This window comes from Agromyces sp. NPDC058136, assembly GCF_042884375.1.
Taxonomy (GTDB): domain Bacteria; phylum Actinomycetota; class Actinomycetes; order Actinomycetales; family Microbacteriaceae; genus Agromyces.
The window spans coordinates 788,108-901,876 of record NZ_JBHVUA010000001.1; the positions used below are offsets into that span (position 1 = coordinate 788,108).

Consider the following 113,769-nt stretch of genomic DNA (forward strand, 5'->3'; position numbering starts at 1 on the left):
CGTGAACACGCTGCCGCCCGCGGGGATGCCGCCCGACGGCACCTTGATCGTGTACGTGTGGAAGTCGCCCTTGAGGCCCCCCACGTTCGACCCGGTGTGGTCGCTCGACACCTTGGTGATGCCCCAGCCGTTCTGCTCGCCCATCGCGCCGGTGTCGCTCGTCGCGGTGTCGAACGTGATCGTCGACCCCGCGGGGATCGCGGTCTTCGACCTGTTCGTGAACGTCACCTTCGGGTTGATCGGGTAGTTGCTGTCGCCGAGCGCGAAGTCGCCGAACTTCACCTGCAGGTCGATCGCCTTCGTCGGCATCTCGACGTTCGACTTCGTCGCGTCGTACGGCTGCGACTTCGTGAACGTGTCGTGCAGCTTCGAGACGAGCGTCGAACCCATCTCGTACTGCCCCTTCTGGGTGTTGTACTCGTAGTCGCCCGCGAGCTCCCAGATCATCGCGCCGCCGATGCCGTTCTGCGCGATGTAGTCGGCCTTCGCCGTGATCGCCTGGTCGGCATCGCCCGAGAGGAAGGTCTTCGTGGTCGCGTTCCACCACCACTCGGTCTTCGTCGTCTGGTCGAAGTGGTGCGTGTACGTGCCCGTGATCGACGTCGGCGAACCGTACGAGGCCGCGTAGTCGCCGACGACGCCCTTCTGCAGGTTCAGCACGTGCCAGATCGGGTTCGCACCCGCGCCGACCTCTGCACCGGTCTTGTCGAGGTCGTGCCACAGGTTGTTGATGCCGACCGCGCCGTTGCCGCACTTCGAGGTGCCGCCGATCGTCGGGCCCGTGCCCGGCGGGCACTTCGTCTGGTCGGCGAGGGGCGCCGTGCCGTAGAGGCCGTTGGTGCCGCCCTGCACGTTGTCCCAACCGCGCGTGTAGAACGGCAGACCCACGTTGATGCGGCCCGCCGGCATCGCGCCGCGGAAGTAGTGGTATGCCCAGTCGGTGTTGAGGTACCCGATGTTGCTGTACGCGTTGTACACGCCGCCGGCCGCGAGCTCGGGGTCCTTGCCGTCGTCGAAGAGCGGGCCGTTGCCGCCGACGTAGTCGTTCCACGAGCCGTGCAGGTCGTAGCTCATGATGTTGACGTAGTCGAGGTACGGGGTCACCTGGTACACCTCGGCGCCGCGGAGCAGCCAGCCCGAGGCGGGGGCGGCGACCGTGAGCAGGTAGTGCTTGCCGTCGGCTGCACCCGCGCGGTCGAGCTTCTCGCGCAGCGTCTTCATGAGCGACTCGTACCCCGCCCAGAGCTTCGCGCGACGCGGCTCGGAGAAGGCGAAGTCGTCGGGGCTGCCGGCCTTGCCGTTCGAGTTCGCGTACTCGTAGTCGATGTCGACGCCCTCGAAGCCGTAGGTGCGGATGAACTGCACCGCCGAGTCGGCGAACGCGTCGATCTTCGCCTGCGACTCGGTCATCGTGTAGAAGCCGCCGTCGGCGACCCGGGCGCCCTGCGCGTCGAAGTAGCCGCCGGTCTCGGCCCAACCGCCGACCGACACGAGCGCCTTCACGCCCGGGTTCTGCTTCTTGTACTTCGTGAGCAGGTTGAAGTGCCCCTCGTACGGCAGCGTCGGGTCCATCTCGGCGCCCGCGACGCCCGGCCAGGTGAGGTCGGTCGCCGCGTTGCCCGCGACCGTCTGGTTCACCGAGACCTTGCCCTGCGCGTCGATGTGCGCAAAGGCGTAGTTGATGTGGCTGAGCTTCTTCCACGGGATGTCGCTCGCGAGGTAGCTCGGGGCGCCGTTCACGCCCGTGCGCCAGCTCGTGAAGTAGCCGATGACACGGTTGTTGAGGCCGTTCGGCAGCTTCTCACGGCCCTGCTCGTCGTAGATCGTGCAGTAGGGCACGTCGACGCCGGGGGTCTGGTAGAGGCCGTCGGGGCGGCACTTCTCGTCGGGGTTCGTCGTCCACGGGGTGCCCGGCTCGGGCGTCGGGGTCGGCGTGGGCGTCGGCGTCGGCGTCGGCGTCGGCGTGGGGGTCGGGGTCGGGGTCGGGGTCGGCGTGGGGGTCGGGGTGGGCGTCGGCTCCGGTGTTCCGGTGCCGCACGCGGCGCCCGCCTGCCACGGACCCCACTGGCCGGTGCCCGGCTCGTTGCCCTGGGTCCACCACTTCGCGGTGTAGTTGATCCCGCCGTGCGAGGCGGCCGCGCCGCCCGAGTACACGCCGGTCGAGGTCCACGCCGGGGCGCATGCCTCGGCGGCGCTCGCCATCGCCGCGGGAAGGAGGCCTGCGATGAGCAGTCCGATCCCCGCAGCGGCGACGGCGGCCTTCGAGCCGCGCCCGAACTTCAGTGTTCGCATCTCGTTCCTGTCTGCCTGTCGTGCGCCCGCAGTGCACGGGCAGGCCGACGCTATCGAGGCGACGGGGGGAACCGAATCCGCACATCCACGCATACGCAGGACTACGTACGCCGGATGCTGCGGCTCCCTCGCTACCTTGCTCGGGAAGCGGAGGAGAGCCCGCGCATCCGGTGCGCGAGCACCGCGAGCTCGACCCGCGAGTGCACGTCGAGCTTCGTGAACACGCGGCCGAGGTGCACCTCGACGGTGCGCACCGAGACGTACAGCCTCGCGGCCGCATCGCGATTGGATGCCCCGTCGACGACGAGCATCGCGACCTCGAGCTCGCGCTCGGTGAGGATGTCGGTCCACACGGAGCGGCAGACGGCGAGGGGGTCGTCGGGCTCGAGGAGCTCATCGGGTCCGAGCGCGTCGGACGGGCCCCGATCGGGCCCGGGAAGTGCGTTCGGGTTCGCTCGCGACAGCGTCTCGACGACCGGTCGACCGGCGAGCGGGGCGTCGTCGGCCGTCCCGGTCGGCCCGGCCGGCGGAGCCTCGGCCGGCCGCTCGGCCGGCATCTCGCCCGGCGTCGCATCGCTTGCCTCGCCCGGTGCGTCGGACCCGCACGCGACGGCGAGCACACGCCGTTCGGCGGCGACCGCGGCGAGCCATCCGGCGGCCCCCGACTCGGTGAACAGGTGTTCGGCGGTCACCAGGTGCCGGTGCGCGCGTTCGGGCGCACCGGCCTCGCCGCAGGCGCGGGCGAGCATGAGCTCGGTGCGCGCCCGCTCGTAGGGCGAACCGATCCCGCGGCTCGCATCGACGGCCGCACGGTAGTCGGCCTCGAAGCCGTGGCGGTCGGTACTGCGCATACGACGGCGGAGCTCGCTCGCGAGGATCGCGTCGGGCGGGCGGCGAAGCCCCGTCGCGGTCGGCACCGCGACGCTCCACCCCGAAACTGCGTCGAGCCCGGGGAGGTGGAGCCCGCAGCCGGCGACCTGCTCGCGCTCGCCCGCGAGGGCGACGAGGGTCGCGGACTCGGCACGCGCCCCTCGCAGGTGGGCGTTGACGGCACGGTCGATGAGCTCCTCTGCGCGGATCGACACCGTCGAAGGAGGTTGCGCCGCCTCGACGGCCCTCGCGAAGGCGTCGACCTCGCCCGAGGCGACGACGCAGATGCGGCGGGCGAGTGCAGCGCCGAGCCCGCCGAACGGCAGTGCGATCGGCAGATCGGTCGCCGCACGCGCGAGCACCTGCCCTGCGCGTCCGACGTCGCCCGCCCACAGCACGAGCAGCGAGGTCGCGACCGCACGGGCTGCGCGCATGATCGGCGATCGGTCTTCGCGGGCGAGCCGCGGGTCGGGCGAGGTCTCGCGCAGAGAGCCGAGCCAGCGGGCCGCGCCCTCGGGGTCGCCGCCGAGCCCGCGCTCGATGGCGCGGGCGATCGAGGCGGCACTGCTCATCACGGCCGGCGCGGCACCGGTCGCGTCGGCACGTTCGGCACGCTCGGCGCGGTCTGCGTGCTCGGGACCGTCGGCGCGCCCGGGCCCGTCGGCGTCGCCCGCGGTGCCGACGCCGTACATCGCGCACCACGCCGTCGCAGACTGCAGCGGCGCCGGGTCGAGCCGGAATCCCCGCGTCAGCCGGGCGGCGTCGGCGAGGCGTCGTGCGGCCGCCGCGGGAGCCCCGCGCTCGGCGAGCAGCCCGGCCGCGGTGCCCGAGGCGCGCACGAGGTCGAAGGCGAGGGTCGCGAGCGCACCGGCGCCGACGGGCTGCGGCGTCGACGAGCCGCCCCCCGCACCGTCGTCCGGGCCGTCCGCGATCGCGTGCACGCCGAGCAACCCCACCGCCGCGAGCCGGTCATCGAGCTCGCCGAGCGGCACATCGCCCTCGAGCGCGGCCCTCGCCACGAGGTAGTCGGCGAGCACCGCGGCGCGTTCGAGTTCGTCGCCGTGCTCGACGACGGCCCCGAGCCATCCGCGGGCGTCTTCGACGTGGCCGCCGTGCAGGGCGGCGCGACCGGCGATGCGCCAGGCCTCGATCGCGGCGCGACCCGAGGCGTGGCTCGCGGCCTCGCGGGCGACGGCGTGCGCCCACTCCGACTCGCCGGCGGCATCGGCCGCGTCGGCGATGGCGAGCAACGGCGCGACGAACTCGGCCGAGCCCTCGAGCGTGCTGAGCGAACGGTGCCAGGTCGACTGGCGCTCGCCGCCGAGCGTCGGATACGCCTCGGCGAGGGCGGCGTGCGCGGCGGTGCGTTCGGCGAGGGTCGCGGTGCCGTGCGCCCAGATCCGCATGCGGGGGTCGGCGAAGGCGAAGTGCCCGGCGACGAGCAGCAGGTGCCGGCTCACCTCGCCCTCGATGAGTTCGACCATGGGCCGGCCCGACGCCGCGAGCAACACGTCGACGCGGTCGTCGACGCAGACCGAGGCGGCGACGAGCAGGGTGCGCTCCCACTCGGTGAGCTTCGCCGCCTCGAGCGCGACGGCGGCGTCGATCGCGGGGACGAGCGGCAACGGGTCGGGCAGCACGGCGTGGCCGAGGCGTTGCGCTGAACGCAGTCGAGCGGTGACCTCGATGATCGCGTCGGCGTCTCCGCCGAGCGCGAGCCCGAGCCGCGCGGCGACGTGCGGGGCGACCACGAGACGGTGCCGCGCGAGCAGTTCGACGACCGCACGCGTGTCTTCGAATGCTTCGGTTGAGGAGCGATGACGCGGCGCCGGTCGGGGCCGTTCCGGCGTTGATCCCATCAGCCCCTCCGCTCACTACATCGGTCGCGTGGGGTTATGTTAGCAACATTTACAAAGTCGGCGCGAGTGGTTGATGAAGAGCGCGCAACTCCCCCTTCGGGGGCGGCCCGCGCTCAGTCGCGCGGGCTCAGCAGGTACCGGTTGAACTGCCCGGTGGTCGCCTCGTCGAAGGCGACGGATGCCCCGTCGAGCGCCGTCACGCCCGCGGCGAGCCGCACGCTCGAGACGAGCCAGATCGCCTCGGCGAGCGCGAGCTCGGCGACCGGGATGTCGCGGTACTCCGTGCGTTCGCCCGACTGCTCGAGGTGCTCGAACAGGCTCTGCTGGGTGGTGCCGTGCAGGATCGCCCCGCTCGGCGCGGGCGTCGAGTAGATGCCGTCGCGCCGCAGGATGACGCTCGAGGTCGGCCCCTCCATCACGAACCCGTCGGAGGACACGAAGATCGTGTCGTCGGCCCCCCGCCGCTTCGCCTCGCGGAGGGCCGCCATGTTGGGGGCGTAGCTCAACGTCTTCGCGCCGAGGAGGAGCCAAGGGGCCCGCGCGGCGGCATCGTGCGCGAGGCCGCGATCGAGCGTCACGACGCGGATGCCCTGCTCGCGCGGAACCGTGAAGTCGGCCGCGGGCGAGGCGTGCAGCCACGCCGTCGGCGCGGGCCCGTGCTCGACACCGCGGCTGAGCACGAGCTTCAGTGCGAACTCGCCCGTCGCGGGCAGAGCAGCCGTCGCCCGGCGGATCGCCGCGTGCCACTGCGCGAGATTCGGTTCGGGCAGCTCGCAGATCGCGGCCGAGTTGCGGAGACGCTCGAGGTGCGCCTGCGCCTCCTGCGGGTGGCCGTCGACGACGGCGAGGGTCTCGAAGATGCCGTCGCCGCGCTGCGTCGACAGCTCGCCGACGCGCAGCGCCGGCTCCGAGGCATCCACCTCGTGGAAGGTCGCGTCGACGCCGTCGGCGGGCGCGTCGGCGGGAAGCGGGGCGATGAGGAGCGTCACGGTCGGGGCCATGCACCAATGCTAGACAGCCGACCGCCCGTCGGGGCGCCGTCGGCCGATGCGCTACCGTACCGGCATGCGCACGCTCGGAACCGGTGCGATGAGCCGCGCCTCCGGCTTGTCGCTCAAGGCGCTGCGCCTCTACGAGGCCAACGGGCTGCTCCTGCCCGCCGAGGTCGATCCGCGTACGGGGTACCGCCGGTACGGCGACGCCGAGCTGGCGCGGGCGCGATCGATCCAGGCGCTGCGGCGGGCCGGGCTGCCGCTCGAGCGGGTCCGGGACCTCATCGAGGCCCCGCCCGAGCGGCTCCGCGCCGAGCTCGGCGACTGGTGGTCGGCCGAGCGCGAGGCCTTCGCGATGCGCAGCCAGGTCGTCGACGTCGTCGCGGATGCCACGGGGCGCGCCTTCCTCGACCCCGCCGCGTCGGCCGCGGTCGCGGGCCGCGTGCACCGCACCGGCCGCGCCGCGCAGAAGCTCGCGACGATCACGCGCCGCGTCGAGCAGGACGAGCTCGTGCCCACGGCGATCGCGGATGTCATCGAGCTGCGCGGGCATCTCGCCGAGCACGATGCCGGCCCGCTCGCGACGCACCAGCTGGTCTTCCACGACCCCGTCGGCTCGGGTCTCGCGGGGAGCATCGAGAGCGCGGTGCCGTACACGGGCTCGTGCGACCCCGCCGGCGAGATCGTGCTGCGCGCGGAACCCGCCACCGAGTTCGTCGCGATCGACGTCACCGCCGCGGAACTCGTCTACCCGGCGCTCCTGCGCTTCTACGACGCGCTCGCCCACGCGGCCGACGCGCACGGGGGCGCGATCGGGGCGCCGCGCGAGCTCTACGAGCACCCCTGGTCGACAGTGCCGGGAGCGATCGTCGCGACCATCGCCGTGCCGATCGCCGCCGAGCGACTTGACCCTGCCCCTGGGGCCGGCTCCACACTCGTCCCATGACCGATCCGACCGTCGCCCGACTCGAGCGCTCCCGCACGCACTCCCCCGTCACCGACCCGGGGCCGCACGCCGGCCTGCTCCGCAGCGTCGGCACCGACTTCGACGCGCTGCACCGCACCGTCGAAGGGCTCGTCGACCACTACCGGGCGACGCCCGGCGGGGTGGGCCCCGAACAGCTCGACGACATCGACCGTCGCTGGGTCGCCTCGCAGCTCGACGCCCTCGTCGAGCGGCAACCGGGGCCGCTCGACACCCCGCGCGCGCCCGAGCGCCGCCTCGGCGGATGCTGCCGCGACCACGCGGTGCTCGCCGTCGCGATCCTGCGCGAGCACGGAGTCCCCGCACGCAGCCGCCTCGGCTTCGCCGGATACTTCACCCGCGGGTTCCACAACGATCATGTCGTCGCCGAACGGTGGGACGCCGCGGGCGGACGCTGGCGGCGCTTCGACCCCGAGCTCGACCCGGCGGCGTACGCCTTCGCCGTCGACGACCTGCCCCGGGGCGACGCCGAGGTCTTCCGCACCGCCGCGGAGGCCTGGCAGGCGCACCGCGCAGGGCTCACCGACCTCGAGGACCACGGCGTCGGTGCCGACACCCCGTTGTTCGGCCCCGGGTTCGTGCACCTCTACGTGTTCGCCGACCTCGCCCACCGCCAGGGCTGCGAGGTGCTGCTCTGGGACGGCTGGGGAGCGATGGCCGCCCCCGGGGAGGAGCTCACGACCGAGCAGTTGGAGCTCACCGACCGCATCGCCGCACTCACCGTGGCCGCCGACGCCGGCGACGAGTCCGCGGAGGCCCTGCTCGACGAGATCTGGGCGAGCGATCCGCGCGTGCACCCCGGTCGCTTCATCGAGACGTGGTCGCCGACGGGGCGCATCGGCCGCACCGATCTCGAGGGCCGCACGACCGAGTGGCGTCGATCGGAGACCTGAAAGGCCGGAGCATGCAAAAGGCCGGCCGCAGAAACGCCTCTCGGCGCGAGGCCGCTCGGAGCGGCGAATATTGGAGCCCGGGGTTACTGCGGCCGGCCTCAGACAGTCTAAACGACGCGACCGGGCGGTTCATTCCCGCGCGGTCGACCGCGACCGCGGGGCGATTCAGTCGAGGGCGTCGCGCCGCCAGAGCCGGGCGCAGGCGCCGAGCTCGTCGCCGAGCTCGGTGAGCCGGAGCGCCCGCCGGGTGAGGGCGCCCGAGCGCTCGGGGTGGGCGGCGTCCGTGGCATCCGCATCGTCGGCGAGGCTCGTGAACCCGGCGGCGCTCACCCTCGCGAACGCGGCGGCGCGCTCGAGCGCGACTGCGAAGTCGCCGGTGAAGACGCCGTGCAGCACCCGGTCGGCGAGCTCGCGCACCTCGGCCGGGCCGGTGGGCATCGCCGCGCCGGCGACGACCTGGTCGATGGTCTGCGAGACCTCTGCGCCGCGTCGGTAGGCCAGGGCCATGCCGTCGGTGTCCTGGCCGATGAGGGTGCGCAGCAGGTAGATGCGCCAGAGTGCGCCGGGCAGGCTCTTCGCGGAGGACCCCGACCAGAGTTCGGCGATCGCGTCGATGCCGTGCAGGTCGGTGTAGGCGACCAGCCGGGCGACGATCTCGGGGTCGGGGTTCTCGCGCACGCGCGCGAGCAGGGCGGCCGCCGTGTCGTGCGCCGCCCGGTTGATGCGGGCCGGGTCGTCGCCGCCGATGAAGCCGTCGAACAGCGCGGGCGGGAATCGGGTGGGGCGGTGGAAGTCGGCGGCCATTCGGAACAGGATACTCCCGCTCTCTGTCCCCCTGCGCGGGTGATCCCTCGGGCGGGGGGCGCCCGCACTGGGGGCGCGGACGCGGGGAACTCGGGCATAGCCTGCCGCCATGCAGACCCGTAGCATCCTCACCGTCGCCGCCGCGTCCGCGCTCCTCGCGTCCGCAGCCATCGCGGGGCCGGCCGCGGCCGCCCCCGCACCCGGAGCGCCCGAGACCCGCGCGAGCGGCCTGCCGACGCCGCTCGGCCTCGCCGTCGCGACAAACGGCGACGCCGTCGTCTCGGGCAACTTCGCCGGCCTCCTCTCCTCCGTCGGCAAACGGGGTGTCGTCACGAACCTCGCCGCCGCGCCGGGCGAGGAGATCTCGGCGCCTGCAGTCGACGGCGGCACCGTGTACTACATGCGCGGGAGCAACGACCACACTGCAGCCGACATCTACGCATTGCGCGGCGGCACTTCGACACACGTCGCCGACATCGCCGGCTTCGAGGCGAGCGAGAATCCCGATCAGGTGAACACCTACGGGTTCAGCGACCTCGACGAGAGCTGCGAGGCGGCGTTCCCGAACGACCCCGATGACGTGCTGACGTGGCCGAACTACCCCGGCCAGATCGACACCCACGCGTACGGCGCAACGGTTGCCGGCGGCATCCTCTACGTCGCCGACGCCGGCGCGAACGCGATCTTCGCCGTCGACCCGGCCTCTGGCGACGTCTCGACCGTCGCCGTGCTGCCGCCCGCTGCGCCGATCGTGGTGCCAGCACCGGTCGCTGCGGAATTCGGCTGGCCCGACTGCGCCGTCGGCCACGAGTACCGCACCGAGCCGGTGCCGACCGACGTCGAGCTCGGCCCCGACGGCTGGCTCTACGTCACCTCGTTGCCAGGCGGCCCGGAGACGCCCGAGTTCGGGCCGCGCGGCAACGTCGTGAAGGTGGATCCCTCGACCGGGGAGGTCGCACCGGTGGCCGCCGGATTCAACGGCGCGACCGGCCTCGCCGTCGCCCCGAACGGCACGATCTTCGTCGCCGAACTCTTCGGCGGACCCGCGTTCAGCGGACAGGTCGCGATCGTGAAGCCGGGCGAGTCCGCGGCCTCGAGCGCGATCGACGTGGTCATGCCGGCCGCCGTGTCGGTGCGCGCCGAACAGCTCTACATCACGACAGAGGCACTCTCGGAGGAGGGCGGGAAGCTGACCGTCGTACCGCTCAAGGGATCGGCGCACAGCCGTCGAGGCTGACCCGACCCCGACCACCGGGATGCGGTGCGGCCGGCCAGGCGCGAAACCAGGCCGGCCGTATCGCTGCGCGCGAAACGGTCGTCACCCGTGCGCCGCGACCGCCCCACCGCCGCGCTCGGCCCGACGCATCAGCGCGGTGCGCCAGTTCTCGCCCATGCGCTCGTACGTGACCTTCGCATGGCAGTTGCGGCAGCGCACATCGCACTTCGCGATCTCGCCCATCACCCGCTTCACCGAGTAGCCGTTGTGGACGAGGTGCATCACCTCGGCACGCTTGTCGGCACCGACGCGGTGATCGAAATCGAGCACCCGGACATCGGGTTCACCGCAATCGAGGCACGGATGCGCGAGCAGATACTCGCCCACCGCCTCGATCGCGACCAGTCGCTGCTTCGCCCGGCGCGCCATCACGACCTGGAGATGCGCCTCGCGATTGCGCAGGTAGTAAGCCTTCGCCTGTGCGCGATTGCACGCTCGACACACGTTCTGAAGGCCATCGGTCGAGGCCGACTTCACGTTGAACTCCGAGCGGTCGAGCACCCGTCGGCAGCTGCAGCATTGCTTCACATCGGCACGCTATGCGGTGCCGCCGACACCGTTCGAACCTCCGCGAAACAGCCTGTTAGGCTGTCTCTCGCCCCCATAGCTCAGTTGGTTAGAGCAACGGACTTCAACAGAAAATAGGAGCGTCGGCGCCGAAATGCGCCGAATGAACGCCGCTGTATGCTGGAACACCCTGAGAGCCCGAGGTACTCGCCGAAAGGCAGTGACAATCCGAGGGATTGGGCAATCAGCAGGTAACCGAGAGGGAACCTCAGAGACTATACGCGGCGCACCTGACCGGCTCGGCCGAAGGTGGTGAGATAGTCCAGACTGCAAGCCGCGCGAGCGGTGGCTGGGGAGACTCAGTGCAGCAGGTTAATCCGTGGGTCGAGAGTTCGAGCCTCTCTGGGGGCACCATCAGGCATGGTGCGGTTCATCGGCGTCGTACGCTCACCGCGCGACGAGCCCGTGCTCGTACGCCCAGATGACGACGTGCACCCGGTCGGGCAGTCCGAGCTTCGCGAGGATCGCCTTCACGTGCGTCTTCACGGTGTTCGCCGTGAGGAAGAGCCGTTCGGCGATCTCGTCGTTCGAGGCGCCGACAACCAGTTCGGCCATCACGTCGCGTTCCCGCGCAGTGAGCGGCGCGAGCAGCGCCTCCGCGTCGACCGCCGCCGGCGCCTTCGCGACGAAGTCGATGAGGCTCGCGGTCGCCCGCGCGGCGAGCGTCGCGTCTCCCGCGTGGACGGCGCGGATCGCGGCCGCCAGTTCCTCGGCCGAGGCATCCTTCGTGAGGAACCCGCTGGCACCCGCCCGGATCGCGGCGAAGACGACCTCGTCGAGGTCGAAGGTGGTCAGCACGAGCACGCGAGCGGCCGGATGCTCCGCCCGAACGCGCCTCGTCGCCTCGATGCCGTCCATCCGCGGCATCCGCACGTCCATCACGACGACGTCGGCACGGTGGGCGCGCAGCCGTTCGAGCAGTTCGACGCCGTCGGCGGCCTGGGCGACGAGTTCGAGGTCGGACGGCGCCTCGAGCATGATCTCGAGCGCCGAACGCATGAGCTCCTGGTCGTCGGCGAGCGCGACGCGGATGCGCGTGCCGCCCGTCATCGGAGCGCCTCCCCCGAGGCGTCGCCGTCACCGTCGCCGTCACCGTCGCCGAGGGGGAACCTCGCGACGACCCGCCACCCCGCGGCATCCGCTCGGGGACCGGCCTCGAACCCGCCGCCGAGCTGCTCGACGCGGTCGCGCAGTCCGCGAAGCCCGCGACCCGCGACGACCCCTGGCGCGGGCGACGCCGACGGCGACAGCCCCTCCTCGCGCTCCTCGCGCCCGTCGTCCTCGACGGTGACCGTGAGCTCCCGGCCCCACTCGATCCGCACCAAGGAGCTCGTCGGCGGCGGAGCATGCCTGATCGTGTTCGTCAGCGACTCCTGCACCACCCGGTACGCCGCGAGCCCGACGCCGGGTCGCACCTCGGCGGGCACGCCGACGACGCGCGAGTGGACCGCGCGCCCGGGCGACCTCGAGTGCTCGACGAGCCGGGTGAGACCGTCGAGACCAGGACTCGGTTCGCGTTGCGCCGAATCGTCGCCGGAGGACGACTCCGCGAGCGCCCCGAGCAGACCGCGCATGTCGCCCATCGCCGCCCGCCCGGTCGCGACGACGTGCTCGATCGCGACGCGGGCCCGATCGTCGTCGCGCCCCACGAGCAACCGAGAGGCCTCGCCCTGGGCGACCATCACCGCGAGCGAATGGGCGATGACGTCGTGCAGCTCGCGGGCGATCCTGCGTCGCTCGTCGGCGACCGCGCGCAGCTCGCCCTGCAGCCGGAGTTCGGCGGCCTGCGCGACCGCGAGTTCCTGCGCCGCACGTTTGCGCAGCGTCTCGCGGCGGTAGCGCCCGAGCGCCCAGGCCGCCCCGATCCCGCCGGCGAGCGATCCGGCGAGCGCGAACGCGGCACCCGGGCTCGTGACGATCGCCTCGTCGCTCGGGCGCCCCGAGACGAGCACGAGCCCCGTGATGATCCCGGCGCCGGCGAGACCGATCGCGAGCCCGGCGATGCCGGCGACCTTGGAGTCGCTCGCCGCGGCCGCGTAGACGAACGCGAGGTAGACGAGCGAGCTGGCCTGCAGCACCGCGAGCCCCGGCATCCCGGGCAGGCTCGCGACGGCGAGCGCCAGCATGATCGCGGATGCCACGGCGATCGCCGCGCGAGGCCATCGCCGCCGCAGCGCGACGAACACGTGCAGCAGCACGAAGAGCACGAGCACCGTGCACGCCCACACGAGGCCGGCGGGACCACCGGCGCCGGCCGGGCCCGCCTCCCGGAGCACCTCGGCGACGGTGATCGGCAGCAGCGCCGCCGCGCCGACGGCGGCCCACGCCCAGTCGGCGAGGGCGGGCCCTCGTCGCACGATCGTGGTGTCGGTCACCGGCCCCACGCTACCGGTGGGTCGCAGCTCGGCATCTCACCCGATCGGGTGAGGCGGCCGACCGCCGCCGGACGAGACGCTGTCGGCGGTTCCCGACGATCACCGCGGGAATCGCCGGGGAACCGTCGTCGCGGCACCCCGGCCGACGCAGAGGAGTGCACGATGCCACCCACCACCCCGGCCGCCACGGGCGCGGTCCCCGCCACCCGTCCCGATTCCGCCCCGGCCGCAACCGCCCGGATCCTCCGCCCGTTCGCGGTGCTCGCGCTCGTGACCTCCGGTGCGCTCACGGTGTTCGGCTTCGTCTGGTGGCTCGTGCCCGGCTGGAACCCGTACGCGAGCCCGAGCTCGCGAAGCCTCGCGAGCGCCGTGCTCGATCCGGCGCAGTTCGCCGCGACGGTGGTCGCGATCGGTGCGGTCGGCGCCGTCGTGGCGCTCGCCGGCCTGTCGCCGGCCGCCGTCGGCCGGCGTGCGCCGCTCCTCGCGGGCGCCGCGGCCCTGCTCGGCGTCGCGGCTGCCGTCGTGCTGGGCGATGCGGGAACGGTGACCTTCGCGGGCTACCTGTTCGGGTTCTCCGCCGTCATCGCGGGCGTGCTCACGACCGCTGTGCTCGTCGTGCGCGCACCGCGCCTCGGCGTGCCGCTGCTGGTGCTGCTCGCCGGCCTCGTCGGCGTCGCGGTCTGGTGGGCCGGGTTGAGCTGGGCGGGCGTCACGACCTTCCTCGCGGAGTTCGGCTCGAAGCTCGTCGACAACGCGATGCTGATCCTCGTCTCGGCCGTCTCGGTCACCGCCGTGCTCGCGTGGACCGCGGTGGCGGTCATCGCCGGTCGCACGACCCGTGAGGTGCGCCGCTTCGAGGGATGGCTCGTGCGCCACCGTCGCCTCGTCACCGTCCTCGCCGCGCTTGGACCGCTCCCGTACGCGTTCGTGCGGGCGAGCTGGCTCACCCCGTGGCCGCTGTTCGCCCCGCCGGTGGACGAGCTGCCGCCGGCCGTGCTCGCGACCGGGCTCATGCTGGGCTCGGGAGCCGTCGCGGCGAGCGTGCTCACGCTCGGGCTCATCCTGCCGTGGGGGCGCGTCTTCCCGCGGTGGATGCCCCGCATCGGCGGCCGGCCGGTGCCGGCTCGACTCGCGGTGGTGCCGGGCCTCGCCGCCGCCACGATCATCTCGATCTCGGCCGTGCCGATCTTCATGATGTCGCTCGACGCCGGCTCGCTCATCGAGATCGTCGTCTTCGACCTCGTGCTCCCGCTCTGGTTCTGGGGGCCGATGCTCGCCCTCGCGGTCTGGGCCTACGCGGCAGCGCGGCGCGACGAGGACCGGGCGGTCTCGGCGGGCGCCGAGTTCGGCTGAACGCGCGAACACGCACCCGGGCACCGCCCGGCGGGCGCTCGGGCTACTCGGTCTGGTCGACGAGATCGGCGTCGGGGGCGTTCGTGCGCACCGAGTCGATCCCGTTCTTCGCGGCCGCTTTCGTCGTGTAGCCCTGCGAGGCGGCGATCACCTGCCCGTTGGCGGCCTTCAGACGGAACCGGTATTCCCCGCTCGCATCCGTGTAGAGCTCGAACGATCCCGCCATGGCGGCCCCTCCCCTTGGTTTCCCCTGGCACACAGCCTCGTGTGCTGCTCCAACGCTAACCGCGAGTCCGCTTCAGCGCCAGAGGCGGGATGTCCCCTTTCGGGAGGTTGCGGGCGCGGCATCCATCGATTCGGCACCCGGCGAGGGATGCCGCATCGCCGCGCCCGCTCAGCCGACCATCGCCCGGAGTCCGGCCATGAGCGCCACGCGCTCGGCCGAGGTCCGGCCGAGGGGGGTGACCGCGAGGGTCGTGACCCCGGAGGACACGAACGCGGCGACGCGCTCGGCGACGTGGCCCACCGAACCGATGAGGGAGATGGCGTGCACGAGCTCGTCGGGCACCGCGGCGATCGCCTCGGCCTTGCGGCCCTCGAGGTAGAGGTCCTGGATGTTCGCCGCCTCCGCCGCGAAGCCGTAGCTCGCGATGAGGTCGTTGTAGAAGTTCTTGCCGCGGGCGCCCATGCCGCCGATGTAGAGGCCGAGCTGCGGCTTCACGGCGGCGATCGCCGCCGCGATGAGGTCGGGGTCGTCGGTGATCGCGAGGGCGGGGCTCGCGAACACGTCGAGGGGGGCGAGATCGGCGTCGCGCTTCGCGGTGCCCGCGGCGAGCGCGGCACCCCACACCTCGCCGGCGCGCTCGGGGTGGTAGAACATGGGCAGCCAGCCGTCGGCGATCTCGGCGGTCTGCTCGACCGACTTCTGGCCGAGCGAGGCGACCGTGACCGGGATGCGCTCGCGCACCGGGTGATTGATGAGCTTCAGCGGCTTGCCGAGCCCGGTGCCCTCGCCCGCGGGCAGCGGGATCGTGTAGTTGCGGCCCTCGTGCACGACGGGCTCACGCCGCCAGGTCGTGCGGCAGATGTCGATGATCTCGCGGGTGCGGCCGAGCGGGGCGTCGTAGCGCACCCCGTGGAATCCCTCGATGACCTGCGGCCCCGAGGCGCCGATGCCGAGTTCGAAGCGGCCGCCCGAGACGTAGTCGAGGCCGGCAGCGGTCATCGCGGTGAGCGTGGGGGTGCGCGTGTAGAGCTGCAGGATGCCGCTCATGAGCGTCATCCGTTCGGTGCGCGCCGCGAGGAACCCGAGCTGGCTGACCGCGTCGAACGAGTAGGCCTCGGGCACGGCGATGAGGTCGACCCCCGCCTGCTCGAGTTCGGCGACCTCGTCGGCGGCTTCGCGGAAGCCGCCCGCGTAGTTCAGGAACATGCCGACGCGCATCCGTGTCTCTCCTCTTCGTCGGGGCCGCCCGGGAGTGCTCACGGGCGTTCCGACCCTACGCGACGGCGCCCGACGCATCGCGCGCGTTTGTGCGTCATCCACGAACGGCGGCGGTTTCGCAGCAGTCTCCGAGGTGGATGTCTCAGGGTTGAGGTTCGGGCCCCGACGCCTGCCGATCACCCTGAGGAGGTGCGATGACCTGGAGCCTGCTGCTCGACGTCCTCCTCGTGCTCGTGTTCATCGGGGCGATCGTCAACGGCTCGCGCGCGGGGCTCCTGCGCACCGCGGCCGGGCTCGTCGGGCTCGTCGCCGGCGGCGTCGCCGCGTACTTCGTGATGCCCTGGGTCGCGGGGCTCGTTCCCGCCCCCGAGTGGCGCGCCCCGGTCGCGCTCGCGACGGCGCTCGCGCTGCTCTCGGCGGGCGCCTGGCTCGGCGCCGTCGTCGGCCGGGCGCTCCGCAGCGGCGCGCGTGCGGTGAAGCTCGGCGTGCTCGACCGGGTGCTCGGTGCGATCGGCAACCTGCTCGTCACGGCGTTCGTCGTCGCGCTCGTCGCCTCGGGCGTCTCGGCGCTCGGCGTTCCGGTGCTGTCCCCGGCGGTCGCCGGGTCGAGCGTGCTGCGAGCGCTCGACCAGGTGACGCCCGCCCCCGCGAAGTCGGTGATGGCCGAGCTCCGCACCGCGGCGCTCGGCGAAGCGCTCCCGTGGCTCGTCGAGGTGCTCGACACCCCGCTGCCCACCGAGCCGCCGCCGAGCGGCACGATCGACAGCCCCGCCCTCGCGGCGGCGACGCGTTCGGTGGTGCGCATCACGGGCACCGCGTACGAGTGCGGTGCGAGCCTGTCCGGCAGCGGCTTCGTCGTCGCCGACGACCGCATCGTCACCAATGCGCACGTCGTCGCCGGGGTCGACGAGCCGATCGTCGAAGCGCCGGGCCTGCCGGCCCTGCCGGGCCGCGTCGTCGCCTACGACGCCGCGAACGACCTCGCCGTGATCGCCGTCGACGGGCTCGACGCCGCAGCGCTCGCGCTCGACGAACCCGCCCTCGGCGACGAGGTCGCCGTCGCCGGGTACCCCTTCGGCGGGCCGTTCGAGCTCCGCCCCGGGCGGGTGGCCGCGAGCGGCCCCCTCACGCTCCAGGAGGGCGGACGCACCTCGACCCGCGAGGTGATGACGCTCTCGGCCGACGTCGACCACGGCAACTCGGGCGGACCGGTGCTCGACGCCGACGGCGAGGTCGCCGGGGTCGTCTTCGCACGGTCGGAGTCGATCGCGACGGTCGGCTTCGCCATTCCGGTCGCCACGCTCGCGCCGCTCGCGGCGGAGGCATCCGCCCTCAGCGACGCCGTCGATTCTGGGGCGTGCGCGGGGTGACGGGTCTCGAGACGCGTGCGACTTCGTCGCGCGCTCCTCGACCGCCGAAATGGACGCGTGCGACTTCGTCGCGCGCTCCTCGACCGGCGAAATGGACGCGTGCGACTTCGTCGCGCGCTCCTCGCCCGGCGGGCACGTTCGGCCGGCGGGGCGTCAGTCGGCGCTGAAGCCCTCGAAGCGGATGCCCCAGCTGAGCTGCCACTCCTCACCCGGGTCGAGCCAGCGCAGCCCGCGGCCCGAGTTGAACGCCTCGGCCGGCGCCGTCATCGGTTCGATCGCGATCGCGACCTCGCCGTCTTCACCCGGGAACTTGCGCGACGTGTAGACCTGCACGTAGCCGAACTCGTCGTCGGCCCAGACCGAGACACTGCGCCCGTCGGGGGCGGTGAGCGAGTGCAGCACCCGCCCGTCGTCGTCGCTCGCGAGCTCGCCGAAGGCGTCGTCGAGTGAGACGTCGCCGACGCGGCGTCCCTGCCGGAAGTCCCAGGGGGTGCCGTCGACCGGCACCTCGCCGGTCGGCAGCAGCCGCTCGTCGACCTCGATGTGGCTCGCCGCGTCGAGGCGCAGCGTGAGCTCGGAGGTCGGCACCCCGCCGATCTTGAGATACGGGTGGGTGCCGATCGCGACCGGTGCGGCCTCGCCGCCGAGGTTCTCGATGAAGTGCGTGACGCGCAGCCCGTCGGCGACGAGTTCGTAGTGCACGGCGGTGCCGAGCAGGTACGGGTAGCCGAGCTGCGGGTAGATGCGCGCCCCGAGGGTCACCGAGTCGCGCTCCCGCTCGATCGGCTGGTACTCGGTGTAGCGGAGCAGCCCGTGGATCGCGTTGCCGTGCGCCGGCTCGGTGATCGCGAGCTGGTGGTCGACGCCGTCGTGGCTCCACCGGCCGTCGCGGATGCGGTTCGGCCACGGCGCGAGCACGATGCCGGCGCCCATGGGCGGCGACTGGTCTTCGCCGTACGGCGGAACGAGGTCGATGCCGTTGATGCTGAGCGTGCGGAGCGCTGCGGCGACCGCGGTGACGGTGGCGCGGATCTGGCCGCTCGACGTCGTGGTCTCGAGCTCGAACTGCTCGCCCGTGGGTTGCGTCATGCCTCAACTCTAGGCTCTGCGCCCGACGCGGATGCGGTCACGACGGCGAGGCCCGCCTGCTCGAGTTCGGCGATGATGGCGCCGGGCGCGGAGGCATCCGTGATGAGCGAGTCGAACGCGTCGACCGGGCCGACCCGGCCGAGGTGCACCTCGCCGAGCTTCGAACCGTCGGCGACGACGAGGGTGCGCGTCGCGCGTTGCAGCATGAGGGCCTTCACCTGCGCCTCGGGGAGGTTCGCGTTCGTGACGCCGTGCACGGGGTCGACCCCGTTGCATCCGATCACCGCGAGGTCGGCGTGGATGTGCTGGAGCATGGAGCCCGCGAGCGGGTCGACGAGCGAGTGCTGTCGGGGCCGCAGACTGCCGCCGGTCACGATCACCTGGAAGCGCGGGATCTCGGGCTCGAGCTCGAGGGCGATCGAGAGCCCGTTCGTGAAGATCACGAGCTCCTCGAGGTCGCGGCGCCGCCGCAGTGCGCGCGCGACCTGCAGCGTGGTCGTGCCGACGTCGAGGATGACGCTCTGCCCGCTGTGCACGAGACCGGCCACATGCTCGCCGATGCGGCGTTTCGGTTCGACGGATGCCTCGAGCGCCTCCTCGAAGCTCGGTTCGCGTTCGGGCCGGCCCTCCCCCAGCGGCGAGCCGACCGGGACCGCGCCGCCGTGGACGCGACGGATGCCGCCCTGGCGTTCGAGGGCGTCGAGGTCGGCGCGGGCGGTGACGGTCGTGACGCCGAAGGCTCGGCTGAGTTCGGCGACGCGCACGAATCCGCGTTCGGCGACGAGGGCGAGGGCGAGGGCGCGCCGGCGGGGTGCGTCGAGTTGCGCGTCGGGTTCGTCGCGATGCGGGTCGGCGTCCATGCTTCGATCATCCGGCGCGCGAGCGTACTTTGCAATACGAAAGTGGTTTGTTTGCGAAACGAAAGTCGCGTATCGTGTGCGGCGTGAACGAGACGAGCGAGGCCCGCACCGAAGCATCCGAGACCGTCGTCGACCCGCGGATCGCGGTGCGCCCGACGACCCTCGCCGACGGCCGTGCCCTCATCTACTTCGACGATGCCGACACGCAGCTGCCCGCCGAGCGCGCCGTCGACGAGCGCGAGCTCGCGCCGAGACCCGCGACGGCCGAGATGCGGCAGGATCCGCTGACCGGCGAGTGGGTGTCGATCGCCGCCGCCCGCCAGCACCGCGTCGTGCTGCCGCCCGCCGAGCTCGACCCGCTGTCGCCGCAGTCGCCGGGCAACCCGTCCGAGATCCCGAGCCGCTACGACGTGGCCGTGTTCGAGAACCGCTCCCCGTCTTTCGGGCCCGAGCTCGCACCCGCCGGGTTCGCCAAAGCCGGCGGAGCCGCAGCTGCGCTCGACGAGACCCGCCGCGTCGGCCTCGAGCGCCGGCTCCCGTCGTTCGGCCGCTGCGAGGTCGTCTGCTTCAGCCCCGAGCACGAGGGCTCGTTCGGCACGCAGACCGTGTCGCGGGCGCGCACCGTGATCGAGGCGTGGGCGCAGCGCACCGCGGCCCTCTCGGCGCTGCCGGGCGTGCAGCAGGTGTTCCCGTTCGAGAACCGCGGGCGCGAGATCGGCGTCACCCTGGGGCATCCGCACGGGCAGATCTACTCGTACCCGTACGTGACGCCGCGCACCGAGCGCCTGCTCGCCTCACTCGACGCGTACGGCCCGACGCTGTTCGCCGATCTGCTCGAACGCGAGCGCGGCGGCCCGCGTCTCGTGCTCGAGGGCGAGCACTGGAGCGCGTTCGTGCCCTTCGCGGCGCGCTGGCCGATCGAGGTGCACCTGCTCCCCCACCGGCACGTGCCCGACCTCGCGGAGACGACGCTCGCCGAGCGCGACGAGCTCGCGGTGCTCTACCGGCGACTGCTGCGCGGCGTCGACGCGCTCTACGACACGCCGACGCCGTACATCGCGGCCTGGCATCAGGCGCCCGTGCACACGCGTCGCGACGAGGTTCGGCTCATGCTGCAGCTCACGAGCCCGCGGCGCGGTGCCGACAAACTGAAGTACCTCGCCGGCTCGGAGGCCGCGATGGGAGCGTGGATCGGGGATGTTCCCCCCGAGACGCAGGCGGAGGCGCTGCGCGCCGCGATCGGGAAGGTGTCGGAATGAGCGAGACGACGGGCCGGGTCGACCCGGTGACGGAGGCGCAGCACGGGTTCGCGGAACAGTTCGGGCTGCGGCCCCAGGGCGTGTGGTCCTCGCCGGGCCGCGTGAACCTCATCGGCGAGCACACCGACTACAACGACGGCTTCGTGTTCCCCTTCGCGATCGAGCAGCGCACGGCGGTCGCGCTCGGCGCCCGCGATGACCGGGTGGTGCGGGTCGCGACGAGCTTCGCGCCCGAGGTCGTGGAGATCGATCTCGACGACCTCACGCCCGACGCGGTCGACGGTTGGGCGGCGTACCCGCTCGGGGTGGTGTGGGCGCTCGGCGAGTTCGGCGCCGACCTGTCGGCCGTTCGCGGCGTCGACCTGTACCTCGCTTCGGATGTGCCGGTGGGTGCCGGCCTCTCGTCGTCGGCAGCGATCGAGGGCGCGGTCGCCCTGGCGCTCGACGAACACTGGGAGCTCGGCCTCGACCGGCCGACGCTCGCGAAGGTCGGCCGGCTCGCCGAGAACCGGGTGGTCGGGGCACCCACGGGCATCATGGACCAGTCGGCGTCGCTCCTCGGCGAGGCCGACGCGGCCGTGTTCCTCGACTGCCGCAGCCTCGACGCCGAGGTGATCCCGCTGGGCTTCGCGGCGGAGGGGCTGAGCCTGCTCGTCGTCGACACCCGCGTGTCGCACGCCCACGCCACGGGCGGGTACGCGGCGCGCCGCGCCTCGTGCGAGGCGGGCGCTCGGGCACTCGGCGTGGAGTCGCTGCGCGACGTGAACGAGGGCGACCTCGAGCGTGCGGCCGAGCTGCTCGACGAGGAGACGTTCCGCCGGGTGCGGCACGTCGTGACCGAGGACCAGCGGGTGCTCGACACGGTGCGCACGCTGCGCGAGCAGGGTCCGGGGGCGATCGGCCCCCTGCTGGATGCCTCGCACGTCTCCATGCGCGATGATTTCGAGATCTCCGTGCCCGAACTCGACCTGGCTGTCGCGACCGCGCAGGCGAACGGGGCGATCGGCGCCCGCATGACGGGCGGCGGTTTCGGCGGCTCGGCCATCGCCCTGATGATCGACGCGCTCGTGCCCGTCGTGACGCGCGAGGTCACCGCTGCGTTCGCCGAACACGGCTACCGCGAGCCCGTGATCTTCACCGTGCGCGCCTCCCAGGGGGCCCGACGCGACGTCTGAGCGGGTTCACCCGCCGCACCGGCAGGTGCACGCGTCGTCGCACCCTTTCGTTCCCCAGCAGGCCGCCGGGCAACCGCACTCCTCGAGCTCCACGCGAGCCGAGCGCCCCGGCGTCGCCTGGTGTGGGCGACGTTCGAGTCGACGTCGGTACTCCCGCTCGGCGTCGGCTCGCGTCGGCTGGTCGGTGTGCGCCGTGAGCCCGAGTTCACGACGTCGTAGGTCGCGCTGGTCACGATGGTGGTACCAACTGTTCGGTTCGGGGCGGTCGTAGCGCGTATCGGTGAGGAGACGGCGCGGCCGGTCGGTGGGCACGCGCACATCGAGGTGGGCGGGCATTCGACGGCCGGCGTGATCGAGGATGACGTTGTCGGAGACGGGAGAGACTTCGTTGCCGTCGCCATCGATGACGGCAAGGCGCAGCCCTGCGAGATCGAGCACGCGCTCGAGTGTGCGGACATCGAGTTCCCGCAGTGACCGTTCGATGCGTGCGATCTGCGGCTGGCTGATGCCGACGAGTCCGGCCAGATCACGCTGACTCAGGTCGCCGAGCCGACGTACCCGCATGACGAGTCGTGGCACATCGAGCTCTCGACGCTCGGTCGCCTCCGGCTTCCCGTCCATCGCCATCGACCCTTCCTCCTCTGCGCCTCTGCGCCGCTGCCGAGGCTCAAGCATCGCCGCACCCGCTCGGCTCCGTCTCGGTACGAGCGTGATCAGCCACCGGGCCTGCCACCAGCGGCACTTGTGGTGGAGAACTCGACACCGCACCTGCGGCGATCCCGTGGCCCGCCGAGTATTACGTCACTGATACGCCCCTGGCATCGCCCGGGTCCGGCCCTTCTCCCAACCAGTACGTCACTGATACGCCCCCGGTATCAGTGACGTAGTCCCGGCGGGTCACCCACCCCACGCGATACCAGACGCGTATCAGTGACGTAGTCCCTGCACCGGACACCGCCCCGGGCGATACCGGCGGCGTATCAGTGACGTAGTCCCTGCACCGGACACCGCCCCGGGCGATGCCAGGGGCGTATCACTGACGTAGTGCTCGAGAGGGCCGATCGGTCAGGAGCGCGAAGCAGAAGCACGGAGGCAGGCGACACCGGACATCGTCGGCGGGCGCGGGATGCGGAAACCCGGACGGACCGACTCAGGCGGCGGGTTCGACGGGGCGCGGGGTTCCGCCGGTGATGCGGACGAGTTCGTCGAAGGTGGTCGGGAAGACGGTTTTCGCGTGGCCCGCCGCGGCCCAGACGACCGGGTAACCGGCGAGCTCGGTGTCGACGATCGTTCGAACCGGCATCGGGTGGCCGAGCGGGGCGACCCCGCCGATGACCTGGCCCGTGGCCTCCTTCACGACCTCCTTCGACGCGCGCCCGATGGTTCCGCCGAGCTCGGTACCGAGCCACTCGGTGTCGACACGGTGGGCTCCGGAGGTGAGCACGAGCAACGGCGCCCCGTCGAGCGTGAACACGAGCGAGTTCGCGATCTGGCCGACCTCCACGCCGAGGGCCGCGGCCGCGAGCGGCGCCGTCGTCACCGCGTCGTCGAACCACACGATCTCGGGCTCGAGCCCGTGACCGGCGAGCGCGGCGGTGACGCGTTCGACAGCAGGATGCGACGGAACGGACGAGGGCGACGGCGAGCTCATCCCCCGATCCTACGACCGCACCCGCGCGACACACGGGTGGCGTAGAGTGCGCCCGTGACGCAGCCCTCACTCGCCCGCCGACTCGGCCTCGGCGATGCCGTCGCCATCGGGCTCGCCGCCATGATCGGCGCCGGCGTCTTCGCCGTCTGGGCGCCCGCAGCACAAGCGGCCGGCGCGTGGCTCATGCTCGGCCTCCTGATCGCCGCCGTCGTCGCCCTCGCCAACGCCGCCTCCACAGCCCAACTCGCCGTGCAATACCCCGAGTCCGGCGGCGCCTACCGCTACGGTCGCGAACGGCTCGGCGCCTGGCCCGGATTCCTCGCAGGGTGGGGCTTCATCATCGGCAAGACCGCGAGCTGCGCCGCCATGGCGCTGACCGCGGTGGCCTACCTCGTCCCGAACGAGTGGCAGCGCCCCGCCGCGGTCGCCGTCGTCGCGGTGCTCGTCGGCGTCAACCTCCTCGGCGTCACCAGGACCGCACGCGTCGGCGGCGCGATCGTCGTCGTGGTGCTCGCGGTGCTGGTCGTGGTCGCCGCAGCAGGGCTCGTCGGCGGCACCGACCACCAGGGCCAGCTCGTCGCATCGTCCGAACCCGGGGCGCCCGGCACCGTCTACGGAATCCTGCAGTCGGCTGCCCTGCTGTTCTTCGCGTTCGCCGGCTACGCCCGCATCGCGACGCTCGGCGAAGAGGTCCGCGACCCCGCCCGCACGATCCCCCGCGCGATCGGCATCGCCTTCCTCGTCGTCATCGCCGTCTACTTCGCCGTCGGATCGGCCGCACTCGCCGCCCTCGGCCCCGAGCACCTCGCCGGGTCATCGGCACCGCTCGTCGACGTCGTCGCAGCGGCCGGATGGACCTGGGCCGAACCGATCGTGCGAATCGCCGCCGGCGTGGCCGCACTCGGCTCGCTGCTCGTGCTCATCGCCGGCATCGCCCGCACCGAACTCGCCATGGCGCGCGACGGCGAACTCCCGGCGAAGCTCGCGACCGTGCATCCGAAGCGTTCCACGCCGCTCGTCGCCGAGCTCGTGACGGGCGCCGCGATCGTCGTGCTCGTGCTCGCCGTCGACCTCCGCGAGGCCATCGGGTTCAGCTCGTTCGGCGTGCTCTGCTACTACCTCGTCGCGAACCTCGCGGCCATCACGCAGCCGGCCGAGCATCGGCGCGTCCCGCGCGCACTGTCGGCGATCGGTGCCATCGGATGCATCGTGCTCGTCGCCACCCTCCCGCCCGTGTCGATCGCCGTGGGGGTCGCGGTGTTCGCGGTCGGCGCGCTCGTGCGGCTCACGGCCCGGGGCATCCGGCGCAGCAGAAGCCGTCGGCGCACCCGACGCTAGGCTGACGGCATGGCCGCTGACCCCTCCGCCCGCATCATCACGCTCGCCGGCATCGCCGCTCCCGTCGTCGCCGACTCGGCGTTCGTCGCGCCGGGCGCCGTCATCGTCGGCGACGTCCGCCTCGAGGCGGGTTCGAGCGTCTGGTACAACGCCGTGCTGCGCGCTGAAGCGGCGCCGATCGTGCTCGGCGCCGACTCGAACCTGCAGGACACGGTCGTCTGCCACGTCGACGGCGGGTTCCCGCTCACGATCGGCGCGCGCGTGTCGGTCGGGCACGGTGCCGTGCTGCACGGCTGCACCGTCGAGGACGACTGCCTCATCGGCATGAGCGCGACCGTGCTGAACGGCGCCGTCATCGGCGCGGGGTCGCTCGTCGCGGCGGGCGCCGTCGTGCTCGAGGGCACCGTGGTTCCGCCGGGCTCGCTCGTCGCCGGCGTGCCGGCGAAGGTGCGCCGCGAGCTCTCGGAGGCCGAGCGCGACGGCATCCGGCGCAACGCCGCCGCCTATCTCACCCACGTCGCCGAGCACACCGCCCCGGTCGAGTAGCACCCGCCGCCGGTCGAGGAGCACCGCCGGTCGAGGAGCGAGCGATAGAGGAGCACGCGTCTCGAGACCACCGCACCGGGTCTCGAGACGCGTCCGACTCCGTCGGGCGCTCCTCGACCACCGAATAGCCCGCGTCCGACTCCGTCGGGCGCTCCTCGACCACCGAATAGCCCGCGTCCGACTACGTCGGGCGCTCCTCGACTGCCGAAAGACGCCGCTGCACGGCCCGCACCCGGCGCACGACCCACCTCGACGGGATCGCGACCGCCATCGACACCGCGCCCGCGAGCGAGCGGTCGTGGTGTCCGAGCATCCGCTTGCGTTCGAACGCGCGCCGCAGCGCGCCGCCCGTCAGGTTGTACCTCCGCCGTGCGAAGGGCAGCGGCCCGGCCTCGCGGAGGCGCAGCAGCCCGTCGAGCCCCTCGGCCCAGTCGTCGGCGTCCTCGCCGTGGAAGTAGTTGTCGTCGAGCCATCCCGGCTCGGCGTGACGCGGCGCCCAGCCAGTGACCGCGTCGGCTCCGGCGAGCATCCCGCTACCGTCGAAGACGGTGTTGATCAGCTTCGGCGACACCCCGAACTCGTCGACGACGACCGCGGGCAGCCCGAGGGCGACCGCTTCGAGCACGGCCGTCGAGCTCACGGTCACGAGCATCGACGCGTCCTCGAGATGCGCCGCCATCGGGCCGTCGAGCACGAGGAGGTTCGGCGGCAGCGACCCGCCGAAGCGGGCGCGCACCTCGGGGTCGGCGAGGAGGTCGGCGTAGTCGTGCGCCTCGGCGTGGGTCTGCGCCTCGCCCCGGCGAGCGCGCACCTTGACCACGACCCGGCGCGACGGGCGACGGCGGGCCGCTTCGACGAGCCAGCCGAGCATCCGTACCCGGTCGTCGCGATCGGCGGGCACCTTCGCCTGGGCGGCGAACACGAGGTCGCCCGCGGCGACCTCACGGCCGGGCTCATCGACCCCGGCGAACCCCGCTCCGTCGTGCAGGGCCGGCGCCGTGGCATCCGCCCCGCCCATGGAGCGCGCACCGACCGCGACCCGCGCGCGTTCGCGCGACAGGAACGGCAGCGTCGCGAGCCCGAACCGCATCGGCACCCCGAGCGCGACCGCGTTCGCCTCGAACTCGCGCACCTCGCGGCGCGAGTGGAGCACGATGAGGTCGACCTGTTCGCGGTAGACGATCGCCTTCGGTTCGGCGGGGATGGTGAGCCCCGGGAACCCGCTGACGATCACGGGGCGGTCGGCCAGTGCGCCGACGACGGGCGCGACGACCCGCACGAGCGGTCCGCGGAGCGCGAGGAGCACGGCGTCGGGTCGGCGGGCGGCGAGCCGGCCCGCGAGCGAGTCGAGTGCGAGGGTGCGCACGTCAGCGGGCGCGAACACCGAACCGTCGAGCGCCGCCGCGAGCTGACGCTCGCTCGGCAGCACCGGTGTGGTCACGAGCACGAGCTCCGCATCCCAGCCGTCGGGCATGCGGGAGGCGAACGCGGCGCCCCACTTCACGTAGGAGTCGGAATCGGCGACGACGACGAGCCGCCGCCGTCGAGCCCCGGCGCCGGCCCCGGCCCGGGCACCCGAGCCCGGAGAACCCGTCACAGGGCGGGCACCCGGCGGAGCTTGGCGCGCGGCGCCTCCTCGCCGGGGAACACGCGCTTCACGCCGTCGCCCATCGCCTCGCCGATGACGCGGATGTCGCGCACGAGGTGCTCGAACCCGGTCGGTTCGAGCGATGCAGCCTGGTCGGAGCCCCACATCGCCCGGTCGAGGGTGATGTGCCGTTCGACGGCGACCGCGCCGAGCGCGACCGCGGCGAGCGAGATCTGCAGCCCGCGCTCGTGCCCCGAGTAGCCGATCGGCACACCCGGGTAGCGCCCGCGGAGCGTCTCGATGGTGCGGAGGTTCGCCTCCTCGGGCGGCATGGGGTAGCTGGAGGTCGCGTGCAGCATGACGAGCCGCTCGGTGCCGAGCACCTCGACGGCGCGGTCGATCTCGTCGAGCGTCGACATCCCGGTCGAGAGCAGCACCGGCTTGCCCGTCGCGGCGACCGCCTCGAGCAGCGCGAGGTCGGTGACCGACGCCGAGGCGATCTTGTGCGCGACGACGTCGAGCCGTTCGAGGAACTCGACCGAGGGGACATCCCACGGCGAGGCGAACCAGTCGAGCCCCGAACGCATCGCATACGACGCGATCTCGAGGTACTCGGCCTCGCCGAACTCGACCCGGTACCGGTAGTCGAGGTAGCTCATCGTGCCCCACGGCGTCTCGCGAGGGACATCCCGCATGTGCTCGGGCGTCGCGATCTCGGGGGTGCGCTTCTGGAACTTGACCGCCTGGGCGCCCGCCTCGACGGCGACGTCGATGAGGCGCTTCGCGACCTCGACGTCGCCGTTGTGGTTGAGGCCGATCTCGCCGATGACGTAGACGGGGTGGCCCGGTCCGATGACGGATCGGCCGATGCGGATGCTGGTCATGCGAGTGCTCCCTCGTGTGCGGGTCGTGCGGTCGGGGTCGGGGCCGGCGCGGCAGGGCGCGCCGCCAGAACGAGTTCGGCGAGCTCGCGCACCGCCCCGGCGCCGCCGCGGGCGTCGAGCACGACCCGGGCGGCGTCGCGCACCTCGGGCACGGCGTCGGCGACCGCGATCGGCCAGCCGACGAGGGCGAGCGCGGGCAGGTCGCCGACGTCGTTGCCGAGGTAGGCGATGCGTTCGAGCGGGATGCCACGTGCCGCCGCCCACTCGGCGAGCACCGGCCCCTTGTCGCGCACGCCGTGGAGCACCTCGACCCGCAGTTTCGCCGCACGCGCGGCGACGACGGGGTTCTCCTCGGCCGAGAGGATGAGCACGGGCACCCCTGCGGTGCGCAGGCGGGCGACGCCCTGGCCGTCGCTGCGGCTCACGCGCACGAGCTCGCGTCCGTCGGTGTCGATCCATGCGGTGTCGTCGGTGTGCACGCCGTCGAAGTCGGTGACGACCGCGTCGACGTCGATGGCCGCGGCGGGCCGGTCGATGAGTTCGACGAGCGCCTTCGCGATCACGAGGTCGGCGGCCGTGTCGATGTCGATGCCGTGCAGCGCCGGCACGAGCTGCGGGGCGATGCGCCCGAAGTAGCGGTGCCGCGCCGCCCGGAACCCGGCCGTGCGCATCGCGGTGAACGCGCCGGTCTCACGGAACTCGGGTTCGCGATCCTGTCGGCGTCGGCGCACGCTCGCGTCGTGGTTGGCGCCGAACACGGCGCCGTCGCCCGCGGCACGCCAGAGGAACGCGTGGCTCTCGACCGCGGCGAACACGCTGTCGGCCTCGTGGGTCGCGACCCTCGTCACGGCTGCATCGAGGTCGGACGGGTCGATGAAGGGCGACGTCGCCTGGACGAACAGGGTCACCGGCGGGGCATCCCCCGCGGCCTGGAACCGTTCGTCGAGCGCGTGCAGCAGGGCCGACTCGGATGACGCGGCATCGCCCGAGAGCTCGGCGGGCCGGTCGACGACCTCCGCGCCCGCCGCGCGGGCGACCCGCGCGATCTCCTCGTCGTCGGTCGAGACGATGACGACGCCGACCGTGCGCGCTGCGCGCGCCGCGGCGACCGCCCGCCCGACGAGCGAGATGCCGCCGATGCGCATCAGGTTCTTGCCCGGCAGCCCCTTCGAGCCGCCGCGCGCCGGGATGATCGCCACGGCTGCGGCGTGCGGTTCGAAGTGCGGCTCGGCCATGCGGGCAGGCTACGGAGCCCGGGTGTCGGGGCGGTGGCGCCCGAGTGGCGGCCCGGTGAACGGGCGGTGCGCGGTGCTGAGGCGGTGCGAGGGCGGGGCTACGCCCCGAGCCGCAGCTCCGCCGCCTTCACGACGTTCGCGAGGAGCATGGCTCGGGTCATCGGGCCCACGCCGCCGGGGTTCGGCGAGAGGTGGCCGGCGACCGCAGCGACCGCGGGGTCGACGTCGCCCGTGAGCCGGCCCTTGCCGGTCTCCTCGTCCTGCACGCGGGTGATGCCGACGTCGAGCACGGCGGCGCCGGGCTTGATCCAGTCGGGCTTCACGAGGTGCGGCACGCCGACGGCGGCCACGACGATGTCGGCGCGGCGCACCTCGGCGGCGAGGTCCTGCGTGCGCGAGTGCGTGAGGGTGACGGTCGCGTCGAGGCCCTTGCGGGTGAAGAGGAGGCCCAGCGGGCGCCCGACGGTGAGACCGCGGCCGATGACGGTGACGTGGCGCCCGCGGATCGGCACCTCGTAACGCTGCAGCATCTCGACGATGCCGGCGGGCGTGCACGGCAGCGGCGAGGCGAGCTCGCCCTCGATGCCGAGCACGAGGCGGCCGAGGTTCGTGGGGTGCAGGCCGTCGGCGTCCTTGTCGGGGTCGATCAGCTCGAGCATGGCGTTCTCGTCGTGCCCGGCGGGCAGCGGCAGCTGTACGATGTAGCCGGTCACCTCGGGCGCCTGGTTGAGGTCGCGGATGGCCGCTCGCACGTCGGCCTCGGTCGCGGTGACCGGCAGGTCGACGCGGATCGACTCGATGCCGACCTCGGCGCAGTCGCGGTGCTTGCCGGCGACGTACGAGCGCGAGGCGGGGTCGCCGCCGACGAGCAGCGTGCCGAGGCCCGGCGTGACGCCGTTCGACTTCAGCCGGGCGATGCGGGCGGCGAGTTCCTGCTTCACGGCGGATGCCGTGGCGACTCCGTCGAGCGTGATGGCGGTCATGGGTGGGTGCTCCCTGGGGTGACGGTCGGATGCGACGGGGTCGGCCGGGCGGGGCGGGGTCGCCCCGCCCGGCTGCGACCTACTGCTGCAGGCCGGGGTACAGCGGGAACGCCGCCGTGAGGGCCTCGACGCGGGCGCGGAGCGCCGTGACATCCGCCTCGCCCTGCAGGGTGAGGGCGATGATGTCGGCGACCTCCGTGAACTCGGCGTCGCCGAAGCCGCGGGTGGCGAGCGCCGGCGTGCCGATGCGCAGGCCCGAGGTGACCATCGGCGGGCGCGGGTCGAACGGCACCGCGTTGCGGTTGACGGTGATGAGCGCCTCGTGCAGGAGGTCTTCGGCCTGCTGGCCGTCGATCTTCGAGTGGCGGAGGTCGGCGAGCACGAGGTGCACGTCGGTGCCGCCCGTGAGCACGTCGACGCCGGCGGCGCGCGAGTCGTCGGCGGTGAGGCGCGAGGCGAGGATCTGCGCACCGCGGATGGTGCGCTCCTGGCGGTCGCGGAACTCGGCCGACGCGGCGACCTTGAACGCGGTCGCCTTCGCGGCGATCACGTGCATGAGCGGGCCGCCCTGCTGGCCGGGGAAGACGTTCGAGTTGAGCTTCTTCGCGAGCTCCATGTCGCGCGAGACGATGAAGCCCGAGCGGGGGCCGCCGATCGTCTTGTGCACCGTCGAGGAGACGACGTCGGCGTGGGGCACGGGGCTCGGGTGGAGACCCGCGGCGACCAGGCCGGCGAAGTGGGCCATGTCGACCCAGAGCTTCGCGCCGACCTCGTCGGCGATCGCGCGGAACGCGGCGAAGTCGAGGTGACGCGGGTAGGCCGACCAGCCGGCGATGATGACCTGCGGGCGGTGCTCGAGGGCCTTGTCGCGCACGACGTTCATGTCGACGAGGAACGTCTCGGGGTCGACGCCGTACGAGACGGCGTTGTAGAGCTTGCCCGAGAAGTTGAGCTTCATGCCGTGGGTGAGGTGGCCGCCGTGGGCGAGCTCGAGGCCGAGGATGGTGTCGCCGGGGGTCGCGATCGCGCTCAGCACGGCGGCGTTCGCCGTGGCGCCCGAGTGGGGCTGCACGTTGGCGTACTCGGCGCCGAAGAGGCTCTTCGCGCGCTCGATGGCGAGCGACTCGGCGACGTCGACGAACTCGCAGCCGCCGTAGTAGCGACGGCCGGGGTAGCCCTCGGCGTACTTGTTCGTGAGCACCGAGCCCTGCGACTGGAGCACGGAGACCGGAACGAAGTTCTCGCTCGCGATCATCTCGAGGTAGTCGCGCTGCCGCCCGAGTTCGAGTTCGAGAACTTCGGCGATCTCGGGGTCGACCTCGGAGAGGGGCGCGTTGAAGATGGATTCGGCCAAGACTGGCTCCTTCATGACATACGGACCTAGTGGGGTTGCTGCCTCCGCGACTCGCGCGGAAGCAGTCGTACCGGCCCAGGCGTGCGGTCGGTCCGTAGCAGTCGCTCCCCGATGGGAATCCATCTCAACGCCAGTCGCGACGCAGGCAAGCATAGCAATGGATGCCTCGCGCCGCCGCGATCCGTGACGCCGGGCGACTCGGGGCGGATCCGGCGCCCTCGTGGGACTGTCGTACGCCGTGCCGAGGTGGCAGGATGAGCGGCGAAGCCATTTCGTCAAGAATCCTTCTTTTCGCGAGGACGCATGCAACGACGCCACTCCCGCCCCACCGCCCTGATCGCCCTGTCGCTCGCCGCCGCGCTCGGGGCGCTGACCGCCTGCACCCCCTCGCAGGAGAACGGAGACCCCGTGCCCGGCATCGTGCCCGCCCCGGTGAGCTTCGAACCCACCGACGCCGGCGAGTTCACGCTCACGGAGCGCACCCGGTTCGTCGTCGACGGCGAGGAGGCCGAACGCGCCGCCCGCCCGTTCGCCGAGGCCGCGCGGGCGGCGACGGGATGGGAGCTGCCCATCGCGCAGCTCGGCTACGAGGCATCCGACGCCTCGGGGGCCGATGGCGACGACATCGTGCTCGCCCTCGACAAGGCGGTGGCGGGTGGCGACGAGGCCTACGCCCTCGAGAGCGGGCGCGACGGCGTGCGGATCACTGCGGCGGCTGCCGCCGGACTCTTCCGCGGCACGCAGTCGCTGCGCCAGCTGCTGCCCGCCGAGATCGAACGGACGGATGCCGCGGCCCCGGCCGGCGGCTGGACCGTGCCGGCCGTCTCGATCAGCGACGCGCCGCGCTTCGAGTACCGCGCCTCGCTCGTCGACGTCGCCCGCAACTTCATGCAGGTCGACGACCTGCTCGACCACATCGACCGCATCGCCCTGCTGAAGCTCAACGTGCTGCACCTGCACCTCACCGACGACCAGGGCTGGCGGTTGCAGATCGACTCCTGGCCCGAGCTCACCGGCATCGGCGCGTCGACCTCGGTCGGGGGCGACGGCGGCGGCTTCTACACGAAGGACGACTACCGGCGCATCGTCGACTACGCCGCCGAGCGGTTCATCACGGTCGTGCCCGAGATCGATCTGCCCGGCCACACGAACGCGGCGCTCAGCGCCTACGCCGAGCTCAACTGCGACGGGGTGGCGCGCGAACCGTACACCGGCACCGACGTCGGCTTCTCGTCGTTGTGCGCCGCCCCCGAGCGGGCGGAGGCGACCGACCGGTTCCTCGCCGATGTGCTCGGCGAGGTCGCCGAGCTCACCCCGGGCCCATGGATCCACGTCGGCGGCGACGAGCCGCTCGCGACCCCGCACGACGACTTCCTCGACCTCGTCGGCCGCATCACGGCGGCCGGCGCCGCGACCGGCAAGACGGTCGTCGCGTACCACGAGATGGGCGCGTCGAGCGAGCTGCCGCCGGGCACGATCGGGCACTACTGGGACCTGACGGCCTCGCACGAGATCCCGGCGAACCGGCGCGACGAACCCGTGCGCCCGTACCCCGAGTCGGCCGGGCAGGCGCGCTCCTTCCTCGAGCAGGGCGGCCGGCTGATCCTCGCCCCCGCCGACGTGACGTACCTCGACATGATGTATCCCGACCGGCCGCAGGGCCCGCTCGGCGGCGAGCTCGGCACGCGGTGGGCCGCCACGATCACGCTCGAGCAGGCGTACGCGTGGCAGCCCGAGAAGACGATCGGCGGGCTCGAGCTCGCCGACGAGCAGATCCTCGGGGTGACGGCGTCGCTCTGGAGCGAGACGATCGAGACGGTGCCCGACTTCGAGTTCATGGTCTTCCCGCGCATCGCCGCGACCGCCGAGGTCGCCTGGTCGCCCGCAGATGCCCGCGACGAGGACGATTTCCGCTCGCGGCTGCCGACGCTCGGCGCGCACCTCGACGCACTCGGAGTGGCCTACCGCAAGGTCGGCGGGGTCGACTGGGAGTAGCGCGGGGCCCGCAGCCCGGTCTCGTCCGCTCGCGTCCGTTGCGTCCGGGCGGATTCAGGAGACCGGAAGCTGCTCAGGACGATCCGGCGTGATGCATCCTGAGCAGCTTCCGTCCTCCTGAGAGGGTGAAGGCCGGGCGGATGCCACGGGGCCGGCCCCGTGGCATCCGCGCTCGTGCCCTACTTGACGCTGCCCGCCGTGAGCCCGCCGACGAGGCGCTTCTCGATGAGCATGAACAGCACGACGACGGGGATGATCGCGACGATCGAGACGCCGAACACGAAGTGCCAGCTCGTCTCGTACTGTCCGACGAACTTCGTGAGGGCGACCGACATGGGCTGGTTGCCCGCCGTCGAGAGGATCACGAGGGAGGCGGCGAACTCGTTCCAGCAGGCGACGAAGGTGAACACGATCGCGGTCACGATGCCGGGCCAGACGAGCGGCAGGTTGATCTTGAACAGCACCGTGAGGCGCCCTGCGCCGTCGATCTGCGCGGCCTCGTCGACCTCCTTCGGGATGCCGGCGAAGAAGGAGTGCATGATCCACACGGCGAAGGAGAGGTTGAACGCGGCGTTGATGAAGATCATCGACGCCCACGTGTCGATCATGCCGAGGAAGGCGAACTGCCGGAACAGGCCCGAGGTGAGCACCGCGGGCTGCAGCATCTGCGTGACGATCACGAGGAACAGGAACACCATGCGGAACGGGAACTTGAACCGCGCCGTGTAGTAGGCGGCCGGCAGCGCGACCGCGAGCACGAGCAGCGTCGCGAACACCGCGATCACGATCGTCGAGATCATGTTCTGCGGCAGCGGCGTCTCGGGCGTCGACCACATGTCGACGTAGTTCTCCCAGTGCCATTCGGTCGGGAAGTACGTCGGGTCGACCGAGCGGATCTGGGCCTTCGTCTTCACCGAGCCGAAGAGCATGATGAGGTACGGCAGCGTGAAGACGACGAGCACGACGAGGCCGGCGAGGCAGCGCAGCAGCACCTTGCCGAGCGGCACCTGGTCTTCGGTGTAGCGGCGTTTGCGAGGCGGGGTGTTCCGGCCGGATGCTCCGCGGTCGCCGTCGGCGGCGAGCATGGCACGGGTTTCGGTGACGGTCATCAGATCTCCCGCGTCGGCTTGACGACCTTCACGTACACCGCGACGATCACGATGACGATCAGGAAGGCGACGACGGAGAGCGCTGACGCGACGTCGACCTTGTGCTGGTTCTGGATGTACTTGAAGATCATCGTCATGATCGTGTCGGCGTCGTAGCCGGGGATCGACCCCGTCATCACCCGCAGGATCGGCAGCGAGTTGAACACGTTGATGATGTTGATGAGCACGGCGACGCTGAGGGCGCCGCGCAGCTGCGGCAGCACCACGGTGAAGTAGGTGCGGAACGGGCCGGCGCCGTCCATGCGGGCGGCCTCGAGGGTGTCGCCCGGGATCGTGGCGAGCCCGGCGAGGATCGTGTAGGTCGTGAACGGCAGCGAGACGAACACGGCGACGACGATCGCCCAGGCGAAGGCGGTCTCGGGGTTGCGGGTCCAGCCGTAGCCCTCGGGGGTGTCGATGAGCCCGATGTCGACGAGGAACTTGTTGATGATGCCGAAGTACGGCTCGAGCCCGTAGTAGACGACCATCGTCGTCATGACGACCGACGCCGCCCACGGGATGATGACCGCGAGTCGCACGATGCGCCGGCCCGGGAAGGCCTTGTTGAGGATCTGCGCGAGGCCGAGCGAGATGAGCACGGTGAGGCCCACGACGACGACGACCCACACGATCGTGCGGAAGAAGATCGGCCAGAAGTACGGGAAGTTGAAGACCTCGACGTAGTTGTCGAAGCCGACCGACCCCTGGTCGAGACCCGAGAGGGAGATCTTGCGGGTCGAGTTGTAGAACATGACGCCGGCCGGGAACAGCACGACGCCGATGATGAGGAGGAGCGCGGGGGCGATCCAGGGCAGTGCGGCGAGGAGGTCGCGGCCGCCGGGCTTGCCGCGGGCGGCGCCGTTGCGACCGCCGGTGCGGTCACCGCCTGCGCCGCCCTCGGCACCCGCGGGCGCCCCGCCGCGGGGGCGGCCGGTGGCCGCCCCCGCGGGGTTCGGTGATGCGTCGGTCGTGGAGCTCATGGTGCGGGGATCACCGAACCTTCCGTATGGAATCGAGATGCGGGGCGGGCGGGCGTCAGCTCGCGTCGACCTGCGCCTGGATCTCGGTGAGCACGTCCTGCGCCGGCTTCGTCTGGATCTGGCCGAAGAGCGACTTCAGCGCACCGTCGGTGGCCTGCCACTTCTCGTTCGTGCTCGGGTAGAACTGCGCATCGGGCAGCACCTCGAGGAACGGCGCGAGGGACTCCTCGCTCTTCAGCGCCTCGGCGCCCGACTTGGTGACGGGGAGGAAGCCCTCGGTCTGCACCCACGGGACGTAGACGTCGGCCGTGTAGTAGTAGTCGAAGAACTTGGTGATGGCCTCCTGCTTGGCGCCCTCGTCGTTGTTGAAGGCCATGAGCTGGTCCATGACGCCGAGGGTGAAGGCCGAGCCGTCCTTCGTGGGGATCGGGACGATCGAGTAGTCGAGCTCGGGGTTGTTCTCCTCGATCTGGCCGACGGTCGGCGGGAGGCCGACCTGCATGCCGATCTTGCCCTGGATGAAGATGTCCATGAGCGGCGAACGGTCGGTCGAGCCGGGGTCGGCCTGCGTCGCGCCGGCGTCGATCATCTTCTTGATCTGCTCGGCGCCGGGGAGGTTGGCGGGGTCGTCGATCGTGATCTCGGTCGCGTCGCCGAACGTGCCGCCGCCGCCCCAGAGCCACACGGCCGCTTCGGCCTGCGCCTCTTCGGAGCCGAGGGGCATGCCGTAGCCGGCCACGCCGCCGCCGAGGGCGGAGACCTTGGTCGCGGCGTCGAGCAGCTCGTCCCAGTTGGTGGGGGCGGTCGCGCCGGCCTGCTCGAGCAGGGCGTTGTTGACGAACAGCGCGCGGGCCGAGGCGATGAGGGGCAGCGCGTAGGCGGTGCCGTCGATCTCGGCGTTCGCGATGAACGAGTCCTGGAAGTCGCCGAAGGTCTCGGGCGAGACGACGTCCTCGGCCGGGTAGAGCAGGCCGTCGGCCGCGAATCCGCCGAACGCGCCGCCGTTGTAGATGTCGGGGGCTTCGCCGCCCTGGATCTTCGTGGTGACGACCTGTTCGAGGTTGTCCCACGACTGGACCTCGAGCTTGACGTCGATGTCGGTGTTCGCGGCTTCGAAGCCCTCGATGACGTCCTCCCAGAGACCCTGGGTGTTGTCGGAGTAGCTGGGGACGAGCAGGTCGAGGGTGACCTTGCCGTCGGCGGCTTCCTCGCCGCCGGTGCTGCCGCCGAAGCCGCAGGAGGCGAGCGTCAGCGATGCGGTGGCGGCGAGCGCGACCGCGGTGCCGAGGCGCAGAGACTTCTTCATGGATGCTTCCTCACTCTGGTGGGTGGTTGCACGACGCCTGAAGGGGTCTCACGCGCCGATGCGTTCGTTCACTGCTGCGCGAACCACGCAGATGCTGCAGTTTCGTGAACGTTTTGTCGAACAAACGATCATGTTCGTTCACTCGACGATCGGCAATCTATGACGCTGATCGGTCACCCGTCAAGCCGGGAAAGCCATTTGTTATCAACCACGTGACACCCGGGCGTTCGCCGCAGGCCTGCGCGGAGGCATCCGCAAACGATCGAAACAATGATCGGTGGACACGACTTGCAGTCATCTGCAATCATTGAACCGTCAGCCTCGATGCGCTCGGGGACCGCAGTATTCGACTGGAGCATCCGTGACCATCGCCAACGCACCCGCCGCCCACATGGCCGCCGAGCTCGCCTCGCAGCCCGAGACCTGGGCGCGCGCCGCTGAGCTGCGCGACGAGCAGTCCCGACTCCCCCGCCGCGGCGAGCGCATCGCCGTCGTCGGCTGCGGCACCTCCTGGTTCATGGCGCAGTCGTACGCGTGGCTCCGCGAGTCGGGCGGCCACGGACAGACCGACGCCTTCGCCGCCTCCGAGGCGTTCCCGCTCCGCGGCTACGACGCGATCGTCGCGCTCACCCGGTCGGGCACGACGACCGAGGTGCTCCAGCTCGTGGGCGACGTGCGCGGCAAGGTCCGCACGATCGGCGTCATCGGCGACGCGGGCTCGCCCCTCGTCGACCTCGTCGACGACGCGATCACCCTCCCCTTCGCCGACGAGCAGTCGGTCGTGCAGACTCGCTTCGCGACGACCGCGCTCGCGCTCTTCCGCGCCTCGCTCGGCGAGGACCTCGCACCGGTGATCGCGGACGCCGAGCTCGCTCTCGCCGAAGAGCTCGCCCCCGCCCTCGTCGACGCCGAGCAGTACACCTTCCTCGGGCAGGGCTTCTCGGTCGGGCTCGCGCACGAGGCGGCGCTCAAGATGCGCGAGGCCTCGCAGTCGTGGACGGAGTCGTACCCCTCGATGGAGTACCGTCACGGCCCGATCTCGATCGCCGCCCCCGGCCGCGTGACGTGGCAGTTCGGCGCGGCGCCCGAGGGCCTCGCCGGCGACGTCGCCGCGACGGGCGCGCACTTCGAGACGAGCAGCCTCGACCCCATGGCCGACCTCGTGCGCGCACAGCGCGTCTCGCTCGCCCGTGCGCTCGCCCGCGGGCTCGACCCCGACCAGCCCCGCAACCTCACCCGCTCGGTCATCCTCGAGGGCTGATCCGGTGACGGTCGCGCCCACCCTTCTCGGCACCGGCGCCGCCGTGCTCGCGTTCGACGTGGGCGGCACCGACACGAAGTCGGCCATCGTGGATGCCACGGGCCGCGTGCTCGGGCTCCGGCGCACGCCGACCGCGCTCGATGAGGCGGCCCCGGCCGAGGCCGTGGCCGCCTCCTTCGCGCAGCTCGCGCGCGAGCTCCGAGAGCTCGCGCCGGGCGTCGTGCCCGTGGCGGCGGGCGTCAGCGTGCCCGGCCTCGTCGACGACGAGCGGGGCATCGGCATCTTCGCCTCGAACCTGCGCTGGCGCGACGCCCCCATCCGCGAGCTCGCAGAACGATCGCTCGGCCTGCCGGTGGCGTTCGGCCACGACGTGCGTGCCGCGGGCGACGCCGAGCACCGGCTCGGCGCGGCCCGCGCCTACGACGACGCGGTGGTGCTCGCGATCGGCACCGGCATCGCGAGTTCGCTGCTCATCGGCGGCCGCCCCTATTCGGCGGGCGGCTACGCGGGCGAGTTCGGGCATTCGCTCGCCGACCCCCACGGCGAGCGCTGCCCCTGCGGTGCGATCGGATGCCTCGAGACCATCGCCTCGGCGGGCGCGATCGCGCGGCGCTACCGCGAGCGGAGCGGCCGCGACGTCGCGGGGGCCCGCGAGGTGCTCGACGCGGCCGAGGCCGGCGACCCGCTCGCCCGCACTATCTGGGGCGACGCGATCGAGGCGTTGGCCGAGGGCATCGTGCGGCTCGTCGCGACGCTCGCCCCCGAGGCGGTCGTCATCGGCGGCGGCCTCTCGCAGGCGGGCCCGGCGCTCTTCGAGCCGCTCGGCGAACGCATCGACGCACTCCTCAGCTTCCACCGCCGCCCGGTCCTGCTGCGCGCCGAGCTCGGCGACGACGCGGGCCTGCTCGGCACCGCGCTCGCGGCGCGCGACCTCGCCGACGCGCGACGCGGCACCGGCAGCGGCACCGCCGACGGGTCGGCGTCATGATCCTCACCGTCACCCCGAACCCGGCCGAAGACCTGACCTGGCATCTCGCCGAGCTCCGCCCCGGCGAGACCCACCGGGTGCCCACGGGCGTCTCGCGCGCCGGCGGCAAGGGCCTCAACGTCGCACGGGTCCTCGTCGCGGAGGGGCACGAGGTGCTCGCGCTCACGACCGCGGGCGGCGCGGCCGGCGAGCGGCTCGCCGCCGACCTCGACGAGAGCGGCATCCCGCATCGGCTCGTGCCGGTCGCGGGCGAGACCCGCCGAAGCCTCGCCCTCGTCGACGAGTCGAGCGGCGACACCACCATCCTCAACGAGCACGGCGCTCCGCTGCGCGATGACGAGGCCGGCGCGCTCCTCGCCGAGGCGGCCCGGCTCGGCCGGCGCGCCGACGTCGTCGTCGTGAGCGGCAGCCTGCCGCCCGGGTTCGGCCCCGATGAGCTCGCGCGACTCGTCGCCGAACTCGTCGCAGCCGGCACGCCCGTCGTCGTCGACACGAGCGGACCCGGCCTCCTCGCCTCGGCACGGGCCGGCGCGACCGTGCTGAAGCCGAACCGCGACGAACTCGCGGAGGTCACCGGCCATGCCGACCCGGTCGCCGGCGCCAGGGTGCTCCTCGAGGCGGGCGCGCGACTCGTGCTCGTCTCGCTCGGCACCGAAGGGCTCCTCGTGCTCTCGCACGCCGACGAGACGGGCGTCCGCGCCCGACTGCCGCGCCCGCTGCACGGCAACGCGACGGGCGCGGGCGATGCCGCCGTCGCCGCGATCGCCGCGGCCCTCGCCGAGACCCCGTCGCTCGTCGACGACCCCGACGTCGAGGGCGTCGCCGCCCGGGCCGTGCTCGCCCGTCGGGCCACCGCCTGGTCGGCGTCGGCCGTGCTCATGCCCCTCGCCGGGGCCCTCTCCCCCGAGCACGCCCGCCTCGAGACCGAGGTGATCGTGACGCGTCACCCCGACGCATCCGACCCCGAACCGACCACCGCCCCCGCGAACGAGACCCCGAGGACGACCGCATGACGCTCACCCCCACCCGCACCGTCCTCGAGGCCGCCGCCGCGGCCGGCACCGCCGTCGGCGCGTTCAACGTGCTGCACCTCGAGACGGCCGAGGCGCTCGTCGGCGCCGCCGAGGACACTGGGCTGCCGGTCATCCTGCAGCTCTCCGAGAACTGCGTGAACTTCCACGGCGCATTCGAACCGATCGCGCGGGCCATGCTCGCCGTCGCCGCGGGTTCGAGCGCGGCGGTCGCCGTCCACCTCGACCACGCCGAGGACCCCGAGCTCGCGCTCCGCGCGATCGACGCCGGCTTCGGTTCGGTCATGTACGACGGCGCGAAGCTCGACTTCGCCGACAACGTCGCGACGACCAGGCGCGTCGTCGCCCGCGCCGCCGAGGCGGGCGTGCTCGTCGAGGCCGAACTGGGCGAGATCGGCGGCAAGGACGGCGCGCACGCGCCGGGCGTCCGCACCGACCCGGCCGAAGCGGCGCAGTTCGTCGCCGAGACGGGCGTCGACGCCCTCGCGGTCGCCGTCGGCTCCTCGCACGCGATGACCGAGCGCGTCGCCGCCCTCGACCTCGACCTCATCGCGCGGCTGCACGCGGCCGTGCCCGTGCCGCTCGTGCTGCACGGCTCGTCCGGAGTGCCCGACGACACGATCGTGGCGGGCATCGCGGCGGGCCTCACGAAGATCAACGTCTCGACCCATCTGAATGCGGCGTTCACCGGCGCGATCCGGGAGTTCCTCACGGAGCATCCGACGGCCGTAGACTCTCGCAAGTACCTCGCGGCGGGCCGCGACGCGGTGCGCAGCGAAGCGGGCCGCATGCTGAGGTTGTTCGCATCGCCGGTGTCGGCGGGCTCCCGGAAGGACGAGATCGGATGAACCGCGCAGAGCGCCTGAGCGCCGTGCTCGATCTGCTCGCCGACGGCGGCCAGGTCGAGGTCGAGCAGATCGTCGAGCAGCTCGGCGTCTCACCCGCGACGGCTCGGCGCGATCTCGACGCGCTCGCGAGCCAGCAGCTGCTGACCCGCACGCGCGGCGGCGCGGTGGCGCACTCGGTCGCGTACGACCTGCCCATCCGCTACAAGAACCAGCAGAACCCCGAGTCGAAGGCGGCGATCGCGCAGGCGGCGAGCGCGATGGTCCCTCGCGGCGCGGTCATCGGCCTCTGCGGCGGCACGACGGCGACGGCGATCGCCGAGGCGCTGATGTCGCGCCCCGACATCATGGAGCCGGCCAACGACCCGAGCCTCACGGTCGTGACGAACGCGATCAACATCGCCATGCAGCTCGCGATCCGGCCGCAGATCAAGACGGTCGTCACCGGCGGCGTCGTGCACGCCCGCTCGTACGAGCTCGTCGGCGCGTACACCGATGCGGTACTCGGCAGCGTGACGCTCGATTACGCCTTCATCGGGGTCAACGGCATCGACCCCGCGATCGGCCCGACCTCGCACGACGAGCGCGAGGCGGCGGTCAACGCGCTCATGGCCTCGCGGGCGACGCACGCGGTGCTCGTGGCCGATTCGTCGAAGCTCGACAAGCGGGCGTTCGCCGCGATCGGTTCGCGCCGCCTGTTCTCGACGCTCATCACCGACTCGGGCGTGACCGAGGCGCAGCTCGCACGGCTCGCCGATCACGGCTACGACGTTATCGTTGCTTAGGTGAGCACCCCCACTGTCACGACTCCTTCCGGTTCGACCCAGCCCGGGCCGGTGATCATCCATTCGGCGCGGCTCGTCAGCGGATTCGACACGATCCCCGACGCCTGGGTGCGTTTCGAGGGCGGCCGGGTCGTCGAGCGCGGCCTCGGCGATGCCTGGCGTGCGCTCGTCACGCCCGAGACGGGCGTCACGGATGCCACGGGGCGGTTCCTCGTCCCCGGGTTCATCGATCTCCATTGCCACGGCGCCGGCGGCGCGGCCTCCGACGAGGGCGAGGCGGCGATCGAGCGGGTGCTCGCCGTGCACAATGCGCACGGCACGACCCGCACGGTGCTCTCGCTCGTGACGGCACCGGTCGAGGCCCTCGCGTCGCAGCTCGAGGTGATCGCCGCATTCACCCGCCGCGACCCGCGCGTGCTCGGCTCCCACCTCGAGGGCCCGTTCCTCGACGACGCGTTCCGCGGCGCGCACGACCCGGAACTGCTCCGCACCGCCGACGCCGACGCCGTCGATCGGCTGCTCGCCGCGGCCGACGGCACGCTGCGCCAGATCACGATCGCCCCCGAGCACGAGGGTGCGGCCGAGGCCATCGCCCGCTTCGTCGACGCGGGCGTCGCGGTCGCCGTCGGCCACACGGGCGCCGACTTCGACACCGCGCTCGCGGCGTTCGACGCCGGGGCGACGATCCTCACGCATGCCTTCAACGGCATGCGGGGCATCCATCACCGCGCCCCCGGCCCCGTGGTCGCGGCGATGCACGCCGATCACGTGACCCTCGAGATCATCAACGACGGGGTGCACGTGCACCCCGACGTCGTGAAGCTCGCCTTCGCCGGCGCGCCCGGCCGGGTCGCCCTCATCACCGACGCGATGGCCGCGACGGGTTCGGCCGACGGCGTCTACATCCTCGGTTCGCTCGAGGTCGTCGTCGAGCAGGGCGTGGCACGCCTTCGCGAGGGCGGCTCGATCGCGGGTTCGACGCTCACGCAGGACGAAGCGCTGCGGCGCGCGGTCGTCGACAGCGGCATCCCGTTCGATCAGGCGGTCGCGGCGCTCACCGTCGTGCCCGCCGCGGCGATCGGCCGCGCCCACGACCTCGGCCGGCTCGACCCGGGCTTCGCGGCCGACGCGGTGCTGCTCGGCGAGGAGCTCGACGTGCAGGCGGTCTGGTCGGCCGGCAGCCGGCTGGTCTGACCGCTTGAGCGCGACCCGGCTTCACTCGTGTGGTGAAGTACGCCGGCTGCACCGACCGAGAGGGTGAAGGCGGGGCCTCGAGGCATGTTCCCCATCGCCTCGAGGCCCCGGCCATTCGAACGGGGCCGCCCTTTTCCCCCGGGCGCCTCCCGTTCCGCCGGCGGGTAATCCGGCTACCGCCTCGGAGTTCGGGTCACCGGGGCGGCGGTAGACGAGGGCGAGTTGCATGCCCTCACAGGAGAAGACGCCGTCGTGACGGATCTATGACGCGAATCTCAGAGAAATCTGCTGAAATTGTTCTCACCCCGCCGATCCGCGTCATGAACGCCCCTGCGACGCGTCTCTCAGGTGAACCCGATCGCCCACCCGAAGGAGCCGCGCGTGCCCCCCGTGCGCACCGACCACACCGCCGATGCGGCGCTCATCGAGCGCACCCGTTCCGGCGACCGTTCGGCGTACGCCGAGCTCTGGCAGCGCCACGCGGCATCCGGTCGCACCGTCGCGCGCTCGTTCAGCTCGCTCGACGCCGACGATCTCGTCGCCGAGTCGTTCACCCGCATCTACGACGCGATCCTCGCGGGCAAGGGCCCGACGGCCGCGTTCCGGCCGTACCTCTTCACGACGATCCGCAACACCGCGGCGAGCTGGGGTCGCGCCCGTCACGAGACGAACCTCGAGACGCTCGAGTCCTTCGAAGACCCCGACACGAACGAGGCGGCGACCCTCGACGCCCTCGATCGTTCGACGACGGCGCAGGCGTTCCGCTCGCTGCCCACCCGTTGGCAGGAGGTGCTCTGGTACTGCGAGGTCGAGGGCATGACCCCCCAGCAGGTCGCCCCGCTCGTCGGCATGAGCGCGAACAGCACGGCGGCGCTCGCCTACCGCGCCCGTGAGGGGCTGCGCCAGGCGTGGATCCGTGCGCACCTCAAGAACTCGACCGAGCCCGAGTGCCGGTGGACGATCGACCGGCTCGGCAGCTACACGCGCGGCAAGCTGCGCCCCCGCGACACGGCGAAGCTCGAGTCGCACCTCGACGACTGCGCGCGCTGCACGATCGTCGCCGCCGAGGCGCGCGAGGTCGGCTCGAAGCTCGCCCTCGTGCTGCTTCCGCTCGCAGCGGGCCTCAGCGGGGCGACCGCGTACTCGGCATGGATGTCGCAGGGTTCGCCCGTCGTCGAATACGCCATGGGTGCCGGAGGAATCGCCGCGGGCGCGGCCGGCGCATCCGGTGCTGCGAGCGGCGCGGGCGCCGGCAGCGCCAGTGGTGCCGGTGGTGCCGGCGGCGCCGGTGGTGCCGGTGGTGCCGGTGGCGCGGGCGCAGCCGGTGCCGGCGGCGCAGCGGGCGGCGCCGGAGCCGGCGGCGCTGCCGCAGGCGGCGGGGTCCTCGCCGCCGTCGGCGGCACCGGAGTGGCGATCGGCGCGGGCGCGCTCGTGCTCGCCGCGGCGGTCGTCGCAGTCGCCGTCGTGGGGCCGAGCCTCACCGCCGCAGAGGAGCCGATCGCGGCTCCCGTGAGCGAGGTCTCCGAGCCCGAACCGGCCGAGGCCGAGGCGGCGGCCGACGCAGCCGTGCCTCCGCCGGTCGCACCCGACGCCCCGTTGCAGCCGCCCGTCGCGGCCGACGACGTCGAACCCGATGACGCCGCCGCAGAGCCGGCCCCGTCGAAGGCGCCCGTCGCCCCGAGCCCGGCCCCGTCGCCGACTGCGGCGCCGACGCCCACCCCCACGCCCACGCCCACGCCGACGCCGACGCCGACCCCCGAGCCGGGCGACACCGAGGCGCTCGCCCCGGTCGTCTCGCTCATCGACACCGCCGACGGCCTCGTCGACCCGATCGTCTCGGGCACGGCCGAGGCGGGCGCGACGGTCGAACTCGAGCTCGACGGCACGTTCACCGAGATCACGGCGGGCGACGACGGCACCTGGTCGCACGAGTACTCGGGGCTCGCCGCGGGCTCCCACACGCTCAGTGCCCGCCAGACCGATGTCGCCGGCAACACCTCGCCGTTCGCCCCCGATACCGCGTTCGCGCTCGAGGCCCCCGCGCTCGTCATGACGCGCGGCTTCGGCAACATCTTCCTCCTCGAGCTCTCAGGACGGCCGGGTGCCGAGGTCGAGGTCTCGACCGAGCGGTACGCCCTCGCCGTGCCGCTCGACCGCACGGGCAACCACATCGCGTTCTGGGAGGGCATCCGGATGAGCGACACGCTCGGCATCCGGTACGTGGTCGACGATCGGACGGGGCCGCGGCTCTCGGCCCCGGTCCGGGACTGGCTCGACGGGATCGTCGGCTGAGGCATCCTCGCGCCGGGTAATCTGGGCGGATGACCACCGACGCCCCCGAGCACCTGTACCACTGGGTCGTGACCCTGAGCTGCACCGACGGCCCCGGCATCGTGCACGCGATCTCGGGCGCCATCGTCGCCTCGGGCGGCAACATCACCGAGAGCCAGCAGTTCGCGAGCCTCGACACCGGGCGCTTCTTCATGAGGCTGCAGGTCGAGTCGCGTGCGACGCGCAGCGAGTTCGAGGCCGCGCTCGCGCCGGTGACCGAGCGGTGGAGCATGCAGTGGCACCTCGACGAAGTCGGCCGGCCGCTGCGCACCCTCGTGCTCGCCTCCACCGCGGGGCACTGCGTCAACGACCTGCTGTTCCGTCAGCGGGCCGGGCAGTTGCACGTCGAGATCCCGCTCGTGCTCTCGAACCACGGCACCCTGCGCGACCTCGTCGACTTCTACGGGGTGCCGTTCGAGGCGGCCGCCGTCACGAACGCCGACGAGAAGGCCGCGTTCGAGCGGCGGGTGCTCGCCGCGGTCGACGAGCACGACATCGAACTCGTCGTGCTCGCGCGGTACATGCAGATCCTCTCCCCCGAGCTGTGCGACGAGCTCGCGGGGCGTTGCATCAACATCCACCACTCGTTCCTGCCCGGGTTCAAGGGTGCGAACCCGTACCGGCAGGCGCACGCGCGCGGCGTGAAGCTCATCGGCGCGACGGCGCACTTCGTCACGAGCGACCTCGACGAGGGGCCGATCATCGAGCAGAACGTCGTGCGCGTCGATCACTCGCGCAGCCCGTCCGAGCTCGTCGCGATCGGCCAGGACGAAGAGAGCCGCACGCTCAGCCAGGCCGTGAAGTGGTTCGCCGAGCGGCGGGTGCTGCTCGACGGGGCCCGGACGATCATCTTCCGCTGAGGCGCGGGTACGCTAGAGGGTTGTGAGCACCGCACCCGAGACCCCGCAGCAGGCCCAGCCGAAGATCGGCCCGAACGACATCCTCCGGTTCTTCCTGGAGCTGTTCGCCTTCGTGTCGCTCGGCATCTGGGGCTTCATGGCGTTCCCGCTGCCGTGGCCGGGCGTGCTCATCGGCATCGGCGCCCCGCTCGTCGCGATCGTCGCGTGGGCGTTGTTCATGTCGCCGAAGGCCGTGTTCCGCATCGACCCGTTCGGCAAGGCGCTCGTCGAGATCGCGATCTTCTCGGCGGCGGCGATCGGCTGGTGGATGCTCGGGCAGCCCGTCGTGGCGATCGTGTTCGCCGTCGTCGCCGCGGTGAGCGGCATCATCAACGGCCGCAAGGAGCTCGCCGGCTGACGAGCCCCTCGCCCGAGGTCCCCGCCCGGGGCCTCTGCGTCGTCGCCGTGCTCAGCCCGCGACGGCCGCCTCGGCGTCGGGCTCGGCCCCGCCCGCGGTGCGGAAGTGCCCGATCACCGAGAGCACGAGCCCGCCGACCGCCCACGCGGCGAGCACGAGCCATGGGAACGTCGTGTCGGCCGCCGGGAAGTACGAGAGTTCGCGCACGAGCGTCGCCGCGGCCCCCGGCGGGAACCACTGGCCGACGTCGCCCCAGGGCTCGGGCAGGAACTCCTTCGGCAGCGCCGCGCCCGAGATCGGGTTGGCGAAGAGCAGCATGACGACCGGCCCGACGGCGATGCCCGCCCGGCCGAAGAGGGCCACGAATCCCGTGATGGGTGCGGCGATCGCCGCGAGGGCGAGCGAGATGGCGGCGACGTTCAGCCAGTAGTCGCCCTGGAGCGCGCCGAACCACCCCTGCAGGATGCCGGTGAGCGCGAGCCCGCCGACGGCGGAGTAGACGGCGACCGCGAGCACCCGGCGCAGAGCGCCGATGACGGCGATCGAGATCGCGATGCCGCCGATCATGCCGCCGAGCACGAGCGGGAAGAGTGACGCGGTCAGCCCGGTGCCGCGTGGGTCGCTCTCGGCGAGCGGCACCACGTCGGCGACGACGACGTCGATGTGGGGCGGCGCGACCGGGGCGCCCGCAGCGGCCGCAGCGGCGGCGGCCTGGGCGTTCACGCCCTCTTCGAGCCCGGTGGCGATGCCGCCGAGCAGTTGCGCGACCACGAGGCTCGACGCCGAGGAGCTCAACACCTCGGGTTCGGCGCCGAGCACGATCGCTCCGTACACCTCACGGGATTCGATCGCGGCGACGGCGGCCGCCCGGTCGTCGACCTCGGTGAAGGCGATGGCTCCGGGCTGCTGGGTCTCGATCGCCTCCTTCGCGGCCGTGACGAGCTCGGCCGGGCCGGTGATCGCGATGGGCAGATCGTGCGCCTCGGCCGTCACCGAGGGCCACGCGAAGGCCAGGACGATGACGGAGACGACCGCGGCGAGTGCGAGGCCGAGGCCGATCACGCGGGCGATCGGGGTATGGGTCTGCGTGGCATCCGTGTGTGCCATGGTCTCCTCCGGAGTTGAAATAAAACGAACATTCGTTCTTTATAAGAATGCGCCCGCCCCGTATCCTTGTCAAGAACGATCATTCGGTTTGGCGAGCGGGAGGCGGCCGATGCCCAAAGTGAGCGACGCGTACCGCGCGGCGAGACGCGACGAGATCCTCGACGCGGCCCTCCGCGTCTTCTCGGCGAAGGGGCTCGCCGGGGCGTCGATGGCCGACATCATCGCCGAATCCGGCCTGTCGGCGGGGGCGATCTACGGCCACTTCCCGAGCAAGGTCGAGCTCCTCGCCGCCGTCGCCCAGCGCACGCTCGGGCAGCGCCGACTCGAGGTCGCCGCCCGCCAGGAGGAGGGCGCCTCGCCCCTCACGCCCGGCGAAGTGCTCGCCACGGTGCTCCGCGGCATGCGCGCGCACTTCGACACCCGACTGCTGGTGCAGCTGTGGGCCGCAGCCGCCACCGACACCGAACTCGGCGACACCATCCGCGGCCCGGTGCGGGCGATCCGCGAGACCTTCGGCGACGCGATCCGCCCGTGGTTCGTCGCGAACTACCCCGCCGACGAGGTCGAGTCCGAGCTCGCCAGGAGCCTGCCGATCATGATGGCACTCGGTCAGGGCTTCATGATCCAGCGCCAGCTCTTCGAGGACTTCGATGAAGAGGGGTACCTCGCCGAGCTTCCGGGCGCGCTCCCCCACTGACCCCGGGTACGACGGATGCCTCGGGCGAGATCTCCCCCGAGGCATCCGTGTCGTCGCACTGAGGGCTAGATGCCCTGCCAGGCCGGCTTGTTCGCCCAGGCGTGCCGGTAGTAGTCGAGGTTCGCGAGACCCGACGCGGCCGCCGCGTCGACGATGACCGTCGCATGCGGGTGCAGCTGGATCGCCGAACCCGGCTGGCTCGCCGAGACGCCGCCCTCGACCGCCGCCGCGACCGCCGCCGCCTTCGCCTCGCCGAAGGCGAGCAGCACGAGGTGGCGGGCACGGAGGATCGTGCCGATGCCCTGCGTGATGCAGTGCATCGGGACGTCTTCGGGTGCGTCGAAGAAACGCGCGTTGTCGACACGGGTCGGTTCGGTGAGGGTCTTCACGCGCGTCAGCGAGGCGAGCGAGGAGCCCGGCTCGTTGAAGCCGATGTGCCCGGTGCGGCCGATGCCGAGGATCTGCAGGTCGACCCCGCCCGCCGCGGTGATCGCGGCCTCGTAGTCGGCACCGGCGTGCTCGATCGTCGCCGGGTCGCCGTTCGGCACCCGCACGAGCTCGGGGGTGAGCCCGAGCGGCTCCACGACCTCGCGGGTGATCACCGCGCGGTAGCTCTCGGGGTGACCGGCGGGCAGCCCCACGTACTCGTCGAGCGCGAAGCCGCGGACGCCGCGCACGTCGATCGACTCGGCGGCGATGCGGGCGGCGAGCGCCCGATAGCTCGCGAGCGGCGTCGACCCGGTCGCGAGGCCGAGCACGGCGTCGGGCTTCTGACGGATCAGGGAGACGATCGAACCGGCGACGAGTTCGCCCGCCGCCTGCTCGTTCTCGACGATTACGACTTCTGCCATTGCGCTACTCCTACCAGGGCAGCGCCGACGGCGGCTGCCGGAAAACCGAGGGGAATGACCCGAACCCGCTTCGCGAGCCCGAGAGAGGCCAGGAACGCCGAATCGGCGGCCCACCCGTTCAGGATACGGCGAGTTCCGTCGAGGAGCGGTTCACCGAGCGCGGCGAGGCCGCCCCCGATGACGACGTCGTCGACATCGGTCGTGAGGACGAGGAGACGCACCGCCGCGGCGACGCCCTCGAGGAAGCGTTCGCGGACGGCCACGGCGTCGGCCACCCCGACCTCCGCGAGGTCGAACAGTTCGCGGGCGGGCAGTTCGGCCTGCGACGGCCACATGCGCGCGATGGCCGAGCCGGATGCCACGGTCTCGAGGCAGCCTCGCTGGCCGCAGCCGCACAGCTCCCCCGCGGGGTCGATCGGGATGTGCCCGATCTCGCCGGCGACGCCGTGGCCGCCGCGGAGCAGCCGACCGCCCTGGACGATACCGGCCGCGAGGCCGGTGCCGAGGTTGAGGTAGGCCATCGAGCGCCCGGTCGCGGCCTCGCTCGGCGGCACGTCCGAAGCGTCGGCAGCCGCGGCCGCATCCGCATCAGCATCAGCATCCGCGAAATCGGACTCGGACTCGGCGAGGAGGTGGTGCGCACCGAGCGCCGCCGCCTTCACATCGTTCTCGACCCGCACCTCGACGCCCAGACGGTCGGCGAGGCGGGGTCCGAGGTCGAGCCCCTCGAGGCCGAGGTTCACGGCGTGCGCGACGCGGCCGGTCGCGTTGTCGACGGCACCGGGGATCCCGATGCCGATCGACGAGAACGACGACGCGCCGAGCCCGGCGAGCTCCGCCATCCGCTCGACCGTGCGCAGCGCCGTCTCGACGACGGCCTCCGCGCCGAAGCCGGTCGGCATGCGCAGCTGATCGCTCAGCTCACCCGAGTCGGCGAGCGCGACGGCGGCGGTCTTCGTCCCGCCGATGTCGATCCCGAGCTTCACCGGGCGGCCACGGGGGCGAGCACGCCGTCGACGAACGCGAGCACGGCGTCGCCGAGCAGGCGCGAGGCGCCGAACGTCGCGACGTCGGCGTAGCCGCGGTCGTGCGACGGCCAGCCCATGTCGACCGTCACGACGTCGTCGCGCACCGCGCGGAGGGCGTCGATCGCCTCACGCGCGAAGGCGTGGCGGTGCAGGTCCTTGCCGATGACGAGCACGGCACCGGGCAGTGCCGCCGGGTCGGCGATCGTCTCGCCCTCGGCCACGGTCACGAGCTCGGCGCGGCCGAGCCACGACGGCGACGCGGCCACGGCCTCGGCCGCGAACGGGCCCCACGGCGAGTAGCCGATGGCGATGTTCGCGACGGTGTCGATGCGCACGACCGTGCCGATGCCGGCCGCCGAGGCGAGGCGCTCCCGCGTGGCATCCGACACCTCGAAGGAACCGACCACCCGGGCGATCTCCTCGTCGTCGTGGGCGGGCTCGATCACCTCGGGCGCCGCGGGCCCCGCCGGGACGGCGGGCGCCGTCGCCGCGAGCGCGCGCACCCGTGCGGCCGCCTCGCGAACACGCTCGGCCGGGAGCAGACCCGACTCGATCGCCTCGGCGATGGCCGCGACGATGTCGTCGAGCTGGGCGTCGGTGTTCTTCGACCCGATGCAGAGCAGGTCGCAACCGGCGGCGAGGGCGCGCACAGCGGCCTGGGGGATGCCGTGCACGCCGCTCGCCCCCTTCATGTCGAGGGCGTCGGTCACGATGACGCCCTCGAAACCCAGCTCCCCGCGGAGCAGGCTGTGCAGGATATGCGGGGAGAGGGTGGCCGGGTCTTCCGCGTCGAGCTGCGGAATGAGGATGTGGGAGGTCATGATCGTGCGGGTGCCCGCCGCGATCGCCGCACGGAACGGCACCAGCTCGCGCTCGCGCAGCGTCTCGATCGGCACGTCGACGACCGGGAGCGCGAGGTGCGAGTCGGTCGCGGTGTCGCCGTGGCCCGGGAAGTGCTTCGCGCTCGCGGCGATGCCGGTCTGCTGCAGCCCCTCGACCCAGGCGGCCGAGTGCCGGGCGACGAGCTCGGGGTCGTCGCCGAAGCTGCGCACGCCGATCACGGGGTTGTCGGGGTTCGCGTTGACGTCCACGTCGGGGCCGAACGTCACCGTGCAGCCCGTCGCGACGAGGGCACGCCCGACCTCGGCCGCGACGCGGCGGGTCAGCTCGAGCTCGTCGATGCGGCCGAGCACGGCATTGCCGGGGAACGGGGCGCCGCGATCGTAGAAGAGCCGCGTGACGTCGCCGCCCTCCTCGTCGATCGCGATGACCGCGTCGCGGTTCGCCGCGCGCAGGCTCTCGTTGAGGGCCCGCAGCTGCTCGGGGTCGACGATGTTCTCGCCGAAGAGGCACACGCCCCCGAGCCCGTCGCGCAGGCGACGCAGCACCCACTCGGGCGCGACCGGGCCGTCGAAGCCCGGCAGCAGGGTCGTGAGGATGTCCCGGTGCAGCGACGCCGCACCGGTGGTGTTCTCGGCGCTCATCCCTTGACGGCTCCGCTCACGAGGCCGCCGGTCATCCGGCCCTGGACGAACAGGAAGAAGATGACGACGGGGAGGGCGATGAGGGTGGAGCCGGCCATGACCGCACCCCAGTTGGTCGCCTCGGTCGCCGACTGGAAGGAGTTCAGCCACGGCGGGAGCGTGAGGTTGTAGCCCTTCATGAGCAGCAGGGCCATCGTGAACTCGTTCCAGCTCTGGATGAAGGCGAAGATGCCGGTCGACACGAGGCCGGGGGCGAGCAGCGGGAAGGTGACCTTCCAGAAGGCCTGCGCCTTCGTGCAGCCGTCGATCATCGCGGCCTCTTCGAGGTCGGCGGGCACGCCGGCGACGAAGCCGCGGAGCGTCCAGATGGTGAACGGCACGACCGAGGCGAGGTGCACGATGAACAGCCCGATGAGGGTGTTCATGAGGTGCCAGTCGTCGACCATGTTGTAGATCGTGAACATCATCGCCTCGCCGGGCACCATCTGCACGACGAGGACGCTCACGATGAAGACGTAGCGGCCGCGGAAGGCGAAGCGGGCGATCGCGATCGAGGCGAGGAAGGCGAAGATCGCGCAGACCACGACGACGGCGAGCGCCACGCCGAGGCTCGAGGCGAGCGCGTGCGGGAAGTCGGTCTGGCCGGGGGCCGCCTCACGCGTCCAGGCGGTGACGTAGTTCTTGAAGGTGAACTCGAACGGGAAGAAGCTCGGCGTGCGGCTGATGATCTGGTTCGACGGGGTGAACGACATGTTCACCATCCAGTAGACCGGGAAGATCGAGCAGAGGAACACCAGGATCGCGACCGTGTTGATCACGATCCTCGGTGCGCCGAAGCGGTGGGTGCGACGGGCCTTCTGCGTGCGAGGCGTCACCGAGGCGGGGGTCTCGGCGAGTTGGACGGCGGGAGAGATCTGCGTGGTCACGCCTCCTCCTCCTTCAGGCTGGAGCGGACGTTGTAGTAGGAGATGCCCATGAGCAGGATGACCATGAACACGCCGATCGCGGCGGTCACGCCGAACTCGCCGAGACCCTGCCGGAAGAGGTAGGTACCGAGCACGTTCGTCTCGGAGACGATGCCGCCCTGCTGCTGCAGCGCATACACCTGGGTGAAGATGCGGAGGTTCCAGATCGTCTCGAGCACGACCACGGCCGTGACGACGTTGCGCATGTAGGGCATCACGATGAGACGGAACCGCTGGAAGGAGTTCGCGCCGTCGAGCTGCGAGGCCTCGAGCACCTCGTCGGGCACCTGGCCGAGACCGGCGTAGAAGGTGAAGACCGCGAACGGGATGCCCTGCCAGACGATGATGATCGTGAGCACCATCATGAAGGACCACGGGTCGGCGAGCCAGCCGTGACCGCGCCAGTCCTGTGTGCCGGTGATCGTGTTCAGGACGTAGTTGACGAGACCGTAGTCGCTGTCGAAGATCCAGCCCCAGACGACGGTCGCCGACAGCGGCGGCATCGCCCACGCGAACAGCAGGCCGACCGAGACGAGCAGCCGCATCCCCTTCGAGAGGCGGAGCATGAGCAGGGCGATGAGCATGCCGCCGACGATGATGAGCACGGTCAGCACGACCATCAGGCCGAGGCTTCGCACGAGCACCGCGGGGAAGTCGGACTTCGTGAAGACCTCGAGGTAGTTGTCGAAGCCGACGAAGTTCGGCGAGGTGCCGAGCATCTTGTTCTTGATCTCGAGATCGGTGAACGAGGTGATGAACATCACGATGGTCGGGTACACGACCATGACCGCGAGCAGCGCGATGCTGGGGGCGAGCAGGAGCCAGGGGGCCCACGGGAGGGACTTCTTCTTGCGAGGTCCGGCGGGGCGGGCCGCGGGGGGACGGGGTGGTTCTGCGTTCGGCGTGCGCGGCGTTGCGTCAGGCTCGGCGAGGGTTGCGCTCATGGCTCTTCCTCCGGGTGTCCGCGGGGGGACGCGGGTATGACTGGTGGTACGTCTCGCGGCACCGGCGCCGTTCGAGCTCGTGACGGGGAAGCGGGGGCGGAGCTGTGTGGGACTCCGCCCCCGCCGGGGGCTCAACAGGCTAGCTGTTGAGGATCTCCTCGATCTGCGCGTCGAGGTCGGCCGCGATGGCCGCCACGTCGCCACCCTGGGCGATCTTCACGAGCGCCTCCTGGATGATCTGCGCAGCTTCGACCTCGGCCCACTTCGGGGTGGTCGGGGTCACCTTCGAGTTCTCGAGCGCGACGGCCTGAGCCTTGGCGATCTCGGTGTCGGGCAGGTTCGCCGCCGAAGCGGTGAGGCCCGGGGTGAGGCCACCGGCGGCCAGGAGGTCCTGGTAGCCGGCGCTCGCCATGATGTCGAGCGCGGCGCGAGCCTGCTCGGGGTTCGCGCTCTTCGTCGCGACGGCGATGTTCGAGCCGCCCGCGAAGATCGGAGCGGTCTCGCCGGCCTCGAGGCCCGGCAGCGCGAAGGCGCGCAGGTCCGAGCCGTAGGTGTCGGCGCAGCCGGGGGCCTCGGCGTCGGCCGGAGCCGTGATCGACCACTGCACCCACGCGGGAGCCGAGAGGAAGACGTCTTCACCGGCGCAGAACGGCACCTGCGGGTCGGTCTCGTCGCCGTCCTTCGCCGCGTTCGAGGCGTGGAGGTAGACGTCCTGGAGCTGCGTCAGGCCTTCGACGCCGCCCTCGCTCGAGAAGCCGGCCTTCCACTCTTCGCCGTCCTGCTCGGCGATGAAGCCGCCGTGCGCCCAGACGTAGGGAAGGGCGTTGTACCAGTCGCGGCCCGGAGCCCAGATGCCCGAGACGGTGTCGGTGCGGCGCTCCTTGCCCGTGGCGACGTACTCGTCGAGCGTCGTCGGGACCGGCGTGGCGCCGAGGATCTGCTCGCTGTAGAACACGATGCGGCCACCGGCGTAGTACGGCGCGGCGTAGAGCTCGCCGTCGTACGTCGCAGACTCGACGAGACCCGGGAGGTAGTCGTCGCTGGCGAAGTCGTCGAGCGGGAGGAACAGGCCCTGGTCGGCGAAGCTCGCCGTCTGGGTGTTGCCGACCTCGACCACGTCGGGCGAGTCGTTCGACTGGAGCGCAGCTGCGTAGGTGTCGCTCACGTCGGCCCAGGTCTTCTCCTCGACCGTGAGGGTCCAACCGTCGTTCTCCGACTCGAAGGTGTCCTTGAGGTAGGCACGAGCGTCTTCGGGGGTGTCGCTTCCGACGACCCAGACGGTGATCTCGCCACCGTCGGCCGACTCGGTCCCACCACCGGTGCTGCAACCGGCGAGGGTCAGGGCAGCAGCGGCGCCGAGCGCCACAATGCCGAGTTTCCTCATTTGTCGTTTCCTTTCATGGGGGTGGGGGAACAGCGGGGGTTCGCTGTCACCCTTGGTGCGTGGAGTCCCTCACGAGACTCCGAGTTGTCCGGAGAGGACCATGACGGCCGCGCCGCGGAGGACGATGTCCTCCGCCTGCTCGGACATCCGGAGCCTCAGATCACGGTTGAGAGCCGCCATCGTCCGCTTCCGGAGCGTGTCGACGGTCGCCTCGTGGAAGGCGCCGTCGAGCAGTTCGGCGGGGCCGCTGAGCACGACCTCCGTCAGATTGAGGGCGCCGACGACCGGCGCGAGCACGATGCCGAGCCGACGGCCCGCCTCGCGCAGGATCTCGTCGCGCGCGGCGTCGAGCTCGGTGGACGCCTCGGAGGAGGCGGCGCCGCCCACCGCGCCGAGCGAGGCCGCGACGGCCTCGAGCTGGGCGGTGAGGCGGGGTTCGGCGACCCAGGCCTCGAGGCAGCCGTCCTTGCCGCAGGCGCATCGGGGGCCGCCGTCGGTGCCGACGACGACGTGCCCGATCTCGCCCGCGGCGAAGCCGCCGCCGATGACGGGGCGGCCGCCGACGATGAGGCCGGCGCCGACACCGTGCCCCACCTTGACGAGCAGGAGGTCGTCGTGCGCGCTCTCGCCGTGCTCGGCGAGGATCGCGACGTTCGCGTCGTTCGCGACGTGCACGGGCAGCAGGGTGCGTGCGGCGAGCCGCTGCTGCAGGGGCAGGTCGACCCAGTCGAGGTTCGGGGCCGAGCGCACGACGCCGAGCGGGTCGACGACGCCGGGCGAACCGACGCCGATGCCGAGGACGGGCGCCGTGGCGAGGGCGAGCAGCCGCTCGACGAGCGTTTCGACGAGGAGCGCCGCGGCTTCACCGGTCGCGCCGTCGCGGCAGATCTCGATCTCCTCGCCGACGGTGCCGTCGAGCGCGGTGACCGCGCCGCGGAACACCTCGTGCTCGGAGAGGTCGACGCCGATGATCTGGAAGGCGTCGCGGGCGACGTCGATGAGCGTGGCCGGCTTGCCGGGGCGGGCGTCTTCACGGGGACCGAGCTCGATGACGAGCCCCTCGGCGATGAGCTCGGCGACGAGGTCGGAGACCGTGACGCGGGTGAGCCCCGTCTCGCGGGAGAGGTCGGCGCGGCTCTGGGCGCCTGCGCTGAAGAGCGTCTGCAGCACGAGCGCCCGGTTGTGGCTGCGGGCGTGCTCGGGGAGCACCTTGTTCGTGGGGCGCAGAGCGCGGGAGCGGGTGAAGATCGGGGCACCGGCGAACGGTGCGGTGAGCAGGTCGGAATGCGCCACCTGAGTGGTGGTCGTCGGCTCCGTGGTGACCGGGCCTCGCTGTGCATCCGTTGCAGTCACGTTTGTTAGTAAACCTTACGAACAAACCATTCGCAAGTGCTCGACACGACTTCGTGCCCGCGTTATCGATTCGTGATCTACGCGACGGTGAGGCGCGATTCGGATGCCACGGCGCCGGCCTCGCGACCCGCGTCGAGCCGACCGCCGATGGCGCGCAGGGCGGCCAGGATGGCGATGAGATCGACCACCTCCTGGAGCAGCGCGCCGATCGTCGCCGGAATCAGCCCGAACGCGGCGATGATCATGAGCCCCACGCTCACGAGGATGCCGATCCAGATGCTCTGCAGCGCGATGCGCACGGTGTCGCGTCCGATCTCGACGGCCTTCGCCGTCCGCGAGATGTCGTCGACGAGGATCACCGCCGAGGCGGACTCGCTCGCGGCCGTCGCCCCCTTCGCGCCCATGGCGATGCCGATGTCGGCGGCCGCGAGCACGGGGGCGTCGTTCACGCCGTCGCCGACCATGATCACGGGTCGCGCGGCCACTGCGGCGACCTCGCGCACCTTGTCGCCCGGCAGGCAGTCGGCGCGGACCTTGGTGATGCCGAGCTCGGCCGCGATGTGGTCGGCCGTCGCCTGCGCGTCACCGGTCAGCATCATCGTGTCGTGCACGCCGAGCTCGTCGAGCCGGGCGAGCGTCGCCTTCGCGTTCTCCCTGAGGCGGTCGCTCGCGAGCAGGGCGCCGGCGTAGCGCCCGTCGACCGCGACGTAGACGGCGAGCTCCCCCGGCGCGATCTCCGTGCGCCGCGCCTCGGGCGCCTGCGCCTGCACGAACGCGAACTTGCCGACGACCACCTCGCGGTCGCCGAGCTTCGCCGTCACCCCGTTCGTGGCGGCTTCGCGCGCCCACTCGGCCTCCGCGAGCGGCAGCCCCTGCTCCTTCGCCGCCTCGATCATGGAGGCCGCGAGCACGTGCGAGGAGTACTGCTCGGCCGAGGCGACGAGACCGAGCAGCTCGTCGGCCGAGAAACCGGACTCCGGGCGGACGGCGACGAGTCTCGGCTCGCCGTGCGTGAGCGTGCCGGTCTTGTCGAACACCGCGGTCTTCGCCCGCGCGAGCAGTTCGAGCACTCCCCCGCCCTTGACGATCACGCCGTTGCGCGCGGCCCGGCTCATCCCGCCGATGAAGGCGACCGGTGCGGCGATGAGGAGCGGACATGGCGTCGCGAGCACGAGCACCTCGGCGAACCGCACCGGGTCGCCTGAGACCCACCACGCGACGCTCGCGAGCGCGAGCGAGAACACGGTGAAGGGCACGGCGTAGCGGTCGGCGAGTCGCACGACCGGCGCCTTCGACTCGGCGGCCTGGGCGACGAGCGCGACGATCTGCTGGTACTGGCTGTCGCCGGCCGTCGCCGTGGCCACGATCTCGACGGCCGCCTGCCCGTTCACCGATCCGCTCAGCACCGCGTCGCCGCGCTGCTTCTCGACCGGCACGCTCTCTCCCGTGAGCGACGACTCGTCGAAGGTCGCCTCGGCCGAGTGCAGCTCGCCGTCGACGGGCACGATCTCGCTCGGCCGCACGAGCAGGCGATCGCCGGGCCGCACCTCGTCGACGTGCACGTCGACGAGATCGTCGCCGTCGAGCCGGTGCGCGAGCTGGGGCGAGCGCGTGAGCAGCGCGTCGAGCTCGCGCTTGGCGCGGCGGTTCGCGTAGTCCTCGAGCGCGGCGCCTCCCGTGAGCATCAGCACCACGAGGAGCGCGGCGATGTACTCGCCGACGAGCACCGTCGCGACGATCGCGGTGATGGCGAGGATGTCGAGGCCCCAGTGCCCGCGCAGGATGTCGCGGACCATGCCGACGGCCTGCCAGGCCGCCACCGCGAGCGCGTAGCCGCTGAAGATCCACGGCACGGCGGCACCTGCGCCGGCGAGCGCGAGCACGATGCCGAGCACCCCGATCGCGAGCGTCAGCGTGACGACCCAGTAGCGGCGAGCGAGCTTCAGGAGACGAGCCATGCCTCCATCCTGCCTCGCCGCGCGGTCGAATCCCGGGAGGGACGACGAAGGGCGGATGCCTGGTGGCATCCGCCCTTCGGAAACCGCACCCCGGCCGCGGCCGGAGCGTGCGGAACTACGCGCCCAGGCGCGCCTTGAGGTTCGCGTCGATCGAGTTCAGGAACTCCTCGGTCGTCTGGTAGCCCTGCTCGGGGCCGACGAGGAGCGCGAGGTCCTTCGTCATGGCGCCCGACTCGACCGTCTTGATGACGACGTCCTCGAGGGTCGCGGCGAAGTCGATGAGCTCCTGGTTGCCGTCGAGCTTGCCGCGGTGCGCGAGGCCGCGCGTCCAGGCGTAGATCGAGGCGATCGGGTTCGTCGAGGTCGGCTTGCCCTGCTGGTGCTGGCGGTAGTGGCGCGTGACGGTGCCGTGCGCCGCCTCGGCCTCGACGACCTTGCCGTCGGGCGTGGCGAGGACCGAGGTCATGAGGCCGAGCGAGCCGAAGCCCTGCGCGACGGTGTCGGACTGCACGTCGCCGTCGTAGTTCTTGCAGGCCCAGACGTAGCCGCCCTCCCACTTGAGCGAGGCCGCGACCATGTCGTCGATGAGGCGGTGCTCGTAGGTGAGGCCGGCCTCGTCGAACTTCTCCTTGAACTCGGAGTCGAAGACCTCCTGGAAGAGGTCCTTGAAGCGGCCGTCGTAGGCCTTCAGGATGGTGTTCTTCGTCGAGAGGTAGACGGGGTAGTTGCGCGAGAGGCCGTAGTTGAGCGAGGCGCGCGCGAAGTCCTTGATGGACTCGTCGAGGTTGTACATGCCCATCGCGACGCCCGAGCCGGGCGACTGGAAGACCTCGAACTGCTGGGGCTCCGAGCCGTCCTTCGGGGTGAAGGTCATGGTGAGGGTGCCTTCGCCCTCGAAGCGGAAGTCGGTGGCGCGGTACTGGTCGCCGAAGGCGTGGCGGCCGACGATGATCGGCTTGTTCCAGCCGGGCACGAGGCGCGGGATGTTCGAGATGATGATCGGCTCGCGGAAGATGACGCCGCCGAGGATGTTGCGGATCGTGCCGTTCGGCGAACGCCACATCTTCTTCAGGCCGAACTCCTCGACGCGGGCCTCGTCGGGGGTGATGGTGGCGCACTTGACGCCGACGCCGTGCTTCTGGATCGCGTGGGCCGCGTCGACCGTGATCTGGTCGTCGGTCTCGTCGCGCTTCTGGATCGAGAGGTCGTAGTACTCGAGGTCGATGTCGAGGTACGGGTGGATGAGCTGGTCCTTGATGGCCTGCCAGATGATGCGGGTCATCTCGTCGCCGTCGAGCTCGACGACGGTGCCTTCAACCTTGATCTTGGACAAGTTGAGTTCTCCTTGGATCTCTCGGGGAATTTGAGGAAGTCTCGTGGGCGGACACGCCGTCTGCCAGCTTACCGCGTCGGCAGAATATCTCGACATCGAGACAACCGGCGGCGGTCCGGCGTCGCCGGCACCGGCGCAGCCTCCTCCTCAGGGATGATTCAGGGTTACCCCGGCTACCCCGCACGGGAATCACGGGTTAGCCTTGGCGCTATGGCTGAGCTCAGACTGGAAGACCTGTCCGCTTCGAACATCGTGGCCGCGAACACGCTGTCGCTGAAGCCAGGCCAGGAACAGTTCATCGCTCCGGTCACCTACTCGGCCGAGGCGTCGGTGGTGAACCCCGAGACGGCCTGGCAGCGCGTCGCCCGCATCGACGAGCGCGTCGTCGGGTTCATCCACGGCAACTTCGACCCCGAGAACGTCCACGAGGAGTTCCGCGCCTGCATCTGGCGGATCAACGTCGACGCCGAGGTGCAGGGCAAGGGCGTCGGCCGCTTCCTCGCGACCGCCCTCGCCGAAGAGGCCAAGCGTCGCGGCTTCGACCGCATCACCGTGCTGTGGGAGCCCGGCAGCGAGGGCCCCGAGGCCTTCTTCCACCGCATCGGCTTCGTCGATGTCGGCGAGACCCAGTACGGCGACGTCATCGGCGCCCTCGAGCTGTAGGCCGGTGCCGCGCGCGATTCCCGAACACCCGCAGGGCTTCGTCGATGCGGTGCTCGTCGTCGTCGCCGACATCCCGGCGGGGCGCGTCGCGACCTACGGCGACGTCGCCGCACTCCTCGGCTCCCGGGGCGCGCGCGCCGTCGGGCAGGTGATGGCGAGGTACGGGTCGGATGTCCCGTGGTGGCGGGTCGTCCGCGCGGGCGGCCGCCCGCCGGCGGGGCACGCCGAGCGCGCCCGCGCGCACTACGAACGCGAGGGCACGCCGCTGCGCCCCGCTTCCGACGAGGACGGCTACCGCATCGTGCTCGCCGAGGCGCGCTGGCGACCGCACGCCGGTTGAGGAGCGCCCGACGTAGTCGGACGCGTCTCGAAACCGAGTGACCCGCTCGTGAGACCTGCGCCGCCGGGCTTCGAGACGCGTCGCCGCTCTGCGTCGGCGCTCCTCACTCAGCGGTGGCCAGCACCGGGATCCGCACAGTGATCGTCGTGCCAGCCCCGGGTGGGCTCTCGATCACGAGTTCGCCGCCGACGGCCTCGACGCGGTCGGCGATGCCGACCATGCCGCTGCCCTCGGGTCTCGCCCCGCCGACGCCGTTGTCGCGCACGACGAGCTCGAGCCCGCCGTCGACGAGGTGGGCGCGCACCCACGCCCGGGTCGCCTGCGCATGCTTCGCGAGGTTCGCGAGCGCCTCGGCGACGACGAAGTAGGCGGTCGACTCGATCACCTCGGGCAGCTTGCCCTCGGCCTGCACGTCGAGCTCGACGGGCACCGGGCAACGGCCCGCGAGCTCGGGCACGGCGAGCGCGAGCCCGCCCGAGGAGAGCAGCGAGGGGTGGATGCCGTGGGCGAGTTCGCGCAGCTCCTTCAGGGCGTCGTTCAGCATCGCGATGTTCGCGTCGAGTTCGATGCCGAGCGGTTCGACGCCGCGGTCGCGCGCCTGGTTCGCGGCGAGCCGCAGGCGCATGCCGAGCGAGACGAGGTGCTGCTGCGCCCCGTCGTGGAGGTCGCGTTCGATGCGTCGGCGCGCCTCGTCGCCGGCCTCGACGATGCGGGCGCGCGACTGGCGCACCTGCTCGAGGGTGCGTTCGATCTCGGAGCGCAGCCGCCCGTTGTCGACCGAGAGGCGCAGTGCGCTCGAGACCCCGTCGAGCAGGCGCATGTTGTCGGTGAGCACCCGGTCGTGGCGGATGAGCGCGATCGGCATGCCCGTGGGCGAGGCGACGGGCAGCAGGCTGTGGTCGCCGTGCCGGTCGGCGGGGTCGTGCTCGATGGGGTCGCCCGAGGCGTCCGCGTACCTGCCCCGCTCTTCGTCCCACCAGTAGACGCGCACCGACGCGTCGCGGAGGGTGCGCGCGAGCGACTCCGCCCAGAGTCCGCGGTCGGCGCCCTCGCGGGTGATGCGCATGAGGTCGGCGACGCGGGCGCGCATGTTGCGGGTGTGCGAGATGCCGGCGACGAAGCTCACGGGGATGGAGGCGATCGCGACGAGCGAGACGGTCGCGAGCACCTGCGGGGCCGCGGCCCCTGCCGCGTACGTCACCGCCTGGGCGGCGAGCGTCGTCGCCCACGCGAGCAGCGCGACGGGCATGAGGAACGCGACGGTGCGCGCCGGCACGCTGCCGCGCACCCAGCGAACGAGGAACCGCACGGCGATGACGAGGGCGAGCAGCACGCCGACGAGGCGGTAGCCGATGTCGATGATCCCGGCGAGCGCGGGCGCGTCGACGATGCGGTACGGGTTCGGGGCGCAGTCGCAGAGCGCGGTCGGCGGTTGTGCGAGCAGCACGGTGCCGAGCAGGTACCCGACCGACGTCACGAGCGCGATCGCGCCGAGCCAGCGGGCGAGCCGGTCGCCGAAGTCGCCACGCGGGTAGAGCAGCACGAGGATGCCGGTGAGCAGGCCCCACCACAGGTGCACGCCGTAGAGCAGCGGCCAGAGCCAGCCGAGGTCCTCGATGACGCGGAGGAAGTTGAGCGGGATCCACACGACGGGGAACAGCACCATGAGCCGGGCGGGCACCAGCGACGGCCCGATCGCCCACGCGACGCCCGCGCACGCCGCGAACACGAGCGGCACGATCGCGTGCAGCGTGACGTAGCTCACCTCGGGGCGGTCGGCCTCGGCGGTCGCGAGGAACCCCGTGATCTCCATGGTGAGGCTGAGCGCGACGACCGCGGCGATCGCGATGGTGCGTTTGACGATCCGGCCGCGACGGCCGGGGGCCATCACCTCGCGCCGAGGAGCGTCAGCACTGCGAGCACCCGACGGTGGTGTTCGGGCGACTCCTCGAGGTCGAGCTTCTGCAGGATCGAACGCACGTGGGTCTCGACGGTCTTGAGGCCGAGGAAGAGGGTCTGCGCGATGCCGCCGTTCGAGTAGCCCTGCGCCATGAGCTCGAGCACCGAGCGCTCGCGCTCGGTGAGCCGCGCGAGCGGGTCGTCGGCGCGGGTGCGATGCACGAGCTGCTCGACGACCTCGGGGTCGACGACCGAGCCGCCGGACGCGACGGTCTCGACGGCGCGCACGAGGGTCTGCGGTTCGGAGACGCGCTCTTTCAGGAGATAGCCGGTGCCGCTGCCCGCACCCATGACGCGCAGCGCGTACTCGGGCGTCGCGTACATCGACAGCAGCAGCACGCCGATCGTCGAGCCGCTCGCGCGGAGCGCCTCGAGCGCGACGATGCCCTCGTCGCGGTAGCTCGGCGGCATGCGGATGTCGAGCACGGCCGCGTCGACCCCGCCACCGCGCACGACCTCGACGAGTTCGTCGCCCGTGCCGACGGAGGCGACGACCTCGAGCCCGCCGCCCTCGAGCACCTTCACGATGCCCTCGCGCAGCAGCAGCGCATCATCGGCGATCGCGACGCGCAACGGCCGGGATGCCTCGTCCATCGCGCCTCCACTCCACCGCGGCCCGAACCTCCGGACCCTGAAACGGGCACGGGCGACCGAACCGGTCGCCCCCGCCTGTCGTGACTGTACCGCGTTCCCGACCCGCTCCGCTCCCCCGTTTCAGGGGGGTCCCGGATCCGCGCGCCGTGCGGGGGTGGGAGACTGCGAGGGCGAGGTGCGTGCCGCGCGCCCTCAGGGGCTCCACCCAACCAGAATCGTGGCCGCTCCTGATCCGGCGGGGGCGCGGAGCGAGGAGCATCCGTGTCATGTCCACCGCAACGTTCCCCCACCGCCGCTCCCCCGTCGGCAGCGGCCCCGACGCCGAACCCGACGCGTCCGCCGAGCATTCGCTCGCCGAACGCCTCCTCGCCGAGCGCCGAGCGCTCCCCGGGGCGGCGATCCGGATCACGACCTCCACACTCATGAGCTCGGAGGATCTCCACGCCGCCGATCGCTTCGGCGCCGGCTTCGACGTGGACACCCGCGGCGAGATCGACCGCCTCGAACGCGAGGGCATCCCGATCACCGGCTGCATTCACATCCGCCCCGAGACGCCCATGGCCGAGATCACGGGCGCCTACCTCCGCGGCGTCCGGGTCTTCGTCATCGGCGATGCGCGCGAGCTCGAGAACTTCCGCGAACTGCCGGAGGTCGCCGTGCTCGTGCGAATCGAGTTCGACCGCTCCCGCCGTCGCACCGCCGGGACCGCCCCGCGCGCCGCCGCCGCCGTGGTGCGCGCCTGCCGCGCGGCCGGCATTCGGGTGGCCGGCTTCACCGTCGGCTTCGGGTGCCGCGGGGTCGTCCAGCCGCTCCGCATCCGTCGCGCGATCGCGCTCATGCGGCGACTCGAACGCGCGGAATGCGGCGGCTTCGACACCCTCGACCTCGACTTCGCGAGCGCTCGTCCGATCGCCCACGGTCTGCGCCGCGCCGTGCACGGCGCGTCCCGGCGCTACCGGGTCAGCGCCCGACGCACCGCCTGAGCATCGATGACCGGCTGAGGACGCTTCGGCTCCCCGAGGTGGATCCGACGCAGCATCAGCGCGTCGAACCCACCTCGGACCGGCTCAGACCAGCGATTCCCGCCAGGCCGCGTGCAGCGCCGCGAACCGGCCCGTGCCGCCGATGAGCTCGGCCGGGGCGCCGTCCTCGACGATGCGGCCGTGCTCCATGACGAGCACCCGGTCGGCGATCGCGACCGTCGAGAGACGGTGCGCGATGATGACGGCCGTGCGGTCCGCGAGGAGCTTCGTGAGGCCCTCCTGCACGAGGCGTTCGCTCGGGATGTCGAGCGAGCTCGTCGCCTCGTCGAGAATGAGCACCGCCGGGTTCGCGAGGAACGCCCGGGCGAAGGAGATCAGCTGCCGCTGCCCCGCGCTCACGCGCCCGCCGCGCTTGTTCACGTCGGTGTCGTAGCCGTTCGGCAGCCCCTCGATGAACTCGTGCGCGCCGACGGCCTGCGCCGCCCGCACGATCTCGTCGAACGTCGCGTCGGGCTTGCCGAGCGCGATGTTGTCGGCCACCGAACCCGAGAACAGGTACGCCTCCTGCGTGACCATGACGATCGCGCGGCGCAGGTCCTTCGGGTGGAGGTCGCTGAGCGGGATCCCGTCGAGCGAGACGACGCCCTCGCTCGGATCGTAGAACCGCGCGATGAGCTTCGCGAGCGTCGACTTGCCTGCGCCGGTCGAGCCGACGAGGGCGATGGTCTGCCCAGCCGGGATATCGAGGTCGAAGTGCGGCAGGATGCTGCGCCCGGCCACGTACGAGAACTCGACGCCGTCGAACCGGACCCGGCCCTCCGCGTTCCACAGGTCGACCGGCTTCGCGGGGTCGGGCACGCTCGGCTCCTCTTCGAGGACGCCCGAGATCTTCTCGAGCGCGCTCGACGCCGACTGGTAGCCGTTGTAGAACATCGCGAGGTCCTCCATCGGGTCGAAGAACCGCTTCGTGTAGAGCACCGCGGCGAGCAGCACGCCGACCTCGAGCCCGCCGTCGACGACGCGGAACCCGCCGAGCACGATCGTCACCGCCACCGCCGTGTTGCCGATGAGCGCGAGCCCCGGGTTGAAGACGGCGAAGAGGCCGAGCACCTTCGCGTTGACGCTGCGGTAGTCCTCGACGAGCTCGCCGAACTCCTGCTCGTTGCGGCGCTCCTTGCGGAACGCCTGCACCGCGCGGATGCCCGTCATGGTCTCGACGAACTGCACGATGAGCTTCGCCGACGCCACCCGCGAGCGGCGGAACAGCGCCTGCGAGCGCACCTGGAACCAGCGCGTCAGGATGCCGAGCGGAATGAGCGCGACGAGCAGCACGAGCCCGGAGGGGGCGTCGAGCAGCAGCAGCGCGATCGCGGTGAACACCATGTACATGAGCCCGCGCACGAGGAGGGTGAGCCCCTCGTCCATCAGCTCGCGGATCGCGTCGAGGTCGCTCGTCTGCCGCGAGATGATGCGTCCCGAGGTGTACGACTCGTGGAACTCGAGGCTCAGCTTCTGCGTGTGCAGGAACACCCGCGTGCGCAGATCGATGAGCACCGCCTGGCTGATGCGCGCCGACATCTTGATGTACGCCGCGATGAGGAACGCGCCCACGAGACCCGTGATCAGGTAGGCGAGGCCGGCGAACGCCGCGGGCATCCAGTCCTGCTTCATCAGGGCGGGGATGCCCTGGTCGATGCCGTACGCGATGATCGCGGGGCCCGCGACCTGCGCGGCCGACGACACGACGACCGCCGCAGCGGTCAGCCAGAGCCTTCTCTGCTGGGGTCGCAGCAGCGAACCCAGCAGGCGCCGCGACCGGGCGCGGATCTGCCGCGACTCGGCCTTCGAGTAGTCGTTGCGTTCTTCTCCCTGCACGCCGCTGACGCTCATGAGGCCGCCTCCTCTCGCATCGGTTCGGATGCTTCGTCCGCATCATCTCCCGCGGGTCGAGGAGCGCCCGAAGGACGCGTCTCGAGATCACGACGCTCGTCGTCCTCGAAGCTCGAGATCACGAAGCGGTAGTGCTCGCTCTCGCGGAGGAGCTCTGAATGGGTGCCGACGGCCGTGACCCGGCCGTCCTCGAGGAGCGCCACCCGGTCGGCCAGCATGACCGTCGACGGGCGGTGCGCCACGATGAGCGCGGTCGTGTCGGCGAGCACCGAGCGGAGCTCGGCCTCGACGCGGGCCTCGGTGGCGACGTCGAGCGCCGACAGCGGGTCGTCGAGCACGAGCACCGCGGGCTTCGCCGCGACGGCGCGCGCGAGCGCGAGCCGCTGCCGCTGCCCGCCCGAGAGGCTCATGCCCTCCTCGCCGACCTTCGTGTCGAGCCCCTCGGGGAGCTCGTACGCGAAGCCGGCCTGCGCGATGCGCAGCGCCTCGTCGAGCACCCGCTCGGCCTCGGCCGCGACCGCGGGGTCGGCGGCGGCGCCGCCCTCGAACTCGGGGCGCCCGAGCAGCACGTTCTCGCGCACGGAGGCGCTGAACAACGTGGCATCCTCGAAGGCCATCGCGATGTGGCGACGCAGCTCTTCGCGGGTGAACGCGCGCACGTCGACGCCGTCGAGCTCGACCGAACCGCCCGTGACGTCGTAGAGACGGGTCGTGAGCGCCGTCATCGTCGTCTTGCCCGAACCGGTGAGACCGACGAGCGCCATCGTCTCGCCCGGTTCGACGACGAGGTCGACGCCGTCGAGCAGGTCGCCGAAGCGTTCGGGCGAGTCGTGGTACCTGAAGTGGACGCCCGTGAACGCGAGCTCGCCACGGGGCCGCTCGTCGTGCTGCGGCGAGGCGGGGTCGACGATCGTGTTCTCGCTGTCGAGGATGTCGAAGAAGCGGTCGGTCGCGGTACGCGCGTCGAGCGCGAACGCGAGCATGAAGCCGATCGACTCGATCGGCCAGGCGAGCACCGTCGCCGTCGCGAAGAACGCGACGAGCTCACCGACGGTGAGCTGTCCGTTCGCGGCCAGCCAGATGCCGACCACGAGGCAGAGGGCGAGCGCCACCGTCGGGACGACGATGATCCAGACCCAGATGTTCGCGTCGAGACGCGCCTTCTCGATCTCGGTGCGACGCAGCGACTCGGCCTGCGCGCGGAAGCTCGTGAGGGCGTGCTTGCCCCGGCCGAAGGCCTTGAGCACGCGGATGCCGTGCACCGACTCCTCGACGGCCGTCGCGAGGTCGCCCTGCTGGTCCTGGCTGAGGCGCGACTGCTCGGAGTAGCGGCCCTCGAACTTCCACCCGGCCCACCACAGCGGCAGCGAACAGACGAGGAAGATGAGGCCGAGCAGCCAGTTCATCGACATGAGGATGCCGACGCCGACCACGATGATCACGAGGTTCGCCCCGGTGAGCACGAGCCCGAAGCTCAACCAGCGGCGGATGAGACCGAGGTCGCTCACCGCGCGCGAGAGGAGCTGGCCACTCGGCCAGCGGTCGTGGAAGTTCACGGGCAGGTCTTGCAGCTTCGCGTAGAGGGCGTTGCGCATGCGCGCCTCGACCCTCGTGCCGGGGCCGACGACGAGCCAGCGGCGCAGCGCGTAGAGCATCGCCTCGATCGCGCCGAGCACGAAGACCAGCAGGGCGAGCGGGATCACCGCGTCGGCCTCGCCCTGGGCGAGCGGGCCGTCGACGATCTGCTGCAGCACCTGCGGGATCGACAGCGCGATGAGCTGTGCGACGAGCGCCGCCGCCATACTGCCGATGAAGGCGGGCATCGCGGGGCCCGCGTACTCGCGGAGGCGCCAGAGCGCGCGGAGCGCCCCGAGCCGTTCGGTGGCCTGGGGTTCGGTCGCAGCGGGATGCTGCGGCTGGACGGGTTCGGACAACGCCGTTCCTCTCAAAAGGAGTGGCCGATCGGGGTCGCTGGGCGAGCCGGATCGGTGAAGGAAGTCGAAGGGAGTTCGTGGACGCGGGTGCGCATCGGGCGCGGTGACGCGTCGGGCGCGGCTCGGCCGCGCAACGTGCAGGCGGTGCGCCTGCGGGCGGGTGGGGCGCTACCCCTCGTGCCGTACGACCGGGGACGTACGGCGGGCAGCGCCAAAGACCGCGATCTCGCGGGCGTTGATGTCTGTCTGCATGGTGTCCTCCTGCGTCATCGTCTTCGATACCCTCGGGGCCGCGCGCGTAGGGATGCGGCGACCAGCCCTTCAGACTATGGGGTTCTGCCACTGGCACGCAAGACCCGCTTCGGGCGTAGAGTGAGCGAATTCGTCGTCACGCGGGCTCGCGTGCCGCCCCGCATCGAGGCGACCGCACGCCCGGCCCTGCACCCGCCCGCGTGTCGTCCCGATCATGAGGAGCCCACGTGGGAGGAGCACGCACGGCGTTCGCCCGCGCGAGCGCCCGCTCGGGCGTGCTCGCCGGCGTCGCGGCCGTCGTGCTGCTGCTCGCCGGGCTCGGCACCGCCGCGCTCGACACGCTCTCGGGCGCCGCGGCGAGCGGGCTGCGTTCGGGGCTCGAGCAGGCGACCGGCAGTGCGGGCGCCGCCCGCTGGCAGATCCGCCTGGCAGGCGACGCCGGCGCGCAGTCGGAGGCCGCCGCCGCCGTGCTCGACCGCATGATCGTGCCGCACGGCGCGAGCTGGGAGCGGAGCACGCAGGCGCTGCCCACCGCGGCGAGCGCGGGCGGCGAGCCGTTCGACGCGGTGCTCGCGGCCGATCCCGCGGTCGTCGAGCGCGCGACGCTCGTCGCGGGCGAATGGCCGGGCGACGCCGAGTCCCCGGCCGACGCCGTGCCGACCGCCGTGAATGCGGCGGCCGCCGAGTCCCTCGGTCTCGAACCGGGCTCGGTCGTGACGGTCGCCGAGGGCCCGACGCTCCTCGTCGTCGGCGTGTGGGCGCCCACCGACCCGACCGACCCCCGCTGGTTCGGCGACCCGGTCGTCACGACGGGGTTCGCCGACGGCGCGGCCGGCCCGTTCCTCGTCGACGAGCAGACCGTGGTCGACTCCCCCTCCGCCGCGGTCGTGCGGTGGACGGCCGTGGTCGACCCGGCGACGATGACCCCCGACGAGGCGGCTGCGCTCCGCCGGGCGCTGCCCGAGGTCGAGCCCGCGCTCCGCAACCAGGACGAGATCGGGTCGAGCGGCCTCGCCGCCTCGGGCGGCCTCGGCGCCACGCTCGCCCGGCTGCTCGCGGGGCTCGGCGCGGTGCGCGCGCTCGCGCCGGTGCCGGTGCTGCTCCTCGCGTTCGCGGGCGTCGCGGCGCTCTCACGGCTCGCGGCGCTCCTCGGGGCCGCCCGCCGGGGCGAGACGCTCCTGCTGCGGGCACGCGGCGCCTCGGCGACCAGGCTCGCCCACGACACCGCCGTCGAGGTGCTCGTCGTGGGGGTGCCCACGGCCGCGATCGGCGCGGCCGCCGCGGCGCTGCTCGTCGGATGGCTGAGCCCCGACGCCCCGGGCGCTCCGGCTTCGGCCGTCGTCGTCGCCGCACTCACCGTCGTCGTCGCGGTGCTGCTCGTCGCCGGTCGCGCGTTCGCCGACGCCCGTCGCCCCGTGCACCGCGGTTCGGGTGACGAGCAGGGCCGGATGCCGCGTGCCGCGCTCGCGGCCGGCGCCGTGCTCGTCGTGGTGGCCGCGGCGATCTCGCTGTGGCAGTTCCGGCTGTACGGCTCGCCGCTCGTGCCCGGCGCCTCCGGCACGGTCGAGGTCGACCCGCTCGCGGTGCTCGCCCCGGTGCTCGTCCTGCTCGCCCTGTCCCTCGTCGCGCTCGGCCTCGCACGCCCGATCGGTGCGCTCTTCGAGCGACTCGCGGCCGCGTGGCCCGCCCTCGTGCCTGCGCTGCCGATGCGGCAGCTCGCGCGCCGCAGCTCCCTGTTCGCCTCGGCGTCGCTCGTGACGATGCTCGCGGTCGCCGGCCTCACCCTCGCGGCCGTGTTCGCCGGCTCGTGGCAGTCGGTCGACCGTGAGGCCGCGGCGCTCGCGACGGGCGGCGAGGTGCGCGTCGCGTTCGCCGGTCGTGACGTCGTGCGCGGCGACGACCAGCTCGCGACCGACGACTCCGTCGCCGCGTTGCCCGGCGTCACGGCCGACGGCCCCGTCTTCCGCGGCGAGGTGCGGCTCGGCTCCGACCCGGCGACCCTCGTCGCGGCCCCCGCGAGCGGGGTCGAGGCGATCGCGCCGGGCACCGGGCTCGGCGCCGCCGCCGACGCACTCGCGGCCTCGGCGGAGGAGGCGGCCGTGCCGCTGCCCGAGGGCGCCTCGTCGCTCGAGATCGAGCTCGGGGTGCGCGCACCCGGCGGAACGGGCGGCTCGGTGGAGGTCTCGGTCTGGCTGCTCGCCGACGGCGGGGCGGCCACGAAGCTGCCGGCCGGTGCCGTCGACGTCGCCGCGGGCGGCGGCGTCGCGCACCTCGAACTGCCGGATGCCACGGGGCTCCGCCTGCTCGGCCTCGAGGCGCGACTCGTCGACGCTCCGGGGGCGGCGGGCGTGCAGGTCTCGTTCGGCGGCCTCGGCGTCGACGGCGACACCCCGTCGAGCGAGCTCGCGGGTGCCTTCGAGGCCGTCCAGCTGTCGGCGGCCGACCCTGCGGCGCGGGCTGCGCTGCCGGGCGGCGGCGGTCCGCTCCCGCTCGTGCTCGGCGCCGAGCTCGCCGACCGCATCTCCGCAGAGGTGGACGACGTGTTCGACGTCCGGGTCGTGGCGGGCGGCGCCGAGCTCGAGGCCGTCGTCGCGGGCATCGTGCCGGCCGTGCCCACCGCGGGCGGCAACGCCCTGCTCGCCGATCTCGGCGCGCTCGAGCGCGCCGCGTTCGACGAGGGCGGCGGGGTGCCCGCGTTCGGCGAACGGTGGATCGCGACCGAAGACCCGCCGACGGTCGCGACGGCGATCGAACGCGGGGAGGGGGTCGCGGCCACCGCGACGACCCGCGACGACGCCTCCTCCGCGACCCTCATCGGCCCGGCGATCACGACGTTCTGGCTCAGCGCGGCCGGAGCGCTGCTCTTCGCACTCATCGCGTTCCGTTCGCTCGCGAGCGCCCTCGCCGGGAGCCGCTTCGGCGAGATCGTCGTGCTCCGCGCCCTCGGCGTCGCGCCGCGCCTGCAGGCGAGGGCCCGCTTCGCCGAACTCGCGGCGACCGTGCTCGCGGCGATCGCGATGGGCGCGCTCATCGGCCTCGCGACGGCGTGGTTCACCGCCCGCGAACTGGCGCGTGCGACGATCGCCGACGCTCCGGCCGCGCTCACCGCCCCGTTCGGCTTCGCCCTCTGGCCGTGGCTCGCCGCCCTCGCAGTCTTCGCCGTGCTCGCCGCCGTGATCGCCGGGCTCGCCGCCCGAGCGGTGCGCCGCACCGCGAGCCGCCCAGGCCTCCGGGAGGAGGAGCGATGAGCGCACGACACCATTCGACCTTGAGCACGACGGGCTTCTTCCGCCGGCAGTTCTTCGCCGCGCCCTTCGCCTCGATCATGCTCGCGCTCCTCGTCGCGGCGGGCGCACTCCTCGCGACCGCCCTCCCCCGGGCCGTCGCCGCGATGCACACGGCTGCCCTCGCGGAGCATCTCGCCGAGTTCCCGGCGCGCGAGCTCGACGTGACCTCGTCGAACCGGGCCTGGCTGCCGACGCTCGCACCCTCGGAGCACGGTACGAGCCTCAGCGACGAGGTGGACGCCGTGTGGGGCGGTCAAGAGGAGCAACTGCTCGAGATCGGTGAGGCGATGCCGCCCGAGCTCGCCCGGGTGAGCGACGACCCGTTGCAGGTGCTCCTCGCCGGCCCGAACCAGGCGAAGCCCGACGGTGCGGGGCCCGGCTCGACCGACTTCATCCTGTACGCGGCCTTCGACCCCCGCTACGACGAGCACGTCGAGCTCGCCTCTGGGCACTGGCCGACCGCGGTCGTCCCCGAGGGGGCGACGGGTTTCGGACCGGTCGAGTTCGTGGCATCCGAGCCCTTCGCTCGCGAGATGCAGTGGGAGCTCGGCGAGGTGCGCAGCATTCCCGCGGGTGCGATCCGGCAGCCGTTCGAACTCGTCGGCACGTTCGCGGCGATCGACCCCGACGACGGGTACTGGACCCATCTGCCCGTGCCGCTCGAACCCTCGGTCGCATTCACCCCCGACGGGACGCTCCGCATCACCGGCCTCGGCTTCGCGCACCCGAACTCGTGGGTGGCGTTCGAGCAGGCGCAGCTTCCGACGACCCTCGAGCTCTGGTTCCCGATCGCGACCGAACGCATCACTGCCGACCAGTCCGCCGAGCTCCAGCGGGAGCTCGACGAGTTCATGAACACGAGCCGGATCGTCGGCTTCTCGAGCGGGCTCGGCGACGCCCTCGCCACCGCCGCGACCGCGGCCGCGGCGAGCGACACGGTGCTCGCGACCGTCGCCTCGGGGCCCATCGGCGTGATGATCGCGGTGCTCGTGCTCGGCGCGCGCGTCGTGTTCGAACGGCGCAGACCGGGACTCGAGCTCGCCGCGGCCCGCGGGGCCTCGACGGGGTGGCTGCGTGGCATCCTCGCCGTCGAAGGGGCCGTCATCGGCGTCCCCGCGGCCGCACTCGGAGCCGTGATCGGCACCCTCGCGGTGCCCGCCGACGGCGGCTCGGCCGGGCTCGTCATCGCGGCGCTCTTCGCGGTGACGCCCGCGGTGCTGCTCGTCGCCTCGGCGCCGCAGCTCACGCCGCTGCGGCGGGCTCGCGCCGACTTCGCCGCGCGCGGCGGCGGCAGGCTCCGCTGGATCCTCGAGGCCGTCGTCGCCGTCGTCGCGGTCACGGCCGTGGTGCTCCTCCTCCGCCGGGGGCTCGCGACCTCGGCGGGCGACGTCGGCGTCGACCCCCTGCTCGCCGCGGTGCCGCTGCTGCTCGCGGTGCTGACGTGCCTCGTCGTGCTGCGGCTCTACCCGCTGCCGCTCGCCGCGATCGTGCGATCCGCTGCGTCGGGCCGGGGGCTCGTCGCGTTCCTCGGCTCGGCGCGGGCGCTCCGCGACCCCTCGGCCGGGGTGGTGCCCGTGCTCACGGTCGTCGTCGGCGTGTCGATCGCGATGTTCTCCGCGGTGCTGCTCGGCACAGTGCAGACGGGCGTCGACCGGGCCGCCGACGCCCGGGTGGGCGCCGACGCGGTCGTCGCGGGCACCCCGTTCACGCTCGAGCAGCAGGCGGCGTTCGCCGAGGTGCCCGGGGTCGAGGCGATCGCGCCGGTGTACGCGACCGAGTCGACGCAGGTCGGCATCGACGGCCGCCTGCGGACGACGACCCTCATCGTCGTCGACTCGGCCGAGATGCGCGCCGTGCAGGCGGGGCGCACGGGCGCGACCCCCCTTCCCGACGGGCTCGCCGAGACCGGGGGCGACGCCGTGCCGGTCGTCATCTCGCAGGTCATCGCCGACTCCATCGAGGGCGCCGACGAGGTCGAGCTCGACCGCGAACCGTTCGAGATCGTGGGCGTCGTCGACGGACGCACCGCGTACTGGCCGCGCACGAGCTGGGTCCTCATCGACAAGGCCAACGCCGAGGGCTTCGTGAACACGCTCGTGCCCGACCGGGTGCTCGTGCGCTTCGCACCCGACGCCGACCCTGCGGCCGTCACCGCAGGGCTCGCCGAGGTCGCGGGCGACGACGCGACGGTGACGACGCCCGGCATGGTCCGAGACGAGCTCGCGGGCACCTCGGTCACGAGCGGTCTCGTGATCTCGCTCGTCGGCGCGATCGTGCTGTCGAGCCTGCTCACCGCCCTCGCGATCGTGCTGACCCTCGTCGTCGGCCGCCCCGCCCGCGAACGGCTGCTGCCGCTGCTCTCGACCCTGGGGCTCCGCCGCCGAGGCGAACGCGCGCTCGTCGCGTGGGAGGTCGGGCCCGTCGTCGCCGTCGCCCTCGTCGCCGGGGCGATCCTCGGCGTCGTGCTGCCGTTCGTGGTGCTGCAGGGCATCGACCTGCGTGCCTTCACCGGCGCCGACCAGCAGCCCGCGGTCGTGTTCGACCCGTGGCTCATCGGCGCCGTGCTCGCGGGCTCGGTGCTCGTCACGGCGCTCGCGGTGCTGTTCGCATCGCGCGTCGGCGGCGAGGCGAGCGCCGCCCGCGCCATGCGCAAAGAAGAGGAGGGCTGAAACATGCCGAACGAGAACGAACCGCACATTCTCTGCACCGACCTCGTGCGCATCTTCACCGCCGACGGCGTCGAGGTGCAGGCCCTCCAGGGCCTCAACCTGCGGGTCGAGGCGGGCGAGATGGTCGCCGTCGTCGGCGCCTCGGGCTCGGGCAAGTCGACGCTGCTCACGATCCTCTCGGGCCTCGACACCGCCACCGCCGGTGTCGCCCGTGTCGCGGGGCACGACCTCCTCACGATGGGGGCCCGCGAGCGCATCGCCTACCGCCGGCGCACCGTCGGCTTCGTGTGGCAGCAGACCTCGCGCAACCTCCTCCCCTACCTCACCGCCGCCGAGAACGTGGCCCTCGCGATGAACGTCGCCCGCACCCGGCGCGGTGCCGAGCGCGCCCGCCGCGTCGACGAACTGCTCGAACTGCTCGAGGTCGGGCCCGAACGCGACCGCCGCCCCGCCGAGCTCTCGGGCGGGCAGCAGCAGCGCGTCGCGATCGCCGTCGCCCTCGCGAACGACCCGCTCGTGCTGCTCGCCGACGAGCCGACGGGCGAGCTCGACGAGGCCATGTCCTCCGCCGTGCTCGAGGCGATGCGCGGCGTCAACCAGGAGCTCGGCGTGACGACCCTCATCGTCACGCACGACCCGGCCGTGTCGGGGCATGTGCGCCGTACGGTGCAGATCCGCGACGGACGCACCTCGACCGAGGTGCTGCGCTCGGTGCACGTCGACGAGCACGGCGAGGAGCAGCACGTCGCCGAGGAGTTCGCCGTGCTCGACCGGGTCGGCCGCCTGCAGCTGCCGCAGGACTTCATGCACAGCCTCGAGCTCCGCGACCGCGTGCGCCTCGCGCTCGAGAGCGACCACGTCGGCGTCTGGCCGGGTCATGAACGGCGGGCGGATGCCACGGCGCCGCCGCCGGGCGGGACGCCGCCGCCGGCCGTGGTGCCAGAACCGGGCGAGGCCCCCGAACCCCCCGCCCCGAGCACGCGGCGGGCGCGGCACGCCGCCGAGCCCGTGGCATCCGAGCCGACGACGACCGACCGCACCGAGCCCGACCGCACCGAGGAGGAGCGATGAGCGCACTGCGCGCCGAATCAGTGAGCCGCGTCTTCGAGGGCCGCGCAGGCGCCGTGCACGCGGTCGACGGCGTCTCCCTCGAGGTGCATCCCGGTGAGCTCCTCGTCGTCACCGGTCGCTCGGGCGCCGGCAAGACGACCCTGCTGAACCTGCTCGGCGGCCTCGACCGCCCCACCTCGGGCAGCGTGCGGCTCGGCGACGACGAGTTGACGGCGCTCGACGAGGAGGGGCTCGCCGCGGTGCGCCGCGACCGGGTCGGCTACGTGTTCCAATCGTTCGGGCTCATCCCGGTGCTCTCGGCCGCCGAGAACGTCGAGGTGCCGCTGCGGCTGCAGCGCACGCCGCCCGCCGAGCGGGCCGCCCGCGTCGCCGAGGCGCTCGAGCTCGTCGGGCTCGCCGGGCATGCCGCGCAGCGCCCCTACGAGCTCTCGGGCGGGCAGCAGCAGCGCGTCGGCATCGCGCGGGCGCTCGCCGCGCGGCCGCAGGTGCTGCTCGCCGACGAACCGACCGGGCAGCTCGACAGCGGCACCGCCGCGACGGTCATGGGTCTCATCGTCGAGCTCGTGCACACGCAGGGCGTCGCCGCCGTGGTCACCACCCACGACGCCGCCCTCGTCGTCCGCGCCGACCGGGTCATCGAACTCCACGACGGCCGCGCCGTCGGCTGACCGCGCGACTTCCGCAGGAGCGCCACCCGCTGCTTCTGCAGGAATTCGGGCGCCATCCTCGCTGTGAGGCAGGGATGCAGCCCATTCTCCTGCAGAAGCAAACGTGCGGCAGGCAGGAGGCTTCAGCGCACCCGCACCGACAGGCAGGTGACGCAGCCCTCGAGCTTCTCGAACTCGCTGATGTCGACGGTGACGACCCGGTAGCCGAGTCCCGCGAGCATCGCCGCGGTCTGCGGGGCCGCGGCCGACATGAGCAGCGACGTCGCCGACAGCGCGACGACCGCGACGCCCTCGGGCTCGGGCACCGGCATGAACCGCGGGAACAGGCTGGTCGCGTCGAGCAGCGCGGGGTCGCCGATGACGGTGCCGTCGGGCAGGGCCGTCGCCGCGCTCTTCAGGTGCAGCGCCTTCGACATCGGCACGCCGACGACGGTGTACCGGTGCGGGGCGAGGAGTTCGCGGAGCTGGCGGATGCCCTCGGCGTTCGTGCGAGAGGAGGCGCCGACGTAGACGACGTCGCCGACCTTCAGCACGTCGCCGCCGTCGAGGGTGCCCGGCTCCTCGATGCGGGCGACGCTCACGCGCGAGAGCGAGCGCACCGCGCGCTCGACGGCGTCAATCTCGGGGCGGCGCGACTCGGCGCCCGGCCGGGTGATCACGGCGAGGTCGTCGAACATGACGACCGTGTCCTCGACGAACACCGAGTCGGCCAGATCGGGGGCTGCGTCGACCTCGACCGTCTCCCACCCCTCGGCGACGAGCGCGGCGCAGTAGTTGTCCCATTGCTCGTCGGCGAGCGCCTGGTCGACCGGCCGGCGCTCGACGTGCGTGAGCTCGGCCTCGTCGAGGTTCGACGCGGGGATGCGCACGAGCGCGAGACGACGCGGCTCGCGCTCGGGCGCGTAGCTCATCACGCCGTGCAGGACGCGCGGCGCGAGCAGCACCTCGGCGATGACGACCGCGAGGATGAAGACGAGGTTGAGGCTCACGAGCGAACCGACCACGAGGAGGAACGCCTGCGGCCCGAACGGCGAGCGGGCCGTCATCGCGACGGTGACGGTCGTCGCGATGAGCGCCGCGAGGCACGCCGAGGCGAGGCCCGTGATGAGCGCGAGGAACCACACCCGTGTCGCCCCGAGCGCGTTCGCGATCGACAGCAACGCCCACGCGAAGAACGCGGCGAGGGCGAAGTGCCCGAACACCTGCGGGAACACCTGCGGCGACTGCCCGTTGCCGATGAAGGTGGCGAGCACCGCCGCGACGAGGGCGATGACCGCGACGACCGCCGAGGAGACGAGCACCGCCGCCGTCCGGCGCCCGCGGGTCGCGGGCGGGGTGAACCGCGCCCGCACCGGGGCGGCGGGCAGCGGAGAAGACGGTGGAACGGGGGAGGTCATGGCACGAGCCTAGTGGCCGAGCCGGATGCCACGGGGCAGCCGTCGGCCGGAGCGGGAGCCCGCATCGGGCCGACGGCGGGCACGACGCCGGGCCGACCGACGCGCACTGCGGCACGCCCGTCGGCCCGGCGATCAGCCGAGGTTCAGCGCCCCGCGTCGAGGCGCGCGCGAGCGAGTCGCTCGGCGGCGTCGAGGGTCGTCGACCCGTTCGCGACCGCGTCCTGGAGGACGGCGGCGACGACGTCGCCGATGCCCGCGATGCGCGCGTCGAGGGCTGCCTGGTCGGCGCCCGGCTGACCGGCCACGTCGAGGTAGATCACACCGCCGGCGTTGACGACGAAGTCGGGCGCCCACACGATGCCGCGCTCGCGCAGGAGACCGGCGACCTCGCGCGAGGCGAGCTGGTTGTTCGCGGCGCCGACGACGGCGCGCACGCGCAGCTCGTCGACGACGGCGGGCGTCAGCACGCCGCCGAGGCCGCACGGCACGAAGACGTCGGCCTCGACGCGGTGCGCGTCGGCCGGGTCGACCCAGGCGGCGCCGAGCTCGTCGGCGAGTGCGCGCTTCGACTCCGCGACGTCCGTCACCGTGAGGCGGGCTCCCGCGGCGGCGAGGCTGCGCGCGAGGCGACCGCCCACCTGGCCGAGGCCCGAGATGACGAAGTGGCGGCCGGCGGCGTCGGCCGAGCCGAACACGTGGCCGAGGGTCGCGAGGATGGAGGCGTGCACGCCCGCCGCGGTCGCGTCGGCGGGCTCGCCCACGCCGCCCTGCTCGGGCGGCAGGCCGCAGACGTGCGCGGTGCGCTCGTGCACGACGGCCATGAGTTCGGCGCTCGTGCCGACGTCCTCGGCGGTCATGTACGCGCCGTCGAGCGACTCGACGGCGTCGCCGAGGTCGAGCATCGCGTCGCGGCGCTGCGCCTCGTCGAGCACGACGCCCGAGGGAACCACGACGACGGACTTGCCGCCGCCGCGCATGAGGCCCGCGGCCGCGTTCTTCATGGTCATCGCCTGCGAGAGGCGGAGGGCGTCGGCGAGGCCGTCCGTCCAGTGCCCGTAGTTCCAGACGCGGGCACCGCCGAGCGCCTGGCCGAGGCGCGTGGAGTGCACGGCGACGATGACGGTGAGGCCGGAGCGGGGACCGCGGGTGATGAGCACCCGTTCATGGTCGGGGGCGTCGCTCGGCAGGGTGGCGCTGACCTCGGCGGCGACCGCCGGGGCGTGGGTGATCGACATCGATCGTTCTCCTCGAATCATCCGCTTCGTGGGCGGAACCTGGCCCGCGCGTGGTGTGCGCAGGGTCGATCCAAGGGTACCGCCGGGCGGATGCCACGGGGCGCATGCCGAGCGTCGGTGGAGGCGCGGAGCGGAGCGCATCACGCGCCCCGCCCCCGCCCCAGCCGGGATCAGTGGAAGAAGTGCCGCTCGCCCGTGAAGTACATGGTGACGCCGGCGGCGGCCGCCGCGGCCACCACCTCTTCGTCGCGCACCGAGCCGCCGGGCTGCACGACGGCCTTCACGCCCGCGTCGAGCAGGATCTGGAGGCCGTCGGCGAAGGGGAAGAACGCGTCGGATGCCGCGACCGAGCCCGCGGCGCGGTCGCCGGCCCGCTCGACCGCGAGCTTGCACGAGTCGACGCGGTTGACCTGGCCCATGCCGACGCCGACCGAGGCGCCGCCCGAGGCGAGCAGGATCGCGTTCGACTTCACCGCGCGGCACGCACGCCAGGCGAACTCGAGGTCGGCGAGGGTCTCGGCGTCGGCGGGCTCGCCCGCCGCCAGCGTCCACTCGGCGGCCGGGGCGAAGTGCCCGTCGGCCTGCTGCAGCAGCACCCCGCCCGAGATCTGCTTGAGCTCGACCGCGGTCGGCGCGAACCCCTCGGGAAGCGTGAGCAGGCGGATGTTCTTCTTCTGCGTGAGGAGCTCGACGGCCTCGGCCTCGAACGCGGGCGCGACGAGCACCTCGGTGAAGATGCCGGCGACCGTCTCGGCCATCTCGCGCGTCACGGTGCGGTTCGCCGCGATCACGCCGCCGAACGCCGACACCGGGTCGCACTCGTGCGCACGCCGGTGCGCGTCGGCGATCGGGTCGGCGGCACCGGTCGCCGCGACGGCGATGCCGCAGGGGTTCGCGTGCTTGATGATCGCCACGGCGGGCTCGTCGAAATCGAACGCGGCCCGCACCGCGGCATCCGCGTCGACGTAGTTGTTGTAGCTCATCTCCTTGCCGTGGAGCTGCACCGCCTGGGCGATGCCCGGCCGCCCGCCCTGCGAGGAGTAGATGGCCGCCTGCTGGTGCGAGTTCTCGCCGTAGCGGAGGTCGGCCTGCTTCACCCACGTGCCGCCGACCCACGCCGGGAACGGCGAGACCTCTGCGGGCTGGTCGGGTGCGACGACGCTGCCGATCCACGAGGCGACCGCGACGTCGTACGACGCCGTGTGCCGGAACGCCTCGCGCGCGAGCTCGCGGCGCTGCGCCAGCGTCGTGCCGCCCGCGGCGAGCGCGGCGACGACCTCGTCGTAGCGCTCGGGCGAGACGACGACGGCGACGTTCGCGTGGTTCTTCGCCGAGGCGCGCACCATCGCGGGGCCGCCGATGTCGATCTGCTCGACCACGGCGTCGGCCGCGGCGCCCGAGGCGACCGTCTCGACGAAGGGGTAGAGGTTCACGACGACGAGCTCGTAGGGCGCGATGCCGAGGCCCGAGAGCTCCTGCTCGTGCGACTCGAGGCGCAGGTCGGCGAGGAGGCCCGAGTGGACGGCCGGGTGGAGGGTGCGCACGCGCCCGTCGAGGTGCTCGGGGTAGCCCGTGACCTCGGCGATCTGCGTCACCGGGAGGCCCGCATCGGCGATCGCCTTCGAGGTGCCGCCCGTCGAGACGATCTCGACGCCGGCGCCGACGAGGGCCGTCGCGAGCTCGACGAGGCCGCGCTTGTCGCTCACGGCGATGAGCGCCCGGCGCACGGGCACGAGGTCGCGTTCGCGGTACAGGCTGGGGTCGATGGCGTGGCCGCTCATGATCGTGCGAGGCCTTTCAGGTCGAGGTGCGAGTTGGCGATGTCGAGCACGGCCTGGATGAGCAGGCGGCGTTCGACGGGCTTGATGCGGTCGTGGAGGCTCGACTCGGTGTCGCCCGGCAGTACCGGGATGCGCTCCTGCGCGATGATCGGGCCGCCGTCGACCGAGTTGTCGACGACGATGAGGCTCGCCCCCGTCTGGTCGACGCCCGCGGCGAGCGCGTCGCGCACGCCGTGCGCCCCCGGGAACTCGGGCAGGTACGCGGGGTGCGTGTTGATGAGCTGCGGCGAGAACGCGTCGACCACGGCGGGCGGCACGAGGCGCATGAGCCCCGAGAGCACGACGAGGTCGGGCTCCCAGCGACGCACCGCCTCGATGAGGGCGGCGCCCCACGCGTCGCGGTCGGGGTAGGCGGTGAACGGGACCGTGAACGTCGGCACCCCGAACTCCTCGCCGAGCACGAGACCGGATGCCTCGCGGTCGGCGCCGATCGCGACGACGCGCGCCGGGAACTCGGCGTCTTCAGCGGCTTCGAGCAGGGCCCGGAGGTTCGACCCTCCACCAGAGATGAGGACGACGAGCTTCAGCACCCTTGGAGTTTACCGGTCGCGGAGGTTCGACTCAGCGCCGTCCGCATACCAGAGGTGGGGACGACGGGCTTCAGCGCCGTCGGAGCCTCCCGGTCGCGGAGGTTCGACTCAGCGCCGCCCGCATACCAGAGGTGGGGAAGACGCGCTTCAGCGCCGTCGGAGCCTACCGGTCGCGGAGGCAGCGCCGTCGACGAGCCTCAGCGCCACGAGCGTTATCGGGACGCGAACTCGTCGACGTGCTCGCGGTCGCGCATCCATGCGGCGACGGCGCCCGCGACGGCGCCGAGGCCGACGGTCGCGGCGGCGACCGCGGCCACCGCCCACGGGTCGGGGCCGACCACTGCGAGCCGGCCGGGGCCGGCCGCGCCGCCCGACCACCACGCGAGGAGGCCCATCACGAGACCGGCGACGACGCCCGCCCCGAGCGCGATCACGACAGGATGCCACCACGGCGAGCGGCGCTGCGACGCACCGCCGAACGCACCGACCGGCGAACCCGCGGGTGCGCCGGCGCCCGCGTCGCCCGCCCGGCCGATCACCAGCCACGCGCCGGCGAAGCCGAGGACGACGGGCACGAGCAGCCAGAGCGCGCCGAGCACGGGGGCGTCGGCCGGCAGCGCACCGAGCAGGGGGATGCCGGGGACCGGCCCCAGCACCGTGCCGCCCGGTGCGACGGTGGTGCCTGCGCCGATCGCGAATCCGGGGCCGAGCAGCCACGCCGCACCCCACACGACGAAGTTCGGGATGAACGCGAGCTCGACGACGGTCAGCAGGATGCCGCCGTCGACCCCTGCGCCGAGCGACTGCGAGAGCCCCGCGATCGTGGCGTAGTCGACCGCGATGAGCCCGGCCACGAGCACCGCCGCGACGCCGAGCAGCCCGAAGGCCGCTGCGGCGCCGATGCGCACCGCCCGCCGTACCGAATCGACCGCGACCGGCGGCAGATCGTCGAGCCGGTCGCGCACCCACCCGCCGGCGAGGTCGCCCTCGTGCGCCTCGCGGAGGGTCTCGAGCACGGCTCCGATGACGACGCCGATCGCCATCACGAAGCCAGGCAACGCGATCGCCTGCCAGAGCGAGGGGCTCGCGGCCGCCGAGTTCGCCGCGACGCCGAGCACCCCGCCGAGGGCCGCGTACACCGCGACCGCCGAGACCGAGCCCGTGATCGAGTGACCCGAGGCGGCCGAGCGGCGCCCGATGCGGCGGCCGACGGCGACCGAGGCGAGTGCGAAGCCGAGCAGCGCGATCGTGATCGGGAAGGGATCCCCCGCCCCCGGCAGCCCGACGCGCTCCGCCGTCACGCCGTCGAGCTGCACGACGACGTCGACGCCGTGCCCGAGCAGCCAGAGATCGGCGGCGGCGCGGAAGAACGCGGTCGCGTCGACCGCGAGACCGAAGTGCACCGCCCAGACGACGAGCAGCGGCACGAGCACGACACCGAGACCGATGAGCGCCGCGACGGCGGCTTCGAGGGCGGCCAGCAGGGCGATCGTCGTACGTCTCATGACCTCGCCGAGCCTAGCGGACGGCGCGACGGAACCCGCCCGCCACGTCGGCCGGAGCTCAGCTCGATTCGACGTCGCCCGGGAACCGGCCGACGCGGAGCATCGCGACCACGGCCGTCGTCACCCAGAGCGCGGCACCGCCGAGCGTCGCGAGCAGCGCCCAGAGGGTGAACCCGGCGAACTGCATCCAGAGGAGGCCGCCGCCCATCACCGCCCCGCCGACGGCGACGAGGATACCCGTGCCGCTCCGGAGCGGAACGCTCGTCGAGGCGCGCAGCCCCGCCGAACGCCCGCGGAACAGCTGCATCACGAACGGCCGCGCGACTCGAGTACCGCGTCGTCGCCCGACTCGGCGTCGTCGGTCTCCCCGGCTTCCCGGGGCTCGGCCGGCCCTGCCCCAGTCTCGCCCGTCTCATCGCCGCCGACCGGCCCCGCGGCATCCGCCGCTTCGAGCTCGTCGGCGGGACGGCGCAGCACCTCGAGCAGGAGGAGCGCGATGAGCGCGAGGACGACCGTCGTGACGACCGAACCCGTCGTGACCGGCCGGTTCAGCACGATGACCGCGGCCGCGAGGATCGCGATCGCCCCGGCGATGAGGCCGTGCGCCCGATCGAGCGCGACGCCGAACCGCCCGGTCGTGATGCCGTGCCGGTCGCCCGCGCGGCGAAGCGCTGCGAAGCCGCTGCCCGCGAAGCCGCGGAGCGCCCTCGCCGGAGCCCACGGCCCCGCCACCCAGGCGATGAGCGCGGCGAACAGGCCGAGGACGAGCAGGGCGACGGTCGTCGAGCGCATCGCCTCGGTGAGTTGCGCGTAGATGACCTCGGCGGCGTCGCCCGGGATGATGCTCGGGCTGATGGTCGCGATGAAGATGACCTTGCCGATCTCGAAGCCCGCCGCGAGCAGCGCCATCACGAAGGCGAAGCCGCCCGCCGTCCAGACGAAGGCGCGCGAGCGGTTCTTCGCGACGAACACGCCTGCGACGAGGAAGGCGAGCGCGACCCACGGCAGCCAGGTGCCGATGCCGACCGCGAGCGCGTACATCGTGGAGACGAGCACGAAGGCGTCGCCCTGGGCGACGACGATGCTCTGCTCGACGACCGGGATCGCGTCGGCGAACCCGACGCCGCGTTCCGACAGTCGCTCCTTCACCGCCTCGATGATCGGGCCGATCTGCACCGACAGCGTTCCGTCGCCGCCGATCTCGAGCATCGCGTCAGGGTCGCCCTGCATGGCCGCGATGAACTGCGTGTGGGTGGTCTGCAGGGCCGTGCGCCAGATATCGGCGAACGCATCGGAGCTCACGAGCCGGTCGACCACGTCGGCGACGAGCGACTGCAGGCCCTGCGTCGCGGGCGCCTCGAGCAGGCCGAGCGCCGTCTCGGCCCGGGGCGGCAGGTCGAGGGCGCGGAGGCCGTCGAAGAGGTCGGCGGTCAGCTGCGGGATGTCGACCTGGCGTTCGATGGCCGCCGTCACCTGGTCGGAGACGTACTCCTGCACCTCGGGGTCCTCGGCGAGCGGGGCGAAGGTCGCGACGAACCGGTCGGTGTCGACGAGCTCGATGCGGGCCCAGCCCGCGACGACGGCGACCGGGGCGAGCAGCAGCCCGATCACGACGAGCACGACGGCGCCGACGGTGCGCCCGCGCCCTCGCCCGCGCCGGCGTTCAGCGGCGACGGGCGCGGCGCCGGCAGCGATCCCGCCGGACACCTCGGTCGTCTCGGCGGCGCGCAGCCGCGCGTTCTCGGCCTCGAGCTCGGCGATCCGCGCTTCGAGGTCGGCATTGGTCATCTTCGGCATCGTGGCCCCCCTTGGCTTGACGATATCGGTTCGGGGGCCGTGCGCGCATCAGTGGATGAACGCCTTCAGGACGATCATCACGAGGCCGAAGGCGGCGGTGGTGAGCGCCCCGACCAGTTGCATCACCAACGGTGCGCCCCGGCGCCGGTAGGCCACGAATCCGAGCACGGCGAGCACGAGCACGCCCGCCCACAGCGCGAGCCAGATGGTCAGCGTGTCGGGGACCACCCGCAGCGCGCCGAGCAGGAGGATCAGCGACGGGAGCAGCGCCGAGGCGAGCAGCCCGAGCGAGTGGTTCAGCGCCGCGTCGAACGCCTGCCGGAGCGGCATCACATGGTCGATGGCGAGGCCGTGCCGGGAGACCGTGCCCGCGTAGACGTGGGCGGCCCAGAAGACCAGGACCGTGATGACCACGATCCAGAAGACCTCCCACGAGGTCGAGCCGTGCGTGCCCGCCACCACGATCATCCCCGAGACGAGCACGACGCCGTACACCGACTCCTCGGTCACGAAGGCCGTGCGGACGAGCTGCTCCCGCACCTCCCGGCGGTCGCGTGCGCCCGCAGCACCCGATTCTTCGACGCTCATGACGCCACTCTCTCACGCCGACGAGCAGATACCCCCTTTCTGGGTGGTGATAATCCCTCACTTATACCTGTCGGGCAACGCCCGATCGGGCGTAGCGTTCGAGGTGACAACCAGAGACTCCCCCAGGGTCTGATGCATTCCCGTCGCCGCCTCACCCACGGCACAGGAGACGACCGTCACCCGCACGCCCTGCCACGCCCGCGCACTGCCGCCCCGATCATCTGCCCCGGCGGAGACCGTTCGGTCCGCCCGGACCGGGCGAAGCTGCGAACCGGGAGGCGACGATGCCACTCACAACCCCAACCCGACGGTCCGAGAAGTCTTCTCGGACGCGACGGGTGCTTGCCGCGATGGCGGCGTGCGGACTTGCCGCGGCGATGACGGTGATCGCGAACCCGGCGCTCGCCGGAACCGTTCCGCCGTTCGAGATCGACGGCGTCGTGCCCGACGGCGGCGCCACCCAGATCGACGACCCGTTCGGCAGTGTGAAAGAACTCGGGCCGCTCAACTCGAGCACCACGAAGATCGGGGTCATCCACGCCGACGCGCCGCCCACCCTCGGCGACACCAACCCGAACGCACAGGTCGACCTGCGCCGGGCCTGGCTCGACACCGCGCCGGATGCCGACGACGACGACTGGCTGTACTTCGCCTGGGAGCGCGACAAGAACACCGGCAGCGGATTCATCGCCTACGAGTTCATGCAGAACAAGGCCCCCACGGCCTGCGCCTACGAGACGGCGACACCCGCGCAGTTGGTCGCCGGCTGCAACCCGTGGGCCAACCGCACCGCCGGCGACTTCATGATTCTGTGGGACCAGCAGGGCGGAAGCCTCGACCTGTTCCTCCGCATCTGGAGCGGCACCGCGCCGAACCTGACGCTCGGTGCTCCGGTGGCCCTCAACGCCGCGAACTCGGCCGCGAAGTACAGCGCCGACGGGTTCTTCGGTGAGGCCGCCGTCAACCTGACGGACACCATCTTCGGCGGGTCCACGGAATGCCTCTCGTTCGCCAACACCATCCCGAGCACGGTGACCGGCAACTCCGATACCGCGGACTACAAGGACACGATCCTCGCCACGACACCACCGATCAGCAACTGCACCTCGACCACGGTGACCACGCCGAAGGACGGCGGCGGGGCTGACATCCCCGGCGGCGGTCTCTCGATCGGCTCCGGCGTCGTCGCGGTGAAGGACTCGGCCGTGGTCGACATCGAAGGCGGCACCGCCGATCCTGCGGGCTCGGTGGCGTTCTCCCTCTGCAAGGTGGACGCGCCGGCGCTGTGCGACACCGGCGGCACGAGCGTCGGCTCGACGAACCTGACGGGCGCGGACTACCCGGTGACCGTCGTGTCGCCGACCGCCTACGTCACCTCCGCCGGCCGGTACTGCTGGCGTGCGGAGTTCAGCGGCGACGCCGCCAACGGCATCCCCGGCTCGAGCGACGCGACCGAGACGGAGTGCTTCACGGTGAACCCGAAGACCCCGGCGCTCGCGACCACCGCAGGAGATGACGTCCTGCTCGGCAACCCGGTGACGGACTCGGCCACCCTGAACGGGACGGCAACCCAGCCGGCCAACCCGGTCATCAACCTGACCGGCACCGGTGGGGCCGCGGCCGGAGGCACGATCACCTTCAAGCTGTATGGGCCTGACAACTGCACCACACTGGCGTACACCTCGTCCGCGGTGACGGTGAGCGGGAACGGCACCTACAACTCGCCGGCCCCGCAGTTCGTGCCCACCCTCCCGGGCACCTACCACTGGGTCGCCGTGTACAGCGGGAACCCGCCGAACACCAACGGCACCACGCACAACAGCGGGTGCACCGACACCAACGAGGACGTCGTCGTGGAGACCGTGCCCTCGACGCTCTCGAGCGCCCAGCGATGGGTGCCGAACGACTCGGTGACGGTGACGGCTCCGGCCGGCAGCGGCGCCCTGGCGGGGAACGTCGACTTCGAGCTGTTCGCCAACGCGACGTGCAGCGGTTCGGCCATCTACACGCTGCTGAACGTCAGCGTGTCGGGCGCCTCGCCGCAGACGGTGTCGACCAGCAACACCACCGCGCAGACAGCGGGCGGGTCGTTCTCGTGGCGCGTCAACTACGACAGCACGAACCCGGCGCAGCGGGACATCGGCGCCAGTTGCCACGAGACCTCGGTGCTGAGCATCACGAACGGGGGCAGCATCAGCAGCCAGTGAGATGAGGGCCGATCCATGACGTGAAACCGGACGGCCGGGGTGCGCCCCCCGCTCCACCCCGCCGGACGGCAGAACCCCGCAGACCGTGGTCTGCGGGGTTCTGTTCACGCGTCCGGAAGGGCGGCCGCGAACGCGGGATTACGCGCCGAGCGCGGCGTAGACCTCGCGGAGCAGCTGCGCCGTCTCGGACGGCGTCTTGCCGACCTTGACGCCGGCGGCCTCGAGGGCCTCCTTCTTGGCCTGCGCGGTGCCCGCCGAGCCCGAGACGATCGCGCCGGCGTGGCCCATCGTCTTGCCCTCGGGAGCGGTGAACCCGGCGACGTAGCCGACGACCGGCTTCGTAACGTTCGCCTTGATGAAGTCGGCCGCACGCTCCTCGGCGTCGCCGCCGATCTCGCCGATCATGACGATCGCCTTGGTCTCGGGGTCGGCCTCGAACGCGGCGAGCGCGTCGATGTGCGTGGTGCCGATGATCGGGTCGCCGCCGATGCCGATGGCGGTCGAGAAGCCGAGGTCGCGCAGCTCGTACATCATCTGGTAGGTCAGGGTGCCCGACTTCGAGACGAGGCCGATCGGGCCCTTGCCGGTGATGTTCGCCGGGGTGATGCCGACGAGGGCCTCACCGGGGCTGATGATGCCGGGGCAGTTCGGGCCGATGATGCGGGTCTTGTCGCCCTTCTCCTTGGCGTAGGCCCAGAACTCGGCGGAGTCCTGCACGGGGACGCCCTCGGTGATGATCACGAGCAGCGGGATCGACGCGTCGATGGCCTCGACGACGGCGTCCTTCGTGAAGGCCGGGGGCACGAACGCGATCGAGACGTCGGCGCCGGTCTGCGCCATGGCCTCGGCCACGGACGCGAAGACGGGGAGCTCGACGGGGTTGCCCGCGGCATCCGTGTGGAGCACCGTCGTGCCCGCCTTGCGGGCGTTGACGCCGCCGACCACCTGGGTGCCGGCCGCGAGCATGCGCGCGGTGTGCTTCGAGCCCTCGCCGCCGGTGATGCCCTGGACGATGACCTTGCTGTCCTTGTTGAGGAAGATCGTCATTTCTTCGTACGCCCCTTACGCGTTCGCCAGTTCGGCGGCCTTGTCGGCGCCCTGGTCCATGTTCTCGGCGAGGGTGACGAGCGGGTGCGCCGCCTCCTCGAGGATGCGACGGCCCTCGACGACGTTGTTGCCGTCGAGACGCACGACGAGGGGCTTGTTCGCGGTCGAGCCGAGCTCGGCGAGCGCACCCACGATGCCCTTGGCGACCTGGTCGCAGGCGGTGATGCCGCCGAAGACGTTGACGAACACGCTCTTGACCTGCGGGTCGCCGAGGATGATGCCGAGGCCGTTGGCCATGACCTCCGCCGAGGCGCCGCCGCCGATGTCGAGGAAGTTCGCGGGCTTCACGTTGCCGTGGTTCTCGCCCGCGTAGGCGACGACGTCGAGGGTCGACATGACGAGGCCCGCGCCGTTGCCGATGATGCCGACCTCGCCGTCGAGCTTGACGTAGTTGAGGTCGAGCGCCTTCGCGGCGGCCTCGAGCGGGTCGGCCGCGTCCTTGTCTTCGAGGAGCGCGTGGTTCTGGTGACGGAACTCGGCGTTCTCGTCGAGCGAGACCTTGCCGTCGAGGGCGATGACGTTGCCGTCCTCGTCGAGGATGAGCGGGTTGACCTCGACGAGCGTCGCGTCTTCGCCCTTGTAGACCTCGTAGAGCTTCACGAAGACGTCAGCGACCTTGTCGACGAGCTCGGCCGGGAAGTTCGCGGCGACCGCGATCTCACGGGCCTTCGCGGCGTCGATGCCGGCGATCGGGTCGACCTCGATGCGCGCGAGCGCCTCGGGCTTCTCGACGGCGAGCTGCTCGATCTCCATGCCGCCCTCGACGCTCGTGAGCGACAGGTAGGAGCGGTTGGCGCGGTCGAGCAGCACCGAGAAGTAGAACTCCTGCGCGATGCGGGCGCCGCCGGCGACCATGACGCGCTTGACGACGTGGCCCTTGATGTCGAGGCCGAGGATCGCCTGCGCGGCCTCGTACGCCTCGTCGGGGGTCTTCGCGACCTTGACGCCGCCGGCCTTGCCGCGGCCGCCCGTCTTCACCTGGGCCTTGACCACGACGACGCCGCCGAGCTTCTCGGCGGCCGCACGCACCTCGTCGGGGGTGTCGGCGACGATGCCCGGGAGCACCGGGACCCCGTACTGCTCGAACAGGTCTCTGGCCTGGTACTCGTAAAGATCCACGCTCTACTTCCAATCGGTCCGCACGCGCGGTCGCGCACAGGGGCTGGTGGGTTTCGGCCCGGAGGGCGCCGAAGAATCTCGACGTCAAGATAAGTGGGCCACCTTCCATGCTACTCCCCGCGCCGGTACGCCGAGAATCGCCCGGATGCCCGCGGTGTCCGGTCGCCCGGACGGCGCGCGTCGCACGCCCGGCGAGGCGCTCGCGCACCCGGTGAGCCGAGCCACACCATGCTGGCGCCCGCGAGCCGCCGCTGCGAGACTGCCACCATGACGGATGCCTCGGCGGAGCCCCGACACGGAACCGACCCCCACGACGTGCGGGTGCACGAGAAGCTCAACTGGCTTCGCGCGGGGGTGCTCGGCGCGAACGACGGCATCATCTCGGTCGCAGCCCTCGTCGTCGGCGTCGCCGCGGCGACGACCGATCTCGGGGCGATCCTCGTCGCGGGCGTCGCCTCCGTCGTCGCGGGCGCCATCTCGATGGGGCTCGGCGAGTACGTCTCCGTGTCGACGCAGCGCGACACCGAGCGCGCCCTCATCGCGAAGGAGACGCGCGAGCTCGCCGAGATGCCCGAGCAGGAGCTCGCCGAGCTCACGGGGCTCTACCGGGCGAAGGGGTTGAGCGACGAGACGGCGGCCCGGGTGGCGCGCGAGCTCACCGCCCACGACGCGCTCGCCGCGCACCTCGAGGCCGAGCTGCACATCTCCGAGGACGACGTGGTGAACCCGTGGCACGCGGCCGGGGCATCCGCCCTGTCGTTCCTCATCGGCGCGGTGCTGCCGATGCTCGCGATCCTGCTCCCGCCGCCCGAGTGGCGCATCGCGACGACCTTCGCGGCGGTCGTCGTCGCCCTCGCGGTCACCGGCTGGCTCTCGGCGTGGATCGGCGGGGCCCCGCGAGGCCGCGCCGTGCTCCGCGTCGTGATCGGCGGCGCACTCGCCCTCGTCGTCACCTGGGTGATCGGCGGCCTGCTCGGCGGCGTCGTCTAGCCCACGCGCCCGAGCGCGAGCGCCGCGTACATCAGCGCCGCGACGGTCTCGCCGTCGTCGATCGCGCCGGTGCGCACCATGCGCATCACCTCGGCCCACGGCACGGCGCGCACCGCCGAGATGCCCTCTTCGAGCCGGGTCGCCTCGGCCTCGTCGGTGCGGCGGAGCCCGCGCGCGAGGTACACGTGCTCGGGAGCCCTGGCGAGGCCGTTGAGCGCCGTCATGCGCCCGATCGGGGCCCAGTCGGATGCCTCGTAGCCGGTCTCCTCAGCGAGCTCGCGCTTCGCGGCGACGAGCGGGTCTTCACCGTCGGTGCCGCCGGCCGGCACCTCGACGCTCGTGCCGACGGTGTGGCGGTCGATGGTGACGAGCAGCACCTCGTCGTCGTCGGTCACCGCGACGACGAACACGGCGGGGTTGACCATCTCGACGACGCCGTAGATGCCGGTCTCGCCGTCGGGTCGCACGACCTCGTCTTCGACGACCCGGACCCACCGGTTCTCGTACACGGTGCGCGTGGTGCGCGTCGGCCAGCTCACAGCTTCTCGATCGGGGCGATCTTGATGAGCAGCTTCTTCTGCCCGGCGCGGTCGAACGAGACGTGCGCGATCTTCTTCGTGCCCTCGCCCGTGACCTGGGTGACCTTGCCCTCGCCGAAGTCGGCGTGGCGGATGCGGTCGCCGGCCTCGAGGGTGAGGTCGCCGTTGTCGCGCACGGTGCCGGTGACCTTGTTCGCCCACTCGGTCTTGGGCTTCTCGGAGCGGGTGACGCTGAAGCGCTCGAGGTCGCGGTCGCGGGTGCCCCATGCTCCCCCGCCGCTGCCGCTGCCGCCCTGGCCGAAGCCGCGCCGGGCGTTGAGGGCGCGCGGCTGCGAACCGCCGCGGCTCGTCGCCATTCCGGGCGACTGCCGCCAGTCGATGAGCCCCTCGGGGATCTCCTGGAGGTACCGGGAGGGCATCGCCACGGCGACCTCGCCGAACTGGGCGCGGCTCATCGCGAGCGAGAGGTAGAGGCGCTGGCGTGCCCGCGTGATGCCGACGTAGAAGAGCCGCCGCTCCTCGGCGGGGCCGCCGGGCTCGGAGGCCGACATCTGGTGCGGCAGCAGCCCCTCTTCGATGCCGGTGAGGAAGACGGCGTGGTACTCGAGCCCCTTCGCCGTGTGCAGCGTCATGAGCGAGACGGTGCCCGAGGCGTCGTCGAGTTCGTCGGCTGCGGCGACGAGCGAGACCTGCGTGAGGAAGTCGACGAGGGTCGCGCCCGGGTTCTCGCGGTCGAAGTCGCGGGTCTGCGCGACGAGCTCCTCGACGTTCTCGGCCCGCGTCTCGTCTTGTGGGTCGCGGCTGTTGCGGAGCGCGTCGAGCAGCCCCGAGCGCTCCATCAGGAAGACGAGCACCTCGGAGATCTTCGCGGCCCCCTCGTTCGTGCCCGCGTCGATGCCGGCCTGCGAGGGCACGAGCATCGCCGCGGCCTCGTCGAGCACGTCGGCGAGCGCCGAGATCGCGCCGGTCACCTTCGGCCCGAGCCCGAGCCCGCCGGCGGAGCGCATCGCCTGCCGGAAGGTGAGTTCGTTCTGCTCGGCGAACTGCGCGATCGCCGTCTCGGTGGCCGGGCCGATGCCGCGCTTCGGCGTGTTCAGGATGCGGCGCAGCGCCAGCTCGTCGAGCGGGTTCGCGACGGCGATGAGGTACGCCATCGCGTCCTTGATCTCGGCGCGCTCGTAGAACTTGGTGCCGCCGACGACGCGGTACGGCAGCGCGGAGCGCACGAAGATCTCTTCGAGCGCACGGGTCTGCGCGTTGGTGCGGTAGAACACGGCGATGTCGCGGTACGCGACGCCCGCGCGGTGCAGCGACTCGATCTCGTCGGCGATGAACTGGGCCTCGTCGTGCGCGGTGTACCCCGTGTAGCCGACGATCTTGTCGCCATCTCCGTCGGCCGTCCAGAGTTTCTTCTCTTTGCGGTCGAAGTTGTTCGAGATCACCGCGTTCGCGGCCGAGAGGATGTTCTGCGTCGAGCGGTAGTTCTGCTCGAGCAGCACGACCTTCGCCCCCGGGAAGTCGCGTTCGAACTCGACGATGTTGCGGATGTCGGCGCCGCGGAAGGCGTAGATCGACTGGTCGGAGTCGCCGACGACGGTGAGGCTCGCGCCCGGGATCGCCCCGCTCCCGTCGGTCATGCCGCGCACCAGGATGCCGTGCTGGTCGAGCTCCTCGACGATCGCGGGCGCCACCGGGCGGGTGAGCTCGCGGATGAGGGCGTACTGCGCGTGGTTCGTGTCCTGGTACTCGTCGACGAGGATGTGCCGGAATCGGCGCTGGTACAGCGCCGCGACCTTCGGGAAGGCGCGGAACAGGTACACCGTCTCGGCGATGAGGTCGTCGAAGTCGAGGGCGGATGCCTCGCGCAGGCGCCTCGTGTACTGCCGGAAGATCTCGAGGAACATGACCTCTTGCGGGTCGTTCATGTTCGCGTTGCGGGCGAAGGTCTCGACGTCGGCGAGCTCGTTCTTGAGCTTCGAGATCTTCGCCTGCGCGCTCGCGGGCGTGAAGCCCATGGTGTCGGCGTCGAGCCCCTTGATGATGCGCTTGAGGATGGTGCGCTGGTCGGCGGAGTCGTAGATGGTGAAGGTCGACGACAGCCCGAGCGACTCGGCCTCGCGGCGCAGGATGCGCACGCACGCCGAGTGGAACGTCGAGATCCACATGCCGGAGGCGCTCTCGCCGAGCAGCGCCTGCACGCGTTCGCGCATCTCGGCGGCGGCCTTGTTCGTGAAGGTGATCGCGAGGATCTGGCTCGGCCACGCCTCACGGCTCTCGATGAGGAGCGCGATGCGGTGCGTGAGCACGCGGGTCTTGCCGGAGCCCGCGCCGGCGACGATAAGCAGGGCGGGGCCGCGGTACTCGACCGCCTCGCGCTGCTCGGGGTTCAGCCCGTCGGTCAGGCGCGAACCGGTGCCGGCCTGGTCGTCGGAGCGTGCCGTGGGCGCCTCGCGCCAGCCGGCCGGGTCGTCGGGGTCGAGGATCAGCGTCATATCGCCCACAAGTCTAGGCGCGGCCCCTGACATCCGGCCCGACGACGACCTCCCGGTATCCCGGGATCAGCACCCCGCGCGCCACCCGCCGCGAGCGGACGCCGAGCGGCCCGGCAACGGCCCCGGTTGCGCCCCCGGCAGCGGCCCCGTCGAGCACCGCGCCGATGAAGCCGCGTGCCTGCGCCATCGCGAGCGGTGCGCCGAGGCAGAAGTGCGAGCCGGCCCCGAACCAGAGCTGCCTGAGCGAGGCGGCCGGGTTGCCGACGGGGTCGAAGCCGGGTGCGATCCGGTCCGCGAGGAAGGTCGCGAGCACGACCCGGTCGCCCGGGTGCACCGCGACGTCGCCGATCGCCCCCTCCCGCACGACGCTCCGCAGCATCACGGGCGAGGGCGTCGTCACCCGCAGCCCCTCGGCGATCGCCGCGTCGAGGTGCGTGCGGTCGTCGGCGAGCCGGGCGAGCCAGCCGGTGTCGTGCAGGAGGCAGACGAGGCGCGGCAGGTACGCCACGAGCGTCTCGGTGCCGGTCAGCACGAACGCGCCCACTGCGCCGAGCGACTCCTCCTCGTCGAGGCCGAGCTCCCGCATCCGGCCGGGCACCGTGGCGGGGTCGCCCGCCCGCCACGCTGCGGCCGCGTGCGCGGTGAGTTCCTGCATCACCTCGCGCGCGTGCGCGACCTGGCGGGGCGTCATGCGCGGCCGGGACAGTCGCACCGCGCCCGTCACCGTCGCGATCCGCCGGAACAGCCGGTCGTCGACGACCTCGGGCGGCAGCCCGACGAGGGTCGAGATGACCGCACTCGCGTATCGTCGTGCGGCGCCCACGAGTTCGACCGGCTCCCCGCCCGCGAGCGTCGCCGCGAGCGAGGCGTACGGGGCCGCGAGCGTGCGGTCGACGAGTTCGCCGACCGCGGCGGGCGTGAAGAGCGGCGACAGGCGGCGGCGCAGTTCGCCGTGCTCGGCACCCTCCATGTTGAGCAGCACCCGCGGACCGAGCACGGGCGTCCAGAGGTCGCTCGGCGAACCGGGCCCCTGCTTCGCGAAGCCCGCCGTGTCCATGAGCACCCCGCGCAGCAGCGGCGCGCTGGTGACCACGACCCCGAGCCCCGGCACCCGGACGACGGGGCGGCGCACCGAGGCGAGCAGCGGGTACGCGATCGGGTGCGCAGCGCGCATCACCCGCTCCTCCCAGCGGGCCGCCGCCGCGGCCGCCCTGCACGGCGGGGCATCCGCCCCGGCGCTCAGGGCGGTCACCATCGCAGCACCGTGACGCCGAGGCTGATGCCGCCCGCGAGCCCGACGAGCGCGACGAGCCCGCCCGGCCTGACGCGGCCGCCCTGCACGGCCCGGTGCAGCTGCACCGGCAGTGAGACGCTCGCGAGGTTGCCGTGCGCGGCGATCGTCTGCTCGGTGCGCGCCTCGTCGACGCCGAGCAGCTCGACGATCCGCCGGTGCATGGGCAGGGCGACCTGGTGCACCGCGACGAAGTCGAGGTCGTCGGGGTGCACGCCGAGCCCCGCGAGCGTGTCGTGGAAGATGCCGAGCCCCACGCGCGCGAACGCGCGTTCGAGCGCGCGGCCGTCCATGTCGAAGTAGCTGCCGCCGACCGCGTGCGGGTTCACCGAGCCGCCGGTCGGCAGGGTGCCGACGTCCCAGTACTCCGAGTGCGCCGAGAAGCGGCTGCCGATCACCCCGATGCCGGGCTCGTCGCTCGCCTCGAGGATCACCGCCGCCCCGCCGTCGCTCATCGTGTACCCGGGGAAGGAACGGAGGAACTGCGCCGAGGAGTCGAGCCGCCAGCGCACCGCGTGCGAGGGCTGCTCGCCGCTCACGACGAGCGCGCGGCGCGCCTGACCCGTCGCGATGAGCGCCTCGGCGACCTGCATGCCCTGCAGGAGGCTGTTGCACGCGTTCTTCACGTCCATCACGGCCGCGCGGATGCCGAGCTTCGCGGCGACGATGTGCGCGGTCGCCGGTTCGATGAGGTCCTGGCTCGCCGAGCCGAAGACGAGGAGATCGATCGGCCCGGGCGACTCGGCGAGCGCGCGCCGTGCCGCGGCGACCGCGAGGTCGGAAGTCTGCCAGCCCTCGGGCCGCAGGTGCACCTCGCGCACCCCGGTGAGCCGCTCGATGAGCCCCTTCGGCAGGGAGAGCCGCGGGTTCTCGGCGGCGAGCCGCGCCTCGGTCTCGGCGGTCGTTCGGCGCTCCTCCGGCAGGAACACGCCGAGCGCCGCGATCCGCGCCGCCGTGGTCCAGCGCGGTGCGGTCGCGGTGCGGGGCGCTTCGGCCATGAGCGTCATCGGTGGTCTCCCCTCGCCCGGCCGTGCGGCCGGGTGGTCTGCAGTGCGGTCTCGATGAGGTCGGCGGCGCCGACGGCGCCGAGTTCACGGGCGGATGCCTCGGCGAAGCGCTCGAGCGCCGCGAGCCTCGCGGCCGGCGGGTCGAGGGCGCGCCGCACGGCTCCGGCGAGCGCTTCGGCCCCTGTGCGGCCCGGGTGCAGCACCCGGGCATCGAGGCGTTCGGCGAGGTCGTGGTGCACGAGGCGGGCCGCGACATCCGGCTGGTCGTAGTCGATCGGCACGACCACCGCCGGGCGCGCGGCAGCGAGCGTCGCCTGCGCGATGCCGGTGCCGCCGTGGTGGACGACGGCGGCGTAGCGATCGAGGCGGTCGTAGTCGACGTAGTCGACGACGGCGAACGGGGCGGCGGTGGCGGCGGGCATCGCGTCCGGCGGCGCCGACCCGCCGAGCGTGAGCTCGAGGCGCACCTCGGGCAGCAGTTCGGCGAGCGTCGTGAGCAACCGCGGCAGTTCCGCCTTCTCGGCGGCGAGGTGCGTGCCGAGGGTGACGAGCACGCGCGGCCGGCTGTCGTGCACGCTCGCGTCCGCACCGCCGCGTTCGCCCTCGACCGCTCCCCACGCATCCGGCCGCCCGGGCGGCGAGTACCGCACCGGGCCGACGAACCGCACGGCCGCAGGCCAGCTGCGCGGCAGTTCGAGCTCCTGGAGTGCGAGCGCGAGCACCGTGTCGGGCGAGTAGGCCTGCTCGCTGCCGTCGGGCCGGAATGCGCCGGTGAACCCCAGCTCGCGCAGCGGCCGCGCGTTGAGTGCGAACACCGCGCGCTTGAACCCGCGGACCGTGCTGCGCGCGACCGCGTCGCGCACCCGCTCCAGCGTCGAAGCGGGCGGCAGCAGCCCGCCGCAGTACCCGGGTGGCCCGTCGTTCGCGCCGAGCGCCGCCGGCGACGGGATCGCGGTGAACCAGCGGGCACCGTGCCGCACGGCGACCCCGCCGGCGACGGGCAGGGTGAAGTCGGCGACGACCACGGCGGGCGGGTCTGCCGCGACGAGTTCATCGAGCTCGTCGCGGATGGTGCCGAGGATCGCGAGCGTCGCGCGGAACTGCCGGTGCAGGCGCAGCGGGTCCCGGCCGACGCGCTCGACCGGGTCCCCGACGGCCGCGACGAGCGCGTCGAGCGAGCCGTCGGCGCTGCCGAGCACCACCGCCTCGAGCCCGGCCGCCTCGATGCGCGGGCGGGCCGCGGCCGTGCTCGCGACCCGCACCGGGACACCGCGGCGCGCGAGCTCGACGCCGATGCCGAGCACCGGGTGCAGGTGCCCGGCGAAGGGCGGTGCGACGAGCAGCACGTGCCCGCTCATCGGGGGGCCTCGGGTGCGTGAGCAGCGGGCACCTCGGGAGGGTCGGCAGGCGAGTCGGCCGCGCGCATGCGGGCGAGCGCCCGCTCGGCGATGGCCCCGAACCCGGGCGCGGAGAGGTAGTCGAGATGTCCGGACGCGATCACGTGGTCGGCCCGCCGCGCCCACGGCCGGGCCAGAGCGTCGCGATCGCCGACCACGACCTCGAGCTCGACCTCGGGTGCTCGGCGCGCGACCGGTCCGTAGGCGAGCACCTGCACCCCCGAGAGCGTCTCGCGGCCGAGCCGCAGGTTCGCGAGGAGTTCGAGCCCGCAGCTGCCCGCGAGCACGAGGGTGCGGTCGGCGCGTGCGAAACGCTCGCGCACCTCGTCGGCATGGCGTTCGGCGAAACGCGGATGCCGCGAGCCGAAGTGGTCGCGACCGTTGCGCACGCTCGCGAGGGGCAGCGGCGTGCGCCGCCACGGGCCCGTGGGCACGTCGTACGGGAAGTTCGCCTCGACCCGTTCGTCGTCCGCGAGCGGCAGCGCGCGGAGGAACGCGAGCTGCACCGGCGAGAGCGCGGTGTTGCCGGGGTCGCTCCGCCCGGTGAGGAAGCACACCTGGACGCTCACGACCCGACCTCCTCGAAGCGGTCGTTCGCGCGCACGAGGTACCGGCTCGACCGCCACGCGATCCGGCGGTCGACGAGTGCGACGGCGAACTGCACCGGCATCGCGAGCTCGGCGAGGAGCGAGCGCAGCGGTGCATGCCTCGCCCGCCCGTGGATCGCCCGCTGCGCCGCGACGATGACGCCCGATCGCAGGGCGAGTGCCGCCGCCACCGCCCCGAGCTTCGCCGCCGACGGGCGGGCGACCCAGAGCCCGACGAGCGTCGCGAGGAGCATGGACGGCAGCGCGTACGCCGCCACGAGCGCGGCGCGCGGCCCGGGCCGCTCGGCGCGCAGCGCGAGTGTCGCGAACATCATCCACCGGTGCATCATGGCCCGGTAGCGGCGGCCGTCGGGCACCGTCGTGGAGATCGTCTGCGGCACCTCGGTCTGGTCGATCCGCCCGCCCGAGTCGCGCACGAGCCGGGCGATCGCGAGGTCGTCGGCGAGGAGCCCGACGAGCGGGCCGAAGCCGCCGAGGCGGTCGAGGGTCGAGCGGCGCATCGCCCAGGTCATGCCGTTGAGCGCCCGCGCCGAGCCGAACGCCGCGGTCGGCAGGTAGGTGAGCACGGCCTGGTCGTTCACGAACTCGGCGAGGAGGCGCGACCACCCGCCGGGGCCGGCCTCGTACGAGGGCAGCCCCGTGCTCACCTCCGCGATGCGGAGCCCGTCGAGGAGGGCGGCGACGCCGGCTGTGCTCACCCGCGTGTCGTCGTCGATCACGGCGAACGCCTCGCGTTCGATCCGCGGCTCGGCGAACGCCAGCTTGAACGCCTTCGGCGAGGCCCCGGGCGGGCACGGCGGGCAGTCGACGATCTCGATCTCGCACTGCGGATGCCCCGCCGCCAACGTCTCGGCGACCCGTCGGCCCTCGGCGTCGTCGGTGTCGACGAGCCAGAGGATGCGTGCTCCGGGGCAGGCGAGGAGGGTCGCCTCGAGCGAGGACTCGAGCTGCGGGTCGCCGGAGAGGATGGGTTGGAGCACGGTGAGCCCGTGCTCGTCGAGCGACGCGGGCCCCGCGGCATCCGCCTCGCTCAGGCGCGTTCGCCGGCGCCGTACCGCGACGCCGGCGAGCACCGCCTTCGCCGCGAGCACCGCGAGGTAGCCGAGGGCCGCGCCGATCGCGACCCGATCCCCCGCCCTCATCGGAGCCCATCCACGAGTCCACGCCGCCGGGCATCGGCGATGGTGCGCTCGAGCCCCTCCTCGACGCCGATCGACGGGGCGCCGAAGAGTGCGCGCGACCTCGCCACGTCGAAGGTCTTCGATGAGGCGAGGAGCCACACGGCGTAGCGCGTGAGCGGCGGCTCGCCCGGGAGCCGGCCGAGGCGCCAGGTCGTCTCCGCAGCGGCGGCGAGCGCGAGCGCACCCCGCCGCCCGAGGGTCCGGCGCGGTGCGGGCACGCCGAGCCCGTCGAGGATCCGGGCGATGGTCGGCAGGAGCGGCACGGGTTCGCCGCTCGCGAGGTTCACGCTCGTGCCGCCGAGCCCCGGGGCGAGCGCCGCCGCGGCGAGCTGCTCGGCGAGCACGTCGATGTAGAGGAGGTCGCCCACCGCGGGGTCGTCGCGGTCGCCGAGGAACGGCAGGCGCCCGCGTGCGGCCGCCTCGACGATGCGCGGCAGCAGGGTCGTGTCGCCCGGGCCGAACACCGCGCGCGGGCGGGCGACGACCCATTCGCCGTCGAAGCGGGCGGTCAGCAGTTCGCCCTCGTGCTTCGTGCGGGCGTAGTCGTTGAGGAAGCCCGGGCCGATGGCCGTCGTCTCGCTGATGCCGAACTGGTCGGCCGGGCGGTAGAACACCGACGACGACGAGACGTAGACCACGCGGCGGACGCCCGCACGACGGGCGTAGTCGAGCAGGTTCGCCGTCGCATCGACGTTCTGCGCCCGGAACTGCGCGGGGGTGCCCCACTGCGTCGCCCGAGCCGCGGCGTGCACGACGACCTCGGGCCGCCAGCCGCCGAAGAGCTCGGGCACCGGCTGCGTCAGGTCCACGCTCGCGACGTCGGCGTCGTCGACGCGGCGTCTGCCGAGGCCGCGCGCCTCGACGTCGTCGCGCGCGCGGAGGATGCGCAGCAGGGCGCCGCCGACGAAACCGGTCGCCCCGGTGACGAGCACGCGTGTCATCCGGGTGTTCACGACGATCCTCCGCCCGTTCGCGACGCGATCGGCGCGTCGGCCCGACGGATCCGCACGAGCTTGTCGCCGGGCGACGGCTCGGCCCACGGGGCGAACCGCACCTCGGGGGCGGTCGCCCCGACGGTCGCGGCGAGCTCGTCGAACGCGGCGCGGACGCCGAGCTCGAGCGAGACCCGGCAACTCCCCTCGGCCTGCAGCCGGACCTCGACGAGCCCTGGCGACCAGTGCATCCGCCAGTCGGCGCCCTGTCCTGCGCCCGCGCCCGCCTCGGCGAGCGCGAGCGCCATCGCCCGTCGCACCGTGTCGGGGAACACCCGCACGCTCCCCCCGTCGGCGCCCTCGAGCGTCACGACCTCGTCGGCACGCCCCTCGACCTGCTCGATCAGGGCGGCCGGGTCGCCGCACGGGCAGCGCTCCTCGCGCTCGGCGACGCGCAGCACGTCGTCGAGCCGGTACCGCACCACGAGCTGGGTGCGGCGTTCGAGGTCGGTCACGATCGGGGTGAACCGGCGCCGCTCCTCGTCGAGCCACTCGCGCTCGACGACGACGCCCGGTTCGTTGAGGTGCAGTCGGCCGTGCGCGCAGTCGATCGCGAGCAGCCCCTCGGTGGCCTGGTAGACCCGGCGCGGCCGCACGCCCCACGCCGCCTCGATGAGCTCGGAGTCCCGGGGGTCGAGCACCTCCGCGACCGACACCACCGTCCTCGGCGCGATGGCGAGCTCACCGGCCCGCGTCGCCCGGGCGAGCTCGGCGAGGATGCTCGCGGGGGCGACGAGCACATCGGGCGCGGCCCGCGCGACGTCGTCGCGCACCTCGGCGAACGCGGCGACGAGGTCGACGAAGGCGAAGTCGAGCCGGCGGCTCGCGACCGTCTCGTAGAGGGTGCTGTTCGCCCGCAGGCAGAACGCGATGCGCACGGGCGGGCGCCACGGCTGCACGAGCTGCCGGAGGCTCCGCCGGTCGAGGAGCCGCCCGAGCACGGTGCCGGCCCACTCCGCCCGCTCCCCCGAGTCGACGAGGAACACGCCGGGGCTCCCCGAGGTGCCGCTCGAGAGCCCGACCGTCACCCCGCCGGGCAGCAGTGCCCCGAAGTCGCGGCTGCGTTCGGCCGCGCGCGCCGCGTCGAGCGCCTGCGCGAGGTCGATCCCGAGCACGTTGCAGCCCGCGAAGTCGTCGAGCACGGCGCGCTTGTCGACGACGGGGATCTCGGCGAGCGCGGTGTATCCGTGCGCGTACCGGGGTGCGCGCGGCAGGCGGTCGTCGAGCAGACGGCGGATGCCACGGTCGCGGCGCCGCTCGATCGCACGCGCGCTGCGCAGCCTCACCCCCCAGCGGGAACGCGCGAACGCGGTCAGTGCCCCCAAGCGCTCCTCCGTCCGCGCGGACGGAACCGCGCATGCTGGTGGATCCTACCGAACCGCGCAGCGGGGTCAGCGCGACGCGAGCTCGCGGCGCGCCTCGACCCCGAGGTCGGGGTGGTCGAGGAAGACGCCGTCCACCCCGGTCGCGAGGATCTCGGCGAACTCCCCCGCCCAGTCGCCGTAACCGGCACGAGCGGTGCCGCGCCGGCGGCCCGACGTCAGGAACCGGTTCTCGGGCCGCAGGGTCCACGTGAACACCTCGAGCCCCGCGGCGTGCGCCGCCGCGACGAGGGCGGCGCCGTGCAGCGGCGAGCCCGTGGCATCCGACCCCTTGGGCGGCGAGCCGACGAGCCGCGGGGTGCCGACGCTGACGCCGTCGAATCGCCCGGCGAGCGAACGCAACCCCGCCTCGGTCACGAAGTCGTCGTAGCGGGGCGCGCCGCGCCCCTGCTCGAGCACGAGATCCCACGGGGCCCCCGAGTTCTCGATCAGGAACACCCGACGCCCCCGGATGCCACGGGCGCCCAGCCGATCGAGGAGGGTCGGCTCGAACGCCTCCATGACGAGCCGCTCATCGCCCGCACCCCACCCGGCGGCGTCGAGCTCGGCTTCGAACAGCTCGTCGAGCGGCAGTCCGATGCCGTCGAAGTACGCGGCGTGCTTGAACTCGGCGACCATGCGCAGCAGGCGCCGCTGCTCGTCGGCTGCGGTGTCGATGAGCGCGAACAGATCGCGCAACCGGATGAGGGGGTAACGGTCGTCGAAGCTCGCGCTCGCACGGCGCAGCGACCCGAGCCGCTCCCTCGAGCGCAGCGTCGCGAGCTCGGCCCAGGTGAAGTCCTCGGTGAACCAGCCGGTGAGCGGCTTGCCGTCGATCTCGCGCGTGGTGCGGCGACCGGCGAACTCGGGCCTCGTCGCGACATCCGTGGTGCCCGAGATCTCGTTCTCGTGCCGCAGCACGAGCACGCCGTCGCGCGACGCGACAAGGTCGGGCTCGACCGCGTCGGCGCCGAGCGCGAACGCCAGCTCGTACGCCGATCGGGTGTGTTCGGGGCGATACCCCGGAGCACCCCGGTGGCCGATGACGAGCGGGCGCTGGGCGAGGTCGGGCTGCATCCGCCCAGCGTAACGAGCGCCGCCCTCGCGCACCCGCCCGTGCCGCGGAATTCCGCATGAACTCACGGCGTTGTCTCAATCAGATTCGGGTAGGTTTGTTGCAGGCAACGGATGCCGCATCCGGCCGAATCCCCCGCATCCGACGACAGCCGAAAGCAGAGGAACCCATGGCTCTCGACAACCCCGCATTCTCGCGGAACTCCGCGTTCTCTTCGCAGGGAGCCGTGGCGCAAGCGCAAGATCTCTCGGCCCAGCAGCTGCAGGAGATGTACAACCAGCCCGCGACGCCGCCCGCCGGCGAGACGATGTCGGTCGAGACGACCATCCAGAAGTCGGCCGTCTCCTTCGGTCTGCTCATCGTCGGCGCCGCCCTCGGCTGGCTCACGACCGAGTCGATGCCCTTCCTCTGGATCGGCGCCGGCATCGTCGGCTTCGTGCTCGCCCTCGTCAACACCTTCAAGCGCGAGCCCTCGCCCGCGCTGATCCTCGCCTACGCGGCCGCCCAGGGCGTCTTCGTCGGCGGCATCTCGGCGTGGTACGAGGCGATCAACCCCGGCATCGTCGCGCAGGCCGTCCTCGCGACGCTCGTCGTCGTCGGCGTGACCCTCGCGCTCTTCGCCTCCGGCAAGATCCGCGCATCCAAGAAGGCGACGAAGATCTTCCTCATCGCGATGGTCGGGTACCTCGTGTTCTCGCTCATCAACATGGGCCTCATGATCTTCGGCGTGAACGACGACCCGTGGGGCCTCCGTTCGCAGGAGATCTTCGGCATCCCGCTCGGCCTCATCCTCGGCGTGTTCGTCGTCATCATGGCGGCGTACTCGCTCGTGCTCGACTTCGACTTCATCCAGCAGGGCGTGCGCAACCGCGCCCCCAAGAAGTACGAGTGGACGGGCGTCTTCGGCATCATGGTCACCGTCATCTGGCTCTACCTCGAGATCCTGCGCATGCTCGCCATCGCGCAGTCGAGCGACTGACCCACCCCGCACCACCGCGAACGGCCGCCCTCGGGCGGCCGTTCGTCGTTTCCGGGTCCGCGCCGTCCCTGCCGCCGGATCGCCGGATGTGCGAGTCGTCGGACGCTCGGCCCGACACGCCGGGGCCACCGCCCGCGCGGCGGCGTGTCGCACGAAGGTGCCGACGAACGGAACACCCCGCCCCGCCCAGCCCCGCCCCGCGACATCCGGCCGCCGACCCGACAGGATGGGAGGGTGAACGTCGTCGAGAACGCCAAAGTCACCGTCGTCGGAGCCGGCAGCGTCGGCACGAGCCTCGCCTACGCGACCCTCATCAGGGGCGCGGCGAGCGAGGTCGCGCTGTACGACATCGCCCGCGAGAAGGTCGAGGCGGAGGTGCTCGACCTCGCCCACGGCACCCAGTTCACCCGCGGCACCGTCAGCGGCGGGGCCGACATCGGGGTCGTCGAGGGCTCGCACGTCGTCGTCATCACGGCGGGCGCGAAGCAGCAACCCGGGCAGACGCGCCTCGACCTCGCGGGCACCAACGTGCGCATGCTCGAACGGTTGCTGCCGCAACTGCTCGAGCGTGCGCCCGACGCGGTCTACGTGCTCGTCACGAACCCCGTCGACGTGATGACGGTCGCCGCGCAGCGCATCTCGGGGCTCCCCGCCGCCCGCGTCTTCGGCTCGGGCACCGTGCTCGACACCTCGCGGCTGCGGTGGCGGCTCGCCGAGCGGGCGGGCGTGTCGACGTCGAGCGTGCACGCGGCGATCGTGGGCGAGCACGGCGACACCGAGTTCCCGTTGTGGTCGCAGGCGGGCATCGGCCCGGTGCCGATCCTCGACTGGCGCGGTGGCGAGCCGTTCACGCGCGACGAGCTCGACCGCATCGCCGTCGAGGTGCGCGACGCCGCCTACACGGTGATCCGCGGCAAGGGAGCCACGAACTATGCGATCGGCCTCGCCGGGGCGCGCATCGTCGAGGCCGTCGTGAACGACGAGCGGGCCGTGCTGCCCGTGAGCACCGTGCTCAGCGGCCTGCGCGGCCTCGACGGGGTCGCCCTGTCGCTGCCGTGCATCGTCGGTGGCGAGGGGGCGCATCCGATCGCCGAGGCGCCCATGTCGGCCGAGGAGGAGCACCAGCTGGCCGTTTCGGCCGACGCGATCCGCGCCTCGCTCGCCTCGCTCGGGCTCTGAGCGTCGGCCGTCGAAGATTCGGGCGGATGCCGCGTGCGAGTGCCGTGCGGCGCCCCGGCGCGCGGCGACGGCCGTGCCGACGCATGTACGAGTCGTCGGACGCCCCGGCCGACACGCCGAGGCCGCCACCCGCCCGGCGGCGTGTCGCACGACGGCGCCGACGAACGGAACACCGCCGCCTCGCGAACGCCGAAGGGCGCCGGCCATGCGGCCAGCGCCCTTCGCGCACTTCAGCGGGAGGTCACTCCCACTCGATCGTCCCCGGCGGCTTCGACGTGACGTCGAGCACGACGCGGTTGACCTCGCGCACCTCGTTGGTGATGCGGTTCGAGATGCGGGCGAGCACGTCGTACGGAAGCCTGGTCCAGTCGGCGGTCATCGCGTCTTCGGACGAGACGGGGCGCAGCACGATCGGGTGGCCGTAGGTGCGGCCGTCGCCTTGCACGCCCACCGAGCGCACGTCGGCGAGGAGCACGACGGGGCACTGCCAGATCTCCTGGTCGAGGCCGGCGGCGCTCAGCTCTTCGCGGGCGATCTGGTCGGCGTCGCGCAGCAGTTCGAGCCGGTCGCGGGTGACCTCGCCGACGATGCGGATGCCGAGACCGGGGCCGGGGAACGGCTGGCGGCCGACGATCGCCTCGGGGAGCCCGAGTTCGCGGCCGATCGCGCGCACCTCGTCCTTGAAGAGGGTGCGCAGCGGCTCGACGAGCTCGAACTGCAGGTCTTCGGGGAGGCCGCCGACGTTGTGGTGGCTCTTGATGTTCGCGGTGCCCGAACCGCCGCCCGACTCGACCACGTCGGGGTACAGCGTGCCCTGCACGAGGAACTTGATGGGCTTGCCGTCGGCCGCCGCCTCGGCGATGAGGTCGCGCTCGGCGGCCTCGAACGCACGGATGAACTCGCGGCCGATGATCTTGCGCTTCTCCTCGGGGTCGGTGACCCCGGCGAGCGCGTCGAGGAAGGTGTCCTCCGCGTCGATCGTGACGAGACGCACGCCGGTCGCGGCGACGTAGTCGTTCTGCACCTGCTCGCGCTCGCCCTTGCGGAGGAGCCCGTGGTCGACGAAGACGGCGGTGAGCTGGTCGCCGACCGCGCGCTGCACGAGGGCCGTCGACACGGCCGAGTCGACGCCGCCCGAGAGCGCCGAGATGACGCGCGCGTCGCCGACCTGCTCGCGGATCCGGGCGACCTGCTCGGCGATGACGTTGCCCGAGTTCCAGTCGGCGGGGATGCCGGCCGCACGGTGCAGGAAGTTCTCGATGATGCCCTGGCCGAACGGCGAGTGCTTCACCTCGGGGTGCCACTGCACGCCGTAGAGCTTGCGCTCGTCGTTCGCGAACGCGGCGACGGGCGTCGAGGCGGTCGAGGCGAGCACCTCGAAGCCCTCGGGCGCGCGGGCGACCGAGTCGCCGTGGCTCATCCACACCGTCTGCGCGGCGGGCTGCTCGACGACGAGGGGGTTGCCCGAGGCATCCGTGACGGTCGCATCGGTGGCGCCGTACTCGCGCTGGCCGGTGTGCGCGACCTCGCCGCCGAAGTGGCGCGCCATGAACTGGAAGCCGTAGCAGATGCCGAGCGTCGGCACCCCGAGCTCGAGGACCTCGGCGTCGAGCTGCGGCGCACCCTCTTCGTACACCGACGACGGCCCGCCCGAGAGGACGATGCCGATCGGGTTCTTCGCGCGCACCTCGTCGGCCGTGATCGTGTGCGGCACGATCTCGGAGTAGACGGATGCCTCGCGCACGCGTCGTGCGATGAGCTGCGCGTACTGCGCGCCGAAGTCGACGACGAGAACGGGCCGCTGCTCGGTCTGCTGCTCGGTCACTGCTGTGCCTCCACGGAGTCGGGGGTGGTTTCGGATGCCTCGGGGACGGCGCTCGCGGCGGCCGCCTCCGCGGCTTCGCGGCCGTCGAGGTAGGCGGTCACCTCACGGGCGACGCGGACCTCGAGGAAGAAGGAGAGGAAGGGGATGATGCCGCCGAGGGCGATCAGGATGAACCGGCCGAACCGCCAGCGCATGAGGCTCCAGAGCCGGAAGTCGCTGAAGAGGTACACGACGTAGAACCAGCCGTGGGCGATGAGGATGCCGGTCGAGAGGTTCACGCCGGAGCCGGTCGACTCGAGACCGGCCGCGGTCTCGATGACGGGTTCGAAGCTGAGCACGCCGTTCGGGCCGAAGGCGTAGAGCTCGAGGTGCCAGACGTACTTCAGCAGCATCTCGGCGCAGAGCAGCAGCAGCATGACGCCGGTGATGACCGAGGCGACCTTGTAGAACTTCAGTGCCCCGCGAATGCGCGGCAGATCGGCGGATTTCGGCTCGAGGGGCATGCGTACAGTCTACGTGGCCTCAGCTGGGCGCAGACCCAGCAGGAACCGGCCGAGGGTCGCGACGGCGTCGTCGATGCTTCGAGCCGGGTCGGGCGAGCCGGCGTTCGCGATCGCGACCTCGTTGAGGGCGCCCGAGAGCATCGTCGAGACGGTGTCGAGCGACGTCGCCTCGATGACCCCGGCGGCGGCGAGCTCGGCCACGCCCTCGTCGAGCAGGCGCACGCTCGTGTCGAGGTCTCCCTCGCGCCACTCGCCCCAGCCGAGCACGGCGGGGCCTTCGATGAGCAGGATCCGGCGCACCTCGGGCGCGAGGCTCGCCTCGAGGAAGGCCCGGCAGCCGGCGAGGAAGCCGTCGACCACCGTGGCGTGCCCGGTCGAAGCCTGCTCGACAGCGGCGGCGACGCCGTGCTGCGCCTGCTCGACGACGGCCTGGAAGAGCCCCTGCTTGCTCCCGAAGTGGTGGTACAGCGCCCCGCGGGTGAGCCCGGCCTCGGCCATCAGCTGTTCGAGGGCGACGCCGGCGTAGCCGTGCTCGGCGAACTGCGCGGTCGCGAGCCGCACGATCTCGGCGCGCGTGCGTTCGCGTTGCTCGACCTTCGTGACCATGCGGCACCCCCTCTTGACATACACACTGTACGTCAATCAGGCTGAGAATAGATACATACAGTCCGTATGTATTCAACGAGAAGGAGAAGAGCGATGCTCACCAGCTGCTACCCCGTCCTCTGCACCACGGATGTCTCCGCGAGCGCGGACTTCTACCGCGAGCACTTCGGCTTCGAGACCGCCTTCGCATCCGACTGGTACGTGAGCCTCAGGCATCCCGACAGCGGGCACGAGCTCGCGCTCCTCGACGCCGCACACGAGTCCATCCCCGCCGGCTACGGCGAAGCCGCACGCGGCATGCTCGTGAACCTCGAGGTCGATGACGTCGACGCCGTCGCCGCGCGACTCGACACCGCCGGCGTGCCGACCGTGCAGGCCCTTCGCAGCGAGGCCTTCGGCCAGCGCCACGTGATCGTGCGCGACCCCGGCGGCGTGCTCGTCGACGTCATCACCGAGATCGAGCCCTCGCCCGAGTTCGCGGCGGCGTTCGGTTGAGCCGCCGCCCTCAGCCCGCGTCGACCCCGTCGCGAGCGGCGGATGCCTCGGCCTCGGCCAACTCGTCGCGCTCGCGCTCGACGGCGTCGCGCACGAGCCGGTACCAGAGGTAGATCGCGAAGCCCGCGAACACGACCCACTCGACGGCGTAGAAGATGTTGAGCCAGTTGAACTCGGTCGACTGCTCGGGCGCCGGCGAGTAGATCGCCTCGAGCCCTGGTGCGGGCTCGGCCGCCGTGACGTAGCCGAAGTACACCGGGCGGTCGTCGTAGTCGGCCCACACGTTGATGAGCTGCGCGACCGCGAGCGACCGCATGAGGAACGGGTCTTCGTCGTCTGCCGGATTGACGGGCGCCTCGCTCGGCAGGAACCGACCGACGAAGCTCACCGTCTCGCCGGCGTCGACGGTGTCGTCGAAGCGGTCGGCCGCGGCCGCAGCGGTCTCCTCGTCGGCGGCCCAGCCGATGGCGACCGGCAGGCCGCCCTCCGCGGCATCCGAGACCTCGAGGTGGGCGACCACCCACCAGCCCGAGGCGCCGTCGTTGCGCCGGTCGGCGAGGATCACCGTGTCACCGGGCACGAACGATCCCGTGACCTCGACCATCTGGCCCGTCACCGCCTGCTCGGTCGGCGAATCGGGCTCGGCGACGCCGTCGAAGGGGCGCAGCTCCTCCGTCGGGTGCTCGACGACGACGGCCTGCTCGACCGCCCGTTCGAGCTGCCACTGCCCGAGCAGCGCGAAGGCCGCGGCGACGCCGAGGGCGGCGAGGAGCGCGAGCACCCAACGGGGCCGCAGCATCATGCGCAGGGTGGCGCGACGGGACTCGGCTGACACGATCGTCAAGCCTACCCGCGCGAGCCTGTGCTCCCGCCCCCGGTGGTGTGCCCCCGGGGTCGAGGAGCGCCGACGCGCAGCGCCGACGCGCGTGGAGACCTTCGTCGCGCCGAGTGTTCAGTCGACCTTCACGATGTCGGGGGCCTCGAGCCGCACGCGGTCGGCCGACTCGTCGTCGGGCTGCTCCTGCGAGGCGCGCTCGGCGGCGACCCGTTCGAGGTAGCGCTCGACCTCGAGCGTCTCGCGCGCCGCGTCCCAGCCGAGCACCCCGGCCATGAGCTTCGCCGCGACGGGCGCGGCCGAGACGCCCCTGTCCCATGCCTCGATCGAGATGCGGGTGCGCCGGGCGAGCACGTCGTCGAGGTGCAGCGCCCCCTCGTGCGAGGCCGCGTAGACGACCTCGGCACCGAGGTAGTCGTCTGCGCCGGGCAGCGGCTCGCCGAGCTCGGGGGTCTCGCGGATGAGGTCGAGCAGCTCGTCGGTCAACGTGCCGTAGCGGTTCAGGAGGTGCTCGATGCGCACCTTGTGCACGTCGAAGGCGCGGGCGATCTTGCCGCGCTTGTTCCACGCGGCCTGGTAGCCCTCGGCGCCGAGCAGCGGGATGTCCTGCGTCGTCGAGGCGGGGATCTTGCCGTCGAGCGCGTCGACGGCCGCGTCGATCGCGTCCTTCGCCATGACCCGGTACGTCGTCCACTTGCCGCCCGCGATGACCACGAGCCCCGGCACCGTGTGCGCGACGAGGTGCTCGCGCGAGAGCTTCGAGGTCTGGTCGCTCTCGCCGGCGAGCAACGGGCGGAGCCCCGCGTACACGCCCTCGACGTCCTCGCGGGTGAGCGGGATGGACAGCACCCCGTTGACGTGCTCGAGCAGGTAGTCGATGTCAGCGGCGGTCGCCGCCGGGTGGGCCTTGTCGAGGTTCCAGTCGGTGTCGGTCGTGCCGATGAGCCAGTGACGCCCCCAGGGGATGATGAACAGCACGCTCTTCTCAGTGCGGAAGATCATGCCCATCGCCGACTGGATGCGGTCGCGCGGCACCACCAGGTGGATGCCCTTCGACGCCCGCACCTTGAAGGTGCCGCGTTCGCCGACCATGCGCTGGGTGTCGTCGGTCCACACGCCGGTCGCGTTCACGACCTGCTTCGCACGGATCTCGAAGTGCTCGTCGGTCTCGAGGTCGTGCGCCTGGACGCCGACGACCCGCTCCCCCACCTTGATGAAGCCGACGACCTTCACCCGGCTCGCGACGTGGGCGCCGTAGAAGCTCGCGGTGCGCGCGAGGGATGCCACGTAGCGGGCGTCGTCGACCTGGGCGTCGTAGTACGTCAGCCCGCCGATGAGCGCGTTCGGGGCGAGCGACGGGATGGCCCGCTGCACCTGCCGCTTCGAGAGGTGCCGGTGGTGCGGCACTCCGGGCGGCCTGCCGCCCGTGTAGCTGAAGATGTCGTAGAGCAGCATGCCCGCGCCGATGTAGCAGCGTTCGATGACGCGCGTCTTCAGCGGGTAGAGGAACCGGACGGGCTTCACGAGGTGCGGTGCGATGCGCTGCAGGAGGAGCCCGCGCTCGATGAGCGCCTCGCGCACGAGGCGGAAGTCGAGCTGTTCGAGATAGCGGATGCCGCCGTGCACGAGCTTCGACGAGCGGCTCGAGGTGCCCGAAGCCCAGTCGCGGGCCTCGAGGAGTCCGGTGGAGAGCCCCCGGGTGACGGCGTCGAGCGCCGCCCCGGTGCCGACGATGCCGCCGCCGACGACGAGGATGTCGAGCTCTTTCTCCTTGAGTCGAGCGATCGCTGCGGCCCGTTCTTCAGGGCCGAGCTTCTGCGACCGCGTGACCGACTTCTTGTTCGCCGTCGTCGTCTTGCTCGCCATCGTGCACCCCATCCCCGCGGCCTCGTGGCTGGGCCGCGTGATCCGTTTCCACGCTACCCGAGTGCCCCCCGCCGGTCGAGGGTCTTGCGGCTACGACCCGAGGTACGGCTCGACGATCACTTCCACCCGCTGGAACTCCTTGAGGTCGGAGTACCCGGTGGTCGCCATCGAGCGGCGCAGCGCGCCGACGAGGTTCGCGGTGCCGTCGGCGGCCGGGGCCGGGCCGTAGAGCACCTCTTCGAGGGGCGCGACCTGACCGACGTGCACGCGGCGGCCGCGCGGCAGCTGCGGGTGGTGCGCCTCGGCGCCCCAGTGGTAGCCGCCGCCCGGGGCATCCGTCGCGCGGGCGAGCGCCGCACCGAGCATGACCGCGTCGGCGCCGCAGGCGATCGCCTTCACGATGTCGCCGCCCGTGCCGACGCCGCCGTCGGCGATGACGTGCACGTATCGGCCGCCCGACTCGTCGAGGTAGTCGCGACGGGCGCCGGCGACGTCGGCGACCGCGGTCGCCATGGGGGCGTGGATGCCGAGGGTCGCGCGGGTGGTCGAGGCGGCGCCGCCGCCGAAGCCGACGAGCACGCCGGCCGCGCCCGTGCGCATGAGGTGGAGCGCGGCCGTGTAGGTCGCTGCACCGCCGACGATGACGGGCACGTCGAGCTCGTAGATGAACTTCTTGAGGTTCAGCGGCTCCTGGTTCTTCGACACGTGCTCCGCCGACACCGTGGTGCCGCGGATGACGAAGAGGTCGACGCCCGCGGCGACCACGGTGCCGTAGAGCTCCTGGGTGCGCTGCGGCGAGAGCGCGGCAGCGACGGTGACGCCTGCTGCACGGATCTCGGCGATGCGCGCCGTCACGAGCTCGGGCTTGATCGGCTCGGAGTAGAGCTGCTGCATGCGCTCGGTCGCCCGGTCGGCCGGGAGGCTGCGGATCTCGGCGAGCACGGGCGCCGGGTCCTCGTAGCGCGTCCAGAGGCCTTCGAGGTCGAGCACGCCGAGACCACCGAGCTTGCCCATCATGATCGCCGTCTGCGGCGACACGACCGAGTCCATCGGCGCCGCGAGGAACGGGATGTCGAACTGGTAGGCGTCGATGGCCCAGCCGACCGAGACGTCTTCGGGGTCGCGCGTGCGCCGGCTCGGCACGATCGCGATGTCGTCGAATGCGTATACGCGCCGGCCCCGCTTGGAGCGGCCGATCTCGATCTCTTGGCTCACCGTCCCAGCCTACCGGTCGCGCCGGGAAGCGCCCGGATCCTCGGCGTCCCGCGGCTCAGCGGCCGACCTGGTGTCGGGCACGAGCCGGGCGGCGACCTCCCTGGCGAGCGCGTCGGGACGCTCGTCCGGTGCCGCGTCGATCGCGCCCGAGTTCCAGAGCGTGGCGAATCCGTGCACGATCGACCAGGCGGCGAGGCGGTCGGCGCGGGCATCGCCGAGGGCGCGGCCCGCGCCGGTGGCGAGGAAGGCTCCGGCCCGCTCGCGCGCGGCCTCGAGTGCGGGGTCGCCTGGGCGCAGCAGCTCGGTGCGGAACATCACCGCGAACCGGCCGGGTTCATCGTTCGCGAAGCGCACGTAGGCGACGCCGGCCTCGACGAAGTCGGCGCCCGCGGCCGCGAGCGCGTCGGCGAGGCGCTCGAAGCCGTCGGCGGCGATCGCGGTGAGCAGGCCCGAGCGGTCGCCGAAGTGGTGCGCGGGCGCGGCGTGCGAGACACCGGCGCGTCGCGCGAGGTCGCGGAGGCTGAGCGCATCGACGCCCCGCTCGTCGATCGCGTCCGCCGCCTCGTCGATGAGCGTCTCGCGGAGCCGGCCGTGGTGGTACGCCATGCGCCAAGCGTAGAACCGAGAACTAGTCATTGACAAGTTCAGTATCCGCGCCTATCTTGACAGTGACAAGTTCACGTGATGGGAGTCTCCGATGCACCGCACTCCGAGCAACGCACCCGCGCTCGACGACGCACGGGTCGGCCGTGCCGCCCAGGCCACGCCGACCGCGCGCGGCCCCTGGGCGAGAACCTTCCTCTCTCCCGTGCCGATCGCCTTCGCCGTCGGCGTCGCCGCGACCGCCCTCCTCGGCGCACTCGGCGTGCCTGCGCTCGGCACGTGGCCGGCCTGGCTCACCGGCGGCCTCGTCCTGATGTTCCTCATGGGCGCCGTCGGCCGGCTCGTCCCGGCCGTGCGCGCCGAGCTCGTCGCGATGGTGCCGCCGCGACTGCCCCGGCCCGAGCTCATCGTCGCGGCCACCGGTGTGCTCGAGGTCGCCGGCGCCATCGGGCTGCTGGTCCCGCCGACGCATCGGCTGGCCGCACTGTGCCTCGCGCTGCTGCTCGTGGCGGTGTTCCCCGCGAACGTGCACGCCGCCCGATCGAGCAGCGACGCCTCGCCGCTCCTGCCGCGCACGATCGAGCAGCTCGTGTTCGTCGGCGCCTGCCTCGCCGTCGCGTTCGCCTGAGCGAACGCGACGGCGACGGCCTCCGCGGCGACCCCGTCAGCGCACCCGCTGCACCCGCCCCTCGTCCCACACCGGGGCATCCGTCTCGACGACCTCGCCCGACTCGGCGAACACGACGAACCGGTCGAAGCTGCGCGTGAACCAGCGGTCGTGCGTCACCGCGAGCACCGTGCCGTCGAAGCGTTCGAGCGCCGCTTCGAGCGCCTCGGCCGAGACCAGGTCGAGGTTGTCGGTCGGCTCGTCGAGGAGGAGCAGCGTCGCCCCCGAGAGTTCGAGGATGAGGATCTGCATCCGCGCCTGCTGCCCGCCGGAGAGCTGTTCGAAGTTCTGCAGCGCTGCGCCCGCGAGCCCGTAGCGGTCGAGCGCGGAGCTCGCCGCCTCGCGCGCCATGCCGTCGCGGTTCGCGTCGCCCCGGTGCAGGATGTCGAGGAGCGTCCGCCCTCGGAACTCGGGGTGCTCGTGGTTCTGCGCGAACCAGCCGGGCACGACCCGCGCGCCGAGCACCGCCCGGCCCTCGTGCGGCACCCGCACGAGCGTCTCGCCCACGCTCGTGACGTGCCCGAGGGTGCGGTCGGGCTCGGTGCCGCCGCCCGCGAGCAGCCGCAGGAAATGCGACTTGCCCGAGCCGTTCGAGCCGAGCACCGCGACCCGGTCGCCGTACCAGACCTCGAGGTCGAACGGCCGCATGAGCCCGGTCAGCTCGAGCCCCTCGCACACGATCGCCCGCTTGCCGGTGCGGGCGCCGCGCAGGCGCATCGACACCGCCTGCGACGGCGGCCGCTCCTCGGGAGGGCCGGCCTCCTCGAACTTCGTGAGCCGCGTGGTGGCCGCCTTGTACGCGGCCGCCATGTCGGAGTTGTACTTCGCCTTCTCGCGCATGCGCAGCACGAGCGCCTTGAGCGCGAGGTGCTGCTCGTCCCAGCGGCGGCGCAGCTCGTCGAGGCGGGCGAAGCGATCGTCGCGGGCGGCGTGATACCCCTCGAAGCTGCCGCCGTGCACCCAGGCCGTGTTGCCTGCTGCGCCGAGCTCGATCGTGACGATGCGATCGGCCGCGCGCGCGAGCAGTTCGCGGTCGTGCGAGACGAGCAGCACCGTCTTCTGCGTCTGGCGCAGCTGCTCCTCGAGCCAGCGCTTGCCCGGCACGTCGAGGGAGTTGTCGGGCTCGTCGAGGAGGAGCACCTGCTCGGGCCCTCGGAGCA

Annotated in this window: 96 protein-coding genes (2 of these 96 only partly in view); 33 read left to right on the forward strand and 63 right to left on the reverse strand. The window is 72.5% G+C overall.

Annotated features, from left to right (window positions below):
* The 3 genes from ACFVTX_RS03740 to ACFVTX_RS03750 all read right to left on the reverse strand — a co-directional run.
* Positions 1-2,292: the 5' portion of a glycosyl hydrolase family 18 protein gene (locus ACFVTX_RS03740; RefSeq protein ID WP_386898143.1), read on the reverse strand. Its footprint begins 306 nt before the window's first position; 2,292 of the gene's 2,598 nt are visible here — the first part of the coding sequence; its start codon is at positions 2,290-2,292; the stop codon falls past the left edge of the window.
* Positions 2,293-2,423: 131 nt separating this feature from the next.
* Entirely contained in the window at positions 2,424-5,021 is a 2,598-nt protein-coding gene (locus ACFVTX_RS03745; protein WP_386898145.1) for a LuxR C-terminal-related transcriptional regulator, read from the reverse strand.
* 113 nt (positions 5,022-5,134) lie between these two features.
* Positions 5,135-6,022, reverse strand: a complete 888-nt coding sequence (locus tag ACFVTX_RS03750) for an aminodeoxychorismate lyase (protein ID WP_386898147.1) — start codon at positions 6,020-6,022, stop codon at positions 5,135-5,137.
* A gap of 64 nt (positions 6,023-6,086) precedes the next feature.
* On the opposite strand from ACFVTX_RS03750, the gene ACFVTX_RS03755 reads away from it, so the two are divergent.
* On the forward strand, positions 6,087-6,959 hold the full coding sequence (locus ACFVTX_RS03755) for a MerR family transcriptional regulator (protein WP_386898149.1): 873 nt from the start codon (positions 6,087-6,089) through the stop codon (positions 6,957-6,959).
* Positions 6,956-7,891 carry a transglutaminase-like domain-containing protein gene (locus tag ACFVTX_RS03760; protein WP_386898150.1) on the forward strand — a complete coding sequence of 312 codons (936 nt, stop codon included), beginning with the start codon at positions 6,956-6,958 and terminating at the stop codon, positions 7,889-7,891. Before ACFVTX_RS03755 ends, ACFVTX_RS03760 begins: the two co-directional genes overlap by 4 nt.
* Positions 7,892-8,056: 165 nt before the next feature.
* Here the strand turns inward: ACFVTX_RS03760 and ACFVTX_RS03765 are convergent, their stop codons facing one another.
* Complete coding sequence (locus tag ACFVTX_RS03765) at positions 8,057-8,695, reverse strand: DNA-directed RNA polymerase subunit beta (RefSeq protein ID WP_386898152.1); 639 nt, start codon at positions 8,693-8,695, stop codon at positions 8,057-8,059.
* Positions 8,696-8,804: 109 nt separating this feature from the next.
* On the opposite strand from ACFVTX_RS03765, the gene ACFVTX_RS03770 reads away from it, so the two are divergent.
* Positions 8,805-9,932 (forward strand): ScyD/ScyE family protein, encoded by a 1,128-nt coding sequence (locus ACFVTX_RS03770; RefSeq protein WP_386898154.1) that lies wholly within the window; start codon positions 8,805-8,807, stop codon positions 9,930-9,932.
* 81 nt (positions 9,933-10,013) lie between these two features.
* On the opposite strand, the gene ACFVTX_RS03775 is transcribed toward ACFVTX_RS03770, so the two are convergent.
* From ACFVTX_RS03775 to ACFVTX_RS03785, 3 genes are all read right to left on the reverse strand, one after another.
* Complete coding sequence (locus ACFVTX_RS03775; protein ID WP_386898155.1) at positions 10,014-10,472, reverse strand: hypothetical protein; 459 nt, start codon at positions 10,470-10,472, stop codon at positions 10,014-10,016.
* 453 nt (positions 10,473-10,925) lie between these two features.
* Positions 10,926-11,588 (reverse strand): response regulator, encoded by a 663-nt coding sequence (locus tag ACFVTX_RS03780; protein WP_386898156.1) that lies wholly within the window; start codon positions 11,586-11,588, stop codon positions 10,926-10,928.
* On the reverse strand, positions 11,585-12,913 hold the full coding sequence (locus ACFVTX_RS03785) for a sensor histidine kinase (RefSeq protein ID WP_386898158.1): 1,329 nt from the start codon (positions 12,911-12,913) through the stop codon (positions 11,585-11,587). The genes ACFVTX_RS03780 and ACFVTX_RS03785 overlap by 4 nt, the downstream gene beginning before the upstream one ends.
* 162 nt (positions 12,914-13,075) lie before the next feature.
* Here ACFVTX_RS03785 and ACFVTX_RS03790 point away from each other — a divergent pair, with 162 nt between their 5' ends.
* On the forward strand, positions 13,076-14,266 hold the full coding sequence (locus ACFVTX_RS03790) for a hypothetical protein (protein ID WP_386898160.1): 1,191 nt from the start codon (positions 13,076-13,078) through the stop codon (positions 14,264-14,266).
* Positions 14,267-14,309: 43 nt separating this feature from the next.
* Here ACFVTX_RS03790 and ACFVTX_RS03795 read toward each other — a convergent pair whose 3' ends face one another.
* On the reverse strand, positions 14,310-14,492 hold the full coding sequence (locus ACFVTX_RS03795) for a YegP family protein (RefSeq protein WP_386898162.1): 183 nt from the start codon (positions 14,490-14,492) through the stop codon (positions 14,310-14,312).
* Positions 14,493-14,660: 168 nt separating this feature from the next.
* Positions 14,661-15,710 (reverse strand): LLM class F420-dependent oxidoreductase, encoded by a 1,050-nt coding sequence (locus ACFVTX_RS03800; protein ID WP_386898164.1) that lies wholly within the window; start codon positions 15,708-15,710, stop codon positions 14,661-14,663.
* 194 nt (positions 15,711-15,904) lie between these two features.
* Here ACFVTX_RS03800 and ACFVTX_RS03805 point away from each other — a divergent pair, with 194 nt between their 5' ends.
* On the forward strand, positions 15,905-17,080 hold the full coding sequence (locus ACFVTX_RS03805) for a MarP family serine protease (RefSeq protein WP_386898167.1): 1,176 nt from the start codon (positions 15,905-15,907) through the stop codon (positions 17,078-17,080).
* A 153-nt stretch (positions 17,081-17,233) separates the two neighbouring features.
* Here ACFVTX_RS03805 and ACFVTX_RS03810 read toward each other — a convergent pair whose 3' ends face one another.
* On the reverse strand, positions 17,234-18,169 hold the full coding sequence (locus ACFVTX_RS03810) for an aldose 1-epimerase family protein (RefSeq protein ID WP_386898168.1): 936 nt from the start codon (positions 18,167-18,169) through the stop codon (positions 17,234-17,236).
* Positions 18,166-19,029 carry a DeoR/GlpR family DNA-binding transcription regulator gene (locus ACFVTX_RS03815; RefSeq protein WP_386898170.1) on the reverse strand — a complete coding sequence of 288 codons (864 nt, stop codon included), beginning with the start codon at positions 19,027-19,029 and terminating at the stop codon, positions 18,166-18,168. Before ACFVTX_RS03815 ends, ACFVTX_RS03810 begins: the two co-directional genes overlap by 4 nt.
* Positions 19,030-19,112: 83 nt before the next feature.
* Here ACFVTX_RS03815 and galT point away from each other — a divergent pair, with 83 nt between their 5' ends.
* Entirely contained in the window at positions 19,113-20,288 is a 1,176-nt protein-coding gene (gene galT / locus ACFVTX_RS03820; RefSeq protein ID WP_386898172.1) for a galactose-1-phosphate uridylyltransferase, read from the forward strand.
* Positions 20,285-21,463, forward strand: coding sequence for a galactokinase (galK, locus tag ACFVTX_RS03825; RefSeq protein WP_386898174.1), 1,179 nt, complete (start codon positions 20,285-20,287; stop codon positions 21,461-21,463). Before galT ends, galK begins: the two co-directional genes overlap by 4 nt.
* Positions 21,464-21,469: 6 nt before the next feature.
* On the opposite strand, the gene ACFVTX_RS03830 is transcribed toward galK, so the two are convergent.
* Both ACFVTX_RS03830 and ACFVTX_RS03835 read right to left on the reverse strand, forming a co-directional pair.
* Positions 21,470-22,090: a helix-turn-helix domain-containing protein gene (locus tag ACFVTX_RS03830; protein WP_386898176.1), complete on the reverse strand. Its 621-nt coding sequence runs from the start codon at positions 22,088-22,090 to the stop codon at positions 21,470-21,472.
* A 523-nt stretch (positions 22,091-22,613) separates the two neighbouring features.
* On the reverse strand, positions 22,614-23,114 hold the full coding sequence (locus ACFVTX_RS03835; protein ID WP_386898178.1) for a YbaK/EbsC family protein: 501 nt from the start codon (positions 23,112-23,114) through the stop codon (positions 22,614-22,616).
* A 54-nt stretch (positions 23,115-23,168) separates the two neighbouring features.
* Here ACFVTX_RS03835 and ACFVTX_RS03840 point away from each other — a divergent pair, with 54 nt between their 5' ends.
* A complete protein-coding gene (locus ACFVTX_RS03840; RefSeq protein ID WP_386898180.1) occupies positions 23,169-24,452 on the forward strand; it encodes an APC family permease in 1,284 nt (427 codons plus the stop codon).
* Between the two features lie 9 nt (positions 24,453-24,461).
* On the forward strand, positions 24,462-24,998 hold the full coding sequence (locus ACFVTX_RS03845) for a gamma carbonic anhydrase family protein (protein WP_386898182.1): 537 nt from the start codon (positions 24,462-24,464) through the stop codon (positions 24,996-24,998).
* A gap of 181 nt (positions 24,999-25,179) precedes the next feature.
* Here the strand turns inward: ACFVTX_RS03845 and ACFVTX_RS03850 are convergent, their stop codons facing one another.
* The 5 genes from ACFVTX_RS03850 to glyA all read right to left on the reverse strand — a co-directional run bounded on the left by ACFVTX_RS03850 (position 25,180) and on the right by glyA (position 31,042).
* A complete protein-coding gene (locus ACFVTX_RS03850; RefSeq protein ID WP_386898184.1) occupies positions 25,180-26,595 on the reverse strand; it encodes a DUF6716 putative glycosyltransferase in 1,416 nt (471 codons plus the stop codon).
* On the reverse strand, positions 26,592-27,470 hold the full coding sequence (locus ACFVTX_RS03855) for an N-acetylneuraminate synthase family protein (protein ID WP_386898186.1): 879 nt from the start codon (positions 27,468-27,470) through the stop codon (positions 26,592-26,594). The genes ACFVTX_RS03850 and ACFVTX_RS03855 overlap by 4 nt, the downstream gene beginning before the upstream one ends.
* Complete coding sequence (locus tag ACFVTX_RS03860) at positions 27,467-28,705, reverse strand: cytidylyltransferase domain-containing protein (RefSeq protein WP_386898188.1); 1,239 nt, start codon at positions 28,703-28,705, stop codon at positions 27,467-27,469. Before ACFVTX_RS03860 ends, ACFVTX_RS03855 begins: the two co-directional genes overlap by 4 nt.
* A 98-nt stretch (positions 28,706-28,803) precedes the next feature.
* Positions 28,804-29,688 carry a bifunctional methylenetetrahydrofolate dehydrogenase/methenyltetrahydrofolate cyclohydrolase gene (locus ACFVTX_RS03865; protein WP_386898190.1) on the reverse strand — a complete coding sequence of 295 codons (885 nt, stop codon included), beginning with the start codon at positions 29,686-29,688 and terminating at the stop codon, positions 28,804-28,806.
* A gap of 79 nt (positions 29,689-29,767) precedes the next feature.
* Entirely contained in the window at positions 29,768-31,042 is a 1,275-nt protein-coding gene (gene glyA / locus ACFVTX_RS03870) for a serine hydroxymethyltransferase (RefSeq protein WP_386898192.1), read from the reverse strand.
* Positions 31,043-31,345: 303 nt separating this feature from the next.
* Between glyA and ACFVTX_RS03875 the strand changes: the two genes are divergently transcribed.
* On the forward strand, positions 31,346-33,037 hold the full coding sequence (locus ACFVTX_RS03875; protein WP_386898194.1) for a beta-N-acetylhexosaminidase: 1,692 nt from the start codon (positions 31,346-31,348) through the stop codon (positions 33,035-33,037).
* 179 nt (positions 33,038-33,216) lie between these two features.
* Here the strand turns inward: ACFVTX_RS03875 and ACFVTX_RS03880 are convergent, their stop codons facing one another.
* The 3 genes from ACFVTX_RS03880 to ACFVTX_RS03890 are packed head-to-tail and all read right to left on the reverse strand — an operon-like array spanning position 33,217 to position 36,471.
* Positions 33,217-34,146 carry a carbohydrate ABC transporter permease gene (locus ACFVTX_RS03880; RefSeq protein WP_386898196.1) on the reverse strand — a complete coding sequence of 310 codons (930 nt, stop codon included), beginning with the start codon at positions 34,144-34,146 and terminating at the stop codon, positions 33,217-33,219.
* Positions 34,146-35,165: a carbohydrate ABC transporter permease gene (locus tag ACFVTX_RS03885; RefSeq protein WP_386898197.1), complete on the reverse strand. Its 1,020-nt coding sequence runs from the start codon at positions 35,163-35,165 to the stop codon at positions 34,146-34,148. The genes ACFVTX_RS03880 and ACFVTX_RS03885 overlap by 1 nt, the downstream gene beginning before the upstream one ends.
* Before the next feature lie 55 nt (positions 35,166-35,220).
* Complete coding sequence (locus tag ACFVTX_RS03890; protein WP_386898199.1) at positions 35,221-36,471, reverse strand: extracellular solute-binding protein; 1,251 nt, start codon at positions 36,469-36,471, stop codon at positions 35,221-35,223.
* A gap of 391 nt (positions 36,472-36,862) precedes the next feature.
* Here ACFVTX_RS03890 and ACFVTX_RS03895 point away from each other — a divergent pair, with 391 nt between their 5' ends.
* The 9 genes from ACFVTX_RS03895 to ACFVTX_RS03935 all read left to right on the forward strand — a co-directional run bounded on the left by ACFVTX_RS03895 (position 36,863) and on the right by ACFVTX_RS03935 (position 46,163).
* A complete protein-coding gene (locus ACFVTX_RS03895) occupies positions 36,863-37,732 on the forward strand; it encodes an SIS domain-containing protein (protein ID WP_386898732.1) in 870 nt (289 codons plus the stop codon).
* 4 nt (positions 37,733-37,736) lie between these two features.
* Positions 37,737-38,720 (forward strand): ROK family protein, encoded by a 984-nt coding sequence (locus ACFVTX_RS03900; RefSeq protein ID WP_386898201.1) that lies wholly within the window; start codon positions 37,737-37,739, stop codon positions 38,718-38,720.
* Complete coding sequence (locus tag ACFVTX_RS03905; RefSeq protein WP_386898202.1) at positions 38,717-39,733, forward strand: 1-phosphofructokinase family hexose kinase; 1,017 nt, start codon at positions 38,717-38,719, stop codon at positions 39,731-39,733. Before ACFVTX_RS03900 ends, ACFVTX_RS03905 begins: the two co-directional genes overlap by 4 nt.
* Entirely contained in the window at positions 39,730-40,599 is an 870-nt protein-coding gene (locus ACFVTX_RS03910; RefSeq protein WP_386898203.1) for a ketose-bisphosphate aldolase, read from the forward strand. Before ACFVTX_RS03905 ends, ACFVTX_RS03910 begins: the two co-directional genes overlap by 4 nt.
* Entirely contained in the window at positions 40,596-41,381 is a 786-nt protein-coding gene (locus ACFVTX_RS03915) for a DeoR/GlpR family DNA-binding transcription regulator (RefSeq protein ID WP_386898205.1), read from the forward strand. Before ACFVTX_RS03910 ends, ACFVTX_RS03915 begins: the two co-directional genes overlap by 4 nt.
* On the forward strand, positions 41,382-42,575 hold the full coding sequence (gene nagA, locus ACFVTX_RS03920; protein ID WP_386898207.1) for an N-acetylglucosamine-6-phosphate deacetylase: 1,194 nt from the start codon (positions 41,382-41,384) through the stop codon (positions 42,573-42,575). It abuts the gene before it with no gap.
* 381 nt (positions 42,576-42,956) lie between these two features.
* Positions 42,957-44,867, forward strand: a complete 1,911-nt coding sequence (locus ACFVTX_RS03925; protein ID WP_386898209.1) for a sigma-70 family RNA polymerase sigma factor — start codon at positions 42,957-42,959, stop codon at positions 44,865-44,867.
* Between the two features lie 29 nt (positions 44,868-44,896).
* A complete protein-coding gene (purU, locus tag ACFVTX_RS03930) occupies positions 44,897-45,766 on the forward strand; it encodes a formyltetrahydrofolate deformylase (RefSeq protein ID WP_386898211.1) in 870 nt (289 codons plus the stop codon).
* Positions 45,767-45,788: 22 nt separating this feature from the next.
* Positions 45,789-46,163: a YrdB family protein gene (locus ACFVTX_RS03935; RefSeq protein ID WP_386898213.1), complete on the forward strand. Its 375-nt coding sequence runs from the start codon at positions 45,789-45,791 to the stop codon at positions 46,161-46,163.
* Positions 46,164-46,214: 51 nt separating this feature from the next.
* Here ACFVTX_RS03935 and ACFVTX_RS03940 read toward each other — a convergent pair whose 3' ends face one another.
* Positions 46,215-47,270, reverse strand: a complete 1,056-nt coding sequence (locus ACFVTX_RS03940; RefSeq protein WP_386898215.1) for a hypothetical protein — start codon at positions 47,268-47,270, stop codon at positions 46,215-46,217.
* 109 nt (positions 47,271-47,379) lie between these two features.
* On the opposite strand from ACFVTX_RS03940, the gene ACFVTX_RS03945 reads away from it, so the two are divergent.
* Positions 47,380-47,967: a TetR/AcrR family transcriptional regulator gene (locus ACFVTX_RS03945; RefSeq protein WP_386898216.1), complete on the forward strand. Its 588-nt coding sequence runs from the start codon at positions 47,380-47,382 to the stop codon at positions 47,965-47,967.
* A 65-nt stretch (positions 47,968-48,032) separates the two neighbouring features.
* Here ACFVTX_RS03945 and ACFVTX_RS03950 read toward each other — a convergent pair whose 3' ends face one another.
* The 9 genes from ACFVTX_RS03950 to ACFVTX_RS03990 all read right to left on the reverse strand — a co-directional run bounded on the left by ACFVTX_RS03950 (position 48,033) and on the right by ACFVTX_RS03990 (position 59,267).
* Positions 48,033-48,818 carry a glucosamine-6-phosphate deaminase gene (locus tag ACFVTX_RS03950; RefSeq protein WP_386898218.1) on the reverse strand — a complete coding sequence of 262 codons (786 nt, stop codon included), beginning with the start codon at positions 48,816-48,818 and terminating at the stop codon, positions 48,033-48,035.
* Positions 48,803-49,804: an ROK family protein gene (locus ACFVTX_RS03955; protein WP_386898220.1), complete on the reverse strand. Its 1,002-nt coding sequence runs from the start codon at positions 49,802-49,804 to the stop codon at positions 48,803-48,805. The genes ACFVTX_RS03950 and ACFVTX_RS03955 overlap by 16 nt, the downstream gene beginning before the upstream one ends.
* A complete protein-coding gene (locus tag ACFVTX_RS03960) occupies positions 49,801-51,330 on the reverse strand; it encodes a glycoside hydrolase family 3 protein (protein ID WP_386898222.1) in 1,530 nt (509 codons plus the stop codon). The genes ACFVTX_RS03955 and ACFVTX_RS03960 overlap by 4 nt, the downstream gene beginning before the upstream one ends.
* A complete protein-coding gene (locus tag ACFVTX_RS03965; protein ID WP_386898223.1) occupies positions 51,327-52,256 on the reverse strand; it encodes a carbohydrate ABC transporter permease in 930 nt (309 codons plus the stop codon). The genes ACFVTX_RS03960 and ACFVTX_RS03965 overlap by 4 nt, the downstream gene beginning before the upstream one ends.
* On the reverse strand, positions 52,253-53,239 hold the full coding sequence (locus ACFVTX_RS03970; RefSeq protein WP_386898225.1) for a carbohydrate ABC transporter permease: 987 nt from the start codon (positions 53,237-53,239) through the stop codon (positions 52,253-52,255). Before ACFVTX_RS03970 ends, ACFVTX_RS03965 begins: the two co-directional genes overlap by 4 nt.
* Positions 53,240-53,378: 139 nt before the next feature.
* A complete protein-coding gene (locus tag ACFVTX_RS03975) occupies positions 53,379-54,623 on the reverse strand; it encodes an extracellular solute-binding protein (protein ID WP_386898227.1) in 1,245 nt (414 codons plus the stop codon).
* Between the two features lie 69 nt (positions 54,624-54,692).
* On the reverse strand, positions 54,693-55,916 hold the full coding sequence (locus ACFVTX_RS03980; protein ID WP_386898733.1) for an ROK family protein: 1,224 nt from the start codon (positions 55,914-55,916) through the stop codon (positions 54,693-54,695).
* 137 nt (positions 55,917-56,053) lie between these two features.
* Entirely contained in the window at positions 56,054-57,934 is a 1,881-nt protein-coding gene (locus ACFVTX_RS03985) for a heavy metal translocating P-type ATPase (protein WP_386898229.1), read from the reverse strand.
* 115 nt (positions 57,935-58,049) lie between these two features.
* Entirely contained in the window at positions 58,050-59,267 is a 1,218-nt protein-coding gene (locus ACFVTX_RS03990; RefSeq protein WP_386898231.1) for an NADP-dependent isocitrate dehydrogenase, read from the reverse strand.
* A 210-nt stretch (positions 59,268-59,477) separates the two neighbouring features.
* Here ACFVTX_RS03990 and ACFVTX_RS03995 point away from each other — a divergent pair, with 210 nt between their 5' ends.
* Together ACFVTX_RS03995 and ACFVTX_RS04000 are read left to right on the forward strand one after the other, a co-directional pair.
* On the forward strand, positions 59,478-59,930 hold the full coding sequence (locus ACFVTX_RS03995) for a GNAT family N-acetyltransferase (protein ID WP_386898233.1): 453 nt from the start codon (positions 59,478-59,480) through the stop codon (positions 59,928-59,930).
* 4 nt (positions 59,931-59,934) lie between these two features.
* On the forward strand, positions 59,935-60,270 hold the full coding sequence (locus tag ACFVTX_RS04000; RefSeq protein ID WP_386898235.1) for an MGMT family protein: 336 nt from the start codon (positions 59,935-59,937) through the stop codon (positions 60,268-60,270).
* A 103-nt stretch (positions 60,271-60,373) separates the two neighbouring features.
* On the opposite strand, the gene ACFVTX_RS04005 is transcribed toward ACFVTX_RS04000, so the two are convergent.
* Both ACFVTX_RS04005 and ACFVTX_RS04010 read right to left on the reverse strand, forming a co-directional pair.
* Positions 60,374-62,158, reverse strand: a complete 1,785-nt coding sequence (locus ACFVTX_RS04005; RefSeq protein ID WP_386898237.1) for a histidine kinase — start codon at positions 62,156-62,158, stop codon at positions 60,374-60,376.
* Positions 62,158-62,823 (reverse strand): LuxR C-terminal-related transcriptional regulator, encoded by a 666-nt coding sequence (locus ACFVTX_RS04010; RefSeq protein ID WP_386898239.1) that lies wholly within the window; start codon positions 62,821-62,823, stop codon positions 62,158-62,160. Before ACFVTX_RS04010 ends, ACFVTX_RS04005 begins: the two co-directional genes overlap by 1 nt.
* Before the next feature lie 266 nt (positions 62,824-63,089).
* On the opposite strand from ACFVTX_RS04010, the gene ACFVTX_RS04015 reads away from it, so the two are divergent.
* Positions 63,090-63,806 (forward strand): hypothetical protein, encoded by a 717-nt coding sequence (locus ACFVTX_RS04015; protein ID WP_386898241.1) that lies wholly within the window; start codon positions 63,090-63,092, stop codon positions 63,804-63,806.
* Positions 63,807-63,890: 84 nt separating this feature from the next.
* Here ACFVTX_RS04015 and ACFVTX_RS04020 read toward each other — a convergent pair whose 3' ends face one another.
* Complete coding sequence (locus ACFVTX_RS04020; protein WP_386898242.1) at positions 63,891-65,696, reverse strand: ABC transporter ATP-binding protein; 1,806 nt, start codon at positions 65,694-65,696, stop codon at positions 63,891-63,893.
* Positions 65,693-67,519, reverse strand: coding sequence for an ABC transporter ATP-binding protein (locus ACFVTX_RS04025; RefSeq protein ID WP_386898734.1), 1,827 nt, complete (start codon positions 67,517-67,519; stop codon positions 65,693-65,695). The genes ACFVTX_RS04020 and ACFVTX_RS04025 overlap by 4 nt, the downstream gene beginning before the upstream one ends.
* A gap of 590 nt (positions 67,520-68,109) precedes the next feature.
* Between ACFVTX_RS04025 and ACFVTX_RS04030 the strand changes: the two genes are divergently transcribed.
* From ACFVTX_RS04030 to ACFVTX_RS04045, 4 genes are read left to right on the forward strand one after another with little or no spacing between them, the layout of a single operon-like run.
* The gene (locus ACFVTX_RS04030) at positions 68,110-71,130 is read left to right on the forward strand and encodes a hypothetical protein (protein WP_386898244.1); all 3,021 of its coding nucleotides are present in this window, start codon (positions 68,110-68,112) and stop codon (positions 71,128-71,130) included.
* A 20-nt stretch (positions 71,131-71,150) separates the two neighbouring features.
* Positions 71,151-73,838 (forward strand): FtsX-like permease family protein, encoded by a 2,688-nt coding sequence (locus ACFVTX_RS04035; RefSeq protein ID WP_386898245.1) that lies wholly within the window; start codon positions 71,151-71,153, stop codon positions 73,836-73,838.
* Between the two features lie 3 nt (positions 73,839-73,841).
* A complete protein-coding gene (locus tag ACFVTX_RS04040) occupies positions 73,842-74,909 on the forward strand; it encodes an ABC transporter ATP-binding protein (RefSeq protein WP_386898247.1) in 1,068 nt (355 codons plus the stop codon).
* Entirely contained in the window at positions 74,906-75,577 is a 672-nt protein-coding gene (locus ACFVTX_RS04045) for an ABC transporter ATP-binding protein (RefSeq protein ID WP_386898249.1), read from the forward strand. Before ACFVTX_RS04040 ends, ACFVTX_RS04045 begins: the two co-directional genes overlap by 4 nt.
* Positions 75,578-75,699: 122 nt before the next feature.
* Here ACFVTX_RS04045 and ddaH read toward each other — a convergent pair whose 3' ends face one another.
* The 8 genes from ddaH to ACFVTX_RS04085 form a co-directional block, all read right to left on the reverse strand.
* Positions 75,700-76,974, reverse strand: coding sequence for a dimethylargininase (gene ddaH / locus ACFVTX_RS04050; protein ID WP_386898250.1), 1,275 nt, complete (start codon positions 76,972-76,974; stop codon positions 75,700-75,702).
* Between the two features lie 143 nt (positions 76,975-77,117).
* Entirely contained in the window at positions 77,118-78,209 is a 1,092-nt protein-coding gene (locus ACFVTX_RS04055) for a Glu/Leu/Phe/Val dehydrogenase dimerization domain-containing protein (protein WP_386898251.1), read from the reverse strand.
* A gap of 170 nt (positions 78,210-78,379) precedes the next feature.
* Complete coding sequence (gene purH, locus ACFVTX_RS04060; RefSeq protein WP_386898253.1) at positions 78,380-79,990, reverse strand: bifunctional phosphoribosylaminoimidazolecarboxamide formyltransferase/IMP cyclohydrolase; 1,611 nt, start codon at positions 79,988-79,990, stop codon at positions 78,380-78,382.
* Entirely contained in the window at positions 79,987-80,580 is a 594-nt protein-coding gene (purN, locus tag ACFVTX_RS04065) for a phosphoribosylglycinamide formyltransferase (RefSeq protein WP_386898255.1), read from the reverse strand. Before purN ends, purH begins: the two co-directional genes overlap by 4 nt.
* A 212-nt stretch (positions 80,581-80,792) precedes the next feature.
* A complete protein-coding gene (locus ACFVTX_RS04070) occupies positions 80,793-82,085 on the reverse strand; it encodes a DUF6350 family protein (protein WP_386898257.1) in 1,293 nt (430 codons plus the stop codon).
* A 58-nt stretch (positions 82,086-82,143) separates the two neighbouring features.
* The gene (locus ACFVTX_RS04075; protein WP_386898258.1) at positions 82,144-82,395 is read right to left on the reverse strand and encodes a hypothetical protein; all 252 of its coding nucleotides are present in this window, start codon (positions 82,393-82,395) and stop codon (positions 82,144-82,146) included.
* The gene (locus ACFVTX_RS04080; protein WP_386898260.1) at positions 82,392-83,873 is read right to left on the reverse strand and encodes a hypothetical protein; all 1,482 of its coding nucleotides are present in this window, start codon (positions 83,871-83,873) and stop codon (positions 82,392-82,394) included. Before ACFVTX_RS04080 ends, ACFVTX_RS04075 begins: the two co-directional genes overlap by 4 nt.
* A gap of 57 nt (positions 83,874-83,930) precedes the next feature.
* A complete protein-coding gene (locus ACFVTX_RS04085) occupies positions 83,931-84,470 on the reverse strand; it encodes a hypothetical protein (protein WP_386898262.1) in 540 nt (179 codons plus the stop codon).
* Between the two features lie 338 nt (positions 84,471-84,808).
* Here ACFVTX_RS04085 and ACFVTX_RS04090 point away from each other — a divergent pair, with 338 nt between their 5' ends.
* Positions 84,809-86,677: a hemagglutinin gene (locus ACFVTX_RS04090; RefSeq protein WP_386898264.1), complete on the forward strand. Its 1,869-nt coding sequence runs from the start codon at positions 84,809-84,811 to the stop codon at positions 86,675-86,677.
* 138 nt (positions 86,678-86,815) lie between these two features.
* Here ACFVTX_RS04090 and sucD read toward each other — a convergent pair whose 3' ends face one another.
* Both sucD and sucC read right to left on the reverse strand, forming a co-directional pair.
* Entirely contained in the window at positions 86,816-87,724 is a 909-nt protein-coding gene (sucD, locus tag ACFVTX_RS04095) for a succinate--CoA ligase subunit alpha (protein WP_386898266.1), read from the reverse strand.
* A 15-nt stretch (positions 87,725-87,739) separates the two neighbouring features.
* A complete protein-coding gene (sucC, locus tag ACFVTX_RS04100; RefSeq protein ID WP_386898268.1) occupies positions 87,740-88,903 on the reverse strand; it encodes an ADP-forming succinate--CoA ligase subunit beta in 1,164 nt (387 codons plus the stop codon).
* A gap of 267 nt (positions 88,904-89,170) precedes the next feature.
* Between sucC and ACFVTX_RS04105 the strand changes: the two genes are divergently transcribed.
* Positions 89,171-89,893: a VIT family protein gene (locus ACFVTX_RS04105; protein WP_386898270.1), complete on the forward strand. Its 723-nt coding sequence runs from the start codon at positions 89,171-89,173 to the stop codon at positions 89,891-89,893.
* On the opposite strand, the gene ACFVTX_RS04110 is transcribed toward ACFVTX_RS04105, so the two are convergent.
* The 10 genes from ACFVTX_RS04110 to ACFVTX_RS04155 form a co-directional block, all read right to left on the reverse strand.
* Complete coding sequence (locus ACFVTX_RS04110) at positions 89,890-90,432, reverse strand: NUDIX domain-containing protein (protein WP_386898272.1); 543 nt, start codon at positions 90,430-90,432, stop codon at positions 89,890-89,892. The two genes, ACFVTX_RS04105 and ACFVTX_RS04110, sit on opposite strands and share 4 nt — an antisense overlap.
* Positions 90,429-92,924 (reverse strand): ATP-dependent helicase, encoded by a 2,496-nt coding sequence (locus ACFVTX_RS04115; RefSeq protein ID WP_386898274.1) that lies wholly within the window; start codon positions 92,922-92,924, stop codon positions 90,429-90,431. Before ACFVTX_RS04115 ends, ACFVTX_RS04110 begins: the two co-directional genes overlap by 4 nt.
* Positions 92,925-92,937: 13 nt before the next feature.
* On the reverse strand, positions 92,938-94,179 hold the full coding sequence (locus ACFVTX_RS04120) for a cytochrome P450 (RefSeq protein WP_386898275.1): 1,242 nt from the start codon (positions 94,177-94,179) through the stop codon (positions 92,938-92,940).
* Complete coding sequence (locus tag ACFVTX_RS04125) at positions 94,173-95,213, reverse strand: 3-oxoacyl-ACP synthase III family protein (protein WP_386898277.1); 1,041 nt, start codon at positions 95,211-95,213, stop codon at positions 94,173-94,175. The genes ACFVTX_RS04120 and ACFVTX_RS04125 overlap by 7 nt, the downstream gene beginning before the upstream one ends.
* Before the next feature lie 5 nt (positions 95,214-95,218).
* Positions 95,219-96,580 carry a glycosyltransferase gene (locus ACFVTX_RS04130; protein WP_386898279.1) on the reverse strand — a complete coding sequence of 454 codons (1,362 nt, stop codon included), beginning with the start codon at positions 96,578-96,580 and terminating at the stop codon, positions 95,219-95,221.
* Positions 96,577-97,188, reverse strand: coding sequence for a hypothetical protein (locus ACFVTX_RS04135; protein ID WP_386898281.1), 612 nt, complete (start codon positions 97,186-97,188; stop codon positions 96,577-96,579). The genes ACFVTX_RS04130 and ACFVTX_RS04135 overlap by 4 nt, the downstream gene beginning before the upstream one ends.
* Positions 97,185-98,369, reverse strand: a complete 1,185-nt coding sequence (locus ACFVTX_RS04140; protein ID WP_386898283.1) for a glycosyltransferase — start codon at positions 98,367-98,369, stop codon at positions 97,185-97,187. The genes ACFVTX_RS04135 and ACFVTX_RS04140 overlap by 4 nt, the downstream gene beginning before the upstream one ends.
* Positions 98,366-99,361: an NAD-dependent epimerase/dehydratase family protein gene (locus tag ACFVTX_RS04145; protein ID WP_386898285.1), complete on the reverse strand. Its 996-nt coding sequence runs from the start codon at positions 99,359-99,361 to the stop codon at positions 98,366-98,368. Before ACFVTX_RS04145 ends, ACFVTX_RS04140 begins: the two co-directional genes overlap by 4 nt.
* Positions 99,358-100,725, reverse strand: a complete 1,368-nt coding sequence (locus ACFVTX_RS04150) for a F390 synthetase-related protein (RefSeq protein ID WP_386898287.1) — start codon at positions 100,723-100,725, stop codon at positions 99,358-99,360. The genes ACFVTX_RS04145 and ACFVTX_RS04150 overlap by 4 nt, the downstream gene beginning before the upstream one ends.
* A 66-nt stretch (positions 100,726-100,791) precedes the next feature.
* Positions 100,792-101,838 (reverse strand): glycerophosphodiester phosphodiesterase family protein, encoded by a 1,047-nt coding sequence (locus ACFVTX_RS04155; protein WP_386898289.1) that lies wholly within the window; start codon positions 101,836-101,838, stop codon positions 100,792-100,794.
* A gap of 167 nt (positions 101,839-102,005) precedes the next feature.
* Between ACFVTX_RS04155 and ACFVTX_RS04160 the strand changes: the two genes are divergently transcribed.
* Together ACFVTX_RS04160 and ACFVTX_RS04165 are read left to right on the forward strand one after the other, a co-directional pair.
* Positions 102,006-102,815 (forward strand): Bax inhibitor-1/YccA family protein, encoded by an 810-nt coding sequence (locus ACFVTX_RS04160; RefSeq protein WP_386898291.1) that lies wholly within the window; start codon positions 102,006-102,008, stop codon positions 102,813-102,815.
* Between the two features lie 234 nt (positions 102,816-103,049).
* Positions 103,050-103,994 carry an L-lactate dehydrogenase gene (locus ACFVTX_RS04165; RefSeq protein WP_386898293.1) on the forward strand — a complete coding sequence of 315 codons (945 nt, stop codon included), beginning with the start codon at positions 103,050-103,052 and terminating at the stop codon, positions 103,992-103,994.
* 241 nt (positions 103,995-104,235) lie between these two features.
* Here the strand turns inward: ACFVTX_RS04165 and guaA are convergent, their stop codons facing one another.
* From guaA to ACFVTX_RS04180, 3 genes are read right to left on the reverse strand one after another with little or no spacing between them, the layout of a single operon-like run.
* Positions 104,236-105,819 carry a glutamine-hydrolyzing GMP synthase gene (gene guaA / locus ACFVTX_RS04170; protein WP_386898295.1) on the reverse strand — a complete coding sequence of 528 codons (1,584 nt, stop codon included), beginning with the start codon at positions 105,817-105,819 and terminating at the stop codon, positions 104,236-104,238.
* Positions 105,816-106,322, reverse strand: coding sequence for a DUF3817 domain-containing protein (locus ACFVTX_RS04175; protein ID WP_386898297.1), 507 nt, complete (start codon positions 106,320-106,322; stop codon positions 105,816-105,818). The genes guaA and ACFVTX_RS04175 overlap by 4 nt, the downstream gene beginning before the upstream one ends.
* A 9-nt stretch (positions 106,323-106,331) precedes the next feature.
* The gene (locus tag ACFVTX_RS04180) at positions 106,332-106,928 is read right to left on the reverse strand and encodes a TetR/AcrR family transcriptional regulator (protein ID WP_386898298.1); all 597 of its coding nucleotides are present in this window, start codon (positions 106,926-106,928) and stop codon (positions 106,332-106,334) included.
* 93 nt (positions 106,929-107,021) lie between these two features.
* On the opposite strand from ACFVTX_RS04180, the gene ACFVTX_RS04185 reads away from it, so the two are divergent.
* Positions 107,022-107,423, forward strand: coding sequence for a VOC family protein (locus ACFVTX_RS04185; RefSeq protein ID WP_386898299.1), 402 nt, complete (start codon positions 107,022-107,024; stop codon positions 107,421-107,423).
* Between the two features lie 10 nt (positions 107,424-107,433).
* Here the strand turns inward: ACFVTX_RS04185 and ACFVTX_RS04190 are convergent, their stop codons facing one another.
* The 4 genes from ACFVTX_RS04190 to ACFVTX_RS04205 all read right to left on the reverse strand — a co-directional run bounded on the left by ACFVTX_RS04190 (position 107,434) and on the right by ACFVTX_RS04205 (position 111,945).
* Positions 107,434-108,258, reverse strand: a complete 825-nt coding sequence (locus ACFVTX_RS04190) for an SURF1 family cytochrome oxidase biogenesis protein (RefSeq protein ID WP_386898301.1) — start codon at positions 108,256-108,258, stop codon at positions 107,434-107,436.
* A 117-nt stretch (positions 108,259-108,375) separates the two neighbouring features.
* Positions 108,376-110,124: a glycerol-3-phosphate dehydrogenase/oxidase gene (locus tag ACFVTX_RS04195; RefSeq protein WP_386898303.1), complete on the reverse strand. Its 1,749-nt coding sequence runs from the start codon at positions 110,122-110,124 to the stop codon at positions 108,376-108,378.
* Between the two features lie 90 nt (positions 110,125-110,214).
* A complete protein-coding gene (locus ACFVTX_RS04200; RefSeq protein ID WP_386898305.1) occupies positions 110,215-111,339 on the reverse strand; it encodes a GuaB3 family IMP dehydrogenase-related protein in 1,125 nt (374 codons plus the stop codon).
* A gap of 9 nt (positions 111,340-111,348) precedes the next feature.
* Positions 111,349-111,945 carry a TetR/AcrR family transcriptional regulator gene (locus ACFVTX_RS04205; RefSeq protein WP_386898307.1) on the reverse strand — a complete coding sequence of 199 codons (597 nt, stop codon included), beginning with the start codon at positions 111,943-111,945 and terminating at the stop codon, positions 111,349-111,351.
* A gap of 91 nt (positions 111,946-112,036) precedes the next feature.
* Here ACFVTX_RS04205 and ACFVTX_RS04210 point away from each other — a divergent pair, with 91 nt between their 5' ends.
* On the forward strand, positions 112,037-112,570 hold the full coding sequence (locus ACFVTX_RS04210) for a DoxX family protein (RefSeq protein ID WP_386898309.1): 534 nt from the start codon (positions 112,037-112,039) through the stop codon (positions 112,568-112,570).
* Positions 112,571-112,606: 36 nt separating this feature from the next.
* Here ACFVTX_RS04210 and ACFVTX_RS04215 read toward each other — a convergent pair whose 3' ends face one another.
* Positions 112,607-113,769, reverse strand: the 3' portion of a protein-coding gene (locus ACFVTX_RS04215; protein ID WP_386898310.1) for an ABC-F family ATP-binding cassette domain-containing protein. The gene runs 538 nt beyond the window's last position; 1,163 of the gene's 1,701 nt are visible here — the last part of the coding sequence; its start codon lies beyond the right edge, outside the window; it ends in the stop codon at positions 112,607-112,609.

What these genes read in the sequence shown, in the direction of transcription:
- ACFVTX_RS03745 (WP_386898145.1), bottom strand. Translation starts at nt 5,021, where the DNA reads ATGGGATCAACGCCGGAACGGCCCCGACCGGCGCCGCGTCATCGCTCC.
- ACFVTX_RS03750 (WP_386898147.1), bottom strand. Translation starts at nt 6,022, where the DNA reads ATGGCCCCGACCGTGACGCTCCTCATCGCCCCGCTTCCCGCCGACGCG.
- ACFVTX_RS03755 (WP_386898149.1), top strand. Translation starts at nt 6,087, where the DNA reads ATGCGCACGCTCGGAACCGGTGCGATGAGCCGCGCCTCCGGCTTGTCG.
- ACFVTX_RS03760 (WP_386898150.1), top strand. Translation starts at nt 6,956, where the DNA reads ATGACCGATCCGACCGTCGCCCGACTCGAGCGCTCCCGCACGCACTCC.
- ACFVTX_RS03765 (WP_386898152.1), bottom strand. Translation starts at nt 8,695, where the DNA reads ATGGCCGCCGACTTCCACCGCCCCACCCGATTCCCGCCCGCGCTGTTC.
- ACFVTX_RS03770 (WP_386898154.1), top strand. Translation starts at nt 8,805, where the DNA reads ATGCAGACCCGTAGCATCCTCACCGTCGCCGCCGCGTCCGCGCTCCTC.
- ACFVTX_RS03780 (WP_386898156.1), bottom strand. Translation starts at nt 11,588, where the DNA reads ATGACGGGCGGCACGCGCATCCGCGTCGCGCTCGCCGACGACCAGGAG.
- ACFVTX_RS03790 (WP_386898160.1), top strand. Translation starts at nt 13,076, where the DNA reads ATGCCACCCACCACCCCGGCCGCCACGGGCGCGGTCCCCGCCACCCGT.
- ACFVTX_RS03795 (WP_386898162.1), bottom strand. Translation starts at nt 14,492, where the DNA reads ATGGCGGGATCGTTCGAGCTCTACACGGATGCGAGCGGGGAATACCGG.
- ACFVTX_RS03800 (WP_386898164.1), bottom strand. Translation starts at nt 15,710, where the DNA reads ATGCGCGTCGGCATGTTCCTGAACTACGCGGGCGGCTTCCGCGAAGCC.
- ACFVTX_RS03805 (WP_386898167.1), top strand. Translation starts at nt 15,905, where the DNA reads ATGACCTGGAGCCTGCTGCTCGACGTCCTCCTCGTGCTCGTGTTCATC.
- ACFVTX_RS03810 (WP_386898168.1), bottom strand. Translation starts at nt 18,169, where the DNA reads ATGACGCAACCCACGGGCGAGCAGTTCGAGCTCGAGACCACGACGTCG.
- ACFVTX_RS03815 (WP_386898170.1), bottom strand. Translation starts at nt 19,029, where the DNA reads ATGGACGCCGACCCGCATCGCGACGAACCCGACGCGCAACTCGACGCA.
- galK (WP_386898174.1), top strand. Translation starts at nt 20,285, where the DNA reads ATGAGCGAGACGACGGGCCGGGTCGACCCGGTGACGGAGGCGCAGCAC.
- ACFVTX_RS03830 (WP_386898176.1), bottom strand. Translation starts at nt 22,090, where the DNA reads ATGGCGATGGACGGGAAGCCGGAGGCGACCGAGCGTCGAGAGCTCGAT.
- ACFVTX_RS03835 (WP_386898178.1), bottom strand. Translation starts at nt 23,114, where the DNA reads ATGAGCTCGCCGTCGCCCTCGTCCGTTCCGTCGCATCCTGCTGTCGAA.
- ACFVTX_RS03845 (WP_386898182.1), top strand. Translation starts at nt 24,462, where the DNA reads ATGGCCGCTGACCCCTCCGCCCGCATCATCACGCTCGCCGGCATCGCC.
- ACFVTX_RS03855 (WP_386898186.1), bottom strand. Translation starts at nt 27,470, where the DNA reads ATGACCAGCATCCGCATCGGCCGATCCGTCATCGGACCGGGCCACCCC.
- ACFVTX_RS03860 (WP_386898188.1), bottom strand. Translation starts at nt 28,705, where the DNA reads ATGGCCGAGCCGCACTTCGAACCGCACGCCGCAGCCGTGGCGATCATC.
- ACFVTX_RS03865 (WP_386898190.1), bottom strand. Translation starts at nt 29,688, where the DNA reads ATGACCGCCATCACGCTCGACGGAGTCGCCACGGCATCCGCCGTGAAG.
- ACFVTX_RS03875 (WP_386898194.1), top strand. Translation starts at nt 31,346, where the DNA reads ATGCAACGACGCCACTCCCGCCCCACCGCCCTGATCGCCCTGTCGCTC.
- ACFVTX_RS03880 (WP_386898196.1), bottom strand. Translation starts at nt 34,146, where the DNA reads ATGACCGTCACCGAAACCCGTGCCATGCTCGCCGCCGACGGCGACCGC.
- ACFVTX_RS03885 (WP_386898197.1), bottom strand. Translation starts at nt 35,165, where the DNA reads ATGAGCTCCACGACCGACGCATCACCGAACCCCGCGGGGGCGGCCACC.
- ACFVTX_RS03890 (WP_386898199.1), bottom strand. Translation starts at nt 36,471, where the DNA reads ATGAAGAAGTCTCTGCGCCTCGGCACCGCGGTCGCGCTCGCCGCCACC.
- ACFVTX_RS03895 (WP_386898732.1), top strand. Translation starts at nt 36,863, where the DNA reads ATGGCCGCCGAGCTCGCCTCGCAGCCCGAGACCTGGGCGCGCGCCGCT.
- ACFVTX_RS03905 (WP_386898202.1), top strand. Translation starts at nt 38,717, where the DNA reads ATGATCCTCACCGTCACCCCGAACCCGGCCGAAGACCTGACCTGGCAT.
- ACFVTX_RS03910 (WP_386898203.1), top strand. Translation starts at nt 39,730, where the DNA reads ATGACGCTCACCCCCACCCGCACCGTCCTCGAGGCCGCCGCCGCGGCC.
- ACFVTX_RS03915 (WP_386898205.1), top strand. Translation starts at nt 40,596, where the DNA reads ATGAACCGCGCAGAGCGCCTGAGCGCCGTGCTCGATCTGCTCGCCGAC.
- purU (WP_386898211.1), top strand. Translation starts at nt 44,897, where the DNA reads ATGACCACCGACGCCCCCGAGCACCTGTACCACTGGGTCGTGACCCTG.
- ACFVTX_RS03940 (WP_386898215.1), bottom strand. Translation starts at nt 47,270, where the DNA reads ATGGCACACACGGATGCCACGCAGACCCATACCCCGATCGCCCGCGTG.
- ACFVTX_RS03945 (WP_386898216.1), top strand. Translation starts at nt 47,380, where the DNA reads ATGCCCAAAGTGAGCGACGCGTACCGCGCGGCGAGACGCGACGAGATC.
- ACFVTX_RS03950 (WP_386898218.1), bottom strand. Translation starts at nt 48,818, where the DNA reads ATGGCAGAAGTCGTAATCGTCGAGAACGAGCAGGCGGCGGGCGAACTC.
- ACFVTX_RS03960 (WP_386898222.1), bottom strand. Translation starts at nt 51,330, where the DNA reads ATGAGCGCCGAGAACACCACCGGTGCGGCGTCGCTGCACCGGGACATC.
- ACFVTX_RS03970 (WP_386898225.1), bottom strand. Translation starts at nt 53,239, where the DNA reads ATGAGCGCAACCCTCGCCGAGCCTGACGCAACGCCGCGCACGCCGAAC.
- ACFVTX_RS03975 (WP_386898227.1), bottom strand. Translation starts at nt 54,623, where the DNA reads ATGAGGAAACTCGGCATTGTGGCGCTCGGCGCCGCTGCTGCCCTGACC.
- ACFVTX_RS03985 (WP_386898229.1), bottom strand. Translation starts at nt 57,934, where the DNA reads ATGGCTCGTCTCCTGAAGCTCGCTCGCCGCTACTGGGTCGTCACGCTG.
- ACFVTX_RS03995 (WP_386898233.1), top strand. Translation starts at nt 59,478, where the DNA reads ATGGCTGAGCTCAGACTGGAAGACCTGTCCGCTTCGAACATCGTGGCC.
- ACFVTX_RS04005 (WP_386898237.1), bottom strand. Translation starts at nt 62,158, where the DNA reads ATGGCCCCCGGCCGTCGCGGCCGGATCGTCAAACGCACCATCGCGATC.
- ACFVTX_RS04010 (WP_386898239.1), bottom strand. Translation starts at nt 62,823, where the DNA reads ATGGACGAGGCATCCCGGCCGTTGCGCGTCGCGATCGCCGATGATGCG.
- ACFVTX_RS04015 (WP_386898241.1), top strand. Translation starts at nt 63,090, where the DNA reads ATGTCCACCGCAACGTTCCCCCACCGCCGCTCCCCCGTCGGCAGCGGC.
- ACFVTX_RS04020 (WP_386898242.1), bottom strand. Translation starts at nt 65,696, where the DNA reads ATGAGCGTCAGCGGCGTGCAGGGAGAAGAACGCAACGACTACTCGAAG.
- ACFVTX_RS04025 (WP_386898734.1), bottom strand. Translation starts at nt 67,519, where the DNA reads ATGCCCGCCTTCATCGGCAGTATGGCGGCGGCGCTCGTCGCACAGCTC.
- ACFVTX_RS04040 (WP_386898247.1), top strand. Translation starts at nt 73,842, where the DNA reads ATGCCGAACGAGAACGAACCGCACATTCTCTGCACCGACCTCGTGCGC.
- ACFVTX_RS04045 (WP_386898249.1), top strand. Translation starts at nt 74,906, where the DNA reads ATGAGCGCACTGCGCGCCGAATCAGTGAGCCGCGTCTTCGAGGGCCGC.
- ddaH (WP_386898250.1), bottom strand. Translation starts at nt 76,974, where the DNA reads ATGACCTCCCCCGTTCCACCGTCTTCTCCGCTGCCCGCCGCCCCGGTG.
- ACFVTX_RS04055 (WP_386898251.1), bottom strand. Translation starts at nt 78,209, where the DNA reads ATGTCGATCACCCACGCCCCGGCGGTCGCCGCCGAGGTCAGCGCCACC.
- purH (WP_386898253.1), bottom strand. Translation starts at nt 79,990, where the DNA reads ATGAGCGGCCACGCCATCGACCCCAGCCTGTACCGCGAACGCGACCTC.
- ACFVTX_RS04070 (WP_386898257.1), bottom strand. Translation starts at nt 82,085, where the DNA reads ATGAGACGTACGACGATCGCCCTGCTGGCCGCCCTCGAAGCCGCCGTC.
- ACFVTX_RS04080 (WP_386898260.1), bottom strand. Translation starts at nt 83,873, where the DNA reads ATGACCAATGCCGACCTCGAAGCGCGGATCGCCGAGCTCGAGGCCGAG.
- ACFVTX_RS04085 (WP_386898262.1), bottom strand. Translation starts at nt 84,470, where the DNA reads ATGAGCGTCGAAGAATCGGGTGCTGCGGGCGCACGCGACCGCCGGGAG.
- sucD (WP_386898266.1), bottom strand. Translation starts at nt 87,724, where the DNA reads ATGACGATCTTCCTCAACAAGGACAGCAAGGTCATCGTCCAGGGCATC.
- ACFVTX_RS04105 (WP_386898270.1), top strand. Translation starts at nt 89,171, where the DNA reads ATGACGGATGCCTCGGCGGAGCCCCGACACGGAACCGACCCCCACGAC.
- ACFVTX_RS04115 (WP_386898274.1), bottom strand. Translation starts at nt 92,924, where the DNA reads ATGACGCTGATCCTCGACCCCGACGACCCGGCCGGCTGGCGCGAGGCG.
- ACFVTX_RS04120 (WP_386898275.1), bottom strand. Translation starts at nt 94,179, where the DNA reads ATGGTGACCGCCCTGAGCGCCGGGGCGGATGCCCCGCCGTGCAGGGCG.
- ACFVTX_RS04125 (WP_386898277.1), bottom strand. Translation starts at nt 95,213, where the DNA reads ATGGCCGAAGCGCCCCGCACCGCGACCGCACCGCGCTGGACCACGGCG.
- ACFVTX_RS04130 (WP_386898279.1), bottom strand. Translation starts at nt 96,580, where the DNA reads ATGAGCGGGCACGTGCTGCTCGTCGCACCGCCCTTCGCCGGGCACCTG.
- ACFVTX_RS04140 (WP_386898283.1), bottom strand. Translation starts at nt 98,369, where the DNA reads ATGAGGGCGGGGGATCGGGTCGCGATCGGCGCGGCCCTCGGCTACCTC.
- ACFVTX_RS04155 (WP_386898289.1), bottom strand. Translation starts at nt 101,838, where the DNA reads ATGCAGCCCGACCTCGCCCAGCGCCCGCTCGTCATCGGCCACCGGGGT.
- ACFVTX_RS04160 (WP_386898291.1), top strand. Translation starts at nt 102,006, where the DNA reads ATGGCTCTCGACAACCCCGCATTCTCGCGGAACTCCGCGTTCTCTTCG.
- ACFVTX_RS04175 (WP_386898297.1), bottom strand. Translation starts at nt 106,322, where the DNA reads ATGCCCCTCGAGCCGAAATCCGCCGATCTGCCGCGCATTCGCGGGGCA.
- ACFVTX_RS04180 (WP_386898298.1), bottom strand. Translation starts at nt 106,928, where the DNA reads ATGGTCACGAAGGTCGAGCAACGCGAACGCACGCGCGCCGAGATCGTG.
- ACFVTX_RS04185 (WP_386898299.1), top strand. Translation starts at nt 107,022, where the DNA reads ATGCTCACCAGCTGCTACCCCGTCCTCTGCACCACGGATGTCTCCGCG.
- ACFVTX_RS04195 (WP_386898303.1), bottom strand. Translation starts at nt 110,124, where the DNA reads ATGGCGAGCAAGACGACGACGGCGAACAAGAAGTCGGTCACGCGGTCG.
- ACFVTX_RS04205 (WP_386898307.1), bottom strand. Translation starts at nt 111,945, where the DNA reads ATGGCGTACCACCACGGCCGGCTCCGCGAGACGCTCATCGACGAGGCG.
- ACFVTX_RS04210 (WP_386898309.1), top strand. Translation starts at nt 112,037, where the DNA reads ATGCACCGCACTCCGAGCAACGCACCCGCGCTCGACGACGCACGGGTC.